Raw genomic sequence first — 110,392 nt, forward strand, 5'->3', positions numbered from 1 at the left:
TGTGCACCATGTGCATTGGCGTGGGCCAGGGCATTGCGGTGGTGCTGGAGCGGGTTTAACGCGGCACGCGGCGCTCGCGCCGGCTTTCGTACAAGCCCAGGCGCTTGGCCAGGCGAATGAGGTTGGCGCGGTCCAGCCCCAGTTCGCGCGCGGCGGCGGCCCAGTTGTGGCCGTGCCGTGCCAGGGCCTCGCCCACCCACTGGTGCTCGGCCTGCTCCACCGCCTCACGCAAGCGCCGCCCACCCAGCGTGGGCAAAGGCGCGGGGCTTGGGGTGGCCGCCACGGGCGCGGCCACTTCCTCGGGCGCCAGGGCGGGCGCGGTGCCCAGCCCCAGGTCAGCCGCCGTGAGGGTGAGCATGCGCGGGCGCTCGCCGTGGCGCCCCAGGGCCTTGAGCACGCTGCGCCCGATCAGGTGTTCCAGCTCGCGCACATTGCCCGGCCAGTCGTAGGCCAGCAGCGCGCCCTGCGCGTCGGCGTCAAGGCGCAGGTGGCCCAGGCCCAGGCGCGAGCGGTTTTCTTCCAGAAAAAAACCGCTGAGCTGCAGCACGTCGCGCCCACGCTCGCGCAGCGGCGGCACCGGCAACGGGTACACGCTCAGGCGGTGGTAGATGTCGGCGCGCAGGCGCCCGGCGCGCACCTCGGCGGCGAGGTCGCGGTTGGTGGCCACGATCAGGCGCACGTCCACCCGGTGCTCGCGGTCTGAGCCCAGGCGCTGCAACTGCCCGCTTTGCAACACGCGCAGCAGCTTGGCCTGCGCGGCCAGCGGCAGCTCGCCCACCTCGTCCAGGAACAGGGTGCCGCCATCGGCCAGCTCGAACTTGCCCTGGCGCTCGCTCACCGCGCCCGTGAAGGCACCGCGCACGTGGCCGAACAGCTCGCTCTCCACCAGGGTGTCGGGCAAGGCCGCGCAGTTCAGGCTGACCAGGGGCTGGTCGGCACGCGGCGAGCGCGCGTGCAGCGCCTGCGCCACCAGCTCTTTGCCCACGCCGGTCTCGCCGGTGATGAGCACGGTGAGTTCGCTGGGCCCCACCAGATCGATCTCGCGCATGAGCTGCTTGAAGGCCGGGCTGTGGCCCAGCAGCTCGCGCTGCGGGCGCCCCGCCGCGCGGCGGTACGACTCGGCGCGCTGGTGCTCGTGCCGCGCCAGCGCGGCCAGGCGGTTGATGCGCAAGGCCGCGCCCACCGTGGCCGAGGCCAGGCTACCGAAGGCCTGCAACACGGTGAGGTGAGCGTCGGTGAAGCTGCCGCGTTGCAGCGAATCGAGCGTGAGCAGGCCGCACACCTGGCCCTCGAAGCTCAGCGCGCAGCCCATGCAGTCGTGCACGTCCAGCTCGCCGCGCAGGCCTTCCACCAGGCCGTCGTACGGGTCGGGCAATGGGCTGTGGGCCTCAAAGCGCATAGGCTGGCCAGCGGCCAGCAGGGTGGCGAAGCGGGGGTGCTCGGCCACCTTGAAGCGCCGGCCCAGGGTGTCGCGGCTCAGGCCATCAATGGCCAGGGGCACCAGGGCATCGCCATCCAGGCGCAGCAGGGCCACCGCGTCGCAAGGGAACAGCGTGCGCAAGGTGTGCAGCAGGCGGCGGTAACGCTCGGCTTCGGGGATGTCCTGCGGCAGGTCGGCCACCAGGGGCACGAGGGTGCGCAGCCATTCGGTTGTGGTCAGTTCCACCTGTTTTTGTGTCGAATTGACAGCAATTGAATTGTGGTCGGTTCGACATTATCCCCGCGCAAGTGCTTGATTCACCGTGCCCCTGCGGGTGGCATGGGCGTTGCAAACCAGCATGGCTTTCCCTACCCGTGAAGGACAAGACCCCTGTGCTGACCGACGCCCAACGCTCTATCGTGAAAGCCACCGTTCCCCTGTTGGAGATCGGCGGCGAGGCCCTCACCACCCACTTCTACCGCCTGATGCTCAGCGAGTACCCGCAGGTGCGCCCGCTGTTCAACCAGGCCCACCAGGCCAGCGGCGAGCAGCCGCGCGCCCTGGCCAATGGGGTGCTGATGTACGCCCGCCACATTGACCGCCTGGAAGGCCTGGGCGGGCTGCCGGCGCAGATCGTGGCCAAGCACGTGTCGCTGCAGGTGCTGCCCGAGCACTACCCCATCGTGGGCACCTGCCTGCTGCGCGCCATTCGCGAGGTGCTGGGCGCCGACGTGGCCACCGACGAGGTGATCGCCGCCTGGGCTGCGGCCTACCAGCAGTTGGCCGACATCCTGATCGCGGCCGAAGAGCAGGTGTACCAGGCCAGCGAAACCGCCCCCGGTGGATGGCGCGGCGCGCGCGCTTTCCGCGTGGTGCGCAAAGAACCCGAGAGCAGCGAGATCACCTCGTTCTACCTGCGCCCGGTGGACGGTGGGCCGGTGGTGGCCCACCAGCCCGGCCAGTACCTGGGCCTGCGCCTGCGCATCGACGGGCAGGAGCACCGCCGCAACTACTCCATCTCGAATGCGCCCGACGGGCAGGAACTTCGCATCAGCGTGAAGCACCAGGCCGGTGGCCTGGTGTCGGGCCACCTGCACCAGCACGTGGGCGTGGGCGACACGCTGGACGTGTTCCCGCCCGCGGGCCACTTCACCTTGCAAGACAGCGATCGCCCGCTGGTGCTCATCAGCGGTGGTGTGGGCATCACCCCCACCCTGGCCATGCTGGGCCAGGCCCTGCAGAGCGGGCGCACGGTGCACTTCATTCACTGCGCGCGCAACCGCGCGGTGCACGCGTTTCGCGACACCATCGACGCGCTGGCCGAGCGCCACCCGCAGCTCAAGCGCTTCTACTGCTACGACCAGCCCGACGAGGGCGCGCACGCCGTGGGCTTGCTGGACGAGCAGCGCCTGGCGCAATGGCTGCCCGCCACGCGCGACGTGGACGCCTATTTCCTGGGCCCCAAGCCCTTCATGGCCCTGGTGCAGCGCAGCCTGCGCGCCCTGGGCGTGCCCGAGGCACAAACGCACCACGAGTTCTTCGGCCCCGCGGCCGCGCTGAACTGAGTGCGCGCGCTGGCACAACCCGTGGCGGCCTGGCTGGCCGCCACGCTGGCGGCGTTCCGACCGCACGCCCTGCCGGGCGGGCGGCGCGATGCCTTGCTGGGCTGCGTGGGCGTGGGCCTGGGCCTGCTGATCACCGAATGGCTCGCTCACCACTGGTTGGGCGGTGCGCCGCTGGCCTTCCTGCTGCCCATGGGGGCCTCGGCGGTGCTGCTGTTCATGCTGCCGGCCAGCCCGCTGGCGCAGCCCTGGTCGGTGCTGGGCGGCAATGTGGTGTCGGCCCTGCTGGGCGTGGCGCTGTACCGCTGGCTGGGCGACGCCGCCTGGGCCGCCGCGCTGGCCGGCGCCCTGGCGGTGGCGGCCATGCGCGCCTTGCGCTGCCTGCACCCGCCCGGCGGCGCCATGGCGCTCACCGCCGTGCTGGGCGGCCCCGGCGTGCACCACCTGGGCTGGGGCTTTGTGCACGGGCCGGTGCTGGTGAACTCGGTGGCCATGCTGCTGGTGGCCCTGCTGTTTCACCGCCTCACCGGGCGGCGCTACCCGCACCAACCCAGCAGCACCGCACAGGCCCACGGCACGCAAGACCCACCGCCCACGCACCGCACCGGCGTGTCGGCGCAAGACCTGGACGCCGCCCTCGCCTCTTACGGCGAAACGCTGGACATTGACCGCGACGACCTGGAAGAAATTCTGGTGCGCGCCCACCTGCACGCCCAGCGCCGCCACTGGAGCGGTGTGCGCTGCGAACACATCATGTCGCGCGACGTGGTGAGCGTGCGCGACGACGCCCCCGCCCGCGAGGCCTGGGAGCGCCTGGCCCGCCACCGCGTGAAGGCGCTGCCCGTGCTCGACGCCAACAGTTGCCTGGCCGGCATCGTCTCGCTGCACGATTTCTTTTTGCACCACGGCAAGCCCGCCCCGACTGACGCCCTGGTGCGCGATTTGATGACGCGCGAGGTGATCGTGGCCCGACCCGAGCAGGCCATTGCCGACTTGGTGAGCGGCTTCTCCGATGGCGGCCTGCACCACCTGCCGGTGGTGGACGGGCAACGCCGGGTGGTGGGCATGGTGACGCAGTCCGACCTGGTGGCCGCGCTGTTCCAGACCGGGCGCGGCGGCTAGGGCGACTCAGTTTCCGGGCAAGGCGCCGCTTGCCCAGGTGACACCCCCGTCGGCTGACCAGGCCGCGAAGCGGCCACCCAGGGCCACCACCCGCCCCTCGCCCACCAGGCACCACTGCGCCAACCCGGCCTTGGGCGGCAGGCCGTTGTCGGTCACGCGCCAGGTGGCGCCATGGTCGGTGGAGCGGATCGGCGTGCCCGCGCCCACCAGGGCCAGCACCACGCCATCGGGACCGAACAGCACTGGCCGCGCCAGGTGCAGGCGCGCCGCGTCGCGCACGGGCTGGCCGCGGTGCGCCCAGGTGGCCCCGGCATCGCCCGAGGTGAGCACATGGCCAAACTCGGTGATGGCCACCACGCGGCCATCGGCGTCGGCGCCGAGGCTGGCGATGCGCCCGCTGGCCTCGCGGTCGAACACGCGGGCCCAGGTGAGCCCGTTGTCCAGCGAGCGAAACACCAGCGTGCGCCCGGGCACGAGTTCGTCGCCGTTGTGCGCCAGCAGCACACCCGGCAGCGGCCGGAACAGTTGGGCATTGCCCACTGGCGCGGGGCCGATGCGCCAGCTTGCGCCGGCGTCGTCTGAGGCGTGCAGCTCAAAGGCGGTGGGCTTCACGAAGCCCACCGGCGTGCGGCCCACCCAGGCCAGCGCGCCCAGGCCGTTGCTGCTCAGGGGCCCGGCGTGCTCCAGCCCGGGCAGGGCCTGGCGCAGCCATTGCCGCCCGCCGTCGGTGGAGCGCAGCACGGCCACGCCATCTGACCCGGTGCCCACCACCACCCAGGTTCGCCCGGCATCGGCCAGGGCCACCTGCGGCCACTGCGGACCGAAGCCACGCGCCGGCCCCAGGGGCACGCGAGGCTCGGCTTGCGCCCAGTTCAGGCCAGCGTCGGCGCTGTGCCACCAGGGCCCCACGGTGCGCACGCCAGACCCGGCGATCTGCGCGGCCAGCGTGGCGCCCTGCCGAAAGCCCGAGGCGTAGAGCGCGGGTGCGCCATTGGCATCGGGCAGGCGCAGCACGCGCAGCGAGGTGTCGCCGGGTGGCGGAAGCAGTTCGGCGTCGCGCCAACTGGTGCCCCGGTCGGTGGAGACCAGCAGGCGGCCCTGCAACTCGGTGAGCGAGAGCGTGTGGCCGGCGGCCAGCAGGTGGGCCGGGTCGCGGCAATCCAGGTCGTTGACCCAGAGCGCGGGGTCTGAGGTGACGCTTGCGCAGCCCGCCAGCGCCAGGGCACCGGCCAACAGCGCAGCCCGGCGCGTGTGCATGTTCAGGCCTTTCGCCTGCCCTGCCCCTTCGCTTGGCGGCGTGCCACCCAGGCCAGGGCCAGCGCCGCGCTCAGCAGCAGGGCCCAGGTGCCCGGCTCGGGCACGGCGCCCACGAAACGCCACTGGCCGGTGAAGGGCAGGATGAATGAACCGAGCGCGTCGGAGCGCACGAAGCCGGTCCATTCCAGCGGGTCGGGCTCGTAGAGCTGGCTGATGTCGCCCAGGTAGGCCGAGAGCGCACTGCGGCTGGTGGACATCACCAACTCAGACGAACCGTCGTTCACGTAAATGCCGCCACTGAGGTACTGCGCCACGCTCAGGGACAGCTCGGTGCGGAAATACCAGCTCAGGAAATAGGCGGCGGGGTCGAGCGACACGGTTTGCGTGGCCCAATACAAATGGGGCCGGAACGAGGCGATGCCGTCGTTCACCACGGTGGCGGGGCTGTAAGCGCCATCGTGATCGATGGACAGAGACGCCGAGCCGCTTTGCACAGCCGCCAGTTCCATCCCGATGGTCATCTGATTCAGGCCCTGGTCGTAACTGATGGCACAGGTGCCGGGCGAATAGGCGCTCACGCAAGTGGATTGCGTCACCTCGAACTGGTAGAGGTGCACCACCGAGGCCAGCGCGTTCGGGGCCGCCAACACCGAGAGCAAGGCAGCCCACAGGGCCACCAGACACGCACGCAGTCGCTTCATCCGCCTTTCCTCCCACCCAGGCCGGCCCCCCGGCCGATGCCGGGCACAAGCAGGTTCCGTTCCGGGGCGGCAAGTGCTTGATTTGTCTGGGCCTGGACCGGCGCAGCCGGTGCGGGCGTCAGAAAAACCGACAGTCAGGCGGGGTGCGCTGCCCCCGTGGCGATGGCTTCGTCGCGCTCGATGCGGCCGTCCACGATCTCCACCAGGCGGTCGCAGCGCGAGGCCAGGCGCGGGTCGTGGGTGACGATGAGAAAGGTGGTGCCCTGCTCGGCGTGGATCTGGCGCAGCAGCGAAAACACGTCGCTGGACGAGGCCTGGTCCAGGTTGCCGGTGGGCTCGTCGGCCAGCACCAGCGCGGGCTTGAGGGCCACCGCCCGCGCGATGGCCACGCGCTGCTGCATGCCGCCCGAGAGCTCGGCCGGGCGCTTGTGCTCGGCGTGGGCCAGGCCCACGGCGGCCAGCAGTTCGCGGGCGTGGGCGCGCTGGGCCTCGCTCACAAAGCCCTCGGTCATGAGGGCGGGCAGCGTCACGTTCTCCAGCGCGGTGAAGGCCGGCAGCAGGTGGTGAAACTGGAACACGAAGCCCAGGGCGCGGCGCCGGCGCAGGGTGAGGCCTTCGTCGTGCAGGCCGTTCATTTCCTCGCCCAGCAGCTCATAAGAGCCGCTGGTCATGCGCTCCAGCAGGCCCAGCACATTGAGCAGCGTGCTTTTGCCCGAGCCCGATGGCCCCATGAGCGCCACGAACTCGCCGCGCTTGACCTCAAGGTCAAGTCCGTGCAGCACCTCCACCTCGGCGGGCTGACCCAGGTTGTAGGACTTGCGCAGCCCGCGCAGGCGAATGAGGGGCTGGCCGTTGGTGTGGGGGATGGACACGGGGCTGGTCACAGTCGGATGGCCTGGGCAGGGTCAAGCGCGGCGGCGCGGCGGGCCGGCGCAATGGCGGCGATCACGCCGCACACCGTGGCCACCAGGGCCACGTTCAGGCCAGTGGCCAGCGGCAGCGTGATGGCGAACAGCGGCAGCCCGTCCGAGCCGCGCACGAAGGTGGTGAAGAGCCAGATCATGGCCACCGCCAGCAACAGGCCAGCGGCCGAGCCCAGCGAGCCCACCAGCAGGCCCTGCAGCAGGAACACGCGCAGCACCTGGCGGCGCGTGGCGCCCATGGCCCGCAAGATGCCGATTTCGTGGCGCTTCTGCACCACCGAGACCACCAGCACGCTGGCGATGCCCAGCACCACCACCACCATCACCACGCCGCGAATGATGGCCGTGCTCACCGACTGCGCGTTCAGCGCCGAGACCAGTTGCGCGTTGTTCTCTTGCCAGCTTTCGGCCTTGAGCGGGTAGCGCTGGCGCAGCTCGCGCGCCATGGCGCTGGCCTGCCACACGTCGCTCACGCGCATGTCCACCTGCGTCACGCCGCCGGGCAGGCCCAGCAGGCTTTGGGCGGTGCGCAGCGGGGCGATCACGGTGCGCTCGTTCAGGTCTTTCACGCCCAGGTCCACCAGGGCGGTGACGCGCAGCACCTCGGTCACAGTGGTACCGCTGCTGGTGCCCCCGGCGCTCGCGGTCTGCACGCTGAAGCGGTCACCCAGGCGCAGGCCCAGGTCGTGCGCCAGTTCGCGGCCCACGATGGCCTCGCCCGGGCCCAGGCGCGCCGTGCCGCTCACCACCTTGCCGCGCAGGCCCACGATGCGGTCGTAGCGGTCAAGGTCCACGCCCAGCAGGGCCATGGACTGCACCGCCTCGCCGCGCAGCGCCAGGCCCGCGCCCGAGACCATGGGCGACACGGCCGTGATGCCCGGCGTGGCCTCCAGCACGGGCAGAAGCAACTGCCAGTTGATCACCGAGCGCAGGCGCTGGGCGCGTGGCTGCACCTCGGCCAGGCGGGTGCTGCCCTGCTCGGGCGCGGCGGCGCTGAGCACCACATCGTCCAGCGAGCGCAGCGTGATGTGGCCTTGCGCCCCCAAGGTCTTGGCCAGGGTGCTGGCCTGCAGGCCGGTGATGAGGGCCGAGATGTAGGCCACCACCGCCACGCCCGCGGCCACGCCCAGGATGATGAGCAGCGTCTGGCTGCGGCCCTCGCGCAAAAACTTCACCGCCACGCGCCATTCAAAGCCCAGCCAGCGCCGCCAGTTCATGCCCGCCACGCCCTCAGCGCCCCATCGATTGGGTGAGCGCCGCGCCCGCCGCACCGCCGCCACCGGCGGCCTGGGCGCTGGTGCTGGGCCAGCCCGTCAGGGCCTTGGCGCGCACGCGCTGGCCCGGCTGCACCTGGGCCGAGGCCTCGCCCAGCAGCACCAGTTCGCCGTCTTGCAGGCCGTCTTGCACCTCCACCGCCTGCAGGGTGCGCACGCCCAGGCGCACGGCCCGGGCCTGGGCGCGACCATCGGCGGCCACCAGCACGGTGGCGCTGGCCTCGTCGGCACCGGGGCGCAGCGCGGCCAGCGGCAGGGCCAGGGCGCGGTCTCGGCGGGCGGTTTCCACCTCGACCGACAGCGTCATGTCTTCGCGCAGAAAGGCCGGGGGCGCGTCCGTCATCTCGAACTTCACCTCAATGGCGCCGCGCTGCGCGTCCACCCGGGGGGCGATGCGGCTCAGCCGCGCGGCGAAGCGCTGGCCGGCATAGGCGTCGGCCACCACGGTGGCGGGCTGCCCCGTGGCGAGCTGGTCCAGAAAGCGCTCATCGGCCTGGGCCACCAGCACGGTGGGGCCGGCCAGGGCCAGGGCGAGCAGGGCCTTGCCGGGCTGCACGATCTGGCCGGGCTCGACATCGCGCGTGAGCACGCGGCCATCGGTGGGGGCGCGCAGCTCGGCCTGGGCCAGGCGCGCTTGCGCGGCTTCGGTGGCGGCCTTGGCCGCTTGCCACTGGGCCTGGGCCTGCACCTCGTCGGTGCCGCCGTCGCGGTTGGCGGCCACCTGGGCGCGGGCGTTGGCCTGCTGGGCCTCGGCCACTTGCAGGGCACGGCGGGCTTCGTCCAGCCGCGAGCCGCTCACAAAGCCTTGCGCCACCAGGGCCTGGGCGCGCTCCATCTCGGCACGGGCGGCCACCACACCGGCATCGGCCTGGGCCAGCGCGGCCTGGGCCTGGGCGCGGCCGGTGGTTCGCAGGCCGCTCAGGCGGGCCTGGGCCTGCAGCTCGCTGGCGCGGGCCTGGGCCAGGGTGGCGCGCAGCTCGTCGGTCTCAAGGCGCAGCAGGGGCTGGCCGGCGCGCACCGCGTCGCCTTCGCGCACCAGCACCTCGGCCACACGGCCGGTGACGGTGGCGCCCACGTCCACGCGGGTGAGGGCCTCCACCCGCGCCGAGACTTGCACCGTGCGCACCAGCGGGGCGGCCTGCACGGCAAAGGCGTCCACCACCGGGCCACGCCAGCGCGCCCAGCCCAACACGGCGGCGCCCAGCACCACCACGGCGGCCACGGCCACCAACACCCCACGTCCAGTTCCGATCAGGCGCATGCGATTTGCTTGTGTTCGATTGAATCTTGTTCGAAGCCGTGGCCCACGCGGGCCTTGGCCTGAGTATCGGCCATCGCCCTGCCCCGCACGGCCAGCAACCCCACGTTGGCCCTTCAGGCCGCGGCGCGGCGTTGGCGCGCCAGCAGCCACAGCAGGCCCGCGCCCACCAGCAGCACCGGCGGCAAAGAGCCCAGGTTGAGCCAGTCCCAGCCCTGGGTGGTGACCAGCACGCCCGATGAAAACGAGCTCACCGCCATCACCGCGAACATCAGGAAGTTCATGGCGCCCTGGGCGCGGTCGCGCTCGGCGGCGGTGTAGGCCGACAGCGATAGCGTGGTGGCCCCGGTAAACAGGAAATTCCAGCCCACGCCCAGCAGGAAAAGCGCCACGGTGAAATTGGCCAGCGCCACGCCCGAGAGCGCCAGCGCGATGCAGGCCAGGTTCAACAGCACGCCCACGCCCATCACGTTGAGCACGCCGTAGCGCTTGATGAGGTGGCCGGTGAAGAAGCCCGGCGCGAACATGCCGATCACGTGCCACTCCAGCACGAAGGCCGCGTCTGAAAACGCAAAGCCGCACTGGGCCATGGCCAGCGGCGTGGCGGCCATGAGCAGGTTCATCACGCCATAACCCAGGGCCGCCGCGCCGGCCGCCACGATGAACACCGGCTGGCGCGCGATCTCGCCCAGCGGCCGCCCGCCCGAGGCCGCCGCGCGGGCCGGCGGCGCGGGAAAACGCATCACCGCCAACACCCCCATGGCCAGCACGGCCACCGCCGCCAGCGCCAGGTAGGTGCCGGCGAAGGGCACACCGGCCAGGGCCTGGGTGCGGGTGGCCAGGTTGGGGCCGGCCACCGCGCCGATCAGGCCACCGGCCATCACGAACGACACCGCCTTCTCGCGGTAGGCCGGGGCCACCAGCTCGGCCGAGGCGAAGCGGTACAGCTGACCGTTGGCCGAGTAATAGCCCGCCAGCAAGGTGGCCGCGCAGAGCAGCCAGAACTGGCGGGTGTAGGCCGCGTAAGCGCACAGCAGCGCCGACGCCACCGCCACCACCAGGCCCAGCACGAAGCTGTTTTTGCGGCCCAGGCGCGACTGCGTCCAGGCCACCGGCCCGGTGAACAGCGCGCCACCCACCACATAGCCCATCACCGGCAAGGTGGCCATCCAGCCATAGGGCGCCAGCGACAGGCCCACCAGCCCGTTGATGGCAATGAAGGTGACGTTGTTGGTGAAGAACAGCCCTTGCAGCAGGGTGAGAAGCCAGAGGTTGCGGTTCATGGGGGGCATCGCCAGGGGGAAACGGCGATTGTCGCGCCGGGGTGCCCCTGGAGACCAGCGACGGGGCGACTCGCTACCGGCCGGCCAGGGTCAACCTGTATTGACAGACGCCAGCGGGTTGCTTAGCCCGCCTCGGCGCCCCGCTGGCGCGCGGCCGATGCCCGGGTGCGCGGCAGCTTTTCGGCCTCGTCGGCCGACCAGGGCATGGCCAGGATCTGCTTGAGCTGGGCCATACGCTCGGGGCCGATCTGGGCCTCGATCTCGGCCTCGATGGCGTCCAACTGCTGCTCGGCCGACTCGGCCATGTCCCAGCCTTTTTCGGTGAAGCGCAGCAGCTTGATGCGGGCGTCGGCCTCGCTGTCCACAAATTCGACATAGCCCAGCTGCGCGGCTTCGCTGGCCAGCTTGTGCACGGCCTGGCGGCTCACGGCCAGGCGGCGCGCCAGGTCGGAGAGGCCCAGCGGGCGACCCAGCAGGTTGGCCAGCAGGCGGCTCATGGCGGGGGTCACGTCGCCGTAGCCATTGCGCGCGGCATTGGCGTTCAGGCGCTGCTCCACCCATTCGCTGCGGCTTTGCAGCAAGCGTCTGAGAAACAACTTGTCGGTCTCCATGGAGGGCGATTGTGGGGCAGGCACGGGCGCGCTGGATCGGCGACACCCGGCTTATTTGGTCAAGTCTAGTTGACAAACTTCGATTATGCTTGCATAACTAAAAAAGACATTGCCGACACACAGCCCTTGGAGACACGCATGCAGGCCATCGCCCGCCCCTTCTTCGGCCCGGAGCACGAGGCTTTCCGGGACCAGGTTCGCCGCTTCTGCGAAAACGAAATTGCCCCTCACCACGCCGAATGGGAACAGGCCCATGGCGTGCCGCTGGAGGTGTGGCGCAAGGCCGGTGAGAACGGCCTGCTGTGCGCCTGGCTGCCCGAGTCGCTGGGTGGCCCGGGTGCCGATTTCCTGTTCGACATCGTGGTGTCGGAGGAGCTTTGCCGCATTGGCGCCACCGGCCCGGGTTTCAACCTGCACTCGCTGGTGGTGGCGCCCTACATCGCGCACTACGGCACGCCGGCCATTCAGCAGCAGATCCTGCCGCGCATGGTCAGCGGCGAGCTGGTGGGCTCCATCGCCATGACGGAACCCGGCGCTGGCAGTGACCTGGCCAACATCCGCACCCGCGCCCTGCGCGACGGCAATGGCTGGCTGATCAGCGGCCAGAAGACCTTCATCACCAACGGCCAGAACGCCGGCGTGATCGTGGTGGCCGCCAAGACCGAAGACGAAGCCGGCAAGCCCGGCATCTCGATGTTCGTGGTCACGGCCGACATGCCGGGCTTCAGCCGCGGGCGCAACCTGCACAAGATCGGCCAGCACGCGCAAGACACGGCCGAGCTGTTTTTCGAGAACGTGCGCGTGGGCCCCGAGCACCTGCTGGGCGAGGTGAACAAGGGCTTTCGCTACATGATGCAAGAGCTGCCGCAAGAGCGGCTGTGCATCTCGGTGAACTGCCAGGCCCGTGCCGAGGCCGTGTTTGGCTGGACGCAGGAGTACGTGAAAGAGCGCAAGGCCTTCCAGCAGCGCATCGCCGATTTCCAGAACACCCGCTTCAAGCTCGCCTCGCTCTGGGCCGACCTGCAGGCCGGCCGCGCGCTGTGCGACAGCCTCATTCAGCGCCACCTGCTGGGCCAGCTCGACACCGCCTCGGCCTCGGCCGGCAAGCTGTGGCATTCCGAGCTGCTGGACCGCGTGACCGACGAGTGCGTGCAGTTGCATGGCGGCTACGGCTACATGCAGGAATACGCGGTGGCCCGCGCCTATTGCGATGCGCGCATTGAGCGCATCTACGCCGGCACCTCGGAAATCATGAAAGAAATCATCGCCCGCGCCATCTGCGACGAGCCGCGCCGCTGACCCCTCTGCTGGAGACCCCATGACTGTTCTCACCGAGCGGCGCGCCGATGTGGCCGTGCTGCGCCTGGACAACCCTCCCCTCAACGGCCTGTCGCTGGCCACGCGCCAGGCGCTGCTGCGCGCCCTGGAAGACGCACAGGCCGACGCCAGCGTGCGCGCCATCGTGCTCACCGGCGGGCCGCGCGCCTTCAGCAGCGGGGCCGACATCACCGAATTCGGCTCGCCCACGGCCTACCAGCACCCCAACCTGCCCACGCTGATTGACGCGCTGGAGCACTGCACCAAGCCGGTGGTGGCCGCGCTCAATGCCGTGGCCATGGGCGGCGGGCTGGAGTTGGCCCTGGGCTGCCACTACCGCATCGCCGAGCCCAACTGCCGCCTGGCCCTGCCCGAGGTGAAGCTGGGCCTGGTGCCCGGTGCCGGTGGCACGCAGCGCCTGCCGCGCGCCCTGGGCGTGGAGGCCGCGCTGAACCTGATCACCAGCGGTGAGCCCATCACCGCCGCGGCCGCCGCGCGCGTGCCTGGCCAGGCCCTGCTCGACCGCGTGGCCACCAGCGCCGACACCCTGCTCGACGAGGCCCTGGCCCTGGCCGCCGAGGCGGCCCAGCAAGCCCAGGCCGGCCAGCCCCTGCCCAGCCTGCGCGACCGCAAAGCCTGCCACCCGCGCGCCGAGGGCTACTTCGCCTTCGCCCGCGCCATGCTCAAAGGCCAGGCGCGCCACGTAAGCGCGCCCCTGCGCGCCATTGACCTGGTGGAAGCCGCCACCCGCCTGCCGCTGGCCGCCGGCCTGGCGCAAGAACTGCAGGTGTTCCTGGACCTGATGAACACGCCCGAGAGCGCCGCCCTGCGCCACGTGTTCGTGGCCGAGCGCGCCGCCGGCAAGATCGCCGACGTGCCTGCCAGCACCCCCACCCGCCCGGTTCAACACGTGGCCGTGGTGGGCGCCGGCACCATGGGCAGCGGCATTGCCATGGCCTGCCTGAACGCCGGCCTGCGCGTGAGCCTGCTGGAAACCCAGGCCCCCGCGCTGGAGCGCGGCATGGGCAACATTCGCAGCACCTACGAGGGCCAGGCGGCCAAGGGCCGCCTCAAGCCCGAGGCCCTGGCCGACCGCCTGGGCCGCCTGAACGGCACCCTGGCCTACGCCGACATCGCCCAGGCCGACGTGGTGATCGAGGCCGTGTTCGAAGACATGGGCGTGAAAGAGCAGGTGTTCCGCCAGCTTGACGCGGTGATGAAGCCCGGCGCGGTTCTGGCCAGCAACACCTCCACGCTCGACCTGAACGCCATCGCCGGCTTCACCCGTCGCCCGCAAGACGTGGTGGGCCTGCACTTCTTCAGCCCCGCCCACGTGATGAAGCTGCTGGAGGTGGTGCGCGGCGAGCAAACCGCGCCCGAGGTGCTGGCCACCGCCATGGCCTTTGGCAAGACACTGCGCAAGACCTGCGTGGTCTCGGGCGTGTGCGACGGCTTCATTGGCAACCGCATGCTCGACCCCTACTTCCGCCAGGCCGCCTTCCTGCTGGAAGAAGGCTGCAGCCCGCAGCAGGTGGACCGCGCCATCGAGACCTTCGGCTTCCCCATGGGCCCCTTCCGCATGAGCGACATGGCCGGCAACGACATTGGCTGGGCCATCCGCAAGCGCCATTACGTGGAAAAGCCGCAGGTGCGCCACAGCCGCCTGCCCGACCGCCTGTGCGAGCTGGGCCGCTTCGGCCAGAAGACCGGCGCCGGCTGGTACGACTACCGCCCCGGCCAGCGCGACGGCGCCATCAGCCCGGTGGTGAACGAACTGATCGAGCAGCACCGCGCCAGCCTGGGCCTGGCCCCGCGAAAGATTGCGAACGAGGAAATCGTGCAACGCCTGGTGCTGGCCCTAGTGAACGAGGGCGCGCGCATTCTGGAAGAAGGCGTGGCCGCCCGCGCGGGCGACATCGACATGGTCTACCTCACCGGCTACGGCTTCCCCGCCTGGCGCGGCGGCCCCATGCACTGGGCCGAGCAACAAGGCCTGTACGCCGTGGCCCAGACCATGCGCCGCTTCGCCAGCGCCCCGCATGGCGATGCCGACTTCTGGCAACCCGCCCCCCTGATCGCCCGCCTCGCCACTGAAGGCGGTCGCTTCCACGGCTAAGACCCCGGCCAACCCCACGCACACCACCATGACCCGAGCCGTTGTTGTCTCCACCGCCCGCACCCCGCTTGCCAAAAGCTGGAAAGGTGCCCTCAACATGACCCATGGCGCCACCCTGGGCGGCCACGCCGTGCGCCACGCCATCGCGCGCGCCGGCATTGACCCCGCCGAGGTGGAAGACGTGATCATGGGCTGCGCCTTCCCCGAAGGCACCACTGGCCTGAACATCGCGCGCCAAAGCGCCCTGGCCGGCGGCTGCCCGGTGGGCGTGCCCGGCCTCACCGTCAACCGCTTCTGCTCCAGCGGCCTGCAGGCCATTGCCCTGGCCGCGCAGCGCATCGCCAGCGGCGAAGGCCAGGTGTACGTGGCCGGTGGGGTGGAAAGCATTTCGTGCGTGCAGGCCAACCCCGCCATGCTGCAAGACCCCGATCTGGCCCGCGCCAAGCCGGCCATGTACTGGGGCATGCTGGAAACCGCCGAGCAGGTGGCCAAGCGCTACGGCATTGGCCGCGAGGCCATGGACGAGTACGGCGCCGCCAGCCAGCAAAAGGCCTGCGCCGCGCAGGCCGCTGGGCTGTTTGACGCCGAGATCGCGCCCATCACCGTGACCGCTGGCGTGGTGGACAAGGCCCTGGGCCTGGTCACGCGCGAGGTCACCCTCAGCCGCGACGAGGGCACCCGTGAAGGCACCACCGCCGCCGCCCTGGCGGGCCTGCGCCCGGCCCTGCCCGGTGGCCTGGTGAGCGCCGGCAACGCCAGCCAGTTCAGCGACGGCGCGGGCGCCTGCGTGGTGATGGACGAGACCCTGGCCGAGCAGCGTGGCCTGCAGCCCCTGGGCCGCTTCCTGGGCTTTGCCGCCGCTGGCTGCGAACCCGACGAAATGGGCATTGGCCCGGTGTTTGCCGTGCCGCGCGCCCTGGCCCGCCTGGGCCTGGGCGTGGACGACATCGACCTGTGGGAACTGAACGAGGCCTTCGCGGTGCAGGTGCTGTATTGCCGCGACAAGCTGGGCATTCCGGCCGAGCGGCTGAACGTGAACGGCGGCGCCATCGCCCTGGGCCACCCCTATGGCGTGAGCGGCCAGCGCCTGGTGGGCCACGCCCTCATCGAAGGCAAGCGGCGCGGCGCCAAGCGCGTGGCCGTGAGCATGTGCATTGCCGGCGGCATGGGCGCGGCCGGCGTGTTCGAGGTGCTCTGACCGCCGCCTTCCGACCCCCAAAACAACAGCAGGAGACAAGAACATGACCCAAGCCTCCCCCGCCTCCCCCACTTCCCGCCCGGCCGACTGGCCCGCCCACGTGCCGCACCAGATCGAGGTGCCCAACGAATCGCTCTGGCAAGGCTTCGCCGCCCGCGCCGCCGCCACGCCCGATGCCGTGGGCCTGCACTTCCTGGGCCGCGATTACAGCTGGGCCGCCCTGGTGCAAGAGGCCGAGCAACTGGCCGGCGCCCTGCAAGCCCTGGGCGTGCAGCGCGGCGACCGCGTGCTGCTCTTCATGCAGAACTGCCCGCAGTACGTGGTGGGTTTCCACGCGGTGCTGCGCGCCGGTGCCGTGGTGGTGCCGGTGAACCCCATGAACAAGGCCGACGAGCTGGGCCACTACATCCACGACGCGCAGGCCAAGGTGGCGCTGGCCAGCAGCGACATTGCGCAAGAACTGGCCCAGGCCAGTGCCGGCCTGCCAGCGGGCCAAGGCCTGCAACACCTGGTGTGGTTTGACCTGGCCGATGGCCTGCCTGAAACACCCGACACCAGCGACTGGCCCAGCCTGTGGCAGCACTGGCTGCCCACGCGCCACGCGGCACCCCACGCCGCCGGCCTGCGCACCCACCGCTGGGCCGAGCTGCTGGCCCAGGCCCCGGCCCCGCTGCCGCTGCAAGCCAGCGGCGAAGACCTGGCCCTGCTGCCCTACACCAGCGGCACCACCGGCGCGGCCAAGGGCTGCCTGCACACCCACGCCACCTTGCTGCACAACGCCATGGGCGCGGGCCCCTGGCTGGGCATGGGCCCGGGCGACGTGACCCTCATCGTGGTGCCCATGTTCCACATCACCGGCCTGGTGATGGGCATGCTCGCCAGCATCCGCCACGGCTGCCGCATCGTGCTGCTGCCGCGCTGGGACCGCCGCGTCGCCGTGCGCGCCATCTCGGCCCATGGCGTGACCCACTGGCCCAACATCCCCACCATGGTCATCGACCTGCTGGGCAGTGACGACCTGAACCAATACCGCCTGAACAGCCTGCGCTACATCGGCGGTGGCGGCGCCCCCATGCCAGATGCCGTGGCCGCGCGCCTGCAAGAGGTGTTCGGCCTGCGCTACGTGGAGGGCTACGGCCTGACCGAAACCGCCGCGCCCACGCACATCAACCCCATGCACGCGCCGCGCCGCCACTGCCTGGGCATGCCCTGGGTTGGCACGCGCGCCCTGGTGATCGACCCCGAGACCCTGCAGCCCCTGCCCGTGGGCGAGCCGGGCGAGATCGTGGTGAACGGCCCGCAGGTCTTTCACGGCTACTGGCAGCAGCCGCAGGCCACGGCAGAAGCCTTCATCGAGATCGACGGCGTGCGCTACTTCCGCACCGGCGACATCGGCCGGCAAGACGCCGACGGCTTCTTCTTCATGGCCGATCGCCTCAAGCGAATGATCAACGCCAGCGGCTTCAAGGTGTGGCCCGCCGAGGTAGAGGCCATGCTGCACAAGCACCCGGCCATCAAAGAATCTTGCGTGATCGCCACCCGCGACCCCTACCGCGGCGAAAGCGTGAAGGCCCTGGTGGTGCTGCGCGACAGCCACCGCGGCCAGGCCACCGCCGACGACCTCATCGCCTGGGCGCGCGAACACATGGCCGCCTACAAGTACCCCCGCGAGGTGGAACTGGTGGACGAGCTGCCCCGCACCGCCACCGGCAAGGTGCTGTGGCGCCAGGCCCAGGCCGAACAAGACCAACGCGACGCCGCCCGGCTGGCGGCCGCCAGCGCACCGCGCTGATCACACCAGCCACACCCCCCTTTCAACAGCCCACCCACCCAAAGGAGAGAGACATGACCCAACGCACCGTTTTCACTGCCTTCAACCGCCGCCGCGCCACCGCCGCCCTGGGCGCCGCCCTGCTGGCCGCCAGCCTCAGCCCGCTGGCGCACGCCCAAGACACCCGCCCGGCGCGCCTGCTGCTGGGCTTCCCGGCCGGTGGCTCGTTTGACGCCATCGCCCGCCTGCTGGCCGAAAAGCTCAAGACCGAACTGGGCCGTCCGGTGATCGTGGACAACAAGCCCGGCGCGGGCGGGCGCATCGCCATGGACCTGCTCAAGAACGCCCCGGCCGACGGCAGCGTGGTGATGTTCGCCCCCGGCGCCATCACCTCGCTCTACCCCTACACCGTGGCCAAGCTCAACTACGACCCCAAGAAAGACCTGGCCCCCATCGGCACCGTGGCCGAGTTCCCCTTCGCCGTGGCCGTGAGCGCCAGCAGCAAGATCACCAACCTGCGCGAACTGATTGCCGCCGCCAAGGCCAACTCGGCCCAGGCCATGTTCGGCACCCCGGCCGTGGGCGCGCCCCCGCACTTCTACGGCCTGGCCTTCGGTGAGGCCGCTGGCGTGAAGCTCGACCCCATCCCCTTCCAGGGCAGCGCCCCGGTGAACCAGGCGCTGATGGGCAACCAGATCCCCATGGGCGTGGACGTGATGGGCAGCATGGTGGAGAACCACAAGGGCGGCAAGATCCGCGTGCTGGCCGTGTCCACCGAGCAGCGCGCCCCGCAACTGCCCGACGTGCCCACCTTCGCCGAGCAGGGCTTCGCCAGCGTCACCGGCGGTGACTTCAACGCCTTCTTCGCCCCGGCCGGCACCCCCGCGCCCGCCCTGGCCGCCTGGAGCAAGGCCCTCTCCAACGTGCTGGCCCAGGCCGAGGTGAAGGACAAGCTCCTCACCATGGGCTTCATCCCCGTGGGCAAGGGCCCGGAAGAGCTGGCCAACCGCGCCGCCGCCCAGGCCAAGCGCTGGGAAGCGATCGTGAAGTCCTCGGGCTTCGTGGCGCAGTAAGCCGTACCATCCGCGCGCCTGGGGCCAAGCCCCCAGGGCATGCGGGCGCCTGCGCGGCGTCTCTAGAATGCCGCATTCTTTCATCGGCCCGCGCAGGACATGAGCCCCTTCCCGATCCCGCTTCGCACCGAGTGCCCGCCCGGCGCGTGCGTGTGCGACCGCGACGCCCTGCTCAGCGAACCCGATGCCGACCTGCGGGTGATGCGCCTGACCCGCGAGGAAGAAAAGCGCCTGCTGCACCGCCTGGAAAACCTCACCAGCCTGGACGACCTGCGCCGCATGCAGACGCGCATGGAAGAGCAACTGGGCATTCGCCTGAGCATTGGCACCAGCCCGAATGAGGTGCGCACCCTGCGCGGCATCCTGATCCTGGTGCACGAGCAGCGCGGCTTGTGCCGCAAAACGCGGCAGAACATCCCCGCCGCCATCAAGAAGAGCATGGAGCAGCGCCCCGAAATCGCCTATGCGCTGCTCAACGAAGACGGACTGTTCGGCGGAGGTTGAGAGATGATCCGGCGCGCCTCTTGCTTGCGCGCCCCCATGCTCCAAGCGATTCAAGGCCAATGGTTCGAGATGCGCCCTCTGGGCGACGGCATCACCTTCATCACCGAACCGCACGTCATTCCACTGCTGCGTTGCAACATCTGGCACATCCGCGGCCGCCACCTCGACCTGGTGGTGGACAGCGGCCTGGGCCTGTGCAGCCTGCACGAGGCCGCGCGCCACCTTTTCGGCCAGCGCGTGGCGGCCGTGGCCACCCATGTGCACCTGGACCACGTAGGCGGCCACCATGAATTCGCGGAATGCTGGTGCCACCGACTGGAAGCCGAGGGGCTGCGCCGGCCCGGCGCCGGCTTCAACCTATCAGGGCCCGACACCGACCTGGCCGATTTCGACGGTGCCTTTCCCGGCTACGAAACCGGTGGGCCGGCGGTCACCGCCCTGCCCTGGGCGGGCTACGACCTCTCGGCCTGGGAGCTCAAGGCCGCCAGCGTCACCCGCACGCTGGACGAAGGCGACGTGATCGACCTGGGCAACCGCCACTTCGAGGTGCTGCACCTGCCCGGTCACTCGCCGGGCAGCATCGGCCTGTGGGAGGCCGCCACCGGCACCCTGTTTTCGGGTGACGCGGTATACGACGGCCCGCTGCTCGATGCCCTGCACCACAGCGACCGCGCCGCCTACGCCCGCACCATGGAGCGCCTGCTCAGCCTGCCGGTGCAGGTGGTGCACGCCGGGCACGACCCGAGCTTTGGCCGCGATCGGCTGCACGAGATCGCACGGGCCTACCTGAAAGGCCTTCAGGCGTGAGGCAGGCCCGCGCAGACGGGGCTCACACCGTGGAGACGAACTGCTCGCGCGGGCGACGCACCTTCTTCAGGTTCACCAGCCAGTCGCCCTCGGCGGCGCGGTAGCCCAGCGGCAGCATCACCACCGAGCGCAGGCCGCGCGCGCGCAGGCCCAGGATCTCGTCCACCTTGGCCGGGTCGAAGCCTTCCATTGGGGTGGCGTCCACCTGCTCTTCAGCGGCGGCGATCAGCGCGGTGCCCAGGCCGATGTACGCCTGGCGGGCAGCGTGCTGGTGGTTCTCTTCAGCGGGGCGCGGCGGGTACAGGGCCAGCAGCTTCTGGCGGTAGGCCTCCCAGCCTTCGTTGACGAAGCCACGCTCGGTATTGACCAGGTCAAACATGGCGTTGATGCGCTCGGCGGTGTAGTTGTCCCAGGCGGCGAACACCAGCAGGTGCGAGCCGTCGGTGACCTGGGCCTGGTTCCAGGCGTGTTCGCGAATGCGCGCGCGCACGGCCGGGTCGGTGACCACGATCACCTCGTAGGGCTGCAGGCCGCTGGAGCTGGCGGTCAGGCGCACGGCCTCCACGATGCGGTCCACCTTGTCTTGCGGCACGGCGCGGCTGGGGTCCATCTTTTTGGCGGCGTAGCGCCACTGGAGTTTGTCGAGCAGTTGGGACATGGCAATCTTGTAAGCCAGGGTGGCTTGAATCAGTGAGGTCGCGATGATGACCCCGCCTGGATCAGCCCGCCCAGCCCGGCCGGAATAACCCGCGTGCGGCGGGTGCATGACAACAGGGCGTTTGACGCCAAGACACGTCAATGACAGCGGTGGCACCAGTCAGCGAAGCGCCGCGTTCAATTGGTCTACCACCTCGGCCCAGTCGGCGTCCTCCTGCAGCTCCTCGCGCAGCAGCGTGGCCTGCGCAGGCGTCCAGAATGGCGCCTCGTGCAACAGGGTACCTGCGGGCAGTGGCGAATGTCGGCGCACGAAGGCGGCAATGCTGGTCACGTCGTTGGGCAAGCCCAACTGGGCAAACAGGTCGGAAAAGCGGTGGAACGATGACTCCATTCGAGCAACTCCTCAAGACGAACAGGGCAAGCATACGCCGGCACTGCCCAGCACCCAAGGCGATCGCACGCGATGTTGTGTGGCGTAGATGAGTTGCGAACCATTGAAGCGCCGCATTGATGCTGCCGCGCATTGAGTGCGCTCAATGCCTGGTCGAGTCAGGCGCCTAGCATGAATGGCCTCACTCCATGGAGATGCACCATGCGCACACGCCACACCATCGCTGCAGCCGTTGCCGCCACCTTGACTGGCCTCGCCCTGATGAGCGCATCGGGATGCGCTGTCAGCCGAGGCCAGCAGTCCGTGGGCGCCTACGTGGACGACGCCGGCATCACCACCGCCGTGAAAACCAAACTGTTTGAAGACAAGACAGTGGCCGGCTCGTCCATCAGTGTGGAAACGCTCAACGGCACGGTGATGCTCTCGGGCTTCGCCAAGAGTGCCGCCGAGCGCAACACCGCCGAGGGCCTGGCGCGCTCGGTAACCGGCGTGAAAGAAGTGAAAAACCAGATCGTCGTGCGCCCCTGAACCGCTGGCCCGGCCAGCGGCTTCAATGACCAGCCGCGCCAGCGCGCAGCGCGGCATCTGAAGCACCTCTCGCCAAGTGGCGTCCGGCGCTTGCCGTTCATCGGTTCCGCGGCAGGGCCGGGGACGCATGCACCCGAAAGCCAAGGCACCGATCTGGTGCCCCTCACTGCATTACCCGCCCTTGACCCGTCGGGCCTGTTGGCGCCCGACCTGCCGACAGGGGCCTAACGCAATGGGCACCGACACGCGCTGCGCTCAATGGCCACTCAACACAGCGGCCCAGGCGCGCAACTGTCTCCTCCCTCACCTTCACGAAAGTACCCCATGGACCCGAACAACGACCAGCAAGCCCTCGCCACAACAGGCCTTCCAACTGATATGTGGCAGGAAATACTTCAGTACCTGAATGTTGACAATAAGGAGATCTCGTACGTTTCCAAGCAGTTTCTGACGGCCTGGCGCGCCGGGGTGGTCGGAATTCGATTCCACCTGCCCACCGAGTACTTCAATAACCGCATCCGGCACCGCACGGCCGCGAAGATGTACCCATTCCTGAGGTACATCCATTTCGCCAACACGAGCCACCCGGTCTTACCGCAGTCATTGCTGCTCACCGCCAACGGTCGCGCCGGCGGTGGCGGCCCGAAGGGCAAGGTGGCCGTGGGCCTCAGCCTGTACATCAGCAACTACGACTCTTCGTCCAGTCGAACCGGACGGTCCAGCGCTTACAGGGCCTTAGTCAAGTTTCCCGGCCTGGCCCAGATCGTCACCTACTTGATGGTGGGCCAAGACAGGTTTGTCCAGGATCAGCTAGGCTTCTATGGCGATTCCTCCTCGTCAGATGAGGCGAAAGAGCCCATCGACACTTGGCAGCTGGTGGCACAACTGCCGAACCTCACATTCCTGGAGGTGAGGCTCCACAGTGGCTATTCCGATCTCGCACGGACTGCACTGGGGCAGTTGAAAAACCTGACCCATCTGAGGCTCAGGCGGGCGGCCAACATCTGCTGCGAGACAGCGTCGGTCATCGGCCGCCTGCCCGAGCTCAGGCATCTTTGGCTCGAATACATCGATGAAAACACGCCGCAAAAGCTGCTGGCGAGCCTGGTCGGCGAAGGCATCGAGCTAGAGACGCTCACCTTGCACGGCTCGATTTGTCACCGAACGGGTTTTGGGCTGGAGCTGTGCCACTTGGTGAAGGCGCCCTACCTGCGGCAACTGACTTTGGCAGGCACCGGTCAAGCGGGCGGCAAACGCTTGAGGTTCGCCAGGGTGAATTGGACCATCCACTCGTCAGGCCAGCTGGTTCCTCTCGACTCAGTGGAACACCTGGTCTTGAGGCATTTGGTCCTCAGCGAGGGTTTCCTGGAAACCCTCACCGTCCTGTTCCCGAATCTGCACACCTTGGAGGTGGTGAACTGCGAAGGCCTTGACTGCCAGGGCCTGATGCAACTGACGAAGCTGACCAAGCTGCAAGTGTTCGCCTGGCCTGATGAGGTACCAACACTCAGTCTCGCAGAGGCAAGCACGTTCATTCAGCATTGCCCGGCACTCGTTCGAATGGTGACCCACCTCACCGATTCAAGCGAGGAATTCGACCTGTTCAAGAACGCAAATGACTTTGGGGTCATCGTCACGCCACCACCAGAAGACGACTTCTTCTGATACCGCACGCAGGTCGCAGGAGTCGTCGATGCACTGGTCAGCGACTTATCCCGTTGAGGCCACCTCAGCTCACGGCATGCCGCAGCAGCAACGCGGCCAGCACCCACATGGTCAGGCCAATCAGCGCGTCGAGCACCTGCCAGGCACGCGGCCGCGCGAACCAGGGCGCCAGCCAGCGCGCGCCAAAGCCCAGCGAAGCGAACCAGGCTAGGCTGGCCGCGCTGGCCCCGGCCACGAACCAGCCTTGCAGCGGTGCGGGCTGCTGCGCGCCGATGCTGCCCACCAGCAGCACCGTGTCCAGGTACACGTGCGGGTTGAGCAGGGTGAAGGCCGCCGCTTGCGCCAGCGCGGCACCGCGCGTCAGCCCTTGACCGCCACCGGCCGCCTGCAGCGCCTGCGCGTGGCGCGCACGGCGCAAGGCGCGCCAGCCGTACACCGCCAGAAAACCCGCACCCGCCAGCGCCAGCGCGCGCGCCAGGCCCGGGCTGTTGCCCAGGGCCTGCGCCATGCCCAGCACACCGGCGCTGATCAGCACCGCATCGGCCAGCGCGCAAAACAGCACCACGCTGCCCACGTGCTCGCGCCGCAGGCCCTGGCGCAACACATAGGCGTTCTGCGCCCCGATGGCCACGATCAGGCCCAGGCTCAGGGCCAGGCCCTGGGCGAACACCGGCCAGGCCAGCGACAAAGTGGAAGTACCGAAATCCATCATGGGCATAAAAGGAGAGCTTGCCAGAGCACCGGCACGAAGCGAGGCTGGCGGGCTTAGTGCCGGTGCGTGTGGTGCGCGTCGGGCACGTGCGGGTGGCTGTGGCGCATGGGCTCGTGGCGGTGCCAGTGGCTGTGCGGCCCGGAGGGCATGGGGTCGTGCCGGTGCAGGTGGTGGCCGTCTCCGTGGGTGTGGGCGTGCTCGTGTTCCAGCGCCTCGTGCTCGTGTTCGTGACGGTGGTCTTCCAGCAGGTGCAGCACCACGCCGGCCACCATGAGGGCGCCGCCCAGGGCCAGCAGCGCGCTGGGCGCGCGCTCACCCAGGGCAAAGGCACCCAGCGCGCCCATGAAGGGCGCAAACGCAAACACCGAGCCGGTGCGCGCGGCGCCAAATTGCCGCTGCGCCAGCAAATAGAAGCGCAGGCTCAGCCCATAGCCGCTGGCGCCCACGGCCAGTAGGGCCAAGGCACTGGTGGTGGCAGGCAAGGGTTCGCCCCGCAGCAGCGCCAGCGTGGCGGTGGCCAAGGCCCCCAGCGCCGCCTTGACCAGCACCACCTGGCCGGGGTCGCGCTCGGCCACGCCGCGCGAGAGGGTGTTGTCCACGCCCCAGGCCACCGTGGCCAGGGCCACGGCCAGCAGGCCCAGCTGTTGCACCTGCCCGGCCAGGCCCTGGTCCCACACCAGCAGTGCACCACCGGCCAGCAGCAGGGCCACGGCCGCCTTCACGCGCGGGCCCAGCGCCTCGCCGTACCAGCGCCAGGCCAGCACGGCGGTGAACACCGCTTCCAGCGTGAGCAGCAGCGAGGCACTGGCGCCGCTGGTGCGCTGCAAGCCCCAGGCCAGGGCCACCGGCCCCACCACCGCGCCCGCCAGCACCATGGCCAGCAGGCGGGGAGCGTCGGTGCGGCGCAGCGGCGCCTCTTGACCCGCGCCCCTGCGCTGCACCAGCGCCACCAGCGCCGCCCCGCCGTACAGCAAGGCCGCCGTGGTGAACGGCCCCAGGCCCAGGCCAAAGCGTTGAACCAAGGGCGTGCTCAGGCCAAACAAGGCAGCGGCCAGCAGGGCCAGGGCGGCGCCGCGCACAACGGGGGTGGTGGGGGAGTTCACGAATCGGTGGGGCCATGAAAGAGAGCAAACGAGCTTAGCCCCTGCCTGTGACAGCGGGCAAGCCGGCCCCCGGCGCAAGGGTGCTTGCCCGCCAGCGCCTGGGCGCCAACAATGGCCGCATCGCCCCACCCCGCAAAGGCTTCTGTGCGCACCGCTCGTCCACCCCGTGTGTTGACCCTTGGCATGGCCGCCTGCGCACTGGCCGTGCTGCTGACCGCCTGCTCGTCCACGCCCAGCGGCCCGCCGCCCGCCCCACCGGCCGGCGCCGCCAACCTACAGGGCTGGCAACGCTGCAGCACCGACAGCTGCGGGCGCGACTTTGTGTCCGCCTATTCCACCTTCACCTTCGTGCACCTGAACGGGCAGCGCCTGGCACCGCAGCCCACCCTCACCCTGGCGCCGGGGCGCCACTGGGTGGAGGCGCATTACGCCTGGGGCGCTGGCGTGCTGGTGGGCGTGGGCAACTACCGCAACTACGGCTTCGAGCTGGACGTGCTGCCCGACCACCGCTACCAGGTGCAGGACGCGCCCAGCGGCTGCATCGTGCCCGCCACCCGGCACTGGGTGAGCCCCAAGACCTTGAAGGTGACGGTCACCACCCCCGGCGGCGGCACACAGGTGCAAGACGTGCCGGCCTTTGAATACTGCACGCCCTCGGCCAGCGAGCCCGGCACCTGCCGCCAGGCCAGCGACTGCGGCTCGGGCACCTGCACGCCGTTTGGCGGCAGCACCGGCTTCGGGCTGTGCGGGGCGATGCGGCCCTGAGCGACGGCCCTGAGCGACGGCCCTGAGCGGTGGCCCGGCGCGGGCGCTATTCGCGCTCCATCTCCAGGTAAACGCGGCTGGCGTTGCCCGGCAGCAGCTCGGCCGAATTGGCCAGCCGCTGGTAGGGCTGGGTGTCAAAGCCTTTGATGGCGGTGCCGATGTCTAGCCCCTCGTCCACCGCGCGCTTCATGTGGGCGCGCAGGGCAGCCAGGTAGTCGCGGGTGTCGGCGCGGGCGCGGGCCAGGTCGCTCACGCGGCCATGGCCCGGCACGATGCGCTCGGGCGCCAGGCGCTCGATCTCGGCAAAGGTGTCCAGCCAGGCCCGGGTGTTGCTCACCGGCAGCACGCCCAGCATGCGGTCCACATAGACCACGTCGCCGCTGAACAGCACGCGCTGTTGCGGCAGCCACACCAGCATTTCCCCCAGCGTGTGGGCGCCACCCCGGTGCTTGAACTCAAAGCGCACACCGCCCAGTGCAAGCGACGCATCAGGCCCTTGCAACCAGCGGCTGGGAAAGGTGGGCACCGTGCCGTCGGCCTTAGGCCCCATCACCTGCTTCAGCGCGGCCAGTTGCTCTCCGCCCCGGTTGGCCATGTCGGCCTGCCCGGCGGCGTGGGCCAGCACCTCGGCCCCTTGCGCCAGAAAGTAGCCATTGCCCAGCCAGCGGTGGTCTTGCCCGCCGGTGTTGATGACCCAGCGCACCGGCAGCGGCGTGACACGGCGAATGGCCTCGTGCACCTGGCGCGCGCCTTGGAAAGTGGCGCCGCTGTCAATGAGCACCGCGCCCTCGGCCGTGAGCACCAGGCCCAGGTTGGCGTTGAGGCCTTCGTTCGATTCGGTGCGTGGGCCGGTCTCACCGATGAAGGCGTACACGCCCTCCACCACTTTCTCGAAGCGCACGTCCACCGCCCGCGCCGGCAGCGCGGCCAACAGGCTGAGGCTGGCCACGCAGGCCAAGGTCCAGCGAAGTGGGCTCATGTGGGTGCCCCCTGGCCCGAGGCCAACTGGGCCGAGAGTTGCTGCGCGTAGCCCAGCAGCGTGGGCATGCCGGGCTCTTTGCGCGGCCACAGCAGGCCCACGCCGTCGTTGGCGTGGCGGGGCAGCAAGTGCAGGTGGAAATGGAACACGGTTTGGTCGCCCTCTTTGCCGTTGGCCTACAAGAGCGTGAGGCCCGGTGGGTGGAAGGTGTGGGCAATGGCCTGGGCGATGCGCTGGGCGGTGTGCATCACCGCCGCGCCCTCTTCTGGCGTGAGCTCGAACAGGTTGGCGGCGTGGCGCCGGGTGGCCACCAGCACGTGCCCGGGGTTCACCTGGCCAATGTCCATGAAGGCCAGGGTGAGCTTGTCTTGGTGCACCAGCGCGGCCGGCAACTCGCCGCGCGCGATGCGGCAAAACACGCACTCGCCGGGCGGCGAGTGATCAACAAACTGGGGCATGGGGCATGTCTCCTTGAATGGGCGGCCCGAGAAGGCGGCCGCTGGGTCAGTCCGCATTCTGCCGGTGCTCAGCGCGCGCCTGAAGCCATGCCGCGCAGCCCCAGCGTGGCGGCCTCCACCGCGCCGGCCAGGTAGCCCGGAAACTGCGGCGACCACTCGCTGGCAATGCAAGTGAGGCCGCCCGCCCAGGGGCCATCGGCCGCGCGGGCGGCCGGGGCGGCGGCGTGGTGGCCGGTGGCGTCCAGGTCTTGTGCCGAGGCGGTGAGCGGGTCGGCCGCCCAGTCTTTGAGGTGGGTGTGCACGGGGTGGGCCGCCGCCTCGCCAAACAGGCGCACCAACTGCGCCTGGCAGTGGGCCAACAAGGCCTCGGGGGCCACGCCCTGGCGCACGTGCGCGGGCACGCCCACAAAGCCAAACAGCGCGGCGCTGCCGCCGGGCATGGACGCGTCGTGAATTTCCACCAGCGGCCCGCGCGCGCTGCGCGCCTGGCCCGACAAGCCTTGCTCGCGCCAGAAAGGCGTGGGGTACACGGCCAGGAACTTGGCGTGCGGCGCCATCCACGTGGGCGTGGCGCGCCACTGGGCCAGCAGCGGCGCGGGCAAGGCGGGGCTGAACACCAGGCGCTGCGCGGCCAGGCGCGGCGGCAAGGCCAGCAACACGTGCTCGGCCTGCCAGGTGGCGGCCTGGCCGCTGGCGTCTTGCACCCGCAGCTCGGTGTGGGTGGCGCTGCGGTGCAGCTCGCGCACCGCGTGGCCGGTGTGCAGTTGCTGGGCGGGCAGGCGGCTGGCCAGTGCATTCACGAAGGCGGCCATGCCACCCACCAGGCGCATGGCGGCGGGCGAGTTGGCGTAGCCACCCAGGCGGTGCACGGGCTCGTGCGGGCTGCGCTCAAGCAGCATGTCGCCCGCCTCAAACTGCTCAAAGCGCGCCAGCCCCAGGCTGGCCACCACCGCGTCCAGCTCGGGCTGCAGCTCGGGCCAGAACCAGGTGGGGCCCAAGTCCAGGCCCTCGGCAGGCCCGGCCGGGGCCGAGAGAATGCGCCCGCCCAGGCTGGGGCGGGCCTCGAAAAGCGCCCAGTGGCGCTCGCCCTGCTCTTGCAGCCGGTGCGCGGCGTACAGGCCACTCAGGCCACCGCCCACGATGGCCACGCGCACGCGCCGCGCGCTCACGCCAGCCCCTGGTCAAGCCCCAGCACCTGGGCCAGGTGCCCGGTCTTGAGGTACACGGTGGCGCCCTGCGGGCCGGCCACCCAGGCCAAGGCCTCAGCGGGCGGCAAGCGGCACCAGCCATGCGGGGTAAGGGGCGGCGCATCGCCTTCGGCGGCCCGCAGTTCGCCCGCCAGCACCAGCAGCTCGGCGCCGCCCGTGGCATCGGGCTTCAACACCGCGCCGGGGGCCAGGCGTTGCAGGCTCACTTGCTCGGCTTCGCTTTGGAACAGCGGGCACACGGCGCGGTCGGCCTGAGCTTGCCAGTGGGCCGCGTCGTGCGTGTTGACGCGCACCGCCTCGCGCTCGGTGGGCGGCATTTGCCAGAGCTTCACGAAGATGAGCGCGCCCCCGGGGCTGGCGGGGCGGTGGGCCGAGCCGGGCGGGTTGCGCAGGTACCAGCCCTGGGGGTAGCTGGCGTGTTCGTCGGCAAAGGTGCCCGAGAGCACCAGAATTTCTTCGCCACCGGGGTGCTGGTGCGGGGGAAAGGTGGCGCCGGGCAGGTAGCGCACCAGGCTGGTGGCGCGCGCTTTTTCGGCGCCAACGCGGTCCAGCATGGCGCGCTCCACCCCGCCCTGCGGCGAGGCCACCCACTGCTGCTGGTGGGCGGGCACGGTGGCGCGTTGAGAGAAATCGGCGTTCAGGCGCATGGGAAGCGAATGGGCTGGCAGACAAAAAAGGCGCACCGGGCGCCACGGCGCGGCATTGTGTGCGCTGACCCGAAAGCGTGCCCAGGCCGGGGCCCGATTGCCCTGGCGCGCACCGGGCATTGGGGGCCGCTGCGCGCTAGGCCGCGCCCTCAGCCCACAGCGGCGCCAGCCGCTCGGCCACCGACCGGCCGTGGCTGAGGCCCACCTCTTTCAGGGTGAGCGCGGGGCACAACTGGCGGGCCGTGGCCAGGGCGGCGCTGGCCTCTGCGCCGTGCCCCTGCTGCAGCAGCGCGGCGGCCTGCAGCACGTGCGGCAAATGAAAACGCGGGTCACGCCGGGCGGCGGTGCGCGCCTCGGCCAAGGCCTCGCCAGCCCGCTCGGCCCGCAACAAAAACACGCCCAGCGCCCAGCCCCAGAAACCCAGGCGCCGGTCGCGCGGGCTGATCTGCATGCCAAAGCGCATTTGCTCAATGCCCGCCGCCAGTTGGCCGCCAAGCCCCAGCGAGGCGCCCATGGCCACGTGGGCCTGGGCGTTGCTCGGGTCAAGATCGAGCGCGCGCTGCAGCAGCGCCACGCCTGGCTCGCGCTGGCCCAGGTCACACAGGGCGCAGCCGGCGTAGCCCAGCACCTCGGGGCTGCCGTCGTCCAGCGCCAGGGCGCGCTGCGCGGCGGCCAGGGCATCGGCCGCCAGGCCCGCCGCGTCGGGCTGCAAGTTGATGTTGACCGACAAGGCCGTGAGCAGCGCGTACTGCGCATGGCCCAGGCCAAAGCTGGGGTCTAGCGCCACGCTGTGCCGCAGGCGCGCCCGCGCCTCTTGCATGGCCTCGCGGCTCCAGCCCTGCATGGCCAGCGAGCCAATGGCCTGGTGGTAATGCGCCCACACGTCCTGGTTCTCGGGCCGCTGGCGGCGCACGTGCGCGATCTCGGCGCGGGTGAGCTCGGGCTCCAGCTCGGCCATGATGCCGCGCGCAATGTCTTCCTGCAGGTCAGCCGCTTCAGCGCGGCGGCGGTCAAACCGGCCGCTCCACAGCACGTGGCCGGTGGCCGCGTCGATGAGCTGGGTGGACACGCGCACCCCATCGGCCTGCGGGCGCACGCTGCCCTCCACCACGTAGCGCACGCCCAGTTGCCGCGCCACCTCGGGCACCGACACCGCGTGCCCCCGAAACGCAAACGACGAGGCGCGCGAGATCAGCCAGAAACCTGGCACCCGCGCCAGCAGGGCAATGGCGTCTTCGGCCAGGCCGTCTGCCAGAAACTGCAGGCCCGGCTCGCTGGACAGCACCTGAAACGGCAGCACCGCCAGCGTGGTTTTGCTGGCCGCCGCCGGGCGCGGCACCGGGGCCGCCACGCCCTCATCCAGCGGCGCCACCGGCAGCGCGAAGCGGTAGCCCCGCCCCGGCACCGTGGCAATGGACTGCGCGCCCAGCACCTTGCGCAGCGCCGACACCTGCACCGACAGGTTGTTTTCTTCCACCACCAGGCCCGGCCACACGGCGGCCAGCATCTCGTCTTTGCTGAGCACCCGGTCTCGGTGCGCCAGCAGGCACACCAGCAAATCAAACGCACGCGCGCCCAGCGGCGCCGGCGCACCGTCCACCAGCAACAGGCGCTCGGCCGGCCGCAGCTCAAAACGGTCAAAACGCAAAGGCTCTTGCATGGGCATTCCCTCGCCACGGCGACAACCCGCCAAGGGCCATGTTTAGCCAATTCTTAGGAAATTTAAAGGGCAGCCGCGCCCGCGCTGGCTACCGTTGGGCCACCCCAACCCACTGAGGAGCGCCCGCATGAACCCCAGCACCCCCCACCCCAGCCCAAGCGAGCTGCGCGCCCTGTACCTGGCCGACCCAGAGCAAGCCCTGGCCACCAACCACGCCACCACCAGCGGCCCCCACCCCGTCGACCCCTTCCACACCCAGGTGCGGCCCAGCAAAGAAGGTACCCAGCCCTGGCCCGTTAGCGTGCACAGCGCCGTGGGCGGCCCTTACGACGCGCCCTGCCCCGGCGACCTGCTCTGCGCCGCCCTGGCCGCCTGCCAAGACGCGTCTATCCGCATGGTGGCCCGCGCCATGGGCATTGCGCTCACCGAACTGCAAGTGCAAGTGCACGCCACGTTTGACGCCCGCGGCGCCCTGGGCGTGCAAGCCGGCGTGCCCGTGGGCTACCAGCACATCCGCACCGACGTGCACATCAAAGCCCAAGACGGCACCCCGCCCGAGCTGCTGAAGAAACTGCAAACCGCCGCCGAACGCTGCTGCGTGGTGAGCCAAACCCTGAAACAGTCGCCCGTGATGGAGGTGGCGTTTCACGGCTGAGCCCGCACCGTTTGGGCGGCGGGCGCCCCCGCACCGCCGCACCCGCCCACACCGAGCCATTTGGGTGGGCACTTTCCTTTTTGGGAATCGCTTTGGCCCCTGCCGCCAACGCGGCCAGCCCATTGCCAACTATTCAATGGCCAACCACTGAATTGCTGGCCATCCGTTTGCACCACAGGAAAACCCGAAAGTTCCCACAAATGGGTGACGCGCATTTGTAACCATGCGCAATACGATCGTTGTCAATACATAACGATCACAGGGAGATCGACCATGCCCATCACCGGCACTGCGCGCAGAACCGCGCCTATTTGCGTACCTGCGCTGTTTTTCACGGTGGCGTCTGCTGCTGCCACCACCCGCCCGCTGCGCGCGGGTTGGCTGGGCTCAACTGCCTTCTTCCTCGCCTTTTGCATAGACGCCAGCGCTGCGTTTGCGCATGGGGGGGAGGGTTAAACATGGACGGGGCCACTACGATTAGAGGACTCGGGGCATCACTGTCATTCATGGGTACTGGGCAGCCGAAAGCCATTACTGCAATGCAGCAGTAGCGGACAGTGGTGCTGGCCCGCTGAAACGCTGATCTCAGCCCAAAGCGGTCTCCCACGAACTGTGTGCTTCCTCTCTAAAAGAACGGGCTTATCACCCAGTACCAGAACATCTATATCCGAGATGTGGATCGAATGAGAAATCAATCCGCTTGAACACCATTGAGAAGTCAGGACTTGAGATTCACAACAGTCTCCAGATCAAGGAAAATAACGTGAACCCATCACCATAGAAGAATTACCACACAAACACTTTCACCAAAGATGATTTGAGAAATTTCGATAACAAATGAATGACAAAAACGCACCACCAACCAAGATAAAATATGTAAAGCAAAACAGCCCAAGACCCGAATACTGGAGAGATCACTCATCACAATTAGGGACCATTATCCGACTATTTTAGCCATGACTCTGCGAAATCTAAAATACCAAATTCTTAAACTATTAATCAACACAAACCTTGTAAATAAAGCCACACGATGCTGATCAAATGATTTCTATATCGATATCTAACCTTCCATGAGCAACTACTTCGAAATTGCATACGCTGCAGCGTCACGGAGGCTATGCCTCTTTACTGGAACGGGCTTCTCGAAGGCTGTTACTGCGAATGCAGCTCCAAGCTGGCAAGCCCTCCTCGAGTCCCTCAGTGCTTTGCTGCCTGCGCCAACCAACGCCAACCTCAAAGCTGCGCTGTTTCCTACAGGCTCTCCCAACCCCCTGCCATTGGAAGAAGCGGCTCAGATAATCGACATCGAACTCCAAAAGATCGGCAAGTCTGCCCATGAAGAGATCGCCAATTTCATTAGAAAACTTGTTTTAGCAGGTGACAACAAGCCGGTTACCGATTTCATTGAGGCAAATACTTTCGAAGTTGTCACTACCAACTATGACAAGTTGTTTGAGCAACTTGCGCTGAAGGTTGGACCACAAACTATAACACCTGGGCTTCCTGTACCACGCTCCGCCGCAAACATACAGGTCTATCATGTCCACGGCTCGATCGACTCGCCGCGAAACATGGTTGTAACTTCCGACGACTATTTCCGCTTTCTCAACAGCGACTCATACTTCGCCAAAAAACTGAGCACCATACTTCATGAAAACACCGTCGTGATTTTGGGATATTCGCTTGGCGACACCAATCTCAAGACCATCCTGAGCGACTATAAGGGCTTCTCCAGAACCAATGTGATTGGCGGCAATATCTTCTTGGTGTCCAGAGGTAGTGTTGATCAGCACATTAAAGACTACTACGCCCACAGCTTCGCTATTCGCGTCATAGATCAGACTGAGGTTCTAGACTTCTTTCGCAATGTAAACGCAGCATTACCCGACGCCATCAAGTGCGCAGAAAAGTCAAAGAAAAACATCAAGAAGGTCCTTTATGACAATCATTCATTCACCGACAATTACCTTCAAATAGAGACATCGTTCTTCGAGATCATTGCGTCAATTTCCGCAATTGGATCGAGCCTGAATGGCGCCGAGGTTGTCAAGCTTCTTGGCACGATCATTGAAAGGAAGATTGGCTACACAAATGGTTATGGGGCTTGGTCTCAATATGGACACCTAGCACGATGGCTTACTTACTTGGCATCGCTAATTGATCTTGCGGGAACTGAAATTCAGGATTCATTCCTGAAGGCCACCCTTAAATCAATGGAAAGCATGAGTAAGGGGCAGGAACTCGGATACTCATGGCAGGCCTACCGCACTTGGTCTGCTGGATGGACCTCGCTGACCCCAGGCAATCGAAACCTCGTCAGAAGCTACATTCAGGCCAATACAAAGCGGAAAGATGCTCTTGAACTAGTAGCCCGCCCTTAGCGCGGCATACCCTCTTTGGCAAAGAGCCGGCCTGGAACCAAGACCAGACCTTGCGCTCGGTCATGCGGCAGTCCACGGTGTGGGTGTTTGAGGGCTTTGCGCGGCAGTTGGGCGAGGCGCGTGAGGCGGCTTACCTGCGCGCGATGGGCTATGGCAACGCGCTGGCCTCGGGCGCGGTGCCCTTCTGGGTGGAGGGCGACTTGGCGATTTCAGCGCATGAGCAGGTGGCGTTTTTGCAGCGCCTGTACCGCAACGAGTTGCCGTTTGCGGAGGCGCACCAGCGGCTGGTGAAAGACGTGATGGTCACCGAGGCCGGGCCTGACTGGATCTTGCGGGCCAAGACGGGCTGGAGCGGGCAAGTGGGCTGGGTGGAGTGGCCCACGGGCCCGGTGTTTTTTGCGCTGAACATCGACACGCCGCAGCGCCTGGCCGACCTGCCCAAGCGAAACGACATCACGCGGCAGGTGCTGCGCACGCTGAAAGCGTTGCCGCCGGTGTGAGGCAGGTGGCCGCTGCGCCTGGGGTGAGGCCACAAGCGCTTCGGGTGTGGGCCAACAATTGTGGTGATCTCAAGCGCCGCCGCGATAGCCCCAAGCAATGAGGTGAGGTTGGCGGCCAGATGGGTTGCTCGCCATTGGCTTGAACACGCCAGCACTACTCATGCAATACGGGTGACTTACAGCTTGGCCTCTGGTCATGGCGCGGTTCATTCGGACGTGCTCGCCCAGCGCGCACGTGGCCCCGCCAAGAGGCCCGTGGCGCCCATCGCACCTTGCGCCCGTTTCTTGCGCCAGCGCAAATTCGCTGCGGGTGCGGGGCTTCAGGCGCGCCGGCCCGCGCCGAAACCACAGGCGTGTGATGCACGCAAGTTGGCAACAGAAATGATGAACAGACGAAGCCGGTTGACCGCAAGCCTCTTTCAGGGTGGCTTGGTGGGCATGGGCTTCTCGGTGGAATGGCAACTGCCCAATTCCATCGCACGCAAGACACAGGGGAGCCAGCCAACTGCGCATTGGGTGATTGGGTGCCAGCCATCTGGCACTGGGGCGACCCCATCGCCCCTGCCCACCTTCAGCGCACCCGGTCGGGCGCGCTGTCACACAGGCCCCTGCCGGCTGGCCAATTGGCCAGCGCCATCGCGGCCCTCATGCCCAAGCCCTGAGCGGCCAGGTCTGCGACCCACCTCTGTGAAAGTTCATCATGCGATTCCTTAACCAACTCTCCATCGCGCAGCGCCTAGCCATGGGCTTCGGCCTGCTGGTGCTGCTGCTGGCTGCTCTGGGCGGCCTGTCCATCGTGCAGGTGCGCTCGATCAACACCGAGGTGAAGATCGTCACCGACGAGTTGCTGCCCAAGCAAGAGCGCGTGCAGTCGGTGAAGAACGAAATCAACCAGATAGCCCGCTCGATGCGCAACATGATGATCATGGACGCGCCGGACGCGGTTCAGAAAGAACGCGCATCGATTGACGCCAGCCGCAAGGTGATTGCCGAAGACCTGCGCTGGCTGGAGGCCAACCTGGTCTCGGCCGAAGGCAAAGCCTTGCTGGGCCAGGTGCACAAGGCACGCGAGGCCTTCATCGCCAGCCAGAACCAGTTTTTCGATGCGCTGAGCAGCAGCCAGCGTGACGTGGCGCGCCGCGTGTTGCTGGACGAGACCCGCACGCTGCAGATGGCCTACATGGTCAAGCTGGATGAACTGATCGCCTTCCAGAAATCGCTTACCGCTGCTGGCGGGCAGCGCATCGACAGCACCGTGGCCAGCGTGCTGCGCCTCACGGTGGGTGTGCTGGTGGTGGGCGTGCTGGTGGCGCTGGGCCTGGCGGTGTCCATCATCCGCAGCGTGACGCAACCCATTTCGCGTGCCGTGGAGCTGGCCGACCAGATCGCCGCTGGCAACCTGACGCAGGAAATCGTGGTGAACAGCCGCGACGAAACGGGCCGCCTGCTGGCCGCCATGCAGAAGATGCAGCAGGCGCTTAGCGAGCTGGTGAACTCGGTGCGCCAGAGCGCCGAGGGTGTGGCCACCGCCAGCGCCCAGATTGCCCAGGGCAACCAAGACCTCTCGGCCCGCACCGAGAGCCAAGCCAGCGCGCTGGAAGAAACCTCGGCCTCGATGGAAGAAATGGGCTCCACCGCGCAACAAAACGCCGACAACGCCCGCGCCGCCAGCCAGTTGGCCGCCAGCGCCAGCAGCGTGGCCGTGCAAGGTGGCGAGGTGGTGAACCAGGTGGTGCAGACCATGCGCGACATCAACGACAGCAGCCGCCGCATCAACGACATCATTGGCGTGATCGACGGCATTGCCTTCCAGACCAACATCCTGGCGCTCAACGCCGCGGTGGAAGCCGCCCGTGCCGGTGAACAGGGCCGAGGCTTCGCGGTGGTGGCCGGCGAGGTGCGCAACCTGGCCCAGCGCAGCGCCGAGGCGGCCAAGGAAATCAAGGGCCTCATCAACGCCAGCGTGGAGCGCGTGGAACAAGGCACCCAGCTGGTGGACAAGGCCGGCAGCACCATGCAAGAGGTGGTGCAGTCGATCCAGCGCGTCACCGACATCGTGGGCGAGATCAGCAGCGCCAGCCAGGAACAGAACGCGGGCGTGAACCAGGTGGCCGAGGCCGTGAGCAGCATCGACCAGACCACCCAGCAGAACGCCGCCCTGGTGGAAGAAAGCGCCTCGGCCGCGGCCAGCCTGCGCCACCAGGCCGATCAACTGGTGAGCGCCGTCAGCGTGTTTCGTACCAATGGCGGCCACAGCAGCGGCTTCATGGCCAGCCCGGCCGTGGTGAGCACCCCCACGCCGGTGCGCAGCACCCCTGCCCCCACCAAGACCAAGACCACCGCCCCCGCGCTGCGCAAGGCCGGACCGGCCACCACAACACGCGCGGCCCAACCAGCGCCGGTGGTGCGCCCGACCAAGCTGGCGGCCGCCACGGAAGCGGTGGAGGAATGGGAGAGCTTCTGAGTTCGCCTAACCACTGCGTTTCCCTGGTGCCTCGCGCCGCCCCACCGCATCGGTGGGGCGGCGTTGTCACGTTGGGGCTGGCGCGGTGTCGCCCTGGACGCGCCCAACTGGCGAACGGGCGCCACGCCCACCCCCTTCTGCGCTAGTCTGTTGGCGGCCTGTTCCGGCGTGGCACTCGGCTTGCCCAGTGCCACGACCGTTCATGGCCCTTGAGCGAAGGAGAGAAAGATGGATCCCGTCATCCACTTTGAAATGCCCTATGCAGACGCTGCCCGCATGGCCAATTTCTATGGCACCGCCTTCGGTTGGCAGACACAGGCGCTGGGCCCCGCCATGGGCCACTACGTGGTGGCCACCACATGCGAAGTCGCCAACGGTCGGCCCACGCGGCCGGGCACGATCAATGGCGGCTTTTTCCAGCAGCCCACCGGAGGGCCAGCGCTGCAGCCCTCGGTGGTGATTGCGGTAGAGAACCTGCAAGCGTCCATGGCCAAGGTGCGCAGCGCGGGCGGCACCGTGATCGGTGAGCCCATGGACATCCCGGGCGTGGGGGCCTATGTGTCCTTCATCGACACCGAAGGCAACCGCGGGTCGATGCTGCAGCCGCTGGGCTAGCGCGGCGGCCATTCACGGGCCGCGGATATCTTCGCCCGGGAGCCGTGGTGGCCCCCATTGCCAAGCCCGCGCCAGCAGTGTCGCGGGCCTGATGCAGGGCGAGCACCAGCACCCCAGGGCAAAGGCCAAGAAGAAGCTGGCCAGTGTGGCGCTCAAGTCCCTGACCGAGGTACCCAGGTCGGCCGCCATATCGGGAACAGCGGCAGGATGATGTTGGTGGCCAGCCAGCCCAGTGCCGCCAGGCCCGCCAGCAAGCACGAGAGCTGGCCGCTCAGGCGGGCCGGCGCCTCAGCCCGCGGCGGCATCGCTGGGCGCCTCGTCAAGGGCCGCGATGCTGGCGTCCAGCAAGTCGTGCAGCGCAGCGACCTGTGCCACCCCCAGGCGCTGGTTCAGGGCCGTTTGCGCCGCTTTCCAGGCGCGCAGGGCCGCGGTGCGCAGGGCAATGCCCTCTGCCGTGACCTCGACCAGACGGCTGCGCGCGTTCTCGCCCGCCCCCACCAGCAGCCACCCCTGGGCCACCATGGGCTGCAGGTTGCGCGTGAGGGTGGAGGCGTCCATTTGCAGGTGCCGCGCCAAGTCACCCGGCCGAATCGGCCCGAGCTTGACGACAAACGAAAGCAAGGCGTACTGCGTGCTTTTCAAGCCCACGGCCGCCAGGTGATGGTCGTAGTGCCGGTTCACCATCCTGCCCAGCTGCCTGAGCCTGAGGTTGGTGCAACCCTTGGGTGCTGGGGCGTTGCTCATGCGTTATATTGTACCTACAACAATTGCAGGTACAAGAAAATAATGAAGACCTTGACACACCAGGAAACCCTTGAGCGCTGGCAAGAACAAGAACGCGCCGTGCGCAGCCGATTGAGTGCCGTGGGCACGGCGCCCCGGGAAAAGGTCTTTGGCATGACCGGCATGCAGGTGTTTGAAGCCATCTTTGCCGGAGAGCTGCCGGCGCCCCCGATCGGCGACACCATGGATTTCATTCCACTGCACATGGAGCCGGGGCTTGCGGTGTTCCAGGGCAGGCCGCAACTGCGCCACTACAACCCGCTGGGCACGGTGCATGGCGGCTGGTTCTGCACCTTGCTCGACTCGGCGCTGGGTTGCGCCGTGCACACCACCCTGCCTGCCGGCAAGGGCTACACCACACTGGAGCTGAAGGTGAACATGCTCAGGGCCCTCACCGACTCGGTGCCGCTGGTTCGCGCCGAGGGCAAGCTGATCCATGCCGGGCGGCAGGTGGCCACGGCCGAGGGCCGCATCGTCGGCCCCGACGGGAAGGTCTACGCCCACGCCACTACGACCTGCCTGGTCTTCGACCACGAAGCGCCCCACGGCAAGGCGGCAGCGGGTCGGGAATAGCGTTTATTCGCTTCGCAGCCTGTCGCGGCTGACGCCGCCACTGCGCCATGCTGGCAGGCGGCAGGTGTGTGCTCGGCGGTCAATTGCCAGGACGGCCTCTGCCCGCCCGCGCCAACTCCCTTGCCCCCAGCACATACGCCGGCGAATCGGCAAGCCGCTGCAACGCCAAGTCAATGAAGGCACGCACCCACTTGAGCTGTGCGGAGCGGTTGTCGTGGTAGGGGTGCAGGCCAAGGTTATTGGTAACGGGGGGCGGCTTCATATTTTTCTGTGTCGAGTGCAAGACAGTGCCCGCTATTCCTGCACAGGGCGAGTGCCTACAGTGGCGCATTCACCAGGAGACCGCCCGCATGACCTACCCCGTTCGCGCCTACGCCGCCCATTCACCCACCGAGCCCCTGGGCCTGTTCCGCTTTGAGCGGCGCAGCCCGCGCAGCGATGACGTGGTGATCGACATCCTGTTCTGCGGGGTCTGCCACTCTGACCTGCACAACGCCCGCAACGACTGGGGCAACGCCCGCTACCCCATGGTGCCGGGGCACGAGATCATTGGCCGCGTGCGCGAGGTGGGCACGGGCGTGTCGCGCTTTGCCGTGGGCCAGTTGGTGGGCGTGGGTTGCATGGTGGACTCTTGCCAGCACTGCGGCCCCTGCGGCAAAGGCTGGGAGCAGTACTGCGAGAAAGGCGCCACCTACACCTACAACAGCAAAGACCGAGTGGACGGCACGCGCACCCACGGCGGCTATTCCGAGGCCATCGTGGTGAAACAAGACTTCGTGCTGGCCGTGCCCGAGCACCTGGATGCGGCCGGCGCCGCGCCGCTGCTGTGCGCGGGCATCACGCTGTATTCGCCGCTGCGCCACTGGGGCGTGGGCCCGGGCAAGCGGGTGGCCATCGTGGGCCTGGGCGGGCTGGGCCACATGGGCCTGAAGCTGGCAAAGGCCATGGGCGCGCAAGTCACGCTGTTCAGCCGTTCGCCCGGCAAAGAGGCCGACGCGCGCCGCCTGGGCGCCGACCGCGTGGTCATCTCCACCGACCCGCAGCAGATGGCGGCCGTGGCCGGGCAGTTTGACCTGATCGTGGACACCGTGCCCTATGTGCACGACGTGAACCCCTACGTGCCCACGCTGGCCAGCGGCGGCTCTCTGGTGCTGGTGGGCTACCTGGGCACGCTGGACACACTGAACACCGGCCCGCTGGTGGTGGGCCGCAAGTCGGTGGCGGGCTCGCTGATCGGCGGCATCGCCGAAACGCAGGAAATGCTGGATTTCTGCGGCCAGCACGGCATCACCGCCGACATCGAACGCATCCGCATTCAAGACATCAACACCGCCTATGACCGCTTGCTGAAGGCCGACGTGAAGTACCGCTTCGTGATCGACATGGGCTCGCTGAAAGAAGCGCCAGGCAGCGCCTGATTTGACCCCTGGTTTGACACCGCCCAGGCCCGCCTGGGCGCGAAGCCGCTGCGCAAGTCGCCCGTCAAGCTGGCGTGAAGCGTCCAGGCCCGAGGCGGCGCCTCAGGCCACCCATTGCACCACCTCGTCCAGCGCGGCACGGGGGGTACGAAAACCGTTGGCTGGGTGCTGCGGGTCTTCATACCCAAAGGAGATGCCGCACACCACCAGCCGGTCAGGGCCCAGGCCGAAGAACTCGCGCAGGCGCTGCGGGCGTGAGGCCAGCGCCGCCTGCGGGATGGCGCCCAGGCCCATGCTTTGCGCAGCCAGCAGCAGGTTGGCCACGTAGGCGCCACAGTCCACCGCGCCGTACACGCTGAGGCTGGCGTCGCTGGTGACGATGGCCACGTGCGGCGCGCCAAAGAAGCGCAGGTTCTCGCGCGCCTGGCGGGTCGAGGCCTCGCGGTCGCCCTTGGCAATGCCCACGCTGGCGTAGAGCTGCAGCGCGCAGGCCAGGCGGCGTTGCTGATACTCGCCCTGGTACTTGAGCGGCCATTCGAAGTCAGGCCCGGGCTCGCCTTCGGCGGGCGGCGCCAGCATCACCTCGCGCAGGCGCTCAATGGCCGCACCTTCGGCGATGTGAACCCGCCAGGGTTGCGAGTTGCACCACGAGGCGGTCTTCTGGGCAGTGGTCAGCCACTTTTGTTGCAGCTCACGCGACACGGGAGTGGGCAGGAAGCCGCGGCAACTGTGGCGCTGGCTCAGCAGCGCGTCGAGCGTGGCGTGAGCGGAAGGAGTGGCGGGGGCAAGGGTCTTGGTCATGGTGGTTGCTCGGTCGTGAACAGATGGCCCAAAAGGATCAATGGTTGGTCCATTAATATAACCAAGCGTGAAACGCCTCACCAGAGGCCACTGAGCGGAGCCTTGGCTCCGCCCAGGGTGGACACACGCCCCCCGCTCACGCCTCCCCAGCCCACCACCCACTCATCAGGCCCTCGGGCCGGCGCGCGGCCAGCACCTGGGCGCTGACGGGCCAGTTGTCCTGCTGCACGTTGAGGCCGGCGTAGATGCCGTAGCCCTCGCCGGCCTGCAGGGTGTCGCCCGCCTGCAGGCTCTCGCCGGCCTTGATGGCGCCCTGGGCGTGAATGGCCTCGCCGGCCTTGATGCCCCAGCCGGCTTCCAGGTGGCGGGCGCATTGAATCTGGCCGTCGGCCAGCACGCCCTGGCCCGCGCGCACGCTGCCGTGCACGGTGAGGTCGCCGCCGCTGCGCAGGGTTTTGCCGATGTCGGCGTCGCCCTGCACGATGAGGTCTTGCCCCACGGTGGCGCTGCCCTTCACGCGCAGGTGGCCGCCGCACACCACGTCCCACGCGGCGCGCAGGTCGTCGCCCACCTCGATGTCGCCCATGGTGTCGATGCCCCAGGCCGCGCGCAGGTGGCCGCCAGCGCGCACGGTGCCTTGGGCGCGCAGGTGCCCGCCCACGCGGATGTCTTCACCCGCCGCCAGTTCCAGCCCGGCGCGCAGCCCGGCACCGGCGCGAATGCCGCGCCCGGCGTGAATCGCGCCGTCCACCTCAATGGCGCCGCGCACCTCGATCGTGCCGGCGAAGACGATGGCCTCCGCTTCCAGGCTGTCCAGGCTGAGCACGGCGTTGGTGGGGCCGAACTGCTGCAGCAGCCAGCAGGCGTCGGCCACGCGCCCGGCCTTCACCAGGCCATCCAGGATGCTCTGGTAGTCGTCCCCCTCGTGGTGGTGGCGAAGGAACCAACGAAAGCCGTCGGCGCAAGGGCTCTTGCCGCGCAGGAAAGTGCGCGTGAGGGTCATGGTGTTCATGCGTCCTCCCGGGTCAGGGGCACGTGCAGCAGGTCACCCCGCACACGGGCCAGCAGTTGATGACTCAATGACCGCTCCAGGCGGTCCAGCAGCCAGGGCTGGCGGCGGCGGCCGACCACGATCAGCTCGCTGCCCAGTTCGGCCTCGCGCGCGGCAATGTCCGCGCCGGGCCGGCCATGGCCGATGGCGATGTCGTGCACCGCCAAACCGTTCTCGTCGTGCCGCAGCAGTCTTCCCAGGTGCACCAGGGCGCGGCGGCGCGCCTCGCTGCGCTGGGCCTCGATGGCGGCCAGTGCGCCGGCGGCCGAATTGGCCGCCACCTGCACATGCTGCTGCAGGCTGTGGCACACGGTCAGGCGCGCGCGCTCGCCCAGGCGTTGCGCCTGTTGCAGCAAGCGTGGCGCCTCGTGGTTCAGGTCCACCGCCACCAGCGCCTGCCGGTACGGTACGCGGGCAGCGCGCTGCACCAGCAGCACCGGGGTTTGCGTGGCGTGCAGCAGCAGGTCAAGCACGGTGCGGGCCCACAGGGCGCGGCGGTGCAAGCCAATGCCAGACGTGAGCAGCACCAGGTCGGCTTGGCCGGCCTCGCGCAGCAGGCGCTGTGCCCAGGGCCCTTGCGCGGCCACCGGCTCAATGCCGATGCCATGGCGGCGGCCCAGCACGCGGCAGCGCTGCGCCAGGCGCGGCGGCACGGCCTGCGTGGCCCCCGTGGGGTGGCGCAGCGGCAGGTACATGAAGCGCAGGCTGGCGCCATGCTCGGCCGCCAGCAAGGCGGCGCGGGCCAGCGCGGGCTCGGCGCGGGCGCTCAGGTCGGTCAGCGCCAGCACGGCGCGCAGGCGGGCGGGGGTGCGGGCGTCAGCGCGCGTATTCACCGCTGGCCTCGGGCTGGAACAGCACGGCCACGATGTCGGCCTCGCAGGCATCGCCGTTGGGCGTGCTCCAGCGGGCCCGCTCGCCCACGCGCATGCCCAGCATGGCCGCGCCCACGGGCGAATACACCGACACGCGCCCGGCAGCGGGCGCCGCGTCGGCGGGGTAACAGAGGGTCATCTCGCGCTGCTGGCCGGTGTCGGCCATGCGAATGATGAACTGCGAGTTCATGGTCACCACGTCGGGCGGCACCTCGCGCGAATCGACCAGGTCAGCGAAGGCCAGGGCCTCGTCCAGGGCGTCGGGAAGCGGCCCGAGGTCGGGCTTGTTCAGGCGGGCAAAGTCAAGCTGGGTCAGGGTACGGCCAGCGTGGGCGGTCTTGTGCATGCGGCACTCCATCAAGAGCGGCTGGGGCCCGGCGTGGGGCGGCCGCGATCGCGCGGGCTTGGGGCCCGGCGAACAATGGATGCGCAAATTAGGGGGGTTGGGGTGGCTCGCCGGGCTCAGGAATGTGCGACGGGCTGGTGTCGGACCAGACCGCGTGCCTGGGCACGCGCACGGCCGCACTGATCTGCGCACAGCAGATCAGCCATCGGACGGCCGAGCAAGGGGAAGTTGGAGCGAACCATGTGCCGGACTCTAAGCCGACATACCCCCCGGGGCAAGCAATGTCGCACCGGATTGGTGCGACATTGGGGCTGGCTTGGGCGCGCTTCGCGGCATTGGCCATGCAACAGCCACCCCGAATCCATTCACGAATCTATTCACGCCCTTCACTCGTGCCGCAAGGCCTCAATCGGGTCCAGCCGGGCCGCGCGCCTGGCCGGGAAGTAGCCAAACAGCACGCCGATGCCGGCCGAGAACACGAAGGCCAGCAGGTTGATGCCGGGCTGGAAGCTGTAGGGCACCTGCATCAGGAACGACAGGCCGATGGACGCGCCGGTGGCCAGCACGATGCCGGCCAGGCCACCGAAGGCGGCCAGCACCACGGCCTCGATCAGGAACTGCAGCAGCACCTCGCGTTCCAGCGCGCCAATGGCCAGGCGCAGACCGATTTCGCGGGTGCGCTCGGTCACGCTCACCAGCATGATGTTCATGATGCCGATGCCGCCCACCAGCAGGCTCACGGCGGCCACGGCGCCCAGCAGCGTGGTCATCACCTGGGTGGTGCCCGAGAGGGTGTCGGCCAACTGCTTGGTGTCGAGCACGTTGAAGTTGTTGTCGTCGGTGGGGGCGAGCTTGCGGCGCTCGCGCAGCAACTGCGTGAGGCTGGCCTTCAGGCGCTCGGCGTCGCTGCCGTCTTGCATGGACACCAGCAGGGTGTTCACGCGGGTGCTGCCGGTCACGCGGCGCTGCAGGGTGTTGATGGGCACGAGCACGAAGTCGTCCTGGTCGTTGCCGAAAGCGCCCTGCCCTTTCGAGGCGAACACGCCGATCACGCTGCACGAGAACTGCTTCAGCCGCAGCGGCTCGCCCAGCACGTCGGCGCGGCCGAACAGCTCGCGCCGCACGGTCTCGCCAATCAGGCACACGGCCGAGCCGGCGCGCAGCTCTTCGTCGCTGAACTCGCGCCCGCTGGCCAGGGCCCAGTTGCCGGTGCGCAGCCACTCGTTGGTGCTGCCCACCACGCTGCTTTGCCAGTTCTTGCCGCTGGCCACCAGCGTGGCCGAGGCGCGGGCCTCGGGCGCCACGGCGCGCACGCCGCCGATCTGGGTGGCAATGGCCTCGGCGTCGCTTTCTTTGAAGGCCGGGGCCACGCTGCCGCCACTGCCCGGGCCCAGGCGCTGGCCGGGGCGCACCTGCAGCAGGTTCACGCCCAGGCCGGCGATCTGGTTTTGCACCGCCTGCGTGGCGCCGTTGCCCACGGTGACCATGGTGATGACGGCGCTCACGCCAATGACGATGCCCAGGATGGTGAGGAAAGATCGCAGCAGGTTGCGCCGGATGGAGCGCAGCGCCAGCAACAGGGTGTTGAGCCACATGGTCAGGCTTTCTCGGGCTCGGTCGGCCGCGCCGGGTGTGGGTTGGGTTCGTCGGTGGCGACCACGCCGTCCACGAAGCGCACGATGCGCTGGGCGTAGGCGGCCATGTCGGGCTCGTGGGTGACCATGAGCACGGTGATGCCACGCTCGGCGTTCAGGCGCCAGAGCAGGTCCATGATTTCGCGGCTGCGCGCGGTGTCGAGGTTGCCGGTGGGCTCGTCGGCCAGCAGCACCTCGGGCTCGGTGACGATGGCGCGCGCAATCGCCACGCGCTGCTGCTGCCCGCCCGACAGCTCGGCGGGGGTGTGGTGTTCCCAGCCGGTCAGGCCCACGGCGGCCAGCGCCTGGGCGGCCAGCTCGCGCCGGCGCGCGGCGCTCTCGCCGCGGTAGAGCAAGGGCAATTCCACGTTTTCTTGCGCCGAGGTGCGCGCCAGCAGGTTGAAGCCCTGGAACACGAAGCCGAAGTAGCGCCGGCGCAGGCGGGCGCGCTCGTCGCGGTTGAGCGATTCCACGTGCACGCCGCGAAACCAGAACTGGCCGTCGCTGGGCCGGTCAAGGCAGCCAATGATGTTCATGGCGGTGGACTTGCCCGAGCCGCTGGGGCCCATCACGGCCACGAACTCGCCGTGGGCGATGTCCAGGTTCACGCCGCGCAGGGCCTGAAAGGCGGCCGTGCCCTCGCCGTACACGCGGGTGATGCCGCGCAGGCGAATGAGCGGGTTCGGCCGCTCGACGATGGCGCCGGGATCGCTCATGGCTTGGCCGCCGCGCTGCGCTGGTCAGTAATCACCGCCATGCCGGCCTGCAGTTCACCGCCGGTGATTTCGGTCTGGCGGCCGTCGCTGATGCCGGTGCTCACGCGCAGGGGCACGGCCTGGCCATCGCGCAGCACCCACACCTGGCGCTGCGCGCCAGCGCCAGCGTCGCCGGGCGCGGGCCGCGCGCCGGTGCGCGGCGCGCGCGGCATGAGCTTGCTCAAGAGGTTGCCGTTGCCGCCACCGGCCGAAGCGGCCGCCGGGGCCGCTGCCGGCACGAAGCGCAGCGCGGTGTTGGGCACCAGCAGCACCTTGTCGCGCTCGGTGGCCACCACGGTGGCCGAGGCCGTCATGCCCGGGCGCAGCGACAGGTCGGCGTTGTCCACCGTGAGTTCGGTGGTGTAGGTGACCACGCCATCGGTCTTGGTGGAGCCAAAGGCCACGCGCGAGATGGTGGCCGGGTAGCGCCGCGCGGGGTAGGCGCTCACGGTGAAGGTGGCGGTCTGGCCTTCTTTCACCGAGCCGATGTCGGCCTCATCCACCGACACATTGAGCTTGAGCGAGCGCAGGTCTTCGGCCACCTGAAACAGCGTCACGGCCTGCAACGAGGCGGCCACGGCGTTGCCGGGGTCTACCGTGCGGGTGAGGATGACGCCGTCAATGGGCGAGCGGATGCTGGCCTTGGTGAGGTTGGTGGCGTCGGTGGAGGCGGCGGCGCGCGCTTCGTCCACGCTGGCGCGGGCGCTGTCGAGGCTGGCGCGGGCACGGGCCACGGCGGCGCGGGCGGTGTCGAGTTCGGTGGCCGAGGGCACCTGCCCGCCCGAGAGGCGCGCCACTTCTTCATAACGCGCCAGCGTGGCCTGTGCCTCTTTCACGGTGGCTTCGCGTTCGGCCAGCGCGGCCTGGGCCGAGGCCAGGTTGGCGCGCGAGCGCTTCACCTGGTCTTGCAGCTTGGCGGTGTCCAGCTCGACCAGCACCTGGCCTTTCTTCACGCGGTCGTTCACGTCCACCAGCACGCGCGCCACGGTGCCCGACAGCTCGCTGCCGATGTTCACCGTGCGCGTGGGCTGCAAGGTGCCGTCGGCCGCCACCGTGAGCGAGAGCTTGCCCACGCGGGCGGGCTCGGTCACGTAGACCGGGCCGTCTTTCACGGCCTGGCGGCCTTGCCACCACACGGCGGCGCCGGCCAGGGCCAGCACGGCAACGGCCGCGCCCCAGGTGCTGGGGCGGCGCCACCAGGGACGGGGCCGGTCGGTGCCCAGCAACTCGTCCAGCGTGGCGACCGGGGCGGTGGCGGGAATCGGGGGTGTCTTGTTGGGGTCAGTCATGGCGAGGCGACGAAAAAAGCGAATCAGGGTTGGGCGGCGTCGGGCAACCAGCCGCCGCCCAAGGCCTTGTAAAGCTGCACGTGGTCGGTGGCCAGGGCCACGCGGGCACTGGCCAGGCTGTCTTGTGCGCTCAGCAAACTGCGCTGGGTCTCCAGCACGGTGGCGAAGTCGATCAGCCCGCCCTGGTAGCGCTGGCGGGCCAGCAACTCGGCGTTGGCGGCGGCCTGCGCGGCGGTCTGCAGGCGCTCCACGCGCTCGCGGTCACCGGCCAGCGAGACCAGCGCGTCTTCCACCTCGCGCAGCGCCACCAGCACCGCGCTCTCGTAATCAAGCCGGGCCTGCTCGAAGGCGGCGGCCTGGGCATTGGCCTGGGCGCGCAGGGCACCGCCATCAAACAGCGGGGCGGCCAGGCTGGCGATGAGGCTGTTGGCCGCCGAGGTGCCCGAGGCCAGCGAGCGCAGGCCCAATGAGCCGCTCAGGCGCAGGCTGGGGTAGCGCGCGGCCTCGGCCTGGGCCACGCGCTGGCGGGCGGCCTCGGCGCGCTGGAAAGCGGCGCCCACATCGGGGCGCTGGCGCAGCACGTCGACCGGGAAGGAAAGCGCCAGCCCGGCGTCGGGCTGAGGTGGCTCGGTCTCGGGCCAGGTGGTGGCCACCTGGGCCAGTGCCCCCGGCGCGCGGCCGGTGAGCACGGCCAGGCTGTTGAGGCCTTGTGCCGCGTTGGCCTGCAGGGTGGGCAGTTGCGCGCGGGTCTGGGCGGCGGCGGCGCGGGCCTGCTCCAGTTCCACGCTGCTGGCCAGCCCGGCCTGCACGCGCCACTGCACGATCTGCAAGGTGGCCTCTTGCGCGGCCAGGTTGCGCTGGGCAATGCCCAGGCGCAGGCGCTGGCCGCGCCAGTCCAGGTAGGCCAGCGCCACCTCGGCCGCCAGCGAGGCCTGGGCGTTGCCCAGGTTGAGGGCGGCGGCGCGGGCCTCGGCCTCGCTGGCCGCCGCCGCGCTGCCCCTGGCGCCGAACAGGTCGGCCTCCCAGCTGGCGTCCAGGCTCAGGCTGCGGCTGTTGGTGGTGCCGCTGGCCGCCGCGCGCGAACGCTGGGCCGAGGCACTCAGGTCCACCGAGGGGCCGAGCGCGGCGCCAGCGGCCTCGCGCTGGGCGCGGGCCTGCTGCAGCACGGCCTGCGCGCGGCGCACGCTGGTGCCCTGGGCCAGGGCCTGGCGCACCAGCTCGCTGAGCACGGGGTCGTTGAAGCGGGTCCACCAATCGGCCAGCTTGGCCGGGGCCGGCTCGCTGCCGGCATCGCTTGGTGCGGCCCAGGCGGCGGGCACGTCAACACCGTGGCGCAGGGCCTCGGGGCCGGGGCCCAGGGTGCCGCAGGCCGAGAGAGCCGCCAGGCCCAAGACACTGAGGGGCCGCAGGAGCAGAGGGAATGAGAAGGCAGTTGTCATGACCGAAGCTCACGTCAGGGCCGGCGCCTGGTGTCACTGGGTCACCCAAAGACCAAGGACGGCACGAGCCATGGCGCCGATTGTTGGATCGGCTTTGTCAAGGAAGCGTTAAAGCCTCGCACGCAATGCAGTGGTTTACCAAATATTTACGCAACACCAATCAAGACCAAGCTTGCGGAACCGGTTCCTTCATCGATAGCCTGCGGGCTTGTCTTGCTACCAAATCGAGAACACCACCGTGAACCAACGCCTGCTGTCACCCCATGCCTCGCGCCGCCAGATCGGCGCCGCCCTGCTCGCCACCGCCGCCGCCACCGTGCTGCCCGGCTGCGCCAGCACCGCCACCACGGCCCCCGCGCCGCGCAAAACCTTTGTGCTGCTGGCCCCCGGCTGGGCAGGCGCCTGGGTGTACCGCGACACCATTGCGCAACTGCGCGCCCAGGGCCACACGGTGTACGCGCCCACGCTCACCGGCCTGGCCGATCGCTCGCACCTGCGCACGGCACAGGTAAACCTGGACACCCACATCCGCGACGTGGTGGACCTGCTGAAGTGGGAAGACCTGAAAGACGTGGTGCTGGTGGGCCACTCCACCACCGGCGCGGTGGTGGCCGGCGTGGCCGAGCAGGCGCTGCCGCGCATCGGCTCGGTGGTGATGCTCAACGCCTACCTGCACGAAGACGGCCGCTCGGTGTTTGACTACATGAGCGCGCGCGTGCAGGCCGACATCACCGCCCGCCTCGCCAAGGGCGAAACCGGCCTGCCCCCGCCGCCGGCCAGCTACTACGCCATGCCACCCGCGCCCACTGCGCGCGCCCAGGCCTTGCTGAGCCCCCAGCCCCTGGGCGCCATGACGCAAAAAGTGAAGCTCACCGGCGCGCTGGAGCGCGTGCCCAAGAAGACCTACGTGATGCTGGCCACCTTTGCCCGCGGCAAAGACTTCGAGACCGTGCACTACCGCCGCGCGCAAAGCCTGCCGGGCTGGACCACCCGCGAGGTGGAAATGGGCCACCTGCCCATGCTTGACCAGCCAGAGGCCTTCACCCGCCTGTTGCTGTCGGTGGCGTGATGGCGCGGCGCGGGCCGGGTGCCGGCGCCGCCGTGGCGCTGGTGGTGGTGGCCACCTGCGCCGCCTCGGCGGTGTCGGCCCAAACGCTCACCCTCTCGGGCGGCATCGCGGTGGGCCTCAAGCGCGAGGCCAGTGGCGCCCAGGCGGTGCAGCAGGTGGCCAGCCTGGCCACCACCGGCAACTACCTGAACATCGCCGCTGTCGATGAACTGGGCGCGGGCTGGCGCAGCGGCGTGACGCTCACCGCCCGCTTCCAGCCCGACACCGGCAACACCGACGGCGGCGCCGACCGCGCCTTCCAGACCAGCAAGCTGTGGGTCTCGGGGCCCTGGGGCGAGTTGGGCATGGGCCGCTTCAACGCGCCCACCGACATCCTGCGCGCCCGGGGCGACCTGTTCTATTCGGCCGGCGCGGCGGCGGGCGTGTTCGGCCACCCCGGCGACGTGACCCTGCGCTACAGCGGCATGCTGCAGATCAGCACGCCGGTGGTGAACCACGCGAAGGCCGTGTTCGCCGTGGCCGACCGCGACGCCAACACCGCCTATCCCTCCCCCGTGCCGGGCGTGCTGGTGCCGGCCGCCCGGGCCAACATCCGCGAGATCACGCTGGAATACACGAACGGCCCGCAAGCCGCGGGCCTGGGCTTCACCGAGAACCCAAACGGTGTGCCCGGCGTGCGCGCCCTCACCGCCGTGTGGCGCCAACCCCTGGGCCGCTCCTTGCTGGGCGTGGTGCACACCGGCCTGCGGCGCAGCAACGGGCTTGACGCCCAGCGCACCTCGGCGCACGTCAACCTGCCCCTGGCCCCGGGCTGGGTGGGCAAGGCCGGCGTGGAGCGCCAACGCACCGAGGGCCAGGGCGCGGTGACCGGCCTGGCCTTGGGCGTGGACCGGGTGCTGAGCCCGCGCACCCGGCTGATCGCCGACGCCTGGCGCAAAAGCTCGCGCAGCACCACCCGCGCCAGCGACGGCGGCATCAGCTACGCCCTGGGCATTCGCCACACCTTCTGAGCCGGGCGCGGCGAATGGGGGCGGGTTGAGGCCGGTCAAGCCCGGCCGGCCCGGCCCATGCTGAAATGCGGGCATGGAAACCGAACCCCACCCGGTATTCAGCGCCCGCGCCCTCACCAAGACCTATGGCGACGGCCCCACCGCCGTGCACGCGCTGCGCGGGGTGGACCTGGACATCGTGCAGGGCGAGTTCGTGGTGCTGCTGGGCGCCTCGGGCAGCGGCAAGAGCACGCTGCTCAACATCCTGGGCGGGCTGGACACCGCCACCAGCGGCTCGGCCACCTGGACGCACCAGGGCCAGACGCACCAGCTCACGGGCGCCAGCGACGCCGAGCTCACCCGCTACCGGCGCGAGCACGTGGGCTTCGTGTTCCAGTTCTACAACCTCATCCCCAGCCTCACCGCCCGCGAAAACGTGGCCCTGGTGACCGACATGGCCGACGACCCCATGCGCCCGCAAGACGCGCTGGCCCTGGTGGGCCTGGGCGAGCGGCTTGACCACTTCGTGGCCCAGCTCTCGGGCGGCGAGCAGCAGCGCGTGGCCATTGCGCGCGCCATCGCCAAGCGCCCGGCCGTGCTGCTGTGCGACGAGCCCACTGGCGCGCTCGATTGCGCCACCGGCATCATGGTGCTGCAGGCCATCGAGCGGGTGAACCGCGAGCTGGGCACCACCACCGTGGTCATCACCCACAACGCGCCCATCGCGGCCATGGCCGACCGCGTGCTGCGCCTGGCCGACGGCCGCATCGTGGAAGAGCGGCGCAACCCGCACAAGGCCGAAGCGGCCTCGCTGTCTTGGTGAGTGCCGAGGTGAGCGCGCCATGAGAGCCATCCACACCAAACTGCTGCGCGACCTGTGGCGCCTGCGCGCGCAAGTGATCACGATTGCGCTGGTGGTGGCGGTGGGCGTGGCCGGCTTCGTGGGCATGTTCTCGGTGCACGAGTCGTTGCTGGCCGCGCGCGACGCCTTCTACCGCGACAACCGCCTGGCCGATGTGTTCGTCACCGCCAAGCGCGCGCCGGTGCACCTGCGCGACCGGCTGCAGGCCATCGACGGCGTGCTGGCGGTGCAACTCACGGTGCAGGCCGACGCGCAGATTGACCTGCCCGGCGTGGACGCACCGGTCACCGGCCGCTTCGTGGGCCTTGACCTGGCCCGCGCCCAGGCCGGCCGCCAGGGCCTGAACGCGCTCACCCTGGTGAAGGGCCGCTGGCCCGAGCGCGGCAACGCACTGGAGGCGGTGGTGAACGACCGCTTCGCCACCGTGCGCGGCCTGCGCCCGGGGGATGCGGTGCACGCCATCCTGAACGGGCGGCGCGAGCGCGTGGTGCTGGTGGGCACCGCCATCTCGCCCGAGTACGTGTTCGCCTCGCGTGGCGGGGCGCCCGACGACCAGACCTTTGGCCTGTGGTGGGTGGACGGCCAGCGCCTGGAAGACATCTTTGACCTGCAAGGCGCCTTCAACCAGGCCGCACTGCGCCTGCACGCGGGCATGCCCACCGCGCCGGTGATGGAGGCGGTGGACCGCCTGCTAGCGCCCTACGGCTCGCTGGGCGCGGTGGACCGGCACGACCAGCTCTCGGCCCGCATCGTCGAAGACGAGCTATCGCAACTGAAGGTGCTGGGCACGGTGCTGCCCAGCATCTTCCTGGCGGTGGCCATGTTCGTGCTCAACGTGGTGCTGGGCCGGCAGGTGGCCACGCAGCGCAGCCAGATCGCAGCGCTCAAGGCCCTGGGCTATGGCAACGGGGCCATCGCGGCGCACTACATCGAACTGGCGCTGGTGATCGCCGGTCTGGGCGTGGCCGCGGGCCTGGCCCTCAGCGGCTGGATCGGCCGGCTCACCCTGGGCCTGTACGACGAGGTGTTTCGCTTCAACCAGCTGGCCTACGCCACGCCGCCCTGGCTGCTGCTGGCGGCCACCGGCATTGCCGCCGTGGCCGCCGCCGCCGGCACCTGGGCCGCCATCCACCAGGTGGTGCGCCTGAGCCCGGCGCAGGCCATGCAGCCCCCCACCCCGCCCAGCTACCGCGCCACCCTGCTGGAGCGCCTGGGCCTGGGCCGGCAACTGGGGCCGGGCGGGATGATGGTGGTGCGCAACCTGGAGCGCCGGCCGCTGCGCTCGCTCTTCACCGTGGGCGGCATCGCCGCGGCGGTGGCGCTGCAGATCTCGGGCGCCTTCTGGCTGGACGCCATCGCCCACGTGGTGGACGTGCAGTTCCGCCAGGTGCAGCCCGGCAACGTGCTGCTGAGTTTTCACCAGCCGGTGCGCCAAGACGTGGTGCGCGAGCTGCAGCGCCTGCCCGGCGTGCAGCGCGCCGAGCCCCTGCGCAGCGAGCCGGTGCGGGTGCACGCCCACGGCCGGCGCGTGGACACCACGCTGCAGGGCACGCTGCCGAATGCGCAACTGCTGCGCGTGGTGGACACCAGCCTCGGCCCCATCGAGTTGCCCGACCACGGCATCACCCTGTCGCACCTGCTGGCGCGCGAGCTGGGCGTGGGCCTGGGCGACACGGTGGAACTGGAATTTCGCCTGTGGCACCGGGCCCGCGCCACGCTCACCGTGAGCGCCATCGTGAACAACCAGATGGGCAAGCCCGCCTATCTGCCACTGGCGCAGATGAACCGCCTCTCGCGCGACGGCGACGCCGTCACCAGCGCCGCGCTGCAGGTGCAGCCGCAGGCCATGCCGGCCTTCTGGGCCGCGGTGAAGCAGGCCCCGGTGATCGACAACGTGTTCGACAAACAGGCCACGCTGGCCTCGTTCGAGGCCACCACCTCGCGCAACATGGGCGTGCTCAGCGCCATCCTCACCGTGTTCGCGGTGGCCATGGCGGTGGGCATCACCTACAACGCCGCGCGCATCGCCTTGTCGGAGCGGGCCTGGGAACTCGCCAGCCTGCGCGTGCTGGGCATGACGCGCGCCGAGGTCTCGGCCCTGCTGCTGGCGCCGCTGGCGCTGGAACTGCTGCTGGCCCTGCCCCTGGGCGCGGCGGCCGGCTGGGGCCTGGCGAAGCTGCTGATGGCGCTCATGTCGAGCGAGAACATCGAATTCCCGGTGATCGTGGCGCCGGCCACCTACGGCTGGGCGGTGCTCATCGTGCTGGCCGCGGGCGTGGCCAGCGCGCTGGTGGTGCGCCGGCGCATTGACCACCTGAACCTGGTGGCCGTTTTGAAGGTACGCGAATGAACGACAAGACCAAACCCTCACGCAAAGGCCGCTGGCTCGCCCTGGGCCTGCTGGGCGTGGCCGTGCTGGGCGCCGGCGTCTGGGCCTTCCGCCCGCGCCCCCTGGGCGTGGAAACCGCCCCGGCCACGCTGGCCCGCTTCGAGCAGGCGGTGGAAGAAGACGGCGTGCTGCGCCTGCAGCAGCGCTACGCCATCACCGCCCCCGTCACGGGCGAGCTGCAGCGCCCCACGCTGAAGGTGGGCGACCGCGTGCGCGCCGGCGAGGTGGTGGCCCGCCTGCTGCCGGCCGCGCCGGTGATGATCGACACCCGCACCCGCGCTGTGCTGGAACAGCGCGTGGGCAGCGCAGAAGCCGCCCGCGCCGCCGCTGGTGCGCAGGTGCAGCGCCTGCGCACCGCGCTGGAGCAAGCCCGGCTGGAAGCACAGCGGGCGCAACAACTGGCGCGCGACAACTTCATCTCGGCCTCGGCCCGCGACACCGCCGTGCTGGCCGAGCAGGCCGCGCAGCAAGGCCTGCAAGCTGGCCTGGCCGAGCAGCGCGCCGCCGACTTCGCCCTGGCCGAGGCCCGCGCCTCGCTGCTGCGCGCCCAGCCCGCGCCCGCCGCGCCGGGCACCCCCAGCGAACCCAAGGGCCTGTGGACCGTGGCCAGCCCGGTGGACGGCGTGGTGGTGCAGCGCCACCGCGACAGCGCCGGCCCCGTGGCCGCCGGCGCCGCCTTGCTCGACATTGGCGACACCGCCCAGGTCGAGGCCGTGATCGACGTGCTCTCGGGCGACGCCCGCCGCATCGCCCTGGGCGCGCCGGCCCGGCTCGACCTGGGCGGCGGCGGTGCCCCGCTGGCTGGCCACGTGACGCGGGTGGAACCCGTGGCCTTCACCAAGGTCTCGGCCCTGGGCATCGAAGAGCAGCGGGTGAACGTGGTGGTGGCGCTGGACCAGCCCCCGCCCGACGGCACCGGCCTGGGCGAAGGGTTTCGGGTGGACGCGCGCATCACCCTCTCAGTCAACGAGGGCGTGCTCACCGTGCCCAGCGCCGCGCTCATGCGCCAGGGCAGCGGCTGGCGCGTGGTGGTGGTGGACGGCGGGCGGGCCCGCCTGCGCGAGGTGAGCGTGCAAGACCGCAACGCCGACGCCGCCTGGGTCAGCCAGGGCCTGCGCGAGGGCGAGCGCGTGGTGCTCTACCCCAGCACCGCACTGAAGGAAAACCAACGCGTGGCCGAGCGGCCCTGGAGTGCGGGCAAACCCTGAGACAGGGCGCCCCTAAAATGCCGGCTGGGTGCTGCGGCCAGCCGGGCCGCAGCAGGTTGTGCGCGAAGGTCGGGCCGCCTCGCGGGTTATCCACGCCTATCGCATGACCGATCCCATCGTCCAATGGGTGGCCGCGGCTTTGTTTGCCATTGCCGTTTGCCACACCTTCGCCACCCGCTTCTTCGAGGGGCTGGCCCATTCCCACCCCCGCCACGCCGGCATCTTTCACCTGCTGGGTGAGGTCGAGGTGGTGTTCGGCTTCTGGGCCATGGTGCTGGTGCTGGCCTTGTTCGCCCTGGTGGGCACCACCGACGCCATCGCCTATGTGGAGTCGCGCAACTTCACCGAGCCGCTGTTCGTGTTCGCCATCATGGTGGTGGCGGGCACGCGGCCCATCCTGCAACTGGCCGACGCCGCCACCCGCTACGTGGCGCGCTTCATGCCCTTTGCGCGCGGGCCGGCCACCTACTTCCTGATCCTGGCCTTCGTGCCGCTGCTGGGCAGCTTCATCACCGAGCCCGCGGCCATGACGCTGGCCGCCCTCATGCTGCGCGACACCCTGTTCCGCCAGACCCTGTCGCAGCCGCTGAAGTACGTGACCCTGGGCACGCTGTTCGTGAACATCTCCATCGGCGGCACGCTCACGCCTTTTGCCGCGCCACCGGTGCTGATGGTGGCCAGCAAGTGGAACTGGGACATCTGGTTCATGCTGGGCACCTTCGGCTGGAAGGCCGCGCTGGCCGTGACGGTGAACGCCGCCTGCGCCACGCTGCTGTTTCGCAAACAGCTTGACCACGTGGCCCAGCGCGACGAAAGCGGGGCCGGCGCCGTGCCCACTGTGCCCTGGGTGGTGACGATGATGCACATCGCCTTCCTGGCCACGGTGGTGGTGTTCGCCCACCACCCCGCCATCTTCATGGGCGTGCTGCTGTTCTTCATTGGCTACTGCACCGCCTACCCGCGCCACCAGAACCCGCTGATCCTGCGCGAGGCCCTGCTGGTGGCCTTTTTCCTGGGTGGCCTGGTGGTGCTGGGCGGCCTGCAGCGCTGGTGGCTGGAGCCGGTGCTCATGGGCATGAACGCCACCACCGTGTTCTTTGGCGCCACCGCGCTCACCGCCATCACCGACAACGCCGCCCTCACCTACCTGGGCTCGCTGGTGGAAGGCCTGAGCGACGAGTTCAAGGTGGCGCTGGTGGCCGGCGCCGTCACGGGCGGCGGCCTCACCGTGATCGCCAACGCCCCCAACCCGGCGGGCGCGGCCATCCTGAAAGAGAAGTTCACCAACCAGACCATCAACCCGCTGGGTCTGCTGATTGGCGCGCTGCCGCCCACACTGGTGGCGGTGCTGGCCTTCCGCGTGCTCTGACACGGCCTGGGCGGTGCGCGACAATCGGGCGCCCCGATTGCTCGCCCCCACCCCCCATGCCCCCACGCCACCGCTGGCAAGCCTTCCAACAGTTGCTGCGCGAAGAACTGGCGCAAGCCACCCGCCTGGCCCCCAGCACCCGCCTGTGGGAAATGCCGGTGGCCGCCGCCCTGGCCAGCGCCCTGCCCCTGCTGATCGGGGCCTGGTTCCAGCGCATGGACCTGGGCATGGTGGCCTCGCTGGGTGCGCTGGTGTTTCTCTACATGCCCAACACGGCGCTGATGCACCGCATGCTCACCCTCATGGTGTGCGCCTCGGGCATGACGGCCTGCTTCACCCTGGGCATCCTCAGCCACCTGGTGCCCGCGCTCATGATGCCGGTGCTGATCTTCATCACCGTGCTCGTCACCGCGCTGTGCCGCCTGGGGCGCGTGGGGCCGCCGGGCAACCTGTTTTTCATCATGACGGCCGCCATCGGTGCCTACACACCGGTGCCGCTGGCGGCCATTCCCCAGATGGTGGGCCTGCTGGCCATGGGCGCGCTGCTGGCCTGCCTGATGGCCTTTTTCTACAGCGTGTACGCCCTGCGCCGCCAGCCCCCGGTGCCACCGCCGAGCCAGCCGGTTGACCTGCACCAGACCGCCTTCGAGGCCCTGGTGATCGGCACCTTCGTGGGCGCCTCGCTGGCCCTGGCGCAACTGCTGCAACTGCCCAAGGCCTACTGGGTGCCCGTGAGTTGCCTGGCCATCATCCAGGCGCCTTCGCTGCGCGCCATCTGGGTCAAGCCGATCCACCGCCTGGTGGGCACGGCCATTGGCCTGGTGGTGGCCTGGGGCTTGCTGCTGGTGCAGATGGACGCCTGGACCATGGCCTTCACCATGATGGGCCTGACCTTCCTGATCGAAACCCTCATCGTGCGCAACTACACCTTCGCGGCGGTGTTCATCACGCCCCTCACCATCCTGCTGGCCGAGGCCGCCACGCTGATGCAGACCTCACCCTCGCTGGTGATGCAGGCCCGCCTGATCGACACCGTGCTGGGCTGCGCCATGGGCGTGGCCGGTGGCCTGTGTCTGCACAACGCGGCCCTGCGCGCGCGGGCCGACCGCCTCTTCAGTCACTGGCTGCCCCGGGCCTGAGCACCCCCTCTTCCTTTGTTGAAAGCCTCTTGATGGACCTCCCCTCCCACCAACTGAGCATGACCGTGCTCATGACGCCCGACATGGCCAACTTCTCGGGCAATGTGCACGGCGGCACCATCCTCAAGCTGCTCGACCAGGTGGCCTACGCCTGCGCCAGCCGCTACGCCGGGCGCTACGTGGTCACGCTCTCGGTGGACCAGGTGATGTTTCTGCAGCCCATCCACGTGGGCGAACTGGTCACCTTCCTGGCCTCGGTGAACCACACTGGGCGCACGTCGATGGAGATCGGCGTGAAGGTGGTGACCGAGAACATCCGCAGCCAGGTGGTGCGCCACGCCAACAGCTGCTTCTTCACCATGGTGGCGGTGGACGACGCCGGCAAGCCCGTGAGCGTGCCGCCGCTGCAGCCCAGCACGCCAGACGAACAGCGCCGCCACGCCGCCGCCCTGGTGCGCAAGCAGATGCGCCAGGAATTCGCCCAGCGCGCCGAGGCCCTGCGCCAAAGCCCCGCGGCCTGAGGGCCTGCGGGCCGAGGCCTCGCCTCGGGTGCTTACACTCGGGCAACTCGACTCCGCGCCCCATGAGCCCCCAAGACTACGTCCAACAAAAAGCCGCAGCCTCGGGCAGCAGTTTCTATTACGCCTTCCTGTTCCTGCCCGCACCCCGGCGCGCCGCCATCACCGCCTTCTACGCCTTCTGCCGCGAAGTGGACGACGTGGTGGACGAGGTGAGCGACCCCGCCGTGGCCCAGACCAAGCTGGGCTGGTGGCGCAAGGAAGTGGCGCAGGCCTTTGCCGGCCAGCCCAGCCACCCCTGCACGCAGGCGCTCATGCCACTGGCGGCCACCTACGGCATCGAGGCGCGCCACCTGCTGGCCGTGATCGACGGCTGCCAGATGGACCTGGAGCAAAACCGCTACCTCGACTTCCCCGCCCTGCAGCGCTACTGCCACCTGGTGGCCGGCATCGTGGGCGAGGTGGCCGCGCGCATCTTCGGCCAGACCGACCCCGCCACCACCGACTACGCCCACCGCCTGGGCCTGGCCTTCCAGCTCACCAACATCGTGCGCGACGTGGGCGAAGACGCCATGCGCGGGCGCATCTACCTGCCGGTGAACGAGCTGCAGCGCTTTGACGTGAAGGCCCACGAGCTGCTCAAGCGCGGCGCCGCCCCAGGCACCGACACGGCCGACTTCGAGCGCCGTTTTCGCGCCCTCATGGCCTTTCAATGCGAGCGCGCCCTGCGCACCTACGACGAGGCCCTGGCCCTGCTGCCCGCGGCCGACCGGCGCAGCCAGAAGCCCGGCCTGATGATGGCCAGCATCTACCGCACCCTGCTCACCGAAATCGCCGCCGACCCGCTGCTGGTGCTCAACCAGCGCGTGAGCCTCACGCCGCTGCGCAAGTTCTGGCTGGCCTGGAAGGTGCAGGCCCTGGGGCGCTTGTAAGCCCATGCGCCTTGCCATCATCGGCGGCGGCTGGGCCGGCATGGCCGCGGCGGTGCGGGCTGCGCACCTTGGCGCACAGGTCTCGGTGTTCGAGGCCGCGCGCACCCTGGGCGGCCGCGCCCGCGCCCTGGCGGTGCCGCACCAGGGGCACACCCTCGCGCTGGACAACGGCCAGCACATCCTGATCGGCGCCTACCGCGACACGCTGGCCCTCATGGCCCAAGTGGGTGTGTCGCCGCGCCAGGCCCTGTTGCCCTTGCCCTTGGGCCTGCCCTTCCCCGATGGCGGCGGCCTGCAAACCCCGCGCTGGGCCGCCAGCGCCCCGCCCTCGCTGGCGCTGCTGGTGGCCATGCTGGGCGCGCGCGGCTGGGCCTGGGGCGACCGCCTGGGCCTGCTGCGCCAAAGCCTGCGCTGGCGCGCCCAGGGCTTTGCCTGCGCGCCCGAGGCCACGGTGGCCGATGTCTGCGCCGGCCTGCCCCGGCGCGCCATGGACGAGCTCATCGAGCCGCTGTGCGTCTCGGCCCTGAACCTGCCCGCCGCCCAGGCCAGCGGCGCGCTCTTCCTGCGCGTGCTGCGCGACGCCCTGCTGAGCGAGGGCGCGCAGGGCTGGGCCGCGTCCACCCTGCTGCTGCCCCTGCGCGACCTGAGCGCCCTGCTGCCCGACGCCGCCGCTCAGTGGCTGCGCGGCCACGGCGGCAGCGTGCACGCCCGCTGCCGGGTGCGCCAAGCGCAGCGCCTGGGGCAAGGCTGGCGCTTGCTCACCGACACCGGCGAGATCGAGGCCGACCGCCTGGTCTGGGCCGGCCCGCCACACACCGCTGCCAACGTGCTGGGCGATGCCGTGCCAGCGCCCTGGCGCGCGCGGGCCGAGGGCCTGGACCACACCGCCATCACCACCGTGTACGCCCACGCGCCCGGCGCGCGCCTGCCATCGCCCCTGCTGGCGCTGCGCCACGGCCCGGCGCAGTTCGTGTTTGACCGGGGGCAACTTCAGGCCAATGAGCCCGCCGCCCAGGGCGTGCTGGCCTTCGTGATCAGCGCCAGCGTGGGCGAGCGCGAGGCGCTGCAGGCCCGCGTGCTGGCCCAGGCCCAGGCCGAACTTGGGCTGACGCTCACCGCGCTGCGCACCGTCACCGACAAGCGCGCCACCTTTGCCTGCACGCCCGGCCTCCAACGGCCTGGCGCGGCCGTGGCCCCCGGCCTGTGGGCCGCCGGCGACTGGGTGGACGGGCCCTACCCCGCCACGCTGGAAGGCGCCGTGCGCAGCGGGCGCGAGGCCGCGCGCCTGGCCCTGGCCTGAGGCATTCGCTCACCGAGAGCATTTGTCGGGAACCTCTGGGGCCCCTGAGGGTTCGGACACGGCACACACGTGTTGTTGCAACCCCAGGAAAGGAAATCCCCAGGATGTCACCCATCCGAGCGCTCTCCGCCCTTCGATCCGCCGCCCTTGCCACCTCCATCGCCCTGCTCGCCGGCCCTGCCCTGGCCCAGCAGATGGTGAGCGTGAGCGGCAACACCCTGAACATGCGCGACGGGCCCAGCACCGCCAGCACCGTGATGTGGGAGCTGCAAAAAGGCTACCCGCTGCAGGTGACGCAGCGCAAAGGCGGCTGGCTGCAGGTACGCGACTTCGAGGGCGACACCGGCTGGGTGGCGCGCTCGCTCACCGGCAAAGTGCCGCACCACATCGTGAAGGCGCGCGTGGCCAACGTGCGCAGCGGCCCCAGCGAGCGCCACCGCGTGGTCGGCAAGGCCGAGTACGGCGAGGTGCTGCGCACCCGCGCCAAGCAGGCCAACTGGGTGCAGGTGGAACGCGCCAACGGCACCAGCGGCTGGGTGGCCAAGCCGCTGCTGTGGGGCTGGTGAGGCCTCAGCCCAGCTCGCGCGCCGCGCGGTAGCCGTCGCGGTCCAGGCAGCGCAGGATCCACGCGTGCGTGAGCGGGTGGGCCTGCATCAGCGCCTTGGACGGGCGGGCCCAGTTCAGCACGCTGGCCGCGCACAGGTCGGCCACGGTGAAGCGCTCGGCCGCCAGGTACTCGTGCCCGCGTTCGGCCTGCTCGCGCAGGTGCTGCTCGATCACGCGAAAGGGCACGGCCAGACGGCGCTCGGCGGCCTCGGCCAGCTCGGGCTTGCGCCGCGCCTCGGGCATGGCCATGCGGTGCATCAGCACGGTGAGCGCATCGGCCTCGGCCTCGGCCATCACCCAGAAGCTCCAGCGCAGGGCCTCGGCGTCTTCGGCGGGCGTGGCCGGGGTGATGCGGCGGCCGTCGGCCACGCCATGGTGGCGCGCCACGTAGAGCGCGCAGGCCATGCTTTCCCACACCACCACGCGGCCACCAGGGGCCTCGGGCCGCTCGTCCACCACCACCGGAATGTGACCGTTGGGGTTGAGCGCCAGGAAGTCGGCGGTGCGCGTGGCGCCGCCCTCGTAGGGCAGGCTGACGTGGCGGAAACTCAGGCCCAGCTCGCAGGCGGCCCACAGGGGGCGAATGGCGCGCGAGGCGGGAATGCCGTAGATGGTGAGGCTCATGTCGGGCAATGAAGGCGTGGTGAAGGGTCAGCCCAGCAAGCGGCAAAGGGCCAGCAGGTCGGGCACGGTGGTGTGGGGTTGCAGCGGGTGGTGTTCCCAGGGGTGGCCCTCGCGGTTCACCCAGGCCACCTGCATGCCGGCGTTGAGCGCGCCCACGGCGTCGAGGTGGGCATCGTCGCCAATGTGCAGCACCGCCTCGGGCGCCACGCCAGCGGCCTGCGCGGCGGCGTGGAAGATGCGCACATCGGGCTTGCCCACGCCGAACTCGCGCGCGCTCAGCGCGCCACGAAAGTGGGCCTGCAGGCCCACGCGCTGCAGGTCGGCGTTGCCGTTGGACACGGCCACCACCGGGTAACGCGCGGCCAGCCACTGCAGGGCGGGCAAGGCGTCGTCGAACAGGGTGACGCGCTGGCGCTCGGCGAAGAACACCTCAAAGGCCGGCTCGGCCAGGGCCGGGTCTTCGCCGGCCCGCTGCAGCACGCGGCGGATGGACTCGCGCCGCAGGGCGCTGAGGTCGTGGTGCAGATCGGGCCGCTCGGCCTGCAGGGCGTTGCGCACCTCGCGCAGCGCCTGGCGATCGCCCGAGAGCGCGGCGGCGGCCGGCGCGTGCTCGCGCAGCCAGGCCAGCAGCACGGTTTCGGCGCGCTCGATGGTGGGCCAGATGGGCCAGAGCGTGTCGTCCAGGTCAAGCGTGATGGCCCGCACCCGCGACGGGTCGAGCGCGGCCTCGGAGGTACTCATGGGGGTTTTCATGCTCGGCGAGAATAGCGCATGCCCTTCCAGACCGAACCCGCTTACTCCCACGGCCAGCCTGCCCGCACGGCCATTGTGTTGGCCAACCTGGGCACACCCGACGCACCCGACGCCCCCGCCTTGCGCCGCTACCTGGCCGAGTTCCTGGGCGACCACCGGGTGGTGGAAATCCCCAAGCCCATCTGGTGGCTGATCCTGCACGGCATCATCCTGCGCGTGCGGCCCAAGAAGTCGGCCGCCAAGTACGCCAGCATCTGGACGCCCGAGGGCTCGCCGCTGAAGGTCTACACCGAGCGCCAGGCCAAGCTGCTGCAAGGCGCGCTGGGCGAGCGCGGCCACCAGGTCACGGTGCGCTACGCCATGCGCTACGGCAACCCGTCCATTCCTTCGGTGCTCAACGAGCTCAAGGCCGAAGGCGCCACCCGCGTGCTGGTGCTGCCGGCCTACCCGCAGTACAGCGGCACCACCACCGCCAGCGTGGTGGACGGCGTGATGAACTGGGCGCGCAAGGTGCGCAACCTGCCCGAGCTGCGCTTCATCAACCGCTACCACGACGACACCGGCTACATCAACGCGCTGGCCAAGCGCGTGCGCGAGCACTGGCTGGTGAACGGCCAGGGCGAGCGCCTGGTGATGAGCTTTCACGGCGTGCCCGAGCGCACCCTGCACCTGGGCGACCCCTACCACTGCGAGTGCTTCAAGACCGCGCGCCTGCTGGCCGAGGCCCTGGGCCTGCCGCGCGAGCGCGTGGTGGTGACGTTTCAATCGCGCTTTGGCAAGGCCAAGTGGCTGGAGCCCTACACCGAGCCCACCCTGGTGGCGCTGGCGCAGCAAGGCATTAAGCGGGTGGACGTGATGTGCCCCGGCTTCACCAGCGACTGCCTGGAGACGCTGGAAGAAATCAACATGGAAGTGCGCGAGGCCTTCCTGCACGCCGGGGGCGAGCGCTTCGACTACATCCCCTGCCTGAACGACACGCCGGCCTGGGCCAGCGCCCTGGCCGACCTGGCCGAGCGCCACCTGCAAGGCTGGCCCACCCGCGAGGCCGACAACCCGGCCGAGCGGGCCGAGAGCCGCCAGCGCGCGCTGGCCCTGGGCGCCAAGCGCTGAGCTCGCCGGCCGCGCTCAGTCGTTCCAGCTGGAGGGCACCGGGTCGCCGCGCTCGATGCGCGCCATCACCGCCTCGATGCGGCTGTCGCGTGGCTCGAACTTCTGCAACTGGAAGTTCACCGCCGCTCCCTTGATCTCGGCCCATTCGCCGCGCTTGAGTTTGTCGCTGCCGAATCGGTAAGTCTGTGAGGCCACGCAGCCCACCAGACCCTTGCCCAGGCTGCGCCACTCGATGACGTTGCGGGCATCGGCCTCGCGCGAGCTGTTCCACCACGCCTGGTGCTGGATCTGCGCCTTCAGGTCGAGCGTGGACCAGGCACTGGGTGGCGGCTCACCCAGGCGGCCGGCCTCGTGGTGCAGGGCCTTGAGCGGGTAGGCCTTGCCGTCGCGCACGTAGTACTCGTGCCATTGCGCCTCGCTGGCGTGCACGCTCACGTCCAGCGTGGGTTCGCCCATGCAGTTGCGCACGGCGTAGGTCACGGGCACACGCACTGGGCGCCCGCGTGTGGGCCAGATGTCAAGCACGGTGCGGTAGAGGGTGAAGTCGGCGGTCTTTTCCACAACTTCTGAGCGGCCCTGCTCAAAGTGCGGGGCCGAGGGCACGCCCGGGCCAGCCTGCGACAGCTGGCGCGGCTTGCGCACCGGCTGCACGGCCACGGCGCCGGGCAGCATCAGCACCGCCGTGTTGCCCACCACTGCACTCGGGCCACCCGATACGCCCCTGGTGGCGCCGCCGCCACCGCTGGCGATGGAAGTACCGGAGGCACCACTGCCGGGCGAGGTCTTGCGAGGCAGCGTGGGGCTGCCGGCAAGCTGGTATTGCATCTGGGCCTGGCGGCGGTCCATCTCGGCGGTGCCGCGCCGCACCTCGCGCCCAGCGGTGGCCACTCCCTTGGCGAAGGCGTCCGAGCCAAGGACATCCACCGTGTCGCCCAGCAGCTCGACCGCGCCGGAGCCCACGTGGGCCAGGCCAACAAACAGGTCGCCGATCACGCCACGTGACACCTTCTTTTCTTCCACGATGCCCTTGACCACGGCCGGGGCCTGGGTGGCGGCGTAGTCGCCGTCCAACCCGGCCCGCAGGGCCACCAGGAAGAGCCGAAGGTTTTTGTTCAGCGCGATGTTCAGCGCCTCCGGCGGCGCCATGATGCCGGTGGCGTTGGTGGCCCCCTGGCTGTGCACCGGCACGCTGAAGATCTCTTGCCCGCCGCGCAGCACCCGGTAGTCGATCTCGATCGAGGTGACCAGCTCGCCGCCATTGGTCATGGGGTTGCGCTCCTGCTCAGCGGCCCCCTTGGTGTGGTCGTGGGACACCCTCTTCAGTGTCAGCTGCACGTCCAGCGGCGTGCTGTGCTGGGGGTCAAGCCAACCACTGGCCGCCAGTTGGCGCTGCACCTCGACGGGGTAGTGCTTGAACACCTGGCCTTGCACGGTGGCAGCGTCACCGAGGTACACGCTATCGCCACAGGTGAAGCACTGGGCCACGCTGAGCACACTGACGCGGCCCATACGGGCCTCCAGCAGCGGCTTGCCGCTGGCGAAGGCCGCGGTCTCGGTGGCATCGAGCTCGATCTTCTGGTTGGGCTCCATGGTGGCGCAACCGCCCAGGGCAAGGGCCACCACCAGGGGCCAGGTCTTGAATGGAATGACGAAGGGCATGGGCGCCGATGCTAGGCAGCCCCTGCCCTCGCCGCCATCACCCGATCATGGGAGCGCGGCCGCCGACAGCACACCTCGGTGTGACGAAGCTCACGCCACGCCGCTCAGGAATCGCTGCACCAGCTCGAACTGTTCGGGCACGTTGAGCGCGGGCGCGTGCCCGCAGCCGGCGATGGTGACCACCAGCGCGCGCGGGCCACGGTCGCGCATGGCCTCGGCGGTGTCGGCCAGCAGCAGGTCCGAATCGACACCGCGCAGGCACAGCACCGGCACGTCGATCTGCTCGTAGGTGGCCCAGCGCTCGTAGTCCTGAGGGTGGTGGGTGAACTGCATCACCATGGCCGGGTCGTAGTGCGGCGTGACGCGGCCATCGGGGAGGCGGCGCACCGAGCTTTCCGTCAGCAGGCGCCACTGCGCGTCGCTCAACCAGCCGTAGGGCGCGTACACCGTACGGAAGTAGCGCTCCAGTTCGCTCACCGTGGCGAAGGCCAGGGGCTGGCCAGCGTAGTCGCGAATGCGCTGCAGGGCCGGCTCGGCCAGCTTGGGGCCGATGTCGTTGAGCACCAGGCGCTCAATGCGGCCCTTCAGCGGCCCGGCCGCGGCCACCATGCCGATGGCCCCGCCCATGGAGGTGCCCACCCAGTGAAAGCGCGAGAGGCCGAGCTGGTCCACCAGCGAGGTGGCCAGGCGGGCGTAAAAGTCCAGGCAGTACTCGGCCTCGGGGCGCGGGCTCCACTGCGACAGGCCGCGGCCGATGGTGTCGGGGCAGATCACGCGCCAGCCCTGGGCGCACAGGTGCGCGGCCAGCGGGTCCATGTCGCGCCCGGTGCGGGCCAGGCCGTGCCAGGCGACCACCGTGGGGCCGCTGGCCACCTCGGGCACCCAGTCCATGAAGTGGATCTCGCGCTCTTCGCAGCGCAGGTAACGCGATTGCGGCGTGGTGTTCATGCGGCCCCCTTGCGAGCGGCGCGCTCGCGCAGCTTGCCCACGATGCCACTGGGGAAGTGGTACACCGAGAGCACGAACAGCAGGCCCAGCCACAGCAGCCAGCGGTCGGGCGTGAGCAGGGCCGACAACAGCGGCACGCCCTCCACCGCGCCACCGGCCAGGCGCAGCAGGTCTTGCAGGTAGCTTTGCGCCAGCACGAAGAGCACGCTGCCGATGAGGGCGCCGTACATCGTGCCCATGCCGCCAATCACCACGATCAGCAGGATGTCCAGCATGATCTCGAAGGACAGCGAGGTGTCTGGCCCGTTGTAGCGCAGCCAGAGCGCCAGCAGGCAGCCCGCCACCGTGGCGAAGCTGGCCGACAGCACGCTGGAGAGCGTGCGGTACACCACCGTGCGGTAGCCCAGGGCCTCGGCGCGGAAGTCGTTTTCGCGAATGGCTTGCAGCACGCGGCCAAAGGGCGAGTTCACGATGCGCAGCAGCGTGAGGAACACGCCGCACACCACCACGAACAGCAGGTAGTAGGTGATGACGCGGCCGTTCACGTCCACCTCGCCCAGCGGCGTCTGCAGCGGCTCTTCGGTGAGCGTGAAGCCCGGCGAGAGCAGGCGCGGCACCGAGAAGTTCAGGCCGTCTTCGCCGCCGGTGATGTCAGAGAGCTGCGAGGCCAGCGTGAGAAAGGCCGAGGCCACCGCCAGCGTGATCATGGCGAAGAAGATGGCGCGCACCCGCAGCGAGAACAGGCCGATCAGCAGCGACAGCACCAGCGAGATCGCCAGCGCGCACACCACGCCCAGGCCGATGGCGCCCCAGCTCGGCTCTTCGGCCGCGTTCAGCGCAATCGCCACGCCATAGGCGCCGATGCCGAAGAACATGGTGTGCGCGAAGCTCACGATGCCGGTGTAGCCCAGCAGCAAATCGAAGCTGGCCACCAGCGCCACGAAGATCAGCACCTTGGCCGCCACGTTCAGCGCCTTCACGCCCGGGAACAGGAAAGGCGCGAAGGCCAGGCCCAGGAAAAGCACCACCAGCAGCACCGCCAGCCAGCGGCTGCGCGGCAGGTCATTGGAGAGGAGACGGTTCAACATGGTGTGGCTCCTCATCTGCTCGTCACGGGATACACGCCGCGTGGCCGCCACAACAAGATGGCCACCATCAGCGCGATGTTGGAGAACAGCGCCACCTTGGGCGCCAGGAAGCCGGTGTAGTTGGCCATCAGGCCCACCAGCAGCGCACCGATGAGCGCGCCCGTGGTGGAGCCCAGCCCGCCGATGATGATGACGATGAAGATCAGCACGTTCACCTGTGCCCCCATCTGCGGGATCACGGTCTGCTGGTACAGGCCCCACATCACGCCACCCAGGCCGGCCAGGGCGCTGCCCACCACGAACACGCCCACGAACAGGCGGCTGATGCGGTAGCCCAGCGACTCAACCATCTCGCGGTCTTGCACGCCGGCGCGCACCAGCAGGCCCACCTTGGTGCGGTTGAGCACCCACACCATGGCGGCGAACACCAGCGCGCCCACCAGCACCGCCAGCAGGCGGTATTTCTCCACCGCCGCCTCGCCAAACAAGAGCGAGCCGCGCAGCGCCTCGGGCAGGGGCAGCGGAATCTGCTCGGGGCCCCAGACCACCTTGATCAGCTCTTCGCCAATGATCATGCCGCCCATGGTGATGAGGATCTGCTTCAGGTGCTGCCCATACACCGGGCGCACGATCAGCCGCTCGAACACCAGGCCCAGCGCGCCGGCCACCGCCATGGCCACCAGCATGGCGGGCAGCAGGGCCATGAGGTTGAGCCACAGGTTGTCGGCCCCGGTGTAGGCGCCCATGCCCGCCAGCACGCTGGTGGCCACGAAGGCGCCCAGGGCAATGAACACGCCGTGGCCAAAGTTCAGCACGTCCATCAGGCCGAACACCAGCGTGAGGCCCGAGGCAATGATGAACACGATCATGCCCATGGCCAGCCCTGCCACGGTGAGCGTGAGCCAGGTGGAGGCACTGCCCGTGAGCGGCAGCGCGATGAGCGCCAGCACCGGCACCAGGGCCAGGGGCTTCCAGTCAAAAGTGGAACTTGTCATTGGTGGGCTCCCAGGCTCAGGCCCAGCAACTTGGCCTGCAATTCCTCATCGGCGGCCAGATCGGCCATGCGCCCGCTGTGCACCACGCGGCCGTCGTCCATCACGGCCACCGAGTCGCCCAGCTGGCGCGCGAAGTTGAAGTTCTGCTCGACCAGCAGAATCGTGGTCTGCGAGGCCTTGAGCTGGCGGAAGGCCTCGATCATGTTTTGGATGATGGCCGGCGCCAGGCCCTTGCTGGGCTCGTCGATCAGCAGCAACTGGCGCGGCTCGACGATGGCGCGCGAGACCGCCAGCATCTGCTTCTGCCCGCCCGAGAGCTTGCCCGCCGGGTGCAGCCAGAACTTCTTCATGGCCGGGAACAGGCCAAAGATCCACTCCAGCCGCTCGGTGTCGATGTCGTCCAGCGTGCGCGCGCCACGCGCGGCCAGCAGCAGGTTCTCGCGCACCGACAGGTCAGAGAAGATGCCCATGTTCTCGGGCACGTAGGCCACACCGCCGCGCGCAATGTCGGGCGTGGCGCGGCGGGTGATGTCCTGGCCGTCCAGCGTGACCGTGCCCTGACTGGCGTGCCACAGGCCCATGATGGTGCGCAGCGTGGTGGTCTTGCCCGCGCCGTTGCGGCCCAGCAGCATGGTGAGCTGCCCACGCGGCACCACCAGGTCCACCCCGTGCAGGATGTGATACGCCCCGATGTGCGTGTGCACACCCGCGAGCGTGAGCAATGCGTCGGCGCTCATGCGGCCACCTCGTCTTTTTCTTCGGGGTTCACGCCCAGGTAGGCCTGCTGCACCACGGGCGAGGCAATCACCTCGGCCGGCTCGCCATCGGCCACCAGCTCGCCGTTGTGCAGCACAATGATGCGGTCGGCCAGCTCGCGCACCACGTCCATCTTGTGCTCCACCAGCAGAATGGTTTTGGTCTTGTCCTGCTTGAGCTGGCGGATGAGGTTCAGGATCACCGGCACCTCGTCCACGCTCATGCCGGCCGTGGGCTCGTCGAACATGTAGACCTGCGGGTCCAGCGCCATCAAGATGCCCACCTCCAGCTTGCGCTGGTCGCCGTGCGGCAGGCTGGCCGCCAGCGCGTCGCGCTTGTCGGCCAGGGCCACGCTGTGCAAGATCGCCTCGGCCCGCTCCAGCAGGTCGCGCCGGTCGCTCCAGATGCGCCACAGGTTCAGGCCGGCACCCGCCCGGGCCTGCACCGCCAGGCGCACGTTCTCCAGCACCGAGAGCTGCGGGAACAGGTTGGTGAGCTGAAACGCCCGGCCAAGGCCGGCCTGGGCACGGGCCGGTGCCCCCAGCCCGGTCAGGTCGGCGCCATTGAGCCGCACCCGGCCAGACGTGGCCGGAATCTGCCCCGAGATCAGGTTGAAGTAGGTGGTCTTGCCGGCACCGTTGGGGCCGACGATGGCCGTCAAGGTGCCCGGCGCGAACGAACACGAGACGGCATTCACCGCCACGTGCCCGCCAAAGCGGACCGTGAGATCAGAGGTTTCAAGCATGAGGTCTCTCCACGCGCAGCGCAGGTGCGCGAGCAGTGGCGGCGAACGCCGCCACTTTCCAGAAACGCCGCGGAACCGGCTCAGCCGGGCCGCAGGGCGTTGTCCCCCTTCCAGGGGGAAGCCGCGTCAGCGGCGCAGGGGGTCAATCCCTTTCTGTCAAGCGCGATCAGCGCTTGTTCCGAATCGGCACATCCATTTCAGATGGCTTGATCTCGCGCACCAGCTCAGGCACGCCCCAGGGGAAAGCCGGGTCGTCCTTGATCTTGAAGTGGTACATGCTCTGCAGGGCCTGGTGGTCTTCCTTGCGGAAGGTCATGGTGCCCTTGGGGGTCTCGAAGCTCATGCCCTCCATGGTCTGGATGAGCTTGTTGGTGTTGGTGTCGCCGTTGGTCTTCTTCAGCGCGGTGACGATGGCCATGGCGGCCGAGAAACCACCGGCGGTGAAGAAATCGGGCGGGGTCTTGAACTGGCGGTAGTGCTCGGACACCAAGGCCTCGTTCACCGGGTTCTTCGGGATGCCGAAGTAGTAGTAGGCCGCGCCTTCCATGCCAGGGAAGCGCTTGTAAGCGGCCATGGCGGGCAGGATGTTGCCGCCCGTGGCGATCTCGATGCCGTAGCGCTCTTTCACCTGCATGTCGGCGAACTTGGCAAACGGCGAAGAAGCGCCTGCCCACACGATCCACACCACCTTGCGGCCAGGCTTGTCCTTGATGGCGTCAATCACGCGCTGGATGCCGGCGGTGAAGTCGGTGGTGTTGGCCGGCAGGTATTCCTCGTGCGCGATCTTGTTGTTCTTGAGCGCATCGCGGAAGGCCTTCACGCCGTCACGGCCAAAGGCCCAGTCTTGCGCCAGGGTGGCAATGGTGGTGCCCGGCTTGTCCAGCGCCACGGCGTTGGAGATGGCGTCTTGCGAGCTGTTGCGGCCGGTGCGGAAGATGTACTTGTTCCACTTCTCACCGGTGATCGAGTCGGCCACGGCGGGCTCCACGATCAGGATCTTGCGGTACTCCTCGGCCACCGGCAGCATGGCCAGTGCCACGCCCGAGCCAGTGGTGCCCACGGCCAGGTCGGCCTTGTCGTCGGCGTAGGCGGTGGCCAGCAGCGAGCGGCCCAGGTCGGGCTTGCCCTGGTCGTCTTTTTCCAGCACCACCAGCTTCTTGCCATTGACGGTCATGGTGCCGCCGGTGGCGTAGTTCAGGCCCATCATCAGGCCGGTGTGGGTCTGCTTGCCATAGGCCTCCAGCGGGCCGGTCTTGCCGTACACGTGGGCAATGCGGATCTCGGACTGTGCGTGGGCAGTGCCCACCAGGGCCGCGCTGGCCATCGCGATCATCGCGAGGCGACGGGTGGTGCTGATCATGTCTTGTCTCCTGGTTGGTCGATCACGGCATCGAGACCGTGCACCTGCACTGTGCAGGGTTCGTGCCAGGTGCACAAGCCTTTGATATCAAAAGAAATTTTGGCGCAATGCCATTGCGCCTGTTCAAATTTCAGACAACTAAATCGCGCACAATCGTCTGACTTTCAGACATTTGTCTGGTTTTCAGACACCAAACCCAGGCTTTGCAGCCGCTCATAGAAGCGGGCGCGCGACATGCCCAGCAGCCGGGCCGCCGCGCTGCGGTTGCCGCTGGTGTGGGCCAAGGCCTCGCGCATGGCCTCGCGCTCCATGGCGGCCTGCCGCTCGGCCAGTGTGCGGAAAGCACCCGGGGCAGCCGGTGCACCAGCCTCGGTGCGCACGGCCGCGGGTTCGGCCAGCGCAGCCGCCTCGCCCTGCCCCAGCAGCGCGCGCACCGGCTCCAGGCCAATGTGCGACGAGTCGCTGCGCAGGGCGAGTTGCTCCAGCACGTTGCGCAGCTCGCGGATGTTGCCGCGCCAGGGCTGCGCGGCCAGCAGGGCCAGGGCCTGGGGTTCAAAGTCAAGCTGCACGCCGCCGCCGCGCACGGCGATGTCTTCGCACAGCGCCTCCACCAGCAGCGCAATGTCGGCCCGGCGCTCGCGCAACGGCGGCACGCGGATGGGCAGCACGTTGAGGCGGTAGTACAGGTCTTCGCGGAAGGTGCCATCGCGCACCATTTGCGCCAGGTCGCGCGAGGTGGCGGCCACCACGCGCACATCAAAACGCACCAGCTTGTTCGAGCCCAGCGGCTCGATCTCGCCCTCTTGCAAGGCGCGCAGCAGCTTCACCTGCACCGACATCGGCATGTCGCCCAGCTCGTCCAGGAACAGGGTGCCGCCGTCGGCCAGCTTGAACTTGCCGTCGCGGCCTTTTTTGTCGGCCCCGGTGTAGGCGCCGGGCGCCACGCCGAAGAACTCGGCCTCCAGCAAGGTGTCGGGCACGGCGGCCATGTTCACGCTCACAAAGGGCAGGCCCGCGCGCGGTGAAGCCGCGTGAATGGCGTGCGCCAGCAGCTCTTTGCCGGTGCCGGTTTCGCCCAGCAGCAGCACCGGGCTGGTGGACTGCGCGGCCCGCCGGGCCTGGCGCTTCACCTCTTGTGCCGCCGCGCTGGTGCCCACGAAGCTGGCGAAGGTGTACTTGCTGCGGCGCTGGCTGGCCAGCTCGCGCCGGGCCTCGTTCAGGTCTTGCTCCAGGCGCGCGAACTTGCTGATGAGGGGCTGCAGCGTGGTCTCGGGCTGGTCGAAGAGCACGATGCCCAGCGCCCCGATCACCTCGCCCGATTCGTCGCGCAGCGGAATGCGGCTCACCACGAAGGTGCCGGCCTTGTTCACCAGCAGGTCGATCAGGATGGGCTTGCCGGTGGACAGCACGGTGTCCATCTGGGTGTTCTGCACCACGGTGGACACCGGGTGGCCGACAAAGTCTTCTTCGCGTGCGAAGCCCAGGGCGGGCAGGAAGCGGCGGTATTGCTCGTTGATCCACACCACGCGGGCCTGCCGGTCCACCAGCAGCATGCCCTCGCTGGCGTTGGCGAACAGGTCGAACATCGAACGCGCAGCGAGTTCAAGAATGCTTTGGGCGTCGCGGGGCAGGCGGTCGTCGCGGGTCATGGCCGGCATGTTAACGGTGGCCTGCGGCACAATTCGGGCAGCCCATGAAGCCCACCGCCGCCGCCCCCAGCACAGACAAGGTTCGCCTCGACAAATGGCTCTGGGCCGCCCGCTTCTTCAAGACGCGAGGCCTGAGCAGCGAGGCCATCGACAAAGGCCATGTGCAATGCAATGGCGCACCCGCCAAACCCTCGCGTGAGGTGCGCCTGGGCGATGTGATCGAGTTTCGCGCCGGCTGGGACGTTCGCACCGTGCGCGTGCTGGGCATCAGCGGTGTGCGCGGCTCGGCCCCGCAAGCCGCCCTGCTCTATGAAGAAACGCCCGAGTCGCTGGCCCGCCGCCAGGCTGCTGCCGAGCAGCGCCGCCTGGCGCCCGAGCCGGCCCTGGCGCAAACCCAGGGCCGCCCCACCAAGCGCGACCGCCGCCAGTTGCACGACTGGGGCTCGCGCTGGAGCGCCTCGGTGGACGACTGAGGGGCGGCCTCAGGCCCCGTGGGCCAGGGCGGCACGGGCCTGCGCCCGCCGCGCCAGCCAGCCCCACAGGCGCGGCACCAGCAAGACCAGCAGCACCACCACCAGCAGCGTGAGCGACAGGGGGCGCTGCACAAAGACCGCAAAGCTGCCTTCTCCGATGGACAGCGCGTTGCGCAGCTGCGCCTCGGCCAGCGGCCCCAGGATCAGGCCCACGATGACGGGCGCGGTGGGAAAGTCGAAGCGGCGCATGACCACGCCCAACAGGCCCAGCCCGTACATCAGGAACAGGTCAAAGGCGCTCTGGCGCATGCCGTACACACCCACCGTGGCGAAGATCAGGATGCCGGCATAAAGCTGTGGGCGCGGGATCTTCAACAGCTTCACCCACAGGCCCACCAGCGGCAGGTTGAGCACCAGCAGCATCACGTTGCCGATGTAGAGCGACGCGATCAGCGCCCACACCAGCGCGGACGACGTCTGGAACAGCTGCGGGCCAGCGTTGATGCCATAGCCCTGCAAGGCGCTCAGCAAGATGGCGGCCGTGACCGAGGTGGGAATGCCCAGCGTGAGCAGGGGCACCAGCGTGCCGGTGACGGCTGCGTTATTGGCCGCCTCAGGCCCGGCCACGCCTTCAATGGCCCCGGTGGTGCCGAACTGCTCGCGGTGCGCGGGATCGGCCAGCTTGCGCTCGGTGGCGTAGCTCAGGAAGGTGGGAATCTCGGTACCGCCGGCCGGAATGGTGCCGAAGGGAAACCCAATGGCCGTGCCGCGCAACCACGCGGGCCACGAGCGGCGCCACTCGCTGCGCGTCATGTGCGCCTTGTTCAGGCGGTTCATCGAGGTCTGGCCACGGCCTTCGTAAAGCGCGTTGTAGAGCGTCTCGGCCACGGCGAACAACCCCACGGCCACCAGCACCACCTCGATGCCGTCCATGAACTCCAGCACCCCGCCGGTGTAGCGAACCTGGCCCGAGATCTGGTCAATGCCCACCAGGCCCAGGGCCATGCCCACGAACAGGGCGGTGAGGCCGCGCAAGGTGCTTTGGCCCAGCACCGCGCTGACGGTGGTGAAGGCCAGCAGCATCAGGCAGAAGTACTCGGGCGGGCCCAGGGTGACGGCGAACTCGGCCAGCAGGGGCGCGAACAGGGTGACCAGCACGGTGGCGATGGTGCCGGCCACGAATGAGCCGATGGCCGCCGTGGCCAGGGCCGCACCGGCTCGGCCGTTTTTGGCCATCTTGAAGCCCTCCAGCGCGGTCACCATGGTGCCGGTCTCGCCTGGCGTGTTGAGCAGGATGGAGGTGGTGGAACCACCGTACATGGCGCCGTAATAAATGCCGGCGAAGAAGATCATCGAGGCCGTGGGTTCCACCTGCCCGGTGATGGGCAGCAGCATGGCCACGGTGACGGCCGGGCCCAGGCCGGGCAACACGCCGATGGCGGTGCCCAGCACGCAGCCGGCAAAGGCCCACAGCAGGTTCAGCGGCGTGGCGGCCGTGGCGAAGCCCGCCATCAGGTGAGAAAGGGTGTCCATGGTGAGAGGCGCTCCGCTCGATCAGATCCAGCCCGTGGCCGTGAGGCCGGGCAGGTTCACCGCCAGCAGGCGCGTGAACAGCCAGTACACGGGCGCGGCAATGGCCACGCCCACCAGGGCATCGCGCAGCACCTGGGCCGCAGCCCCGCCGGGTTTGCCCTCACTCAGCCGCAGGCCGCGCACCGCCAGCACGAAACCCAGCGAGCAACTCAGGATGAAGCCCAGCGTGGTGATGAGCGCCGCGTTCAGCAGCACCGCCGCCGATACCCAGGCCAGGGCGCGCCAATCGCCCCGCGCGGCCCCCGAGGGCTCGGGCATGTCGCGGTAGCCGCCGGTGAAGGCCTGGCGCAGCAGCAGCACGCCGCACACGGCCAGTGCCGCGCTCAACACCCAGGGCAGGAAGTCGGGGCCCACGCCGGCGTAGCCAGCGTCGGAGGGTATGGCCACGGCGCCGAAGGCAAGCAAGGCAGCCAGCAGCAGAGCGCCTGCGCCCATGGCGATCTGGCCGGCGCGGTGGGGGGTGGGGGTGAGGGCCTGGTTCACGGGAGGCCTCAGACCATGCCGGCGCGCACCATGGTCGCGCGCAGGGAAGAGAAGTCGCGGTCAACGAATTCCTCAAAGGCCTTGCCGGTGAGCAGGTCAGGCGTCCAGGCGTTTTTCTCGATGGCGGCAGCCCAGGCCTTGCTGCGCGTGGCCTTGACGACCATGTCGGTCAACGCCTCGCGCTGGGCCGGGGTGATGCCAGCGGCGCCGTAGACGCCACGCCAATTGCCGATCTCCACGTCGATGCCCTGCTCTTTCAGCGTGGGCACGTCGATGCCCTTGATGCGCTTGCCCGAGGTGATGGCGATCGGGCGCATCTTGCCGCTCTCGATGTACTGCTGGAACTCGCTGAAGCCGCTGCCGCCGATGGTGACGTTGCCGCCCAGGATGGCGGCCACCGCCTCGCCGCCGCCCCGGAAGGGCACGTAGTTGATCTTGGCCGCCGGCACACCCACCGACTGCGCGATCTGCGCCGCCGCGATGTGCTCGGTGGCGCCGCGAGAGCCGCCGCCCCACTTCACGCTGCCCGGGTCTTTCTTGAGCTGCTCGACCACGTCCTTCATGGTCTTGAAGGGCGAGTTGGCCGGCAGCACGAAGACGTTGTATTCGGTGGTCAGGCGGGCGATCGGGGTGAGCTGGGTGATGGAGACCGGCGGCTTGCCGGTGATGATGCCGCCCAGCATGACCGCGCCCATGACCATCAGCGCGTTCGGGTCGCCCTTGTTGGCGTTGTAGAACTGGGCCAGGCCAATGGCGCCGGCCGCGCCGCCTTTGTTCTCGTAGGTGACCGAACTGGCCACGCCCGCGTCGCGCAGGGCCTCGCCCAGAGCACGGCCCGTGCCGTCCCAGCCGCCGCCAGGGTTGGCGGGAATCATCATCTTGAGGTTGGCGCTGGCCCAGGCCGCATGGGGCAGCGCGCCGGCGGCCGCCAACGCGGCCAGGGAACGCAGAAAAGTGTCTCGACGCATGGCTTGTCTCCTGAGTGGGGGAACCGTGATCCGTATCTTGTGGTCGGGCGCTGTCAGTTGGCTGTCCCCGACCCCCGGGGAAACCCAGGGGCGGGGGACAAAGCCGATGCTTCAGAAGCGGTGGCGAATGCCCACCTGCACGCCGCTGGAGGCGCTGCCGGCCAGCGGCTTGTTGAAGCCCAGCGCGGCCGCCTCGTCGTTGGCCACGCGGGTGTAGTGGGCGTACAGCGCGGTGCGCTTGGACAGGTTGTGGCTGGCCTGCAGGGTGTAGAGGCGGGCGTCGTCGCTGGCGGCCGCGGCCGAGCCGTTCACGTTGCGCGCCTGGGCGATGCCGACCGACACGGTGGTCGCACCGAAGGGGTAGGCCACGGCCGCGCCCAGCAGGCTGAGCTTTTTGGCGGCCTTGTCTTCCACGTCGTAGTAGGCGGTGAGCTTGGAGCCGCCGAAGTCGTACGAGCCCGCCAGCAAGGCCGCGTTGCGTGGCTGCTGGCCGGCGGTGGTGCCGTCGGCGTCGCTCACGCGCATGAGCGAGGCACCCAGCGTCCAGGGGCCGGCGGCATACAGCGCGTGCGCGCTCACCTGCTGGCCGAAGCGGCGGCTGGGGTCGGTGCTCACGCGCTCTTCGCCCAGGCTGTACTGCAGCTGGAACACGGTGTTGGCCACGGTGGGCGACACGTAGGTGATGGCGTTGTCCACCCGGTTGTAGTCGCCGTTGCCGATGATGGGCACCACGCTGACCACGTCGTAGGTCTTGGTGCCCGCGATGCTGGCGATGTCGTCCATGGGCGTGTACTGGCGGCCCAGGCGCAACGCACCCCAGTTGCCGGCCAGGCCCACGTAGCCCTGGCGGCCAAACAGACGGCCGCCCTGCCCCATCGTGCCGGCATCGGCGTTGAAGCCGTTTTCCAGCAGGAACACCGCCTTCAGGCCACCGCCCAGGTCTTCGGTGCCACGCAGGCCCCAGCGCGAGCCCTGCTGCTGGCCCGAGGTGACCCGCGCCAGCGAGGTTTCGCCCTTGATGCGCTCCAGCGCCACGTCCACCACGCCATACAGCGCCACCGATGACTGGGCCTGCGCCCAGCCTGCCATCAATCCCAGCGCCGCCAGCGCCATCGCCTGTTTTTTCATCGTCAATTGCCTCGTCAGAGTGGATTCGATGCGGGCCTGCCGGCCCGCCCTGACACCGTTGCCGGTGTGCCCGCCGCCAGTGGCGTTCGGGCGAGCCGATGCTCTGGCGCGGGCCTGTCAGTTGGCTGTCCGGCGGCTCGGGACAAACCCTGAACGGGGCAGACGCCCAGGTGCCGTGCGTGGCCATAATCGCGCCCCATGAAGCTGCTGCTGATCGAAGACAACGCCACCATGCAGACCACACTGCGGCGCAGTTTCGAGCGTCGCGGCATCCAGGTGGTGAGCTGCGAAGACGGCCAGCGGGCCCTGGCCCTGTGGCAGGCCAGCCGGCCTGATGCCGTGCTGCTGGACCTGAGCCTGCCGGGCGTGGACGGGCTGGATGTGCTGAGCCAGGCACGCGCCGCAGGCCTGCGCACACCGGTCATCGTCATCACCGCGCGCGGCACGGTGGGCGACCGCATCCTGGGCCTGAACACAGGTGCCGACGACTACATGCCCAAGCCCTTTGACCTGGACGAACTCGAAGCCCGGGTGCGTGCACTGGTGCGTCGCTCGGGCCCGGCGGGCGGCGAGGCCTCGGCCCTGCAAAGCCCCGCCTGGTGCGGCATGCAGGTAGACCGCGACAGCGGCGCCGTCTATTTCGAGGGCCAGCCCCTGGAGCTGGCCCCGCGTGAGTTGGCCATGCTGCAGGCCTTGCTGAGCAAGCCCGGCCACGCCATCGCCAAAGAGCGCCTGTTCGACCTGGTCTTTCCCGGCGAAAGCCAGGTGCAGCCCGAGGCCATTGAGGTGGTGGCCTACCGATTGCGCAAGAAGATTGCACACACCGGTGCCCGGCTCGTGACGCTGCGCGGCCTGGGCTACCTGCTCAAGGCCGAGGCCTGAGATGAAGCACCCGGCCTCGCTGCGCCGCACCCTGTTGCTGGGCATCCTGCTGCCGGTGTTCGGCTTCATCGTCGTCAACACCGTGGTGCTGTACCGCCAGGCGTTGGCCGCCGCCGATGCCGCCTACGACCGCACCCTGCTGGCCACGGCCAAGTCGCTGGGCGAGCAGCTCACCATCGCCGGCAAGGGCGATGAGCGCCGCATCCAGTCCACCCTGGTGTACTCGGCGCTGGAGGCGTTCGAGGCCGACAACCGCAGCCGCCTGTTCTACCGCGTCAGCGGCCTGCGTGGCGAGCTGGTCTCGGGCTTTGCCGACTTGCCACCCTGGCGCACCGACATCCCCCAGAAAAACCTCTACGCCGCGCTGGTGAACTTCTACGACGATGTGTACCGGGGCGAGCCCGTGCGCATGGCCGTGCTGCTGCAGCCCGTGGCCAGCGTGAGCGAGCAAGGCATGGCCACCATCCAGGTGGCCGAGACGCTGGAGCTGCGCCAGACGCTGGCGCGCCAGATCCTCACGGACACCCTGTGGCGCCAGGCCGTGCTGGTGCTGGTGATCGCCCTGGTGGTGGTGTTCGTGGTGCAAATGGCCACCCGCCCCGTGCGCGAACTCAGCCGCGCGCTGGCGCAACGCCGCGAGAACGACCTCTCGCCCCTGCCCGTGGAAGGCGCGCCGCGCGAGCTGCTGCCCCTGCTGGACGCCACCAACCAACACATGCAGCGCCTGGCCCATTTGCTGCAACACCAGAAACGTTTTGTGCGCGACACCTCGCACCAACTGCGCACACCGCTGGCCGTGCTGAAAACACAGCTTCAATCGGCCCGCCGCGGTGACGTGCCCCCAGCCCAGGCACTGGAAGAGATTGCCCACACGGTGGAGCGCGCCACCGAGCTGGCCAACCAGATGCTGGCCCTGGCCAAGGTCGAGCAACTGCGCCAGGGCGACCCACCCACGGCGCAAGACTGGGCAGAGGTGCTGCGCGCGGTGGCGCTAGACCTGTCGGCCCTGATCGCCGAGCGATCGCTTGATTTCTCGCTCGATACCCATCCCGCCCCCGTGCGCGCCCACGAATGGGCCTTGCGCGAGCTGTGCCGCAACCTGCTGCACAACGCGGTGAAGCATGCGCCGCCAGGCTCACGGCTACAGGTGGACCTGCTGTGCGCCCATGGCATGGCCACGCTCTGCATCCGCGACGAAGGCCAGGGCATCTCGCCTGCGCTGCGCGAGCGGCTGTTCCAGCCCTTCGCCACCGACCACCAGCGCAGCCCCGACCAGTCGGGCTCGGGCCTGGGCCTGGCCATCTGCCGAGAGATCGTGCACTCGCTGCAGGGCCACATCGCGCTGGACAATCGCGTGCAGCACGGGCAGGTGGTCGGCCTCACGGCCACGGTGCGCCTGCCGCTGGAGGCAGGGCAGCCGCCACAGCCCCACGCCTGAACGCCGCGTGCTTGGCCGTTGCCTCGGCAACTCATGGCAAGCGCCGCGAATTCGGGCATCGCCGGGGCCGCGACAAGTGCGGCCCCGGGCAGACTACCATTGGCACCCGCACAACTGCCCACCAGAGGCGGTGCAACCCCACCCCACCCCACCCCACCCCACCCACCGATGCGCGCCACCCCTCGGCGCCCACACCATGCGAGACCATTCACGGCCTTACCGCCCCGGGCGCAAACCAGATGCCGCGGGGCCAAAACCCGTTCGGCAAGCGCCCCTGGGCGATGACCGTTTTCAAGAACTGATTCGCGGCGCCAGCGCCTTCTTTGCCGCCGCCGAGCGAGACGAAGTGGCCGAGCGAGCCGCCGCCATTGAAGAGATCAAGGCCCTCATGGACGAGTACGGCCTGACCGTGCAAGACTTGGAGGGCTGAGCGCACGTCCAGGACGGCTGCGCCCGCCCGCCAGCCACTCACTCCTTCTCGATGCCAGCTTGCTTGGCCACCTCGCTGTACCTGGCGAAATCCAACTTCATTTCCCGGGCATAGGCCTGCGGGGTCAGCACCGTGGGCTCCATGCCCAGGCGCCCGTAGAGGGCTTGAATGTCCGGCGTCTGCACGGCAGCGGCGATCTCTTTGTGCAGGCGCTCGATGATGGGCGCTGGCGTGCCGGCGGGCGCCAGAATGCCCAGCCAGCCATTGAAAGCAAAGTTCTTGAAGCCCAGTTCCTGCATGGTGGGCACATCAGGCAGCGCCGGGGTTCGCTGTGAGCCCATCACCGCCAGGGCGCGCATGCGCTTGGCTTGCAACATGGGGCCGGCCGCGCCCAGGGCATCGGGGTTCACGCTCAGGCGCCCGCCCAGCAACTCGGTGGCGGCCTGCGCGGGGCCTTTGAAGGGAATGCCCAGCAGATCAACGCCGGCCTGGTGGTTGAAGGCCTCCATCGCGATGCGGTACAGGCCGGCCGAGTTCCCGTAGGTGAGCGTCTTGGGGGCCTTCTTCGCAGCGACCACCAGATCTTGCACGCTGTTGAAGGGCGAATCGCTGGTCACCGTGAGCAGCAGCGGGGTGTTGGCCATGGTGGCCACGGGCACGAAATCATTGAACAGGTCAAAGGGCACGCTCTTGGAAATGATGAGCGGCACCACGGTGGAGGAACCCGTGCTGACAGCCAGGGTGTAACCGTCGGGTTTGCTGCGCGCCACGGCCTGCATGCCGATGCCGCCATTGGCACCGGGGCGGTTGTCCACCACCACGGGCTGCCCCAGGGGACCTGCGATTTTTTGTGCAATGGCTCGCGCCGTCACGTCCGAACTGGAGCCGGGTGTAAAGGGCACGATCAGCTTGATGGGCTGGCTCGGGAAGGGTGCCTCCTGGGCGTGCGAGGCGAAGGCAAGTGCGGCGAGGGCAAGCCCAAGGGCGTGCTTGGCGAAGGCCATGGGGAAAGTCTCCTGGATTGGATGGGCAAACGCTGGCTGACAGGCAAGCGCCTGGTCGGCCAACGCGTCAAGGCCTCTTCGGGCCACCAACCAAAGGCCTATCTCATGGACCTTTCAATGGTTGGTCCATTGATTCTAGGATTGCTTCTTCCCAGGCTCAATGGCAGCGGAGTGCCATCCGACCCGGACAAACCCTGACCTTCCCCTTTCCAATGACAGGCCCAAGCGGGCTTACCCGGCCGAAAACCCCTGTGCGAACGCCTCACGCAGATAGGCGGCAAAGGCCTGCACTGCCTTGGACGCATGGCTTGAGTACGGCCGAATGGCGTACAAGGCATCGCCAAACGCCCCCACCGAACGCCAGCCGGGAAGCACCTCCACCAGCCGGTCAGCGGCCAGGGCCGACTGGGCGCTGAAGTCAGGCAACAAGGCGATGCCCATGCCGGCCACGGCGGCGTCGCGCAGGCACTCGCTGTTGTTCACCGCCAGGGGCCCGGTCACCGCCACCGTCACCGGATCGGCCGCCCGGGCCTCGCCCCGGGCGGCCTGGGTCGCCCCGCTTGGCGCGGGCGCAAATGACCAGGTGGCCGCGCCCTCGGCCCGCGGGTAGTGCAGACAGGCATGGGCTGGCAGGTCTTGCGGCACCTGCGGCGCACCACGTCGGCGCAGGTAGGCGCGGCTGGCCACCAGCACGGCCCGGGTATCGGCCAGCTTCTGGGCCACGTGGGTCTCGGGCGGCGAATTGGTGTGCCGGATGGCCAGGTCGTAGCCCTCCAGTGCCAGGGAGCGCAGTCGGTCTGACAGGTCCAGCTCCACCCGCACCTCGGGGTGCGCGCGCAGAAACTCGGGCAGGCGCGGCACCAGGTGCTGCCGACCAAAGGCCACCGGCGCGGTCACGCGCACCAGCCCGCGCGGGGCCGCGGCCAGGTCGCGCACGCCGGCAAAGCTGCGGCCGATCTCGTCAAACAAGCCCCGGGTCTGGTCCACCAGCCGCTCACCGGCCTCGGTCAGGCGCACGCTGCGGGTGGTGCGCTGCACCAGGGCCACGCCAGCGGCGCGCTCCAGCTCGGCGATGTGCTGGCTCATGGCGGCCTTGCTCACGCCCAGGCGCGCGGCGGCGGTGGTGAAGCTCTTGTGTTCGCCCAGCACGGTGAGCCAATGCAGGTGCGACCACAGCGTTTCGACTTTTTTCTCGTTCATCTCTCCATTGTTCACCATTGCGAACAACAAGTTCAAGCGCCATGGCTGTACGGCAGGCCCCCGCTTTCCTAGACTGCGGGCACCAGGGCGAGATTTCCTGCCGCCCTCCCCCTTCAACGCCATAGGTAAGCCCATGTCCCAGACCGCTCCCGTTGCCATTGCCCACCACATCGCCGGCCAGGTGGCCAGCGGCTCGTCCAGCCGCGCGCAAGACGTGACCAACCCCGCCACCGGCGCCGTCACTGGCCGCGTGTCGCTGGCCAACGCCGCCGACGTGAACGCCGCCGTGGCCGCCGCGCAAGCCGCCTTCCCGGCCTGGGCCGACACCCCGCCCATCCGCCGCGCCCGGGTGATGTTCAAGTTCCTGGAACTGGTGAACCAGCACAAGGACGAACTGGCCCGCCTGATCACCGCCGAGCACGGCAAGGTGTTCACCGACGCGCAGGGCGAGGTGGCGCGCGGCATCGACATCATCGAATTCGCCTGTGGCATTCCGCAATTGCTCAAGGGCGACTTCACCGACCAGGTCTCCACCGGCATGGACAACTGGACGCTGCGCCAGCCCCTGGGCGTGGTGGCCGGCATCACCCCCTTCAACTTCCCCGTCATGGTGCCCATGTGGATGTTCCCGGTGGCCATTGCCGCGGGCAACACCTTTGTGCTCAAGCCCAGCCCGCTGGACCCCTCGCCCTCGCTGCTGATGGCCGATCTGCTGAAGAAGGCCGGTCTGCCGGACGGCGTGTTCAACGTGGTGCAAGGCGACAAGGAAGCCGTGGACGCGCTGCTGGAGCACCCCGACGTGAAGGCCATCAGCTTCGTGGGCTCCACCCCCATTGCGAACCACATCTATGAAACCGGCGCCCGCCACGGCAAGCGCGTGCAGGCCCTGGGCGGCGCCAAGAACCACATGGTGGTGATGCCCGACGCCGACCTCGATCAGGCGGTGGACGCCCTGATCGGCGCGGCCTACGGCTCGGCCGGTGAGCGCTGCATGGCCATCAGCGTGGCGGTGCTGGTGGGCGACGTGGCCGACAAGATCATGCCCAAGCTGATCGAGCGCACCAAGGCGCTGAAGGTGCTCAACGGCACCAACCTGGCCGCCGAGATGGGCCCCATCGTCACCGAGGCCGCGCGCCAGCGCATCAGCGGCTACATCGACGCCGGCCAGAAGGAAGGCGCGCAACTGCTGGTGGACGGCCGCGGCTTTGATGGCCAGCAGGCTGGCGAGGGCTGCGCCAACGGCTTCTGGCTGGGCGGCACGCTGTTCGACCACGTGACCACCGACATGAAGATCTACAAGGAAGAAATCTTCGGCCCGGTGCTCAGCTGCGTGCGCGTGCCCGATTTCGGCCAGGCCGTGCAGATCATCAACGACCACGAGTTCGGCAACGGCGTGAGCTGCTTCACCCGCGATGGCAACGTGGCGCGCGAGTTCGCCCGCCGCATCCAGGTGGGCATGGTCGGCATCAACGTGCCGATCCCCGTGCCCATGGCCTGGCACGGCTTCGGCGGCTGGAAGAAGAGCCTGTTTGGCGACATGCACGCCTACGGCGAAGAAGGCGTGCGCTTCTACACCAAGCAAAAGTCGATCATGCAGCGCTGGCCCGAGAGCATTGGCAAGGGCGCGGAGTTCGTGATGCCGACGGCGAAGTAAGAAGCCCCCCTGCGCGCCTGCGGCGCCTCCCCCCAGAGGGGGGACGCCACCTGGCGGCCCGGCGGAGCCGGTTCCGCGGTGGCCCTGGGTTGGGGGTTGGCGCTCGACGGGGTCTTAGCCCCGGGTGGGGGCAGGCTGCCTGGTGGCTCGGCCTGAGCTTGTCGAAGGGCGGTTCCGCGGTGGCCCTGGGTTTTGGGATGGCGCTCGATAGGGGTCTTCGCCCCGGAGGGGCTTGGCGTGCGGCGCGGTTCCGCTCAGATGCCCAATGCCTCGGTGGCCTTGATGATCTGGCGGGCCACCTGCTCGATGGGTTCGCGCTGCAGCATGGCCTTTTCGCGGAGCAACTCGTAGGCCTCGTCTTCTTTCAGGCGGCGCGCGTCCATGAGCGCACGCGTGGCCTTCTGGATGAGGTGCTGGTGCGCGGCCTTTTGTTCCAGCCGCTGGATGTAGTGCTCGCGTGTGCGCCGCTGCTTGCTCTGGTGCAGCGTGAGCGCCAGGGCGGTGAGCACGCCTGCAGGTCGCACGGGTGAGGCGATGGTGGTGAAGGCATCGAGGTGCAGCACGGCCGCAAGGGTGATGGGGTTTTCAAACGCCACGATGGGGATGACGGGCGGGGCACCGGGCTTCTCCAGCCAGGGACAGGGTTGAGACAGCGTGTCGGGGTGCACCGCCAGCAACACCATGTCGGTGCCCGGTGGTGGCGCATCCAGCAGGGGCCACTGGCACGAAAACACGCAACCGATGCGCGACAGTTGATCTACCAGTTCTTCCCGGTCCCGGTCATCCGGGTGCACCACCAGCAAGCGCAGCGCGCGAATGTCTTTGAGGATGGTCTGGCTGACGTTGGGTCGCGTCATGGGGCCCCCACGGCAAGCAGTGCATCCGCGTGACCTGAGCCGGGCGCAGTGACAGTCGCCCAGTCGGGGGGCACGTGCGACATCACATAGGGATCGGCGGTCACTGGCTCGGGCGCCTGGGCCAGGATGTCGAAGCTGCCAAGGGCATTGCAGCGCCCGATGCGGGCATTGAGGTGCGTGTGGTGGTTGTGCCCATCCACCCGAATCAGACCCTGCGGCGCTTGCAGGCTCAGCCCGGCCATGGCGCGCGCGATGTGCGCGGGCTCGGCACTGCCGGCGGCCGCGATGGCCTTGGCCAGCAAGTGGGTCTGCACGTAGGCCGCTTCCCAGCAGGCATTGCTGCGCGCGGCGGCGCCGAAACGCTGGCGGTAGCGCCGCAGGGCCTGCTGATTGGCTTCGGTTTGCACTGACTCAAAGTAGCTGGCGCAGGTGATCAGGCCTTCCGCGAGGTCGGCACCCATGGCCTCGATGTCGGCCTCGCAGCACATGTGGCTGGCGATGGGGGTCTTCAGCCGATCCAGGCCGGCCTTGGCAAGTGCCGTGTGCAACAAGGCCATACCCTCTCCCACCACCGTGGAGTAGACGAAGTCGGCCCCGCTGCGTCGAATGGCCTCGGCTACGGCCTGGTAGTCCGGCGCAGTGGCGTCCAGCGGCAGGTAGATTTCCAGCGCCTTGCTGCCGCCGCGCTCGTAGATGAGGTCGCTCATCACGCGGTTGGCCTCGTAGGGACAGACATAGTCGGAGCCCACCATGGCCACGCGGCTGCCGTGGCGCGCCAGCATGTGGCCCGCCAGCGGCAGGATGTTCTGGTTGGGCGCGGCGCCCCCGTAGAACACGTTGCGACTGAACTCGAAGCCCTCGTAGGCCGCCCCGTAGAACAGCAGCGCGTCGTGGCGCTCCACCAAGGGGATCACGGCCTTTCGGGCGCTGGACATGTAGCAACCCAGGAACAGGCGGATGCCGCGCTCGAAGATGAGCTGCTCGCTCAACTGCCCATAGCGTGGAGGACAGGAGGCCGGGTCGACGCACACCGGCGCCAGCTCGCGCCCCAGCACGCCACCGGCTTCGTTGATTTCGTCTGCCGCCAGCAGCACGGCGCGGCGCTGGGTTTCCTCCACCGCGGCAGTGATGCCGCTGGAGGAAAACAAGACTCCAATTTCGATCGGTTCCATGGGCATTGACCTGGTGTGCCAGCGCGCCGCCTGGCACCGCCTTGGTGCCGCGCAAGCGCTGGGAAGGAAGCAAACCGGTGCGGCCGCGCCAAGCGTGTGCATAGCCAACCCCAGCAATTGGGCTGCTTGCGCAAGAAGTGCGCCATCGCCCTGCGGGTGGCGGGCGGCGCACAAGGTGGCACGCCCCTTGCAAAGCCATGAGAGTCTCGCGACCGCGCACCACCATCAAGCGCACGAGACACGTTGCTGCGGACAAAGGCGTCCACAGCGGCACCGGCAAAAGAGCCCGACCCCCTACAGGGGTACGGGCTTTTTTTATTGGCGAATTTCTTCAGTCGGAGTGATGCAATGAAAAGACGCAATTTCCTGTCGGCCGTGGGTTCGGGTGTGGTAGCGGCATCGGCGGGCAGCCTGCCGCAGGGTGTGCTGGCCGCCACGCCTGCGGGCAATGGCCCGGTGAAACTGGGCCTGCTGTTTTCGCAATCGGGGGCCATGGCGAACAACGAGTCGCTGTTAAAGGACATCTCGCTGATGACCATTGACCAGCTCAACGCCAAGGGCGGCGTGCTGGGTCGCAAGGTGGAAGGTGTGGTGGTGGACCCGGCCAGCGACTGGCCGATGTACGCCCAGATGAGCAAGCAGTTGATCCTAAGCGACAAGGTCTCGGCGCTCTTCGGTTGCTGGACCTCGGTGTCGCGCAAGTCGGTGTTGCCAGTGGTGGAGGCCAATGACAGCCTGCTCTTTTACCCGCTGCACTTCGAGGGCGAAGAGCAATCGAAGAACGTGGTGTACCTGAACTCGCCGCCCAGCAGCTCGGTGCTGCCAGCAGTGGAGTACCTCATGACGCCCCAGGGCGGCGAGGCCAAGCGCTTCTTCATGCTGGGCAGCGACTACGTGTGGCCGCGCACCATCAACAAGATGCTCAAGGGCTACCTCAAGACCAAAGGCGTGCCGGACAGCGCGATCCGCGAGCAGTACGTGCCTTTCAGCCACTCGAACTTCCAGTCGATCGTGCGCGAGATCAAGGCCTTTGCCGCCCAGCCAGGCGGCCAGGCCATCGTGGTGCTGACCGTGGTGGGCGACTCGATCCCCGCCCTGTTCAAAGAGGCGATCAACCAGGGCATTCGCGCCACCGACATCCCGATCCTTGGCCTGGACGTGGTGGACAGCGACCTGGAAGGTCTGGACACCACCCCGCTGGTGGGCCACCTGAGCTGCTGGTGCTACTTCCAGAACATCGACACGCCGGCCAACCGCCAGCTCAAGACCGACTGGGCCAACTACGTGAAGGCCAAGCAGCTCAAGCACCGCCCCGACATGGTGATCGACCCGATGGTGAGCACCGTCATGGGCATTCAGTTGTGGGCACAGGCCGCCACCAAGGCCAAGTCGTTCGAACCGGCCGCCGTGCGAAAGGCCATGGCAGGCATGACGGTAGTCGACCCCGCGGGCTACACCGCCCGCATGGACGCCAGCAACCAATACCTGTGGCGCGGCACCATGATCGGCTCGATCAACGCCAAGCAGGGCTTCGACATCCTCTGGAAGTCGAAGGACATCGTCAAACCCGTTCCCTACAGCCCCTTCATCAAGGGCTGATGGGTCCGGCCAGTGGCCGGTTTGGGGCCGACGTGCAACGCACGTCGGCCAGGCATGACTGCGGGGTGAATTGATGGCATCTGTTTCTGTTCGATTGCAAGGGCATGGGCTTTGGCGGCGCTGGCTGCGGCACGTGTGGCTGCTCAGCCTGTGCTGTCACCTGCTGCCGGCTCAGGCGGCGCTGCCCACCGACGAGCGCCGGGCCTTGGTGGTGGCGCTGTGCACCCAGCCGGCGGCCTATCGCGCCACGCTGGACCGGGTGGTGCAGGCGGTGGTGGGCTCGTCGGCCGAAGACGCGGCCTGGGGTCAGGCCTTGCTGAAGGGGCTGGCCGATGTGGCGCTGGTGTGCCGCGAACAGGGAGGCCCAGTGTTCAAGCGCGCCGATGGGCACGTGGATGCCGCCACCCTGCAAGCGGTGAGCGAGGCGGTGGACGAGTTGCCCATGGTGCCCAGCCTGGTGCTGGCGCGCCTGCTCAAAACCTCGCAAGCCGAGGCCGAACTGTTCAGCCCCGACGTGGGCACCCGGCGGGCCGCCGCCCAACGCATCAGCCAGGCTTACGCGCAAATCAACGAGCCCCTGGTGCGCCAGGCACTGGCCAAGGCCAGCGACCCCGAGGTGGTGGCGACGCTGGAGCTGGCGCTGGCCAAGCGGCAACTGGCCAGTGACAACGCGCAAGACCGCATCGACGCCATTCGCGCGTTGACCAATGCCCCCAGCGAAGCCACGCGCACCCTTTTGAGCAACCACCTGGAGGCCAACCCCGCCATGGACGGGCCGGAGCGCGAGGCCCTGGTGCAAGCGCTGGCGGGCATCGACCGGGCACTGAAGCTGGGCCAGATCGGCTCCATTGCCTTCAGCGGCCTGAGCTACGCGGGGGTGCTGCTCATCACGGCGCTGGGGCTGTCCATCGTGTTCGGGCTGCTGGGCGTGATCAACCTGGCACACGGCGAGTTCATCATGCTCGGCGCCTACGCCACCTTCGTGGTGGAGAAGTGGCTGCAAGCCTACGCACCGGGCTGGTTCGATGCCTATGTCTTCCTAGCCATTCCATTCGCCTTCGTGGTGTGCGGGCTGATCGGCATCGTGCTGGAGATGACCGTGATCCGCCACCTCTACAAGCGGCCGCTGGAAACCTTGCTGGCCACCTGGGCGGTGAGCATCGCGCTCATCAAGCTGGTGCAGATCGTGTTTGGTTCACAGAACGTCGAGTTCATCACGCCGTCGTTCCTGCAAGGTGGCGTGCAGGTCTCGGCCGGCTTCTTCATCACCTGGAACCGGGTGTTCGCCATTGCGTTGGCGCTGGCCATCTTTGGCGCCACCTATGGGCTGATCCGCCACACCCGCTTTGGCCTGCTGATTCGCGCCACCACCCAGCGGCGCGATACCGCGCGGGCCCTGGGCCTGCCCGCGCCCACCATTGACCGCCTGGCCTTCGGCCTGGGCAGCGGCCTGGCCGGGCTGGCCGGCGTGGTGCTGACACAGATCGCCAGCGTGAACCCCTCCATGGGCACCAGCTTTGTGGTCGATGCCTTCATGGTGGTGGTGCTGGGCGGGGCGGGCAGCCTGGTGGGCACAGCGGTCTCGTCGCTGATGCTGGGCGAGGTCAACCAGTTGATCGAGCCTTTCTACGGCGCGGTGGCGGCCAAGGTGGCCGTGCTGCTGCTCATCGTGTTGATCATCCAGCGACGGCCGCAGGGGCTGTTTGCGCTCAAGACCCGGAGCTGAACCATGAGAACGCCGATTCCCCTTCTTGCCCAAGCGGGCTCTATGGGCCTGGCCTTGCCGCTGTTGCTGCTGGCAGCGCTGCTGCCGCTGGCCAACTCCCTCTTTGCGGCCGGGCATCCGCTGCACCTGTCGCTGTTCGTGGTGAACCTGATTGGGCAGGTGCTGTGTTTCGCGCTGCTGGCCCTGGCCCTGGACTTTGTCTGGGGCCTGCTCGGGGTGCTCAGCCTGGGACACGGCATCTTCTTTGGCATTGGCGGCTACGTGATGGGCTTTCACCTGCTCAACGCAGCCTACGCCGACACGCAGGTGCTGCCCGACTTCATGCAGTTCATGGGCTGGACCAGCTTCCCCGCCGCGCTCCAACCCTTTGCCTCGCTGCCGGTGGCGCTGCTGCTGGGGCTGCTGATAGCGGTGATCGTGGGCGGCGTGGTGGGCCTGGCGGCGTTTCGCTCGCGCATCAACGGGGTGTACTTCTCGATCATCACCCAGGCCCTCACCTACGCCTTGATGCTGCTGCTCTTCAACAACGACCTGGGCCTGGGCGGCAACAACGGCCTCACCGGCTTCACCCTGCTCGGCGGCTTCGAGCTGGCCCGCGAATCGACGCAAGTGGGGCTGGCCAGCCTCTCGGCGCTGGTCCTGGCAGGGGTGTTCTTCCTGCTGCGCTGGCTGGCGCAATCGGGCTTTGGGCAAGCCATGGTGGCGGTGCGCGACGACGAGGCGCGGCTGCGCTTCCTGGGTTACCGCACCGATCGCATCAAGCTGGCCGCGTGGTGCCTGTCGTGCGCCGTGGCGGCCCTGGCCGGCATGCTCTACGTGCCCCAGGTGGGCATCATCAACCCCGGCATCGTGTCGCCCATGCTGTCGGTGGAGATCGCGGTGTGGGTGGCCATCGGCGGGCGCGGCACCTTGACAGGCGCGGTCCTGGGGGCGGCCATCATCAGTTGCCTGAAGTTCTGGCTGAGCGCCGAAATTCCCAGCCTGTGGCCATTCGTGCTGGCCGGCATCACCTTGCTCATCACCGTGGCCTTGCGAAACGGGTTATGGGGTGGCTGGCAGCAGTGGCGCACCGCGAGGGCAGCCGCATGACCGCCAGCACCGCGCTCTACATCAACGGCCTCAGCGTGCGCTTCGGTGGCTTCGCCGCCATCACCGACCTGACGCTGGAGATCCGCTACGGCGAAACCCGTGCCCTGATCGGCCCCAATGGCGCCGGCAAGACCACGCTGATGGACGTCATCACGGGCAAGACCCGACCAGTGGCCGGCGAGGTGTTTCTGGACCGCACGCTCGACCTGGCCGCCCTAAGCGAGGCCGACATCGCCCGTGGCGGCGTTGGCCGCAAGTTCCAGAAGCCCAGCGTTTTCGAGGCCTTGCCGGTGGTGCAGAACCTCGAACTCGCGGTGCGCCGTGGCCTGGGCTGGAGCGACATGGTGCGCTCGCGGCTGAGCCTGGCGCAGCGCCAGCGCATCGACGAGGTGACCACCACCATCGGGCTGCAAGACCAGCGCCAGCGCCTGGCCGGCGAGCTGTCGCACGGCCAGAAGCAATGGCTGGAGATCGGCATGCTGCTGGTCGCCGACCCCAAGGTCCTGCTGCTCGACGAGCCCGTGGCCGGCATGACCGAAGCCGAGACCGAGCGCACTGTCGAGCTGATCGCCTCGCTGCGCTCGCCGCAGCGCGCCATCGTGGTGGTGGAGCACGACATGGAGTTCGTCGAGCACGTGGCCGATCTGGTGAGCGTGCTGCACGAGGGGCGCCTGCTGGGCGAGGGCTCGATGCAGGCCGTGCGCGCCAACCCGAAGGTCATTCAGGTCTATCTCGGAAGGTGACAAGCATGCTCACGATTGAAGGACTCAACCAGTACTACGGCAGCAGCCACGTGCTGCGCCAGGTGAACCTGCACGTGGCCGACGGTGGCTGCACCGTGCTGCTCGGTCGGAACGGGGTGGGCAAAACCACGCTGCTGCGCTGCCTCATGGGTTTGCTGCCGATTCGCTCGGGCCAGGTGGCGTTCAACGGGCAGGACGTGGCCCACTGGACCCCCGAGGCCCGCGCCCAGGCCGGCATGGGCTACGTGCCACAAGGCCGCGAGGTGTTTCCCGAACTCACCGTGCGCGAGAACCTGATGGTGGGCGAGTTCACCGCCGGGCGGCGGCCTCGCGTGGGCAATGCGGCCAATACCCGGCTGCCACGCCACACCCACGAGGACGTGATCAACCTGTTTCCCGTGCTCAAGACCATGGGCCACCGCCTTGCCGGCAACCTCTCTGGCGGCCAGCAACAGCAACTCGCCATCGGCCGCGCCCTGCTGACCCAGCCCAGCCTGCTCATCCTGGACGAGCCCACCGAGGGCATTCAGCCATCGATCGTGCAAGAGATACAGGCCGTGATTGCCTCGCTCAAGGGCCAACTCTCCATCTTGCTGGTGGAGCAGTACGTGGACTTCGCCGAGTCGGTGGCCGACCACTTCACCGTGCTCGTGCGCGGGCAGGTGGTGGCCGCCGGCGAAAGCCACCAAATGGCGAGCACCGACATCCGATCCCTTATTTCGGTCTGAGCCCTTCGGGCGACCGACATCCCCAACCCCAACCCCAACCACAGCAAGGAGAAACCATGGACTGGCTCAAACAATCGATCATGCACAAGCGAGGCGTCGCGCGCGGCCAGGTGGGGCAGACCCATGAACTCAGCGAGGCCCGCCAAGGCACCTTTCACTACACCATCGGCCCGTACTCGCAGCCGGTGATGCAGGTGGCCCCGGGCGACCGCATCGTGGTGGACACCCGCGACGCCTTCGACGGCAAGATCCAGACCGAGCAAGACCTGCCCAGCCAGAAGCTGCGCGTGCCCTTCCTGAACCCGCAAAGCGGGCCCATCATGATCGACGGCGCCGAGAAGGGCGATGTGGTGGCCGTCTACATCGAATCCATGCTGCCCCGCGGCGCCAACCCGCGCGGCACCTGCTGCCTGATTCCGCGCTTCGGCGGCCTGGCGGCCACCGACTTCACCGCCCTACTCAACGAGCCGCTACCCGAGATCACCCGCAAGATCGACCTCGACGAAGAAGGCGTGTACTGGAGCCGCCGCGTCACCCTGCCCTACCGCCCGCACATCGGCACCCTGAGCCTGTCGCCCGAGATCGACTCCATCAACTCGCTCACGCCCGACAACCACGGCGGCAACATGGACGTGCCCGACATGGGCCCGGGCAGCATCACCTACCTGCCGGTTCGCTCGCCGGGCGCGCGGCTCTTCATTGGCGATGCCCACGCCTGCCAGGGCGACGGCGAGGTGTGCGGCACGGCGGTGGAGTACGCCAGCCGCACCACCATTCACGTGGACCTCATCAAGGCTTGGGAGATCGACTGGCCCCGGTTGGAAACCGAGGACAAGATCATGGCGATTGGCAGCGCGCGCCCCCTGGAAGACGCCACGCGCATTGCCTACCGGGAACTGGTGCTGTGGATGGCCGCCGAGTACGGCTACGACCAATGGGACGCCTACATGATGCTCAGCCAGTGCGGCAAGGTGCGCCTGGGCAACTTCGTCGACCCCAAGTACACCGTGGCCGCTGGCGTGGAAAAGAAGTACCTCGCCGACTTCGCCTGACCCGCCGCCCCCGACAGGAGAGAACCCCCATGGACTTGAAACTCAAGGGCCTCAAGGCGGTCGTCACCGGCGGCACCAAAGGCATCGGGCGCGCCATCGTCGAGACGCTGCTGGCCGAGGGCACATCGGTGGCATTCTGTGCGCGCAACGCTGGCGAGGTGGCGCAGGCGCAAGCCGAACTGCAAGCCAAAGGTGGCGTCGCGATCGGCCGCCCCGTGGACGTGGGCGACGGCCCCGCGCTCAGCGCCTGGGTGGCTGACATGGCCGTGGCACTCGGCGGCATCGACATCGTGGTGGCCAACGTGAGCGCGCTGGCCATCGCCAACGACGAGGCCGCATGGCGCACCGGCTTCGAGGTGGACCTGATGGGCACGGTGCGCCTGGTGGAAGCGGCCCTGCCTACGCTGGCGCACAGCGCGCACCCGGCCGTGGTCACGATCGCCAGCGTCTCGGCGCGCGAGATCGACTTTGCCTCGGGCCCCTATGGCGCCTTCAAGGCGGCCATCGTGCACTACACCCAGGGCCTGGCCTTTCACCTGGCGGGCAAGGGCATCCGCGCCAACACCGTCTCGCCCGGCAACACCTACTTTCCCGGGGGCGTCTGGAGCCAGATCGAAACCGGCAACCCCCAACTCTTTGCCGAGGCCCTGGCACTCAACCCCACCGGGCGCATGGGCACGCCGCAAGAAATGGCCAACGCGGCCGTGTTCCTGGCCAGCCCGGCGGCGAGCTTCATCACCGGCACCAACCTGGTGGTGGACGGCGCGCTCACGCGGGGCGTTCAGCTGTGACGCGCCCCCTGCACCCCTCGGGCACCGGCAAGACCTGAGAGGTGCAGCCGCTCAGTCCAGCCCCAGCCGCTTGAGGCGGTAGGCCAACTGCGCCCGCGTGAGCCCGAGTTGCCGCGCGGCCTCGGCCACGTTGTAGCGGCTGGCCACCAGCGCGTTGCGGTACTGCTGCGCCTCTTGCCGGTTTTTTGAAGGCCGCCTTCCCGCGCCTTCGCCCGCGCCATCACTCGGGCTGGTGGCCGGCTGGCGGGTGGTGGTGAGCCGCCCGCCCTCGCCCAGGCCCAGGGGCATCTGGCCTTGCACCTCGCCACTGCGAAACAGGTGGTGCACGTCGATGGGCTCGTCTTGCCCGGCCAGGATCACGCCTCGCTCCACCAGGTTCTGCAGCTCGCGGATGTTGCCCGGAAAGTCGTACTGCAGCAGGGCGCGCACGGCGCGTGGCGTGAAGCCCGGCACCTGGCGCTGGTGCTGCTGGCGGTAGCGGCGCAGAAAGGCCTCCATCAGCAGCGGAATGTCGTCTCGCCGCTCTTTCAGCGGCGGCAGGTGAATGGGGAACACATTGAGGCGGAAGTAAAGGTCTTCGCGAAAGCGCCCGGCGGCCACCTCGTCGCGCAGGTCCACGTTGGTGGCGGCCACCACGCGCACGTCCACCGTGGTTTCGCGCACCGAGCCCACGCGCTCGATGCGCCGCTCTTGCAGGGCGCGCAGCAGCTTGCCCTGGGCCGCGAACGAGAGCGAGGCGATTTCGTCCAGGAACAGCGTGCCGCCGTTGGCGCGCTCGAAGCGCCCGGGGCGCGAGGTGGTGGCACCGGTGAAGGCACCGCGCTCCACGCCGAACAGCTCGGATTCGATCAGCGTGTCGGGAATGGCCGCGCAGTTGAGGGCCACGAATGGCGCCTGGGCGCGCGGGCTGATGCGGTGCAGCGTCTGCGCGAACAGCTCTTTGCCCGCGCCCGATGGCCCGGTGAACAGCACGGTGGCGCTGGTGGAGGCCACGCGCTCGATCAGGTGCCGCGCCGCGCTGAAGCTGGCGGAAATGCCAATGAGTTCGCCGTCGGGGAAGCGGCTGTCGTCGTCCAGCGGGCGGCTGACCTCTGAGATTTGCGGGGCCACGCTGCGCCCCACCTGGCGCGCCGAGTGGTCGGGCAGGAAATGGTGCTGGTCCAGCTCGGGGTCGTCCCATTGGTCGGCCGGGCGCCCCACCACGCGGCAGACCTCATCGCCCATGGAGCGACAGGCCACCTCGCGAAAGATGATGAGCTTGCCCATGAAGGCACTGGCGTAACCGCTGGCGTAGCCCACCTGCATCCAGCAGGCCGGGTCGGAGCCAATGTCGAAGGCGGCAATGTGCTCATCGTCTTCGGACGAGTCGTGCCACAGGTACTCGGCGTAGAAGTCGCCGCGGGCAATGTCGAACTGAAAGGCCACGGTCTCGGGCCGCACGATGCCCTCCAGCCCGTGCAGGCGCGGCCCGGCGTCGAAGGTGTTGGCCGGGTCGCTGTCGGGCCAGGTGCGGCGAACCATCTCGGCGTCGCGCGCGCCGGCCATGTAGCCCACGCGGGTGAGCAGCGAGCGCGCCCCTTCCTGGCCCAGCCGGGCCACCAGTTCGCGCCGCATGGCCCCGTAGGTGGACGAGCGCCACAACAGCATGCGCTGGTCGTTCAGCCAGATGCGGCCATCGCCCGGCGAGAAGGCCAGGCTCTCGGCCAGCTCTCGCAAGGTGGGGCTGGCGCCTTCGTCCAGGTCGGCGCTGGTGCGCACCCGCGCGCGGTGCTGGCGCAGTTCGGCGAGCGACACCGTGTCGGGAACGGGAGGGGTTGTCATGGCCGTGGCGTCAAACGACGGGTATTTTGATTAACTTTTGATCATAAGTTATTGATCAATTTCCACGGTTTCCACTCGGGGATAACCCTGAACGCCGCCGCCAAGTCACTGATTTGTCACGGTTTTTTTGGGGTCACTTCTTTGGCACAGGGGTTGCAAACCCTGCCGTCGGCGCGCCGAGCCGCGCCGTTTTTGCCTCGGGCTGGACCACCCGCTGCACGCGCAGCAGGGACATCCATGCCGCCCTTTTCCGAACAACGAAGGACGACAATGCATTCGATTTCCCTGCTGATCAACGGCAAAGCGGTGGCGGCAGCCAATGGCGCCACGTTCACCCGGCAAAACCCGTTGGACGGCAGCGTGGCCACCACGGCCCCCGCCGCCACCGTGGCCGACGCCATCGCCGCCGCCGACGCCGCCGGCCAGGCCTTCACCGCCTGGGCGGCCATGGGGCCGGGCGAGCGTCGCGGCCTGCTGCTGAAAGCCGCCCAGGCGCTGGAAGCCAAGGCCCAGGCCTTCACCGAGGCCATGGCGCAGGAAACCGGGGCATCGGCCATCTGGGCCGGCTTCAACGTGCACCTGGCCGCCGGCATGCTGCAAGAAGCCGCCGCGCTGACCACGCAGATCGCGGGTGAGGTGATTCCGTCCAACGTGCCGGGCAGCCTGGCCATGGCCGTGCGCCAGCCCGCCGGCGTGGTGCTGGGCATCGCGCCCTGGAACGCCCCGGTGATCCTGGCCGTGCGCGCCATCTCCACCGCCCTGGCCTGCGGCAACACCGTCATCCTGAAGGGCTCTGAGCTGTGCCCCCGCACGCATAGCCTGATCATCGAGGCGCTGCAGGAAGCAGGCTTCCCGGCTGGCGTGGTGAACTACATCACCAACGCCCCGGCCGACGCCGGCGCCGTGGTGGAGGCCATGGTGGCCCACCCGGCCGTGCGCCGCGTGAACTTCACCGGCTCCACCAAGGTGGGCAAGATCATTGCGCAGACCTGCGCCAAGTACCTCAAGCCGGTGGTGCTGGAGCTGGGCGGCAAGGCGCCGCTGGTGATCCTGGACGACGCCGACATCGACGCCGCCGTGGACGCCGCCGCCTTTGGCTCGTTCATGAACTCGGGCCAGATCTGCATGAGCACCGAGCGAATCATCGTGGACGAGAAGATCGCCGACGAATTCGTGCAGAAGCTCACCGCCAAGGTGCGCAACCTGCCCCTGGGCGACCCGCGCCAGGGCCCGGTGGTGCTGGGCTCGGTGGTGGACATGAACACCGTGCAGCGCTGCAACGACCTGATCGACGACGCGCTGGCCAAGGGCGCCAAGCTCCTGTGCGGCGGCAAGGCCGAGAACACGCTGGTGCCGGCCACCCTGCTCGACCACGTGACGCCCGAGATGCGCATTTACCGCGACGAGTCTTTCGGGCCGGTGAAGGGCATCGTGCGCGTGTCGGGCGTGCAAGCCGCCATCGACTGCGCCAACGACAACGAATACGGCCTGGCCGCCGCGGTGTTCGGCCGCGACTCGGGCCGCGCCTTTGAAGTGGCCAAGCGCATCGAATCGGGTATCTGCCACGTCAACGGCCCCACCGTACACGACGAAGCCCAGATGCCCTTTGGCGGCGTGAAGGGCTCGGGCTACGGCCGCTTCGGCGGCAAGGCCGGTATCGACGCCTTCACCGAGCTGCGCTGGATCACCCTGCAGACCACCCCGCGCCACTACCCCTTCTGAGGGCGGGCGCCACACCGCTTCCCCCACCACGACAACGAGGAGCCAACACGTGAAATCCCCCTCTACCCGCCTGGGCCTGGCCATTGCCACGGCCTGGCTGGCCGGCCACGCCGGCCTGGCCAGCGCCCAGCAGACCATCACCGCCGGCCAGACCTTCTACCAAAAGGTCTGCGCCAAGTGCCACGAGGCCGGCATCGGCCCGGTGCTGCTGGGCCGCGGCCTGCCGCCCGAGGCCTTCCAGTACTTCGTGCGCCACGGCAGCGGCCCCATGCCCGCCTTCCGCGTGACGGACATCGACGACGCCACCCTGAAAGAACTGGCGCAGTACCTGTCCACCTCCAAAGCGCCCGCGGGCAAGTGAAGGAGGCCACGCACATGACCACCCCAAGCTCTGACCGCCGCGACGTGCTCAAGGGCCTGATGGCCGCCGGCCTGCTGGTGTCCACGCCTTCGTGGGCCCGCTCGCTCTGGGCCACGGGCGATGCCCCCACCGCCGCTGGCGCACCGGCCCTGGCTGTGTCCACCCTGGTGAGCGGCAGCGCGCTTGACGGCGCCTTCCTGGCCGGCGTGAACAGCGCCCTGCCCGGCCACGGCGCCACGGCCACGCACCAACTCAGCCAGCTTGACGCGGGCCTGTACCAGCAGCTCAACGCCCAGCTCAACGACGGCGAGCCCGGCCTGCTGGTGGGCCTGCTGGACGACGCCTCAGCCGTGCTGGTGCTGGACCTGCTGCGCTCGGCGGGCGCGCAGGTGCTGTCGGTGCAGCACCACCAAGTGGCCCCAGGCAGTGATGCCGCCGCCTGGGCGCAAGCCCTGGGCCAATCCCTCATGAGCGACCGCCCGCTGCCCCAGGCACCTCAAGGCAACGGCGCCCTCAGCTGCGTGTCCCTGCGCTGCGTCATCTGAACCGGAGACCATTCCCATGAAGAAAAGCAAATACCTGGCCCTGCCCAAGGGCCTGAGCGAAGCCCGCTTTGACGCGGCCGTGGCCAAGTTCAAGGCCGCCCTGGGCCAAGACCAGGTGCTCACCTCTGAAGAGCACCTGCGCCCCTACACCAAGGTGATGATGGCGGTGGACGCCGAGAAGCACACGCCCTCTGCCGTGGTGACCGCCACCTCGGTGGAGCAGGTGCAGGCCGTGGTGAAGATCTGCAACGAGTACAAGATCCCGGTGTGGACCATCTCCACCGGCCGCAACTTCGGCTACGGCTCGGCCGCGCCGGTGGAGCGCGGGCAGATCGTGCTGGACTTGAAGAAGATGAACAAGATCCTGCACATCGACCCCGAGCTGTGCACCGCCCTGGTGGAGCCCGGTGTGACGTACCAGATGCTGTACGACTACATCGAAGAGAACAAGCTACCGCTGATGCTCTCGTTCTCGGCGCCCTCGGCCATCGCCGGCCCGCTGGGCAACACCATGGACCGTGGCGTGGGCTACACCCCCTATGGCGAGCACTTCATGATGCAGTGCGGCATGGAAGTGGTGCTGGCCAACGGCGACGTGCTGCGCACCGGCATGGGCGGCGTGAAGGGCGACAAGGCCTGGCAGGTGTTCAAGTGGGGTTACGGCCCCACCCTGGACGGCATGTTCACCCAGTCGAACTACGGCATCTGCACGAAGATGGGCTTCTGGCTCATGCCCAAGCCCCCGGTGTTCAAGCCCTTCGAGATCAAGTTCGAGAACGACGCCGACATCAACGAAATCGTGGAGATGCTGCGCCCCCTGCGCATCGCCAACATCATCCCCAACTCGGTGGTGATCGCCGGCACGCTCTGGGAAGCCGCCACCTGTGGCGTGCGCCGCTCCGACTACCTCACCACCCCGGGCGCCACGCCGGATGCGGTGGTCAAGCAGATCCGCAAGGACAAGCACCTGGGCGCCTGGAACGTGTACTGCGCGCTCTACGGCACGCAAGAGCAGGTGGACGTGAACTGGAAGATCGTCACCGAAACCATCAAGCGCGCTGGCAAGGGCAAGATCGTCACGCAGGAAGAGGCCGGCAACACCCAGCCCTTCAAGTACCGCTCGCAGCTCATGTCGGGCGTGCCCAACCTGCAAGAGTTTGGCCTGTACAACTGGCGTGGGGGCGGTGGCTCGATGTGGTTCGCCCCCGTGAGCCAGGCCCGTGGCAGCGAGTGCGACAAGCAGTACGCCCTGGCCAAGAAGATCCTGAACAAGCACGGCCTGGACTACGTGGGCGAGTTCATCGTGGGCTGGCGCGACATGCACCACGTCATTGACGTGCTGTACGACCGCAACAACCCCGAAGAGACCCAGCGCGCCAACGCCTGCTTCCACGAACTGCTGGACGAGTTCGAGAAGGAAGGCTACGCCGTGTACCGCGTGAACACCGCCTTCCAGGAACGCGTGGCGCAGAGCTACGGCCCGGTCAAGCGCGACGTGGAGCGCAAGATCAAGCGCGCCCTCGACCCCAACGGCATCCTCGCCCCGGGCAAGTCGGGCATCCGCATCTGATCTGATCGGCACCCCTTGGGCCGGCCCCGCGCGGGGCCGGCCTGAGCGCTGCCTGAGCGCCCTCAGGCAGCGCTCAAAGTAGTCCCATCCACCACTGCGGCCATGTGCATGGGCCCTCCCCGCGCGGCGGGAAAGCCATAGCCCAGCACCCACACCAGATCAATGTCGCTGGCCCGGCAGGCCATGCCCTCGGCCAGCAGGGCTCGGCCCTCCTGCACCAGCGGCCCCACGCAACGCGCCACGATCTCCTCGTCGCTGGCGCAAGGTTTTTGCGCAATGCCCAGGGCCTGCGCCTCTTCGGCGCACACGCGCGCCAGGTCAGGGTCGGCCCGGGCCGTGCGCCCTTCGTACAGGTAATGCCCGCGGCCACTCTTGTGGCCAAAGCGCCCCAGCTCGGCCAGGCGCCGCGTGACGCGGCGGTAAGCCGGTGCATGGGGGAACTGCAGCGCCCGCGCGGCCAGCACCTGGCTCACCAGATCGGTGCCCGCCATGTCCAGGGTGCGACAAGGGCCCAAGGCAAAGCCAAAGGCCTCCAGCGCCTGGTCGATGCGCTCGGCCGGCGTGCCTTCTAGCTGAAGGGCATCCACCTCGCGCAGGTAGCCCTCGAACATGCGGTTGCCAATGAAGCCCCAGGCGTTGCCCGCCAGCACCGGCAGCTTGCCCAGGGCCTGGGCCAGCGCACGCGCCGTGGCCAGGGTGGCGTGGGCCGTGGCACGGCCGCGCACGACCTCCACCAGCGGCGTCACGTGCGCCGGGGTGAGGAAGTGCATGCCCAACACCTGCCCCTCGCGCCCGCAGCCCTGCGCCAGCGCGTCGATGTCCAGCGTGGAGGTGTTGCTGATGAACAGCGCGTGTGCGGGACACACCGCGTGCAACTGCGCCATCACGGCCTGCTTCACGGCCACGTCTTCAAAGACCGCCTCAATCGCGGCGTCCACGTCGCTCAGTTCGCTCACCTCGGTGGTGGGGTGCAGCCGGGCCAGGCGCTCGTCGCGGGCGGTAGCCGCCAGGCGGCCACGGGCCACGGCCTGCTCCAGGCTTTGGCGCAGGCGCTGCAGGCCGCGCTCCAGGGCCTGGGGCGACTTGTCCAGCCACCGCACCTCTAGACCGGCCGCCAGCGCGCACAGCGCGATGCCCTGCCCCATCGTGCCCGCTCCCACCACCGCCAGGCGACGAACCGGCGAGGCCAGTGAAGGCGATGGCCACTCGGCGCCAGTCTCGGCGGCTTCGCGCGCCTGGCACAGGTAGGCGTCGGCCAGTCTTTGGTCTGGCGCGCAACGCATGCGATTGTCGGACATTTAAAACCACCCTTCTCAAAAAATTGTCGGGCCAAAACTGCCAGAAAAGCGTTTTCCACGGGGCAAGTAGCGCAATAAACGATAACTTTCATTATCAAGACGGCTTTATGCCGGACAGATCAGGGTTTCCTCTAGCGCAACGGCGAGATTTTTGGTCGGACAATTATTCGCCATGGACACCGACATTGCCCCCACCACCACCCGAGCGACAGCCCCCGCGGGCGATGTCGCGGGCAGGCTTGACACACTGACCGCCTGGATGAGCACCCAGGGCCTGCTGCCCGCCAACGGCGAACTGGTGGCCCAGCGCATGGCCGGCGGCCAGTCGAATCCGTCGTGGCGGCTTCAGGGCGGTTCGCGGCAATGGGTCTTGCGCGCCAAGCCGGCGCCAGCCGCCCAGTTGCTGCCATCGGCCCACGCCATCGAGCGCGAGTACCGGGTGCTGCGCGCCTTGGAAGACACAGACGTACCAGTGCCGCGCGTGCAAGCCCTGTGCGAAGACGAGGCCGTGATTGGCGTGGCCTTCTACGTGATGGACTTCGTGCCGGGCCGCGTGTTCGCCGACCCCGCCCTGCCCGGCGTCGCCACCGACGCTCGCGCCGCCTACTACGACGCCGCCGCCCGCACCCTGGCTGCCCTGCACCGGGTGGACTGGCGCGAGCGCGGCCTGCTGGACTTCGGCCGCCATGAGGGCTATTTCAGTCGCCTCGTGCGCCGCTGGTCCCAGCAGTACCAGGCCACCCGCGAGCGGCCAGTGCCGGCCATGGAACGGTTGATGGACTGGCTGCCCGCGCACATTCCGGCCGAGGCCGACGGCGAGGCGCCCACCTGCATCACCCACGGGGACTTCCGCATGGAAAACCTCATGTTCCACCCCGAACGCCCCGAGGTGGTGGCCGTGCTCGACTGGGAACTCTCCACCCTGGGCCACCCCCTGGGCGACCTGGCCTACAACGCCCTGGCCTGGCACATGCCGGCCGGCATCCTGCGCGGCCTGGCCGACCTGAACCTGCCCGCCCTGGGCATCCCCAGCGAGAGCGAGTACCTGGCGGCCTATTGCCGCCACAGCGGCCGCGACCCGGCAGCGTTGGGACTGGGCTGGCCCTTCTACCTGGCCTTCAACCTGTTCCGGCTGGCCGCCATCCTGCAAGGCATCGGCCAGCGCGAGCGCGCCGGCACCGCCGCCAACGCCACCGCCCGCCAGATCGCCGACCTGGCCCCCGCCGTGGCCGGCTGGGGATGGGCGATAGCCCAAGGCCAGCAGCCCGACTTCCGCCCATGACAACCCGACCACTTCCCACCAGACCCTGCCCATGAGCTTCTTCCCCGACACCGACCGTGCGCGATCCCTGCGCGAACAACTCACCCGCTTCATGGCGGAGCACATCTACCCCAACGAGGCCCAGGTGTGGCAAGAGGCGCACGCCCAGCGCTGGGACTCGCCCGAAGGCTGGACCGTGTGCCCCACGGTCGAGCGCCTGAAGGGCGTGGCGCGCGAACAGGGGTTGTGGAACCTGTTCCTGCCGCACTCGCCCCGGGTGCCGCAAGGCCTCTCCAACCTGGAATACGCGCAGTTGTGCGAAATCATGGGCCGCGTGCCATGGGCCAGCGAGGTGTTCAACTGCTCGGCACCCGACACCGGCAACATGGAAACGCTGGAGCGCTACGCCAGCGAGGAGCTGAAAGAACGCTGGCTGGAGCCGCTGCTGGAAGGCGAGATTCGCTCGGCCTTCCTCATGACCGAGCCCGCCGTGGCCTCGTCCGACGCGACCAACATCCAGTGCTCGATTCGCCGCGAGGGCGACGAGTACGTCATCAACGGCCGCAAGTGGTGGTCGTCTGGCGCCGGTAGCCGCCGCTGCAAGGTGTTCATCGTGATGGGCAAGACCGACCCCGACGCGCCGCGCCACCAGCAGCAGTCGATGGTGGTGGTGCCGGCCGACACGCCCGGGGTGAAGGTGCTGCGCCCCCTCACGGTGTTTGGCTACGAGCACCCGCCGCTGGGCCACATGGAGGTGCTGCTGGAGAACGTGCGCGTGCCGGTGGGCAACATCCTGCTGGGCGAAGGCCGCGGTTTTGAGATCGCGCAAGGTCGCCTGGGCCCGGGCCGCATTCACCACTGCATGCGCTCCATCGGCGCGGCCGAGCGGGCGTTTGAACTGATGTGCGAGCGCCTGGCGGTGCGCAACACCTTCGGGCGCGCCTTGTCTGAGCAAGGCGTGTGGCACGAGCGCATCGCCGAGGCGCGCTGCATGATCGAGCAGGCCCGCCTGCTGACGATGAAAGCCGCCTGGATGATGGACACCGTGGGCAACAAGGCCGCGCAGGGCGAGATCGCCATGATCAAGATCGTGGCCCCGTCCATGGCCTGCCAGGTGATCGACTGGGCCATTCAGGCCTGGGGCGGCGCCGGCGTGTCGGGCGACACGCCCCTGGCCTACGCCTATGCCGACCAGCGCACCCTGCGCCTGGCCGACGGCCCCGACGAAGTGCACCGCCAGGCCCTGGCCAAGCTGGAACTCGCCCGCCTGGGCCTGCGGCGCAAGCCCACCCCTTCACCCGTTACCCGCGGTTGCTAAAGCGGCACAGACCGCCAGCACCACCTTTCCACCCCCACCATGAGGAGACACCCATGAAGTTCGTTCAACGCCGCCATTTCACCCACGCCCTGGTGGCCGCCTCTCTTGGCCTGTGCGGCCTGACCGCCCAGGCGCAAGACACCGCGCCCGCCAAAATCCTCGTCGGCTTCCCGGCCGGCGGCTCGTTCGATGCCATTGCCCGCCTGCTGGCCGAGAAGGCCCGGGTGGAACTCGGCCGCCCGGTGATCGTGGACAACAAGCCCGGCGCGGGCGGCCGCATCGCGGTGGATGCGCTGAAGGCCTCGCCCGCCGATGGCCGCGTGGTGATGCTCGGCCCGGACGCCCTGAGCTCCATCTACCCGTTCACCTTCAAGAAGCTCAGCTACGACCCCAAGAAAGACCTGGCGCCCATTGGCACCGTGGCCGAGTTCGCCTTCGGCTTCGCGGTGGGCAGCGGCGCCAAGATCAACAACTGGGCCGAATACGTGGCCTGGGCGCGCAAGAACCCGCAACAGGCCAACTTCGGCATTCCGGCGGTGGGGGCGCCGCACCACTTCTTCGGCATTGGCGTGGGCAACGCGATCGGCGTGCCGATGCAGCACATTCCCTTCCAGGGCAGCGCGCCGATCAACACCGCGCTCATGGGCGGGCAGATCAACGCCGCCATCGACGTGGCCAGCAGCCAGGTGGAACTGCACAAGGCCGGCAAGATCCGCCTGCTGGCCGTGTCCACCGAAGAGCGCATTCCCCAGGCCCCTGACGTGCCCACCTTCACCGAACTGGGCATGCCCTCCATCAGCAGCGCGGGCTTCAATGCCCTGTACGCCCCGGCCGGCACGCCACCGGCGGCGGTGGAAGCCTGGAGCCGCGCGCTGATGAAGATCATGGCCATGCCCGATGTGCGCGAGAAGCTCATTGGCATGGGCTACATGCCGGTGGGCAAGTCCACGCAAGAGCTGATCGACCGCCAGATTGCCTCGGCCCGCAAGTGGGAACCGCTGGTGAAGGCCTCGGGCTTCACGGCCGACTGAAGTGAAGCGGGGGTTAGCACCCCCGCTCCTAGAATTTCCGCTCCCCCACTTCACGCCCTGCCGAGATGACCCCACCGCGCCCGCGCTCGACCCCAGCCTACCGCGTCGTGTCCGAAGACCTGCGCCAACGCATCGTGCGCGGCGACATCCGCGCCGGCGAGGCGCTGCCCATCGAGGCCGACCTTTCGACACGTTACAGCGTGCACCGCTCCACCGTGCGCGAGGCCCTGCGGCAACTGGAGCAAGACGGCCTGGTGCGCCGCGAGGGCAAGCGCCTGGTGGTCACGGTACCGCGCCAGAGTGACCTCACCGGCAGCGCCGAGCGCGCGCTGCGCCTGCAGCGCGTGAGCTTTCGCGAAGTGTGGGAAGCCGCCACCACCATCGAGCCCATGTGCGCCCGCCTGGCGGCGCAGCGCGTCAGCGCCGAGCAACTGGCCCTGATGGAGCAGAACCTGCGCCTGACCGAAGCACTGGTGCAGGCCGGCGAATCGCCGGTGAAGGCCACCATCGAGTTCCAGTCGCTGGTGGCCGAGGCCGCGGGCAACCAGGCGCTGCTGCTGGCGCGCGCGCCCATCAGCCTGCTGATGCTGGCCGGCTACGCCGCCATCGCGCCGCGCCTGCCACAGTCGGGCCAGCGCCTGCTGGAGGCGCACCGCCAGGTGTTCGATTCCCTGCGCCAGCGCGACGCCGAGTCGGCCGAGGCCTGGACCCGCAAGCACCTGGCCGACCACCGGCGCGGCTTCGAGTTCGCGGGCGTTGACATGGAACAACCCATTCCCGCCGACCTGACCGGCGAACCACCCCAACCCTGAATTCCCTTCATGACACGCCACGTTCAACAGTTGATGGACCTCAGCGGCCGTACGGCCCTGGTCACCGGCGGTTCTCGCGGCCTCGGCCTGCAAATGGCCCATGCACTGGGCGAAGCCGGGGCCCGCGTGGTCGTGGCCGCGCGCAAGGCTGCCGAGCTGGAAGAGGCCGTGGCCCAGTTGCGCGCCAGCGGCATCCAGGCCGACTGGATCGCCGCCGACTGCGCCCGCGAGGACGACATTCGCCGCCTGGGCGATGAGGCCCTGCGCCTGCTCGGGCGCGTGGACATTCTGGTGAACAACGCGGGCGCTGCCTGGGGCGCGCCTGCCGAGGACCACCCCCTGGAGGCCTGGGACAAGGTGATGAACCTCAACGTGCGCGGCTACTTCCTGCTGAGCCAGCACATCGCCCGGCACGACATGATTCCCCGGCGCAGCGGCAGCATCATCAACATCGCCTCCATCGGTGGCCTGGGCGGCAACCGGCCTGAGATCCGCACCATTGCCTACAACACCTCCAAGGGCGCGGTGATCAATTTCACCCGCGCGCTGGCCACCGAGTGGGGCGCGCACGGCATTCGCGTCAACGCCATCTGCCCCGGTTTCTTTCCCAGCCGCATGACCCACGGCACGCTGGAGGCCCTGGGCGAGGAACGCCTGGCGGCCATGGCGCCGCTGCAGCGCCTGGGCGACGACGAAGACCTCAAGGGCATCACCGTGCTGTACGCCAGCGACGCGGGCAAGCACATCACCGGCCAGTGGCTGGCGGTGGACGGCGGCGTGAGCGTGGTGATCAGCGGCTAAGCCATCAAGAGACCCGCCTGTGAAACGCCCCAACCTCATCTTCATCGTGGCCGACGACCTCGGCTTCGCCGACCTGGGCTGCTACGGCGGCCGCGACGCGGCCTTTGGCCCGGTCTCGCCCGTGCTCGACCGCCTGGCGGCCAATGGCCTGCGCCTGACCGATGGCTACGCCAACTCACCGGTGTGTTCGCCCACGCGCTTCGCCATGATCACCGGCCGCTACCAGTACCGCCTGCGCGGCGCGGCCGAAGAGCCCCTGAGCGCCAAGGGCAAGGGCAGCACCACCCTGGGCCTGCCGCCGCAGCACCCCACCCTTCCCTCCCTCCTGCGCGACGTGGGCTACCGCACCGCCCTCATTGGCAAGTGGCACCTGGGCTACCCGCCCCACTTCGGCCCCACGAAGTCGGGCTACGACGAATTTTTCGGCGCTGTCTCTGGCGGGGTGGACTACTTCACGCACCACAGCCCCAGCGGCGCGCACGACCTGTACCTGGGCGAGGCAGAACACGCTGAAGAGGGTTACCTCACCGACCTGCTCTCACGCCGCGCGGTGGACTATGTGCACCGAATGGCCAACGGCGCGCGTGGCGACACGCCCTTCCTGCTGAGCCTGCACTACACCGCGCCGCACTGGCCCTGGGAAACGCGCGACGACGCGCACATCGCGCCCGAGGTGGCCAAGAACCTGTTTCACCTGGACGGCGGCAACGTGGAGAGCTACCGCCGCATGATCCACCACATGGACGAGGGCATCGGCTGGCTGGTGCAGGCCCTGGAACAAGAGGGCCTGCTGCACGACACCCTGATCGTCTTCACCAGCGACAACGGCGGCGAGCGCTTCTCTGACAACTGGCCCCTGGTGGGCGGCAAGATGGATCTGACCGAGGGCGGCATCCGCGTGCCCTGGATCGCGCACTGGCCCGCCGCCATTGCGCCCGGCTCGGTCAGCTCGCAGCAATGCCTCACCATGGACTGGTCCGTCACCCTGATGGAACTCGGTGGCGCCAAGCCGGCACCGGGTCACGAGTGGGACGGTGTGTCACTGCTGCCGATGCTGCGCGACGCCACCCACACGTTCGAGCGCCCCATGTTCTGGCGCATGAACCACCGTGGCCAGCGCGCCATGCGCCTGGGCCGCTGGAAGTACCTGCGCGTGGACGGCCACGACTACCTGTTTGACATCAGCACCGACGCGCGCGAGCGCGCCAACCAGGCCCAGGCACAGCCACAGCGCCTGGCCCAGATGCGCGAGGCCTGGGAAACCTGGGACGCGAGCATGCCCGCCATTCCCGACGACGCCACCGTGAGCCTGGGCTACTCCAAGGCCGACATGCCGCAGCGGTGATCACAAGGGAAGGCCCCCTTCGCGGGCCCTGGCCAAGCACCGTCAGAAACTGCCCGTGAAGCGATACCGCGAAGCGGGGTGCCACAGCGAGGCCACCGAGGCCACCATGCCCTGCGAATGGGTCTGGCGGTGCAAGACCAGGCAGGGCTCGCTGGCGGGCATGTGCAGCATCTCCGCGATGCGGGGCGGCGGCTCGCAGGCCTCGATCTCGAAGTTCACGCCCTGCAAGGGGGCCACCCGCATGAGGTAGGCATTGGGCGTTTGCGTGGTGAAGTCCTGGCTGAGGTAGTCGGGCGCGACGGTGGGGTTGACGTGGCGGTCTTCCACCTGAATGGGCTGCTCGTTCTCGAAGTGCACCACCACCGAATGGAACAGCGTGGCCCCGGGCTTCAGGCCAAAGCGACGCGCCAGGCCCTCGCCCGCCCGGGCGCGCTCCAGTAACTGCAGCTCACTGTGATGGCGGTGCCCACGCGCCGCGATCTCGTCGGCGATGTTGCGGATCTCGACCAGCGTGGCCTTGAACTTCTGCTGCGCCACGAAGGTGCCCGCGCCCTGAATGCGGTCCACCACCTGCTCGTCGCTCAGCTCGCGCATGGCGCGGTTCACGGTCATGCGCGACACGCCGAACTCGCGCGCCAGCGCCTCCTCACCGGGGATGGCATCGCCGGGCTTCAAGGCCCCCGACTGAATGCGATCGAGCACGTGCTGCTTGATGGTGAGGTAAGCGGGTCGTTTGTCGGACATAGGGTTTCCACTTAGGTTTCAGGCCCTTCGCTGCCTTGACAGCGAGGATTGTGGCCCATAGAGTTGTATATACATATACAGAGCAAATCGAACAACCTGTATATACATTAACACGAGGAGAAGTTTCATGACTGCCCACGCCATTCCCACCCAATCCGGCAGCCGCGCCACGGCGCTGCTGCGGCTGATCGCCTACAGCACCCTAGGCCTGGTGATGTTCTTCCTGCCGGTCGAGATCGCGGGCAAGTCCACTATCTTGTTTGACCACGCCGCCACCTGGCTGGCCACCCAGCAACGCCCGTTGGCCGTTGCCTTTGTGCTGGCGCTCATGGTGTGGGGAGCCGCCTCACCTTTCATCAAGGGCACCTGGCGCGCCTCGGCCACCAGCACCGTGTTCAGCCTGCTCAAGGTGCTGGGCCTGGTGCTGGCGCTGATGTACCTCAGCGGCACGGGCCCGGCGGTGCTGTTCCAGAAGGACATGCTGCCCTTCCTGTTTGACAAGCTGGCCCTCACCGTGGGCCTGATCGTGCCCCTGGGCGCCATGGCCCTGGCCTTTCTGGTGGGCTTTGGCCTGCTCGAATTGGTGGGCGTGCTGATGCAGCCCATCATGCGGCCCATCTGGCGCACCCCGGGCCACTCGGCCATTGACGCCGTTGCCTCGTTCGTGGGCAGCTACTCGGTGGGCCTGCTGATCACCAACCGCGTGTACCTGGAGGGCAAGTACACCGCCCGCGAGGCCGCCATCATCGCCACCGGTTTTTCCACCGTGTCGGCGGCGTTCATGATCATCGTGGCCAAGACGCTGAACCTCATGGGCGCGTGGAACTTCTATTTCTGGTCCACCTTCGTGATCGCGTTCGCCGTCACGGCCATCACCGCCTGGCTGCCCCCGATCTCGCGCATGGACAACAGCGGCGGCGTGAGCGACAGCCTGCCCGCCGGCCGCACCCGCTGGCAAGCCGCCTGGGACGCTGGCCTTGCCCAGGCCCAGGGCTCGCCCGCCCTGTGGCGTGTGCTGCGCGACAACCTGCGCGACGGCGTGGCCATGGCCAGCGCGGTGGTGCCCACCATCCTGGCCGTGGGCCTGATCGGCCTGCTGCTGGCGCGCTACACCCCGGTGTTTGACCTGCTGGGCCTGCTGCTGGTGCCCTTTGTGTGGGTGGCCGGCCTGGCCGACCCCATGGTGACGTCCAAGGCCCTGGCCTCGGGCCTGGCCGAGATGTTCCTGCCCGCCATTCAGCTCAAGGGCGCTGACCCGGTGGTTCGCTACGTGGCGGCCGTGGTGTCGGTCAGCTCGGTGCTGTTCTTCTCGGGCTCCATTCCCTGCGTGCTGGCCACCCGCATTCCCCTGTCGCTGCGCCAGATGGTGGCCATCTGGTTTGTGCGCACCGTCCTCAGTCTGCTGATGGCCGCCGCCATCGGCCACCTTGCCCTTGCCCAAGGCTGGATCGCCTGATCCCGCCGCCCTTTCTCAGGAGTCCCCCATGACCACCAACACCGACCCCCGCCTCGACCCCACGCGCGTGATCCGTGCGCCCCGTGGCACCGAATTGCACTGCAAGAACTGGATCGCCGAAGCCGCCTACCGCATGATCCAGAACAACCTCGACCCCGAGGTGGCCGAGAACCCCACGCACCTGGTGGTGTACGGCGGCATCGGCCGCGCCGCGCGCGACTGGGCCTGCTTTGACCAGATCCTGGCCTCGCTCAAAGACCTGGACGAAGACGAGTCGCTGCTGGTGCAGTCGGGCAAGCCGGTGGGCGTGTTCAAGACGCACGCCAACGCCCCGCGCGTGCTGATCGCCAACAGCAACCTCGTGCCCAAGTGGGCCAACTGGGAACACTTCAACGAACTCGACCGCAAGGGCCTGTTCATGTACGGCCAGATGACCGCCGGTAGCTGGATCTACATCGGCAGCCAGGGCATCGTGCAAGGCACCTTCGAGACCTTCGTGGAGGCCGGCCGCCAGCACTACAACAACGACCTCTCGGGCAAGTGGATCCTCACCGCCGGCCTGGGCGGCATGGGCGGCGCGCAGCCCCTGGCGGCCACGCTGGCCGGCGCCTGCTCGCTCAACATCGAGTGCCAGCAGAGCAGCATCGACTTCCGCCTGCGCACCCGCTACGTGGACAAGCAGG

The 110,392-nt window shown here is 68.9% G+C and carries 99 protein-coding genes and 3 pseudogenes; 55 read left to right on the forward strand and 47 right to left on the reverse strand.

From position 1 onward, the window contains the following. Positions 1-55 precede the first annotated feature (55 nt). Positions 56-1,660 carry a nitric oxide reductase transcriptional regulator NorR gene (gene norR / locus ACE3RQ_RS14915; RefSeq protein WP_374522935.1) on the reverse strand — a complete coding sequence of 535 codons (1,605 nt, stop codon included), beginning with the start codon at positions 1,658-1,660 and terminating at the stop codon, positions 56-58. Positions 1,661-1,812: 152 nt separating this feature from the next. Between norR and hmpA the strand changes: the two genes are divergently transcribed. Together hmpA and ACE3RQ_RS14925 are read left to right on the forward strand one after the other, a co-directional pair. Further along, the gene (hmpA, locus tag ACE3RQ_RS14920) at positions 1,813-2,985 is read left to right on the forward strand and encodes an NO-inducible flavohemoprotein (protein WP_374522838.1); all 1,173 of its coding nucleotides are present in this window, start codon (positions 1,813-1,815) and stop codon (positions 2,983-2,985) included. Then, complete coding sequence (locus ACE3RQ_RS14925) at positions 2,986-4,104, forward strand: HPP family protein (RefSeq protein ID WP_374522839.1); 1,119 nt, start codon at positions 2,986-2,988, stop codon at positions 4,102-4,104. 6 nt (positions 4,105-4,110) lie between these two features. Here the strand turns inward: ACE3RQ_RS14925 and ACE3RQ_RS14930 are convergent, their stop codons facing one another. The 7 genes from ACE3RQ_RS14930 to ACE3RQ_RS14960 form a co-directional block, all read right to left on the reverse strand. Continuing rightward, positions 4,111-5,361, reverse strand: a complete 1,251-nt coding sequence (locus ACE3RQ_RS14930; protein ID WP_374522840.1) for a WD40/YVTN/BNR-like repeat-containing protein — start codon at positions 5,359-5,361, stop codon at positions 4,111-4,113. Positions 5,362-5,363: 2 nt separating this feature from the next. Then, positions 5,364-6,062 carry a PEP-CTERM sorting domain-containing protein gene (locus ACE3RQ_RS14935; protein ID WP_374522841.1) on the reverse strand — a complete coding sequence of 233 codons (699 nt, stop codon included), beginning with the start codon at positions 6,060-6,062 and terminating at the stop codon, positions 5,364-5,366. Positions 6,063-6,196: 134 nt separating this feature from the next. Further along, positions 6,197-6,934: an ABC transporter ATP-binding protein gene (locus ACE3RQ_RS14940; RefSeq protein ID WP_374522842.1), complete on the reverse strand. Its 738-nt coding sequence runs from the start codon at positions 6,932-6,934 to the stop codon at positions 6,197-6,199. Between the two features lie 8 nt (positions 6,935-6,942). Beyond that, the gene (locus tag ACE3RQ_RS14945; RefSeq protein ID WP_374522843.1) at positions 6,943-8,202 is read right to left on the reverse strand and encodes an ABC transporter permease; all 1,260 of its coding nucleotides are present in this window, start codon (positions 8,200-8,202) and stop codon (positions 6,943-6,945) included. A 13-nt stretch (positions 8,203-8,215) separates the two neighbouring features. Beyond that, a complete protein-coding gene (locus tag ACE3RQ_RS14950; protein ID WP_374522845.1) occupies positions 8,216-9,520 on the reverse strand; it encodes an efflux RND transporter periplasmic adaptor subunit in 1,305 nt (434 codons plus the stop codon). Positions 9,521-9,633: 113 nt separating this feature from the next. Next, on the reverse strand, positions 9,634-10,800 hold the full coding sequence (locus ACE3RQ_RS14955) for an MFS transporter (RefSeq protein ID WP_374522846.1): 1,167 nt from the start codon (positions 10,798-10,800) through the stop codon (positions 9,634-9,636). 122 nt (positions 10,801-10,922) lie between these two features. Further along, positions 10,923-11,411 carry a MarR family winged helix-turn-helix transcriptional regulator gene (locus ACE3RQ_RS14960; protein ID WP_374522847.1) on the reverse strand — a complete coding sequence of 163 codons (489 nt, stop codon included), beginning with the start codon at positions 11,409-11,411 and terminating at the stop codon, positions 10,923-10,925. A gap of 138 nt (positions 11,412-11,549) precedes the next feature. On the opposite strand from ACE3RQ_RS14960, the gene ACE3RQ_RS14965 reads away from it, so the two are divergent. The 7 genes from ACE3RQ_RS14965 (at position 11,550) to ACE3RQ_RS14995 (ending at position 20,197) form a co-directional block, all read left to right on the forward strand. Continuing rightward, positions 11,550-12,710, forward strand: a complete 1,161-nt coding sequence (locus tag ACE3RQ_RS14965) for an acyl-CoA dehydrogenase family protein (protein ID WP_374522848.1) — start codon at positions 11,550-11,552, stop codon at positions 12,708-12,710. Between the two features lie 19 nt (positions 12,711-12,729). Next, complete coding sequence (locus tag ACE3RQ_RS14970; RefSeq protein WP_374522849.1) at positions 12,730-14,844, forward strand: 3-hydroxyacyl-CoA dehydrogenase NAD-binding domain-containing protein; 2,115 nt, start codon at positions 12,730-12,732, stop codon at positions 14,842-14,844. 28 nt (positions 14,845-14,872) lie between these two features. Next, a complete protein-coding gene (locus tag ACE3RQ_RS14975) occupies positions 14,873-16,042 on the forward strand; it encodes an acetyl-CoA C-acyltransferase (RefSeq protein WP_374522850.1) in 1,170 nt (389 codons plus the stop codon). 43 nt (positions 16,043-16,085) lie between these two features. After that, positions 16,086-17,834, forward strand: a complete 1,749-nt coding sequence (locus ACE3RQ_RS14980) for a long-chain-fatty-acid--CoA ligase (RefSeq protein WP_374522851.1) — start codon at positions 16,086-16,088, stop codon at positions 17,832-17,834. Between the two features lie 53 nt (positions 17,835-17,887). After that, positions 17,888-18,886: a Bug family tripartite tricarboxylate transporter substrate binding protein gene (locus ACE3RQ_RS14985; protein ID WP_374522852.1), complete on the forward strand. Its 999-nt coding sequence runs from the start codon at positions 17,888-17,890 to the stop codon at positions 18,884-18,886. A gap of 99 nt (positions 18,887-18,985) precedes the next feature. Next, positions 18,986-19,390, forward strand: a complete 405-nt coding sequence (locus tag ACE3RQ_RS14990; protein ID WP_374522853.1) for a hypothetical protein — start codon at positions 18,986-18,988, stop codon at positions 19,388-19,390. A 36-nt stretch (positions 19,391-19,426) separates the two neighbouring features. Next, entirely contained in the window at positions 19,427-20,197 is a 771-nt protein-coding gene (locus tag ACE3RQ_RS14995; RefSeq protein WP_374522854.1) for an MBL fold metallo-hydrolase, read from the forward strand. A 22-nt stretch (positions 20,198-20,219) separates the two neighbouring features. On the opposite strand, the gene ACE3RQ_RS15000 is transcribed toward ACE3RQ_RS14995, so the two are convergent. After that, positions 20,220-20,855 (reverse strand): NAD(P)H-dependent oxidoreductase, encoded by a 636-nt coding sequence (locus ACE3RQ_RS15000; protein ID WP_374522855.1) that lies wholly within the window; start codon positions 20,853-20,855, stop codon positions 20,220-20,222. Positions 20,856-21,014: 159 nt separating this feature from the next. Then, positions 21,015-21,245 carry a DUF2789 domain-containing protein gene (locus ACE3RQ_RS15005; protein WP_374522856.1) on the reverse strand — a complete coding sequence of 77 codons (231 nt, stop codon included), beginning with the start codon at positions 21,243-21,245 and terminating at the stop codon, positions 21,015-21,017. Between the two features lie 201 nt (positions 21,246-21,446). On the opposite strand from ACE3RQ_RS15005, the gene ACE3RQ_RS15010 reads away from it, so the two are divergent. Then, positions 21,447-21,773 (forward strand): BON domain-containing protein, encoded by a 327-nt coding sequence (locus ACE3RQ_RS15010; protein ID WP_374522857.1) that lies wholly within the window; start codon positions 21,447-21,449, stop codon positions 21,771-21,773. A gap of 324 nt (positions 21,774-22,097) precedes the next feature. Continuing rightward, positions 22,098-23,438 (forward strand): hypothetical protein, encoded by a 1,341-nt coding sequence (locus ACE3RQ_RS15015; RefSeq protein WP_374522858.1) that lies wholly within the window; start codon positions 22,098-22,100, stop codon positions 23,436-23,438. 64 nt (positions 23,439-23,502) lie between these two features. Here ACE3RQ_RS15015 and ACE3RQ_RS15020 read toward each other — a convergent pair whose 3' ends face one another. Continuing rightward, complete coding sequence (locus ACE3RQ_RS15020) at positions 23,503-24,147, reverse strand: LysE/ArgO family amino acid transporter (RefSeq protein ID WP_374522936.1); 645 nt, start codon at positions 24,145-24,147, stop codon at positions 23,503-23,505. Positions 24,148-24,203: 56 nt separating this feature from the next. Next, complete coding sequence (locus ACE3RQ_RS15025; RefSeq protein WP_374522859.1) at positions 24,204-25,253, reverse strand: DMT family transporter; 1,050 nt, start codon at positions 25,251-25,253, stop codon at positions 24,204-24,206. Between the two features lie 183 nt (positions 25,254-25,436). Between ACE3RQ_RS15025 and ACE3RQ_RS15030 the strand changes: the two genes are divergently transcribed. Continuing rightward, complete coding sequence (locus tag ACE3RQ_RS15030) at positions 25,437-26,018, forward strand: hypothetical protein (RefSeq protein ID WP_374522860.1); 582 nt, start codon at positions 25,437-25,439, stop codon at positions 26,016-26,018. 46 nt (positions 26,019-26,064) lie between these two features. Here ACE3RQ_RS15030 and ACE3RQ_RS15035 read toward each other — a convergent pair whose 3' ends face one another. The 5 genes and pseudogenes from ACE3RQ_RS15035 to ACE3RQ_RS15055 form a co-directional block, all read right to left on the reverse strand. Then, positions 26,065-26,997, reverse strand: coding sequence for an MBL fold metallo-hydrolase (locus tag ACE3RQ_RS15035; RefSeq protein WP_374522861.1), 933 nt, complete (start codon positions 26,995-26,997; stop codon positions 26,065-26,067). Next, positions 26,994-27,455, reverse strand: a pseudogene (locus ACE3RQ_RS15040) (HIT family protein). Before ACE3RQ_RS15040 ends, ACE3RQ_RS15035 begins: the two are co-directional and overlap by 4 nt. Before the next feature lie 68 nt (positions 27,456-27,523). Continuing rightward, positions 27,524-28,624 (reverse strand): flavin monoamine oxidase family protein, encoded by a 1,101-nt coding sequence (locus tag ACE3RQ_RS15045; protein WP_374522862.1) that lies wholly within the window; start codon positions 28,622-28,624, stop codon positions 27,524-27,526. Then, complete coding sequence (locus tag ACE3RQ_RS15050) at positions 28,621-29,310, reverse strand: cupin domain-containing protein (RefSeq protein WP_374522863.1); 690 nt, start codon at positions 29,308-29,310, stop codon at positions 28,621-28,623. The genes ACE3RQ_RS15045 and ACE3RQ_RS15050 overlap by 4 nt, the downstream gene beginning before the upstream one ends. 136 nt (positions 29,311-29,446) lie before the next feature. Then, the gene (locus ACE3RQ_RS15055; protein WP_374522864.1) at positions 29,447-30,970 is read right to left on the reverse strand and encodes a winged helix-turn-helix domain-containing protein; all 1,524 of its coding nucleotides are present in this window, start codon (positions 30,968-30,970) and stop codon (positions 29,447-29,449) included. 127 nt (positions 30,971-31,097) lie between these two features. On the opposite strand from ACE3RQ_RS15055, the gene ACE3RQ_RS15060 reads away from it, so the two are divergent. The 5 genes and pseudogenes from ACE3RQ_RS15060 to ACE3RQ_RS15080 all read left to right on the forward strand — a co-directional run bounded on the left by ACE3RQ_RS15060 (position 31,098) and on the right by ACE3RQ_RS15080 (position 37,585). Continuing rightward, on the forward strand, positions 31,098-31,625 hold the full coding sequence (locus ACE3RQ_RS15060; RefSeq protein ID WP_374522865.1) for an OsmC family protein: 528 nt from the start codon (positions 31,098-31,100) through the stop codon (positions 31,623-31,625). A gap of 1,070 nt (positions 31,626-32,695) precedes the next feature. After that, on the forward strand, positions 32,696-34,006 hold the full coding sequence (locus tag ACE3RQ_RS15065; protein ID WP_374522866.1) for an SIR2 family protein: 1,311 nt from the start codon (positions 32,696-32,698) through the stop codon (positions 34,004-34,006). Between the two features lie 35 nt (positions 34,007-34,041). Next, positions 34,042-34,506, forward strand: a pseudogene (locus tag ACE3RQ_RS15070) (penicillin-binding transpeptidase domain-containing protein); the annotation flags it as partial. 700 nt (positions 34,507-35,206) lie between these two features. Further along, complete coding sequence (locus ACE3RQ_RS15075; protein WP_374522867.1) at positions 35,207-36,970, forward strand: methyl-accepting chemotaxis protein; 1,764 nt, start codon at positions 35,207-35,209, stop codon at positions 36,968-36,970. A gap of 228 nt (positions 36,971-37,198) precedes the next feature. Further along, a complete protein-coding gene (locus ACE3RQ_RS15080; RefSeq protein ID WP_374522868.1) occupies positions 37,199-37,585 on the forward strand; it encodes a VOC family protein in 387 nt (128 codons plus the stop codon). Between the two features lie 288 nt (positions 37,586-37,873). Here ACE3RQ_RS15080 and ACE3RQ_RS15085 read toward each other — a convergent pair whose 3' ends face one another. After that, complete coding sequence (locus ACE3RQ_RS15085) at positions 37,874-38,329, reverse strand: MarR family winged helix-turn-helix transcriptional regulator (RefSeq protein WP_374522869.1); 456 nt, start codon at positions 38,327-38,329, stop codon at positions 37,874-37,876. Positions 38,330-38,371: 42 nt separating this feature from the next. Between ACE3RQ_RS15085 and ACE3RQ_RS15090 the strand changes: the two genes are divergently transcribed. Together ACE3RQ_RS15090 and ACE3RQ_RS15095 are read left to right on the forward strand one after the other, a co-directional pair. Beyond that, positions 38,372-38,941, forward strand: coding sequence for a PaaI family thioesterase (locus ACE3RQ_RS15090; protein ID WP_374522870.1), 570 nt, complete (start codon positions 38,372-38,374; stop codon positions 38,939-38,941). Positions 38,942-39,291: 350 nt separating this feature from the next. After that, on the forward strand, positions 39,292-40,359 hold the full coding sequence (locus ACE3RQ_RS15095; RefSeq protein ID WP_374522871.1) for an NAD(P)-dependent alcohol dehydrogenase: 1,068 nt from the start codon (positions 39,292-39,294) through the stop codon (positions 40,357-40,359). A 102-nt stretch (positions 40,360-40,461) separates the two neighbouring features. Here the strand turns inward: ACE3RQ_RS15095 and ACE3RQ_RS15100 are convergent, their stop codons facing one another. The 8 genes from ACE3RQ_RS15100 to ACE3RQ_RS15135 all read right to left on the reverse strand — a co-directional run bounded on the left by ACE3RQ_RS15100 (position 40,462) and on the right by ACE3RQ_RS15135 (position 48,546). Beyond that, the gene (locus ACE3RQ_RS15100) at positions 40,462-41,160 is read right to left on the reverse strand and encodes a nitroreductase (protein WP_374522872.1); all 699 of its coding nucleotides are present in this window, start codon (positions 41,158-41,160) and stop codon (positions 40,462-40,464) included. Positions 41,161-41,296: 136 nt separating this feature from the next. Next, positions 41,297-42,163 carry a hypothetical protein gene (locus ACE3RQ_RS15105; RefSeq protein WP_374522937.1) on the reverse strand — a complete coding sequence of 289 codons (867 nt, stop codon included), beginning with the start codon at positions 42,161-42,163 and terminating at the stop codon, positions 41,297-41,299. 5 nt (positions 42,164-42,168) lie between these two features. Next, positions 42,169-43,044: a universal stress protein gene (locus ACE3RQ_RS15110; protein WP_374522873.1), complete on the reverse strand. Its 876-nt coding sequence runs from the start codon at positions 43,042-43,044 to the stop codon at positions 42,169-42,171. After that, a complete protein-coding gene (locus ACE3RQ_RS15115; protein ID WP_374522874.1) occupies positions 43,028-43,429 on the reverse strand; it encodes a GreA/GreB family elongation factor in 402 nt (133 codons plus the stop codon). Before ACE3RQ_RS15115 ends, ACE3RQ_RS15110 begins: the two co-directional genes overlap by 17 nt. A gap of 386 nt (positions 43,430-43,815) precedes the next feature. After that, complete coding sequence (locus ACE3RQ_RS15120; protein ID WP_374522875.1) at positions 43,816-45,024, reverse strand: ABC transporter permease; 1,209 nt, start codon at positions 45,022-45,024, stop codon at positions 43,816-43,818. Between the two features lie 2 nt (positions 45,025-45,026). After that, a complete protein-coding gene (locus ACE3RQ_RS15125) occupies positions 45,027-45,779 on the reverse strand; it encodes an ABC transporter ATP-binding protein (protein WP_374522876.1) in 753 nt (250 codons plus the stop codon). Beyond that, positions 45,776-47,107, reverse strand: coding sequence for an efflux RND transporter periplasmic adaptor subunit (locus ACE3RQ_RS15130; RefSeq protein WP_374522877.1), 1,332 nt, complete (start codon positions 47,105-47,107; stop codon positions 45,776-45,778). The genes ACE3RQ_RS15125 and ACE3RQ_RS15130 overlap by 4 nt, the downstream gene beginning before the upstream one ends. Positions 47,108-47,130: 23 nt before the next feature. Beyond that, positions 47,131-48,546, reverse strand: coding sequence for an efflux transporter outer membrane subunit (locus tag ACE3RQ_RS15135; protein ID WP_374522878.1), 1,416 nt, complete (start codon positions 48,544-48,546; stop codon positions 47,131-47,133). Between the two features lie 238 nt (positions 48,547-48,784). Here ACE3RQ_RS15135 and ACE3RQ_RS15140 point away from each other — a divergent pair, with 238 nt between their 5' ends. From ACE3RQ_RS15140 to ACE3RQ_RS15190, 11 genes are all read left to right on the forward strand, one after another. Further along, positions 48,785-49,615, forward strand: coding sequence for an alpha/beta fold hydrolase (locus ACE3RQ_RS15140; protein ID WP_374522879.1), 831 nt, complete (start codon positions 48,785-48,787; stop codon positions 49,613-49,615). Next, positions 49,615-50,625 (forward strand): porin, encoded by a 1,011-nt coding sequence (locus ACE3RQ_RS15145; protein WP_374522880.1) that lies wholly within the window; start codon positions 49,615-49,617, stop codon positions 50,623-50,625. The genes ACE3RQ_RS15140 and ACE3RQ_RS15145 overlap by 1 nt, the downstream gene beginning before the upstream one ends. Positions 50,626-50,698: 73 nt before the next feature. Continuing rightward, a complete protein-coding gene (locus ACE3RQ_RS15150; RefSeq protein WP_374522881.1) occupies positions 50,699-51,427 on the forward strand; it encodes an ABC transporter ATP-binding protein in 729 nt (242 codons plus the stop codon). Positions 51,428-51,446: 19 nt separating this feature from the next. After that, entirely contained in the window at positions 51,447-53,816 is a 2,370-nt protein-coding gene (locus ACE3RQ_RS15155) for an ABC transporter permease (protein WP_374522882.1), read from the forward strand. Continuing rightward, complete coding sequence (locus tag ACE3RQ_RS15160; RefSeq protein WP_374522883.1) at positions 53,813-55,063, forward strand: efflux RND transporter periplasmic adaptor subunit; 1,251 nt, start codon at positions 53,813-53,815, stop codon at positions 55,061-55,063. Before ACE3RQ_RS15155 ends, ACE3RQ_RS15160 begins: the two co-directional genes overlap by 4 nt. Before the next feature lie 103 nt (positions 55,064-55,166). Next, entirely contained in the window at positions 55,167-56,432 is a 1,266-nt protein-coding gene (locus ACE3RQ_RS15165; protein WP_374522884.1) for a putative Na+/H+ antiporter, read from the forward strand. A 56-nt stretch (positions 56,433-56,488) separates the two neighbouring features. Next, positions 56,489-57,571: an FUSC family protein gene (locus ACE3RQ_RS15170; RefSeq protein ID WP_374522885.1), complete on the forward strand. Its 1,083-nt coding sequence runs from the start codon at positions 56,489-56,491 to the stop codon at positions 57,569-57,571. Positions 57,572-57,603: 32 nt separating this feature from the next. Further along, positions 57,604-58,092 carry an acyl-CoA thioesterase gene (locus ACE3RQ_RS15175; protein WP_374522886.1) on the forward strand — a complete coding sequence of 163 codons (489 nt, stop codon included), beginning with the start codon at positions 57,604-57,606 and terminating at the stop codon, positions 58,090-58,092. Positions 58,093-58,154: 62 nt separating this feature from the next. Next, a complete protein-coding gene (gene hpnD, locus ACE3RQ_RS15180; RefSeq protein WP_374522887.1) occupies positions 58,155-59,021 on the forward strand; it encodes a presqualene diphosphate synthase HpnD in 867 nt (288 codons plus the stop codon). Between the two features lie 4 nt (positions 59,022-59,025). Continuing rightward, complete coding sequence (hpnE, locus tag ACE3RQ_RS15185; RefSeq protein WP_374522888.1) at positions 59,026-60,321, forward strand: hydroxysqualene dehydroxylase HpnE; 1,296 nt, start codon at positions 59,026-59,028, stop codon at positions 60,319-60,321. Positions 60,322-60,425: 104 nt separating this feature from the next. Beyond that, on the forward strand, positions 60,426-60,887 hold the full coding sequence (locus ACE3RQ_RS15190) for an SH3 domain-containing protein (protein ID WP_374522889.1): 462 nt from the start codon (positions 60,426-60,428) through the stop codon (positions 60,885-60,887). A gap of 4 nt (positions 60,888-60,891) precedes the next feature. Here the strand turns inward: ACE3RQ_RS15190 and ACE3RQ_RS15195 are convergent, their stop codons facing one another. Together ACE3RQ_RS15195 and ACE3RQ_RS15200 are read right to left on the reverse strand one after the other, a co-directional pair. Beyond that, the gene (locus ACE3RQ_RS15195) at positions 60,892-61,551 is read right to left on the reverse strand and encodes a glutathione S-transferase family protein (protein ID WP_374522890.1); all 660 of its coding nucleotides are present in this window, start codon (positions 61,549-61,551) and stop codon (positions 60,892-60,894) included. A gap of 27 nt (positions 61,552-61,578) precedes the next feature. Further along, the gene (locus tag ACE3RQ_RS15200; protein WP_374522891.1) at positions 61,579-62,292 is read right to left on the reverse strand and encodes an HAD family hydrolase; all 714 of its coding nucleotides are present in this window, start codon (positions 62,290-62,292) and stop codon (positions 61,579-61,581) included. Positions 62,293-62,322: 30 nt separating this feature from the next. Here ACE3RQ_RS15200 and hemH point away from each other — a divergent pair, with 30 nt between their 5' ends. Then, positions 62,323-63,414, forward strand: a complete 1,092-nt coding sequence (gene hemH, locus ACE3RQ_RS15205) for a ferrochelatase (protein WP_374522892.1) — start codon at positions 62,323-62,325, stop codon at positions 63,412-63,414. Between the two features lie 15 nt (positions 63,415-63,429). Here the strand turns inward: hemH and ACE3RQ_RS15210 are convergent, their stop codons facing one another. From ACE3RQ_RS15210 to ACE3RQ_RS15245, 8 genes are all read right to left on the reverse strand, one after another. Then, positions 63,430-65,073: a hypothetical protein gene (locus tag ACE3RQ_RS15210; protein WP_374522893.1), complete on the reverse strand. Its 1,644-nt coding sequence runs from the start codon at positions 65,071-65,073 to the stop codon at positions 63,430-63,432. A gap of 90 nt (positions 65,074-65,163) precedes the next feature. Next, positions 65,164-66,021, reverse strand: a complete 858-nt coding sequence (locus ACE3RQ_RS15215; protein ID WP_374522894.1) for an alpha/beta fold hydrolase — start codon at positions 66,019-66,021, stop codon at positions 65,164-65,166. Continuing rightward, positions 66,018-67,109 (reverse strand): branched-chain amino acid ABC transporter permease, encoded by a 1,092-nt coding sequence (locus ACE3RQ_RS15220; RefSeq protein ID WP_374522895.1) that lies wholly within the window; start codon positions 67,107-67,109, stop codon positions 66,018-66,020. The genes ACE3RQ_RS15215 and ACE3RQ_RS15220 overlap by 4 nt, the downstream gene beginning before the upstream one ends. An 11-nt stretch (positions 67,110-67,120) precedes the next feature. Beyond that, on the reverse strand, positions 67,121-68,104 hold the full coding sequence (locus ACE3RQ_RS15225) for a branched-chain amino acid ABC transporter permease (protein ID WP_374522896.1): 984 nt from the start codon (positions 68,102-68,104) through the stop codon (positions 67,121-67,123). Next, positions 68,101-68,841 carry an ABC transporter ATP-binding protein gene (locus tag ACE3RQ_RS15230; protein WP_374522897.1) on the reverse strand — a complete coding sequence of 247 codons (741 nt, stop codon included), beginning with the start codon at positions 68,839-68,841 and terminating at the stop codon, positions 68,101-68,103. Before ACE3RQ_RS15230 ends, ACE3RQ_RS15225 begins: the two co-directional genes overlap by 4 nt. Further along, a complete protein-coding gene (locus tag ACE3RQ_RS15235) occupies positions 68,838-69,605 on the reverse strand; it encodes an ABC transporter ATP-binding protein (protein WP_374522898.1) in 768 nt (255 codons plus the stop codon). Before ACE3RQ_RS15235 ends, ACE3RQ_RS15230 begins: the two co-directional genes overlap by 4 nt. A 166-nt stretch (positions 69,606-69,771) precedes the next feature. Then, on the reverse strand, positions 69,772-70,938 hold the full coding sequence (locus tag ACE3RQ_RS15240) for a substrate-binding domain-containing protein (protein WP_374522938.1): 1,167 nt from the start codon (positions 70,936-70,938) through the stop codon (positions 69,772-69,774). Between the two features lie 191 nt (positions 70,939-71,129). After that, complete coding sequence (locus ACE3RQ_RS15245) at positions 71,130-72,614, reverse strand: sigma-54 interaction domain-containing protein (protein WP_374522899.1); 1,485 nt, start codon at positions 72,612-72,614, stop codon at positions 71,130-71,132. Between the two features lie 44 nt (positions 72,615-72,658). On the opposite strand from ACE3RQ_RS15245, the gene ACE3RQ_RS15250 reads away from it, so the two are divergent. Beyond that, positions 72,659-73,087 (forward strand): RNA-binding S4 domain-containing protein, encoded by a 429-nt coding sequence (locus ACE3RQ_RS15250; RefSeq protein WP_374522900.1) that lies wholly within the window; start codon positions 72,659-72,661, stop codon positions 73,085-73,087. A 9-nt stretch (positions 73,088-73,096) separates the two neighbouring features. Here the strand turns inward: ACE3RQ_RS15250 and ACE3RQ_RS15255 are convergent, their stop codons facing one another. The 4 genes from ACE3RQ_RS15255 to ACE3RQ_RS15270 all read right to left on the reverse strand — a co-directional run bounded on the left by ACE3RQ_RS15255 (position 73,097) and on the right by ACE3RQ_RS15270 (position 77,259). Continuing rightward, on the reverse strand, positions 73,097-74,620 hold the full coding sequence (locus ACE3RQ_RS15255; RefSeq protein WP_374522901.1) for a tripartite tricarboxylate transporter permease: 1,524 nt from the start codon (positions 74,618-74,620) through the stop codon (positions 73,097-73,099). Between the two features lie 21 nt (positions 74,621-74,641). Next, the gene (locus ACE3RQ_RS15260) at positions 74,642-75,163 is read right to left on the reverse strand and encodes a tripartite tricarboxylate transporter TctB family protein (protein WP_374522902.1); all 522 of its coding nucleotides are present in this window, start codon (positions 75,161-75,163) and stop codon (positions 74,642-74,644) included. Positions 75,164-75,171: 8 nt separating this feature from the next. Next, on the reverse strand, positions 75,172-76,131 hold the full coding sequence (locus ACE3RQ_RS15265; RefSeq protein ID WP_374522903.1) for a tripartite tricarboxylate transporter substrate binding protein: 960 nt from the start codon (positions 76,129-76,131) through the stop codon (positions 75,172-75,174). 111 nt (positions 76,132-76,242) lie between these two features. Further along, positions 76,243-77,259 (reverse strand): porin, encoded by a 1,017-nt coding sequence (locus ACE3RQ_RS15270; protein WP_374522904.1) that lies wholly within the window; start codon positions 77,257-77,259, stop codon positions 76,243-76,245. Positions 77,260-77,457: 198 nt separating this feature from the next. Between ACE3RQ_RS15270 and ACE3RQ_RS15275 the strand changes: the two genes are divergently transcribed. From ACE3RQ_RS15275 to ACE3RQ_RS15285, 3 genes are all read left to right on the forward strand, one after another. Beyond that, on the forward strand, positions 77,458-78,141 hold the full coding sequence (locus ACE3RQ_RS15275) for a response regulator transcription factor (protein WP_374522905.1): 684 nt from the start codon (positions 77,458-77,460) through the stop codon (positions 78,139-78,141). Position 78,142: 1 nt separating this feature from the next. Beyond that, entirely contained in the window at positions 78,143-79,579 is a 1,437-nt protein-coding gene (locus ACE3RQ_RS15280; RefSeq protein ID WP_374522906.1) for a sensor histidine kinase, read from the forward strand. Between the two features lie 196 nt (positions 79,580-79,775). Continuing rightward, entirely contained in the window at positions 79,776-80,009 is a 234-nt protein-coding gene (locus ACE3RQ_RS15285; protein WP_374522907.1) for a hypothetical protein, read from the forward strand. Positions 80,010-80,047: 38 nt separating this feature from the next. Here ACE3RQ_RS15285 and ACE3RQ_RS15290 read toward each other — a convergent pair whose 3' ends face one another. After that, positions 80,048-81,013: a Bug family tripartite tricarboxylate transporter substrate binding protein gene (locus ACE3RQ_RS15290; RefSeq protein ID WP_374522908.1), complete on the reverse strand. Its 966-nt coding sequence runs from the start codon at positions 81,011-81,013 to the stop codon at positions 80,048-80,050. Between the two features lie 231 nt (positions 81,014-81,244). Then, positions 81,245-82,213 (reverse strand): LysR family transcriptional regulator, encoded by a 969-nt coding sequence (locus tag ACE3RQ_RS15295; RefSeq protein WP_374522909.1) that lies wholly within the window; start codon positions 82,211-82,213, stop codon positions 81,245-81,247. A 133-nt stretch (positions 82,214-82,346) separates the two neighbouring features. Between ACE3RQ_RS15295 and ACE3RQ_RS15300 the strand changes: the two genes are divergently transcribed. After that, on the forward strand, positions 82,347-83,867 hold the full coding sequence (locus ACE3RQ_RS15300; RefSeq protein WP_374522910.1) for a CoA-acylating methylmalonate-semialdehyde dehydrogenase: 1,521 nt from the start codon (positions 82,347-82,349) through the stop codon (positions 83,865-83,867). Positions 83,868-84,121: 254 nt separating this feature from the next. Here the strand turns inward: ACE3RQ_RS15300 and ACE3RQ_RS15305 are convergent, their stop codons facing one another. Beyond that, positions 84,122-84,724 carry an ANTAR domain-containing response regulator gene (locus ACE3RQ_RS15305; protein ID WP_374522911.1) on the reverse strand — a complete coding sequence of 201 codons (603 nt, stop codon included), beginning with the start codon at positions 84,722-84,724 and terminating at the stop codon, positions 84,122-84,124. Further along, positions 84,721-85,896, reverse strand: coding sequence for a transporter substrate-binding domain-containing protein (locus ACE3RQ_RS15310; RefSeq protein WP_374522912.1), 1,176 nt, complete (start codon positions 85,894-85,896; stop codon positions 84,721-84,723). Before ACE3RQ_RS15310 ends, ACE3RQ_RS15305 begins: the two co-directional genes overlap by 4 nt. 348 nt (positions 85,897-86,244) lie before the next feature. Between ACE3RQ_RS15310 and ACE3RQ_RS15315 the strand changes: the two genes are divergently transcribed. The 7 genes from ACE3RQ_RS15315 to ACE3RQ_RS15345 all read left to right on the forward strand — a co-directional run bounded on the left by ACE3RQ_RS15315 (position 86,245) and on the right by ACE3RQ_RS15345 (position 93,624). Beyond that, complete coding sequence (locus tag ACE3RQ_RS15315) at positions 86,245-87,495, forward strand: urea ABC transporter substrate-binding protein (protein ID WP_374522913.1); 1,251 nt, start codon at positions 86,245-86,247, stop codon at positions 87,493-87,495. 73 nt (positions 87,496-87,568) lie between these two features. Continuing rightward, a complete protein-coding gene (gene urtB, locus ACE3RQ_RS15320) occupies positions 87,569-89,221 on the forward strand; it encodes an urea ABC transporter permease subunit UrtB (RefSeq protein ID WP_374522914.1) in 1,653 nt (550 codons plus the stop codon). Positions 89,222-89,224: 3 nt separating this feature from the next. Next, on the forward strand, positions 89,225-90,310 hold the full coding sequence (gene urtC, locus ACE3RQ_RS15325; protein ID WP_374522915.1) for an urea ABC transporter permease subunit UrtC: 1,086 nt from the start codon (positions 89,225-89,227) through the stop codon (positions 90,308-90,310). Beyond that, positions 90,307-91,053 (forward strand): urea ABC transporter ATP-binding protein UrtD, encoded by a 747-nt coding sequence (gene urtD / locus ACE3RQ_RS15330; protein ID WP_374522916.1) that lies wholly within the window; start codon positions 90,307-90,309, stop codon positions 91,051-91,053. Before urtC ends, urtD begins: the two co-directional genes overlap by 4 nt. Positions 91,054-91,058: 5 nt before the next feature. Beyond that, positions 91,059-91,781 (forward strand): urea ABC transporter ATP-binding subunit UrtE, encoded by a 723-nt coding sequence (gene urtE, locus ACE3RQ_RS15335; protein ID WP_374522917.1) that lies wholly within the window; start codon positions 91,059-91,061, stop codon positions 91,779-91,781. Positions 91,782-91,837: 56 nt separating this feature from the next. Continuing rightward, positions 91,838-92,833 carry an acetamidase/formamidase family protein gene (locus ACE3RQ_RS15340; RefSeq protein WP_374522918.1) on the forward strand — a complete coding sequence of 332 codons (996 nt, stop codon included), beginning with the start codon at positions 91,838-91,840 and terminating at the stop codon, positions 92,831-92,833. 29 nt (positions 92,834-92,862) lie between these two features. Beyond that, positions 92,863-93,624, forward strand: coding sequence for an SDR family NAD(P)-dependent oxidoreductase (locus ACE3RQ_RS15345; protein ID WP_374522919.1), 762 nt, complete (start codon positions 92,863-92,865; stop codon positions 93,622-93,624). 51 nt (positions 93,625-93,675) lie between these two features. Here ACE3RQ_RS15345 and ACE3RQ_RS15350 read toward each other — a convergent pair whose 3' ends face one another. Then, entirely contained in the window at positions 93,676-95,445 is a 1,770-nt protein-coding gene (locus ACE3RQ_RS15350) for a sigma 54-interacting transcriptional regulator (RefSeq protein ID WP_374522920.1), read from the reverse strand. Positions 95,446-95,715: 270 nt separating this feature from the next. Here ACE3RQ_RS15350 and ACE3RQ_RS15355 point away from each other — a divergent pair, with 270 nt between their 5' ends. Genes ACE3RQ_RS15355 through ACE3RQ_RS15370 form a run of 4 tightly spaced genes read left to right on the forward strand, consistent with a single transcriptional unit; the run spans position 95,716 to position 99,643 of the window. Next, a complete protein-coding gene (locus tag ACE3RQ_RS15355; RefSeq protein WP_374522921.1) occupies positions 95,716-97,167 on the forward strand; it encodes an aldehyde dehydrogenase in 1,452 nt (483 codons plus the stop codon). Positions 97,168-97,216: 49 nt separating this feature from the next. Next, positions 97,217-97,528, forward strand: coding sequence for a cytochrome c (locus ACE3RQ_RS15360; RefSeq protein ID WP_374522922.1), 312 nt, complete (start codon positions 97,217-97,219; stop codon positions 97,526-97,528). Between the two features lie 14 nt (positions 97,529-97,542). After that, positions 97,543-98,073: a hypothetical protein gene (locus tag ACE3RQ_RS15365; protein WP_374522923.1), complete on the forward strand. Its 531-nt coding sequence runs from the start codon at positions 97,543-97,545 to the stop codon at positions 98,071-98,073. Between the two features lie 16 nt (positions 98,074-98,089). Beyond that, positions 98,090-99,643, forward strand: a complete 1,554-nt coding sequence (locus ACE3RQ_RS15370) for an FAD-binding oxidoreductase (protein ID WP_374522924.1) — start codon at positions 98,090-98,092, stop codon at positions 99,641-99,643. Positions 99,644-99,705: 62 nt separating this feature from the next. On the opposite strand, the gene ACE3RQ_RS15375 is transcribed toward ACE3RQ_RS15370, so the two are convergent. Then, positions 99,706-100,941 (reverse strand): 3-hydroxyacyl-CoA dehydrogenase NAD-binding domain-containing protein, encoded by a 1,236-nt coding sequence (locus ACE3RQ_RS15375; RefSeq protein ID WP_374522925.1) that lies wholly within the window; start codon positions 100,939-100,941, stop codon positions 99,706-99,708. A 172-nt stretch (positions 100,942-101,113) separates the two neighbouring features. Here ACE3RQ_RS15375 and ACE3RQ_RS15380 point away from each other — a divergent pair, with 172 nt between their 5' ends. The 6 genes from ACE3RQ_RS15380 (at position 101,114) to ACE3RQ_RS15405 (ending at position 107,509) form a co-directional block, all read left to right on the forward strand. After that, entirely contained in the window at positions 101,114-102,223 is a 1,110-nt protein-coding gene (locus tag ACE3RQ_RS15380; RefSeq protein WP_374522926.1) for a phosphotransferase family protein, read from the forward strand. 31 nt (positions 102,224-102,254) lie between these two features. Further along, positions 102,255-103,520: an acyl-CoA dehydrogenase family protein gene (locus ACE3RQ_RS15385; RefSeq protein WP_374522927.1), complete on the forward strand. Its 1,266-nt coding sequence runs from the start codon at positions 102,255-102,257 to the stop codon at positions 103,518-103,520. A 53-nt stretch (positions 103,521-103,573) separates the two neighbouring features. Then, complete coding sequence (locus tag ACE3RQ_RS15390) at positions 103,574-104,551, forward strand: Bug family tripartite tricarboxylate transporter substrate binding protein (RefSeq protein ID WP_374522929.1); 978 nt, start codon at positions 103,574-103,576, stop codon at positions 104,549-104,551. Positions 104,552-104,616: 65 nt separating this feature from the next. Continuing rightward, a complete protein-coding gene (locus tag ACE3RQ_RS15395; protein ID WP_374522930.1) occupies positions 104,617-105,363 on the forward strand; it encodes a FadR/GntR family transcriptional regulator in 747 nt (248 codons plus the stop codon). 9 nt (positions 105,364-105,372) lie between these two features. Further along, the gene (locus ACE3RQ_RS15400) at positions 105,373-106,164 is read left to right on the forward strand and encodes an SDR family oxidoreductase (RefSeq protein ID WP_374522931.1); all 792 of its coding nucleotides are present in this window, start codon (positions 105,373-105,375) and stop codon (positions 106,162-106,164) included. Positions 106,165-106,183: 19 nt separating this feature from the next. Further along, the gene (locus ACE3RQ_RS15405; RefSeq protein WP_374522932.1) at positions 106,184-107,509 is read left to right on the forward strand and encodes a sulfatase; all 1,326 of its coding nucleotides are present in this window, start codon (positions 106,184-106,186) and stop codon (positions 107,507-107,509) included. 42 nt (positions 107,510-107,551) lie between these two features. Here ACE3RQ_RS15405 and hutC read toward each other — a convergent pair whose 3' ends face one another. After that, positions 107,552-108,253 (reverse strand): histidine utilization repressor, encoded by a 702-nt coding sequence (gene hutC, locus ACE3RQ_RS15410; protein ID WP_374522933.1) that lies wholly within the window; start codon positions 108,251-108,253, stop codon positions 107,552-107,554. 127 nt (positions 108,254-108,380) lie between these two features. On the opposite strand from hutC, the gene ACE3RQ_RS15415 reads away from it, so the two are divergent. After that, positions 108,381-109,709 (forward strand): YjiH family protein, encoded by a 1,329-nt coding sequence (locus tag ACE3RQ_RS15415; protein ID WP_374522934.1) that lies wholly within the window; start codon positions 108,381-108,383, stop codon positions 109,707-109,709. A 28-nt stretch (positions 109,710-109,737) separates the two neighbouring features. Further along, positions 109,738-110,392, forward strand: a pseudogene (locus tag ACE3RQ_RS15420) (urocanate hydratase); the annotation flags it as partial.

The sequence above is a fragment of the Hydrogenophaga sp. genome, from assembly GCF_041913525.1.
Taxonomy (GTDB): Bacteria; Pseudomonadota; Gammaproteobacteria; order Burkholderiales; family Burkholderiaceae_C; genus Hydrogenophaga.

Bases quoted from the DNA above. Each gene is read 5' to 3' on its own strand.
- urtB (WP_374522914.1), top strand. From the start codon at position 87,569: ATGGCATCTGTTTCTGTTCGATTGCAAGGGCATGGGCTTTGGCGGCGC.
- ACE3RQ_RS15340 (WP_374522918.1), top strand. From the start codon at position 91,838: ATGGACTGGCTCAAACAATCGATCATGCACAAGCGAGGCGTCGCGCGC.
- ACE3RQ_RS15220 (WP_374522895.1), bottom strand. From the start codon at position 67,109: ATGTTGAACCGTCTCCTCTCCAATGACCTGCCGCGCAGCCGCTGGCTG.
- ACE3RQ_RS15175 (WP_374522886.1), top strand. From the start codon at position 57,604: ATGGACCTCCCCTCCCACCAACTGAGCATGACCGTGCTCATGACGCCC.
- ACE3RQ_RS14975 (WP_374522850.1), top strand. From the start codon at position 14,873: ATGACCCGAGCCGTTGTTGTCTCCACCGCCCGCACCCCGCTTGCCAAA.
- ACE3RQ_RS15240 (WP_374522938.1), bottom strand. From the start codon at position 70,938: ATGATCGCGATGGCCAGCGCGGCCCTGGTGGGCACTGCCCACGCACAG.
- ACE3RQ_RS15400 (WP_374522931.1), top strand. From the start codon at position 105,373: ATGACACGCCACGTTCAACAGTTGATGGACCTCAGCGGCCGTACGGCC.
- ACE3RQ_RS15245 (WP_374522899.1), bottom strand. From the start codon at position 72,614: ATGACCCGCGACGACCGCCTGCCCCGCGACGCCCAAAGCATTCTTGAA.
- ACE3RQ_RS15390 (WP_374522929.1), top strand. From the start codon at position 103,574: ATGAAGTTCGTTCAACGCCGCCATTTCACCCACGCCCTGGTGGCCGCC.
- ACE3RQ_RS15125 (WP_374522876.1), bottom strand. From the start codon at position 45,779: ATGAGCGATCCCGGCGCCATCGTCGAGCGGCCGAACCCGCTCATTCGC.
- ACE3RQ_RS15200 (WP_374522891.1), bottom strand. From the start codon at position 62,292: ATGAGTACCTCCGAGGCCGCGCTCGACCCGTCGCGGGTGCGGGCCATC.
- ACE3RQ_RS15365 (WP_374522923.1), top strand. From the start codon at position 97,543: ATGACCACCCCAAGCTCTGACCGCCGCGACGTGCTCAAGGGCCTGATG.
- ACE3RQ_RS15255 (WP_374522901.1), bottom strand. From the start codon at position 74,620: ATGGACACCCTTTCTCACCTGATGGCGGGCTTCGCCACGGCCGCCACG.
- ACE3RQ_RS15170 (WP_374522885.1), top strand. From the start codon at position 56,489: ATGCCCCCACGCCACCGCTGGCAAGCCTTCCAACAGTTGCTGCGCGAA.
- ACE3RQ_RS15190 (WP_374522889.1), top strand. From the start codon at position 60,426: ATGTCACCCATCCGAGCGCTCTCCGCCCTTCGATCCGCCGCCCTTGCC.
- ACE3RQ_RS15380 (WP_374522926.1), top strand. From the start codon at position 101,114: ATGGACACCGACATTGCCCCCACCACCACCCGAGCGACAGCCCCCGCG.
- ACE3RQ_RS15005 (WP_374522856.1), bottom strand. From the start codon at position 21,245: ATGGAGTCATCGTTCCACCGCTTTTCCGACCTGTTTGCCCAGTTGGGC.
- hpnE (WP_374522888.1), top strand. From the start codon at position 59,026: ATGCGCCTTGCCATCATCGGCGGCGGCTGGGCCGGCATGGCCGCGGCG.
- ACE3RQ_RS14935 (WP_374522841.1), bottom strand. From the start codon at position 6,062: ATGAAGCGACTGCGTGCGTGTCTGGTGGCCCTGTGGGCTGCCTTGCTC.
- ACE3RQ_RS15310 (WP_374522912.1), bottom strand. From the start codon at position 85,896: ATGGAACCGATCGAAATTGGAGTCTTGTTTTCCTCCAGCGGCATCACT.
- ACE3RQ_RS15280 (WP_374522906.1), top strand. From the start codon at position 78,143: ATGAAGCACCCGGCCTCGCTGCGCCGCACCCTGTTGCTGGGCATCCTG.
- ACE3RQ_RS15160 (WP_374522883.1), top strand. From the start codon at position 53,813: ATGAACGACAAGACCAAACCCTCACGCAAAGGCCGCTGGCTCGCCCTG.
- ACE3RQ_RS15385 (WP_374522927.1), top strand. From the start codon at position 102,255: ATGAGCTTCTTCCCCGACACCGACCGTGCGCGATCCCTGCGCGAACAA.
- ACE3RQ_RS15085 (WP_374522869.1), bottom strand. From the start codon at position 38,329: ATGAGCAACGCCCCAGCACCCAAGGGTTGCACCAACCTCAGGCTCAGG.
- ACE3RQ_RS14990 (WP_374522853.1), top strand. From the start codon at position 18,986: ATGAGCCCCTTCCCGATCCCGCTTCGCACCGAGTGCCCGCCCGGCGCG.
- urtD (WP_374522916.1), top strand. From the start codon at position 90,307: ATGACCGCCAGCACCGCGCTCTACATCAACGGCCTCAGCGTGCGCTTC.
- ACE3RQ_RS15375 (WP_374522925.1), bottom strand. From the start codon at position 100,941: ATGTCCGACAATCGCATGCGTTGCGCGCCAGACCAAAGACTGGCCGAC.
- hpnD (WP_374522887.1), top strand. From the start codon at position 58,155: ATGAGCCCCCAAGACTACGTCCAACAAAAAGCCGCAGCCTCGGGCAGC.
- ACE3RQ_RS14930 (WP_374522840.1), bottom strand. From the start codon at position 5,361: ATGCACACGCGCCGGGCTGCGCTGTTGGCCGGTGCCCTGGCGCTGGCG.
- ACE3RQ_RS14980 (WP_374522851.1), top strand. From the start codon at position 16,086: ATGACCCAAGCCTCCCCCGCCTCCCCCACTTCCCGCCCGGCCGACTGG.
- hutC (WP_374522933.1), bottom strand. From the start codon at position 108,253: ATGTCCGACAAACGACCCGCTTACCTCACCATCAAGCAGCACGTGCTC.
- ACE3RQ_RS14995 (WP_374522854.1), top strand. From the start codon at position 19,427: ATGCTCCAAGCGATTCAAGGCCAATGGTTCGAGATGCGCCCTCTGGGC.
- ACE3RQ_RS15215 (WP_374522894.1), bottom strand. From the start codon at position 66,021: ATGAACACCACGCCGCAATCGCGTTACCTGCGCTGCGAAGAGCGCGAG.
- ACE3RQ_RS15355 (WP_374522921.1), top strand. From the start codon at position 95,716: ATGCATTCGATTTCCCTGCTGATCAACGGCAAAGCGGTGGCGGCAGCC.
- ACE3RQ_RS15065 (WP_374522866.1), top strand. From the start codon at position 32,696: ATGAGCAACTACTTCGAAATTGCATACGCTGCAGCGTCACGGAGGCTA.
- ACE3RQ_RS14955 (WP_374522846.1), bottom strand. From the start codon at position 10,800: ATGAACCGCAACCTCTGGCTTCTCACCCTGCTGCAAGGGCTGTTCTTC.
- ACE3RQ_RS15225 (WP_374522896.1), bottom strand. From the start codon at position 68,104: ATGACAAGTTCCACTTTTGACTGGAAGCCCCTGGCCCTGGTGCCGGTG.
- ACE3RQ_RS15060 (WP_374522865.1), top strand. From the start codon at position 31,098: ATGAACCCCAGCACCCCCCACCCCAGCCCAAGCGAGCTGCGCGCCCTG.
- ACE3RQ_RS15195 (WP_374522890.1), bottom strand. From the start codon at position 61,551: ATGAGCCTCACCATCTACGGCATTCCCGCCTCGCGCGCCATTCGCCCC.
- ACE3RQ_RS15120 (WP_374522875.1), bottom strand. From the start codon at position 45,024: ATGTGGCTCAACACCCTGTTGCTGGCGCTGCGCTCCATCCGGCGCAAC.
- ACE3RQ_RS15270 (WP_374522904.1), bottom strand. From the start codon at position 77,259: ATGAAAAAACAGGCGATGGCGCTGGCGGCGCTGGGATTGATGGCAGGC.
- ACE3RQ_RS15285 (WP_374522907.1), top strand. From the start codon at position 79,776: ATGCGAGACCATTCACGGCCTTACCGCCCCGGGCGCAAACCAGATGCC.
- ACE3RQ_RS15000 (WP_374522855.1), bottom strand. From the start codon at position 20,855: ATGTCCCAACTGCTCGACAAACTCCAGTGGCGCTACGCCGCCAAAAAG.
- ACE3RQ_RS15210 (WP_374522893.1), bottom strand. From the start codon at position 65,073: ATGCCCTTCGTCATTCCATTCAAGACCTGGCCCCTGGTGGTGGCCCTT.
- ACE3RQ_RS15055 (WP_374522864.1), bottom strand. From the start codon at position 30,970: ATGCAAGAGCCTTTGCGTTTTGACCGTTTTGAGCTGCGGCCGGCCGAG.
- urtE (WP_374522917.1), top strand. From the start codon at position 91,059: ATGCTCACGATTGAAGGACTCAACCAGTACTACGGCAGCAGCCACGTG.
- ACE3RQ_RS15020 (WP_374522936.1), bottom strand. From the start codon at position 24,147: ATGGATTTCGGTACTTCCACTTTGTCGCTGGCCTGGCCGGTGTTCGCC.
- ACE3RQ_RS15075 (WP_374522867.1), top strand. From the start codon at position 35,207: ATGCGATTCCTTAACCAACTCTCCATCGCGCAGCGCCTAGCCATGGGC.
- ACE3RQ_RS15295 (WP_374522909.1), bottom strand. From the start codon at position 82,213: ATGAACGAGAAAAAAGTCGAAACGCTGTGGTCGCACCTGCATTGGCTC.
- ACE3RQ_RS15050 (WP_374522863.1), bottom strand. From the start codon at position 29,310: ATGCGCCTGAACGCCGATTTCTCTCAACGCGCCACCGTGCCCGCCCAC.
- ACE3RQ_RS15080 (WP_374522868.1), top strand. From the start codon at position 37,199: ATGGATCCCGTCATCCACTTTGAAATGCCCTATGCAGACGCTGCCCGC.
- ACE3RQ_RS14965 (WP_374522848.1), top strand. From the start codon at position 11,550: ATGCAGGCCATCGCCCGCCCCTTCTTCGGCCCGGAGCACGAGGCTTTC.
- ACE3RQ_RS15150 (WP_374522881.1), top strand. From the start codon at position 50,699: ATGGAAACCGAACCCCACCCGGTATTCAGCGCCCGCGCCCTCACCAAG.
- ACE3RQ_RS15250 (WP_374522900.1), top strand. From the start codon at position 72,659: ATGAAGCCCACCGCCGCCGCCCCCAGCACAGACAAGGTTCGCCTCGAC.
- ACE3RQ_RS15300 (WP_374522910.1), top strand. From the start codon at position 82,347: ATGTCCCAGACCGCTCCCGTTGCCATTGCCCACCACATCGCCGGCCAG.
- ACE3RQ_RS15345 (WP_374522919.1), top strand. From the start codon at position 92,863: ATGGACTTGAAACTCAAGGGCCTCAAGGCGGTCGTCACCGGCGGCACC.
- ACE3RQ_RS15090 (WP_374522870.1), top strand. From the start codon at position 38,372: ATGAAGACCTTGACACACCAGGAAACCCTTGAGCGCTGGCAAGAACAA.
- ACE3RQ_RS15015 (WP_374522858.1), top strand. From the start codon at position 22,098: ATGGACCCGAACAACGACCAGCAAGCCCTCGCCACAACAGGCCTTCCA.
- ACE3RQ_RS15100 (WP_374522872.1), bottom strand. From the start codon at position 41,160: ATGACCAAGACCCTTGCCCCCGCCACTCCTTCCGCTCACGCCACGCTC.
- ACE3RQ_RS15305 (WP_374522911.1), bottom strand. From the start codon at position 84,724: ATGACGCGACCCAACGTCAGCCAGACCATCCTCAAAGACATTCGCGCG.
- ACE3RQ_RS14950 (WP_374522845.1), bottom strand. From the start codon at position 9,520: ATGCGCCTGATCGGAACTGGACGTGGGGTGTTGGTGGCCGTGGCCGCC.
- ACE3RQ_RS15105 (WP_374522937.1), bottom strand. From the start codon at position 42,163: ATGACCCTCACGCGCACTTTCCTGCGCGGCAAGAGCCCTTGCGCCGAC.
- ACE3RQ_RS15165 (WP_374522884.1), top strand. From the start codon at position 55,167: ATGACCGATCCCATCGTCCAATGGGTGGCCGCGGCTTTGTTTGCCATT.
- urtC (WP_374522915.1), top strand. From the start codon at position 89,225: ATGAGAACGCCGATTCCCCTTCTTGCCCAAGCGGGCTCTATGGGCCTG.
- ACE3RQ_RS15415 (WP_374522934.1), top strand. From the start codon at position 108,381: ATGACTGCCCACGCCATTCCCACCCAATCCGGCAGCCGCGCCACGGCG.
- ACE3RQ_RS15230 (WP_374522897.1), bottom strand. From the start codon at position 68,841: ATGAGCGCCGACGCATTGCTCACGCTCGCGGGTGTGCACACGCACATC.
- ACE3RQ_RS15030 (WP_374522860.1), top strand. From the start codon at position 25,437: ATGGCCGCCTGCGCACTGGCCGTGCTGCTGACCGCCTGCTCGTCCACG.
- ACE3RQ_RS15290 (WP_374522908.1), bottom strand. From the start codon at position 81,013: ATGGCCTTCGCCAAGCACGCCCTTGGGCTTGCCCTCGCCGCACTTGCC.
- ACE3RQ_RS15010 (WP_374522857.1), top strand. From the start codon at position 21,447: ATGCGCACACGCCACACCATCGCTGCAGCCGTTGCCGCCACCTTGACT.
- hemH (WP_374522892.1), top strand. From the start codon at position 62,323: ATGCCCTTCCAGACCGAACCCGCTTACTCCCACGGCCAGCCTGCCCGC.
- ACE3RQ_RS14960 (WP_374522847.1), bottom strand. From the start codon at position 11,411: ATGGAGACCGACAAGTTGTTTCTCAGACGCTTGCTGCAAAGCCGCAGC.
- ACE3RQ_RS15395 (WP_374522930.1), top strand. From the start codon at position 104,617: ATGACCCCACCGCGCCCGCGCTCGACCCCAGCCTACCGCGTCGTGTCC.
- ACE3RQ_RS15115 (WP_374522874.1), bottom strand. From the start codon at position 43,429: ATGCACAAGACCGCCCACGCTGGCCGTACCCTGACCCAGCTTGACTTT.
- ACE3RQ_RS15275 (WP_374522905.1), top strand. From the start codon at position 77,458: ATGAAGCTGCTGCTGATCGAAGACAACGCCACCATGCAGACCACACTG.
- ACE3RQ_RS15130 (WP_374522877.1), bottom strand. From the start codon at position 47,107: ATGACTGACCCCAACAAGACACCCCCGATTCCCGCCACCGCCCCGGTC.
- ACE3RQ_RS14945 (WP_374522843.1), bottom strand. From the start codon at position 8,202: ATGAACTGGCGGCGCTGGCTGGGCTTTGAATGGCGCGTGGCGGTGAAG.
- ACE3RQ_RS15095 (WP_374522871.1), top strand. From the start codon at position 39,292: ATGACCTACCCCGTTCGCGCCTACGCCGCCCATTCACCCACCGAGCCC.
- ACE3RQ_RS15370 (WP_374522924.1), top strand. From the start codon at position 98,090: ATGAAGAAAAGCAAATACCTGGCCCTGCCCAAGGGCCTGAGCGAAGCC.
- ACE3RQ_RS15315 (WP_374522913.1), top strand. From the start codon at position 86,245: ATGAAAAGACGCAATTTCCTGTCGGCCGTGGGTTCGGGTGTGGTAGCG.
- ACE3RQ_RS15350 (WP_374522920.1), bottom strand. From the start codon at position 95,445: ATGACAACCCCTCCCGTTCCCGACACGGTGTCGCTCGCCGAACTGCGC.
- ACE3RQ_RS15135 (WP_374522878.1), bottom strand. From the start codon at position 48,546: ATGACAACTGCCTTCTCATTCCCTCTGCTCCTGCGGCCCCTCAGTGTC.
- ACE3RQ_RS14970 (WP_374522849.1), top strand. From the start codon at position 12,730: ATGACTGTTCTCACCGAGCGGCGCGCCGATGTGGCCGTGCTGCGCCTG.
- ACE3RQ_RS15155 (WP_374522882.1), top strand. From the start codon at position 51,447: ATGAGAGCCATCCACACCAAACTGCTGCGCGACCTGTGGCGCCTGCGC.
- ACE3RQ_RS15235 (WP_374522898.1), bottom strand. From the start codon at position 69,605: ATGCTTGAAACCTCTGATCTCACGGTCCGCTTTGGCGGGCACGTGGCG.
- ACE3RQ_RS15265 (WP_374522903.1), bottom strand. From the start codon at position 76,131: ATGCGTCGAGACACTTTTCTGCGTTCCCTGGCCGCGTTGGCGGCCGCC.
- ACE3RQ_RS15145 (WP_374522880.1), top strand. From the start codon at position 49,615: ATGGCGCGGCGCGGGCCGGGTGCCGGCGCCGCCGTGGCGCTGGTGGTG.
- ACE3RQ_RS15035 (WP_374522861.1), bottom strand. From the start codon at position 26,997: ATGAGCCCACTTCGCTGGACCTTGGCCTGCGTGGCCAGCCTCAGCCTG.
- ACE3RQ_RS14985 (WP_374522852.1), top strand. From the start codon at position 17,888: ATGACCCAACGCACCGTTTTCACTGCCTTCAACCGCCGCCGCGCCACC.